At 58.1% G+C, this 115,343-nt stretch carries 102 protein-coding genes, 1 riboswitch and 1 other annotated feature (1 of these 104 running past the window's edge); of the genes, 60 read left to right on the plus strand and 42 right to left on the minus strand.

Annotation, left to right across the window (positions count from 1 at the left end; translation table 11 throughout):
- Positions 1 to 225: 225 nt before the first annotated feature.
- Positions 226 to 1,254: a 16S rRNA (guanine(1207)-N(2))-methyltransferase RsmC gene (rsmC, locus tag ABLV76_RS14415; RefSeq protein WP_032455519.1), complete on the minus strand. Its 1,029-nt coding sequence runs from the start codon at positions 1,252 to 1,254 to the stop codon at positions 226 to 228.
- A 102-nt stretch (positions 1,255 to 1,356) separates the two neighbouring features.
- Here rsmC and ABLV76_RS14420 point away from each other — a divergent pair, with 102 nt between their 5' ends.
- The 13 genes from ABLV76_RS14420 to deoD all read left to right on the plus strand — a co-directional run bounded on the left by ABLV76_RS14420 (position 1,357) and on the right by deoD (position 13,839).
- Complete coding sequence (locus ABLV76_RS14420) at positions 1,357 to 1,770, plus strand: DNA polymerase III subunit psi (RefSeq protein WP_004886506.1); 414 nt, start codon at positions 1,357 to 1,359, stop codon at positions 1,768 to 1,770.
- Positions 1,739 to 2,185: a ribosomal protein S18-alanine N-acetyltransferase gene (gene rimI / locus ABLV76_RS14425; protein WP_004886508.1), complete on the plus strand. Its 447-nt coding sequence runs from the start codon at positions 1,739 to 1,741 to the stop codon at positions 2,183 to 2,185. Before ABLV76_RS14420 ends, rimI begins: the two co-directional genes overlap by 32 nt.
- Positions 2,186 to 2,199: 14 nt before the next feature.
- Positions 2,200 to 2,877 carry a pyrimidine 5'-nucleotidase gene (gene yjjG, locus ABLV76_RS14430; protein ID WP_004886511.1) on the plus strand — a complete coding sequence of 226 codons (678 nt, stop codon included), beginning with the start codon at positions 2,200 to 2,202 and terminating at the stop codon, positions 2,875 to 2,877.
- Positions 2,878 to 2,967: 90 nt separating this feature from the next.
- Positions 2,968 to 4,557, plus strand: coding sequence for a peptide chain release factor 3 (prfC, locus tag ABLV76_RS14435; protein ID WP_004886513.1), 1,590 nt, complete (start codon positions 2,968 to 2,970; stop codon positions 4,555 to 4,557).
- A 219-nt stretch (positions 4,558 to 4,776) separates the two neighbouring features.
- Positions 4,777 to 5,397 (plus strand): molecular chaperone OsmY, encoded by a 621-nt coding sequence (osmY, locus tag ABLV76_RS14440; protein ID WP_043522300.1) that lies wholly within the window; start codon positions 4,777 to 4,779, stop codon positions 5,395 to 5,397.
- 129 nt (positions 5,398 to 5,526) lie between these two features.
- Positions 5,527 to 5,688, plus strand: a complete 162-nt coding sequence (locus ABLV76_RS14445) for a DUF1328 family protein (RefSeq protein WP_002887716.1) — start codon at positions 5,527 to 5,529, stop codon at positions 5,686 to 5,688.
- A gap of 153 nt (positions 5,689 to 5,841) precedes the next feature.
- Positions 5,842 to 6,915 carry a patatin family protein gene (locus tag ABLV76_RS14450; protein ID WP_004886521.1) on the plus strand — a complete coding sequence of 358 codons (1,074 nt, stop codon included), beginning with the start codon at positions 5,842 to 5,844 and terminating at the stop codon, positions 6,913 to 6,915.
- Entirely contained in the window at positions 6,912 to 7,706 is a 795-nt protein-coding gene (locus ABLV76_RS14455; protein ID WP_043522297.1) for a metal-dependent hydrolase, read from the plus strand. The genes ABLV76_RS14450 and ABLV76_RS14455 overlap by 4 nt, the downstream gene beginning before the upstream one ends.
- A 129-nt stretch (positions 7,707 to 7,835) precedes the next feature.
- Positions 7,836 to 9,113: a NupC/NupG family nucleoside CNT transporter gene (locus ABLV76_RS14460; protein ID WP_017901232.1), complete on the plus strand. Its 1,278-nt coding sequence runs from the start codon at positions 7,836 to 7,838 to the stop codon at positions 9,111 to 9,113.
- A gap of 415 nt (positions 9,114 to 9,528) precedes the next feature.
- Positions 9,529 to 10,308, plus strand: coding sequence for a deoxyribose-phosphate aldolase (deoC, locus tag ABLV76_RS14465; protein ID WP_004886530.1), 780 nt, complete (start codon positions 9,529 to 9,531; stop codon positions 10,306 to 10,308).
- Positions 10,309 to 10,417: 109 nt separating this feature from the next.
- Complete coding sequence (gene deoA / locus ABLV76_RS14470; protein ID WP_032431297.1) at positions 10,418 to 11,740, plus strand: thymidine phosphorylase; 1,323 nt, start codon at positions 10,418 to 10,420, stop codon at positions 11,738 to 11,740.
- Between the two features lie 52 nt (positions 11,741 to 11,792).
- A complete protein-coding gene (gene deoB / locus ABLV76_RS14475) occupies positions 11,793 to 13,016 on the plus strand; it encodes a phosphopentomutase (protein ID WP_053810786.1) in 1,224 nt (407 codons plus the stop codon).
- Between the two features lie 103 nt (positions 13,017 to 13,119).
- Entirely contained in the window at positions 13,120 to 13,839 is a 720-nt protein-coding gene (deoD, locus tag ABLV76_RS14480) for a purine-nucleoside phosphorylase (protein WP_004886539.1), read from the plus strand.
- Between the two features lie 89 nt (positions 13,840 to 13,928).
- Here the strand turns inward: deoD and lplA are convergent, their stop codons facing one another.
- Entirely contained in the window at positions 13,929 to 14,945 is a 1,017-nt protein-coding gene (lplA, locus tag ABLV76_RS14485; RefSeq protein WP_130946581.1) for a lipoate--protein ligase LplA, read from the minus strand.
- Positions 14,945 to 15,592 carry a YtjB family periplasmic protein gene (locus tag ABLV76_RS14490; RefSeq protein ID WP_009309166.1) on the minus strand — a complete coding sequence of 216 codons (648 nt, stop codon included), beginning with the start codon at positions 15,590 to 15,592 and terminating at the stop codon, positions 14,945 to 14,947. The genes lplA and ABLV76_RS14490 overlap by 1 nt, the downstream gene beginning before the upstream one ends.
- Before the next feature lie 104 nt (positions 15,593 to 15,696).
- On the opposite strand from ABLV76_RS14490, the gene serB reads away from it, so the two are divergent.
- Genes serB through nadR form a run of 3 tightly spaced genes read left to right on the plus strand, consistent with a single transcriptional unit; the run spans position 15,697 to position 19,314 of the window.
- Positions 15,697 to 16,668, plus strand: a complete 972-nt coding sequence (gene serB, locus ABLV76_RS14495; protein ID WP_004886545.1) for a phosphoserine phosphatase — start codon at positions 15,697 to 15,699, stop codon at positions 16,666 to 16,668.
- A 9-nt stretch (positions 16,669 to 16,677) separates the two neighbouring features.
- Positions 16,678 to 18,060 (plus strand): DNA repair protein RadA, encoded by a 1,383-nt coding sequence (gene radA / locus ABLV76_RS14500; RefSeq protein WP_002887800.1) that lies wholly within the window; start codon positions 16,678 to 16,680, stop codon positions 18,058 to 18,060.
- A 21-nt stretch (positions 18,061 to 18,081) separates the two neighbouring features.
- The gene (nadR, locus tag ABLV76_RS14505; protein WP_004886547.1) at positions 18,082 to 19,314 is read left to right on the plus strand and encodes a multifunctional transcriptional regulator/nicotinamide-nucleotide adenylyltransferase/ribosylnicotinamide kinase NadR; all 1,233 of its coding nucleotides are present in this window, start codon (positions 18,082 to 18,084) and stop codon (positions 19,312 to 19,314) included.
- Positions 19,315 to 19,489: 175 nt separating this feature from the next.
- On the opposite strand, the gene ettA is transcribed toward nadR, so the two are convergent.
- Positions 19,490 to 21,157, minus strand: a complete 1,668-nt coding sequence (gene ettA / locus ABLV76_RS14510) for an energy-dependent translational throttle protein EttA (RefSeq protein WP_004204211.1) — start codon at positions 21,155 to 21,157, stop codon at positions 19,490 to 19,492.
- Positions 21,158 to 21,385: 228 nt separating this feature from the next.
- On the opposite strand from ettA, the gene sltY reads away from it, so the two are divergent.
- Positions 21,386 to 23,323, plus strand: a complete 1,938-nt coding sequence (gene sltY / locus ABLV76_RS14515) for a murein transglycosylase (RefSeq protein ID WP_053810947.1) — start codon at positions 21,386 to 21,388, stop codon at positions 23,321 to 23,323.
- Between the two features lie 88 nt (positions 23,324 to 23,411).
- A complete protein-coding gene (gene trpR / locus ABLV76_RS14520) occupies positions 23,412 to 23,741 on the plus strand; it encodes a trp operon repressor (RefSeq protein ID WP_004204213.1) in 330 nt (109 codons plus the stop codon).
- On the opposite strand, the gene yjjX is transcribed toward trpR, so the two are convergent.
- Positions 23,728 to 24,243, minus strand: a complete 516-nt coding sequence (gene yjjX, locus ABLV76_RS14525; protein WP_004204215.1) for an inosine/xanthosine triphosphatase — start codon at positions 24,241 to 24,243, stop codon at positions 23,728 to 23,730. The genes trpR and yjjX overlap by 14 nt on opposite strands.
- 113 nt (positions 24,244 to 24,356) lie before the next feature.
- Here yjjX and gpmB point away from each other — a divergent pair, with 113 nt between their 5' ends.
- Positions 24,357 to 25,004 (plus strand): 2,3-diphosphoglycerate-dependent phosphoglycerate mutase GpmB, encoded by a 648-nt coding sequence (gpmB, locus tag ABLV76_RS14530; protein ID WP_004204216.1) that lies wholly within the window; start codon positions 24,357 to 24,359, stop codon positions 25,002 to 25,004.
- On the opposite strand, the gene robA is transcribed toward gpmB, so the two are convergent.
- On the minus strand, positions 25,001 to 25,870 hold the full coding sequence (gene robA, locus ABLV76_RS14535) for an MDR efflux pump AcrAB transcriptional activator RobA (protein ID WP_004204217.1): 870 nt from the start codon (positions 25,868 to 25,870) through the stop codon (positions 25,001 to 25,003). The genes gpmB and robA overlap by 4 nt on opposite strands.
- A 209-nt stretch (positions 25,871 to 26,079) precedes the next feature.
- Between robA and creA the strand changes: the two genes are divergently transcribed.
- The 4 genes from creA to creD are packed head-to-tail and all read left to right on the plus strand — an operon-like array spanning position 26,080 to position 30,097.
- Positions 26,080 to 26,553, plus strand: a complete 474-nt coding sequence (creA, locus tag ABLV76_RS14540) for a protein CreA (protein WP_032455527.1) — start codon at positions 26,080 to 26,082, stop codon at positions 26,551 to 26,553.
- Between the two features lie 12 nt (positions 26,554 to 26,565).
- On the plus strand, positions 26,566 to 27,255 hold the full coding sequence (gene creB / locus ABLV76_RS14545; RefSeq protein ID WP_064187927.1) for a two-component system response regulator CreB: 690 nt from the start codon (positions 26,566 to 26,568) through the stop codon (positions 27,253 to 27,255).
- Positions 27,255 to 28,679, plus strand: a complete 1,425-nt coding sequence (creC, locus tag ABLV76_RS14550) for a two-component system sensor histidine kinase CreC (RefSeq protein WP_017901225.1) — start codon at positions 27,255 to 27,257, stop codon at positions 28,677 to 28,679. The genes creB and creC overlap by 1 nt, the downstream gene beginning before the upstream one ends.
- Before the next feature lie 59 nt (positions 28,680 to 28,738).
- Entirely contained in the window at positions 28,739 to 30,097 is a 1,359-nt protein-coding gene (creD, locus tag ABLV76_RS14555; protein ID WP_069135399.1) for a cell envelope integrity protein CreD, read from the plus strand.
- A gap of 62 nt (positions 30,098 to 30,159) precedes the next feature.
- On the opposite strand, the gene arcA is transcribed toward creD, so the two are convergent.
- Positions 30,160 to 30,876, minus strand: a complete 717-nt coding sequence (gene arcA, locus ABLV76_RS14560) for a two-component system response regulator ArcA (RefSeq protein WP_002887843.1) — start codon at positions 30,874 to 30,876, stop codon at positions 30,160 to 30,162.
- Between the two features lie 95 nt (positions 30,877 to 30,971).
- Between arcA and yjjY the strand changes: the two genes are divergently transcribed.
- The 6 genes from yjjY to thrC all read left to right on the plus strand — a co-directional run bounded on the left by yjjY (position 30,972) and on the right by thrC (position 37,235).
- Positions 30,972 to 31,112, plus strand: a complete 141-nt coding sequence (gene yjjY, locus ABLV76_RS14565; protein ID WP_004146984.1) for a protein YjjY — start codon at positions 30,972 to 30,974, stop codon at positions 31,110 to 31,112.
- Positions 31,113 to 31,509: 397 nt separating this feature from the next.
- The gene (locus ABLV76_RS14570; protein ID WP_004204223.1) at positions 31,510 to 32,196 is read left to right on the plus strand and encodes a tRNA/rRNA methyltransferase; all 687 of its coding nucleotides are present in this window, start codon (positions 31,510 to 31,512) and stop codon (positions 32,194 to 32,196) included.
- Positions 32,197 to 32,407: 211 nt separating this feature from the next.
- A complete protein-coding gene (gene thrL / locus ABLV76_RS14575) occupies positions 32,408 to 32,476 on the plus strand; it encodes a thr operon leader peptide (RefSeq protein ID WP_004222578.1) in 69 nt (22 codons plus the stop codon).
- Positions 32,415 to 32,532, plus strand: a sequence feature (Thr leader region). It overlaps the preceding gene by 62 nt.
- Positions 32,533 to 32,557: 25 nt before the next feature.
- Positions 32,558 to 35,020: a bifunctional aspartate kinase/homoserine dehydrogenase I gene (thrA, locus tag ABLV76_RS14580; RefSeq protein WP_156234830.1), complete on the plus strand. Its 2,463-nt coding sequence runs from the start codon at positions 32,558 to 32,560 to the stop codon at positions 35,018 to 35,020.
- 1 nt (position 35,021) lies between these two features.
- On the plus strand, positions 35,022 to 35,951 hold the full coding sequence (gene thrB / locus ABLV76_RS14585) for a homoserine kinase (protein WP_002887853.1): 930 nt from the start codon (positions 35,022 to 35,024) through the stop codon (positions 35,949 to 35,951).
- A 3-nt stretch (positions 35,952 to 35,954) separates the two neighbouring features.
- Entirely contained in the window at positions 35,955 to 37,235 is a 1,281-nt protein-coding gene (gene thrC, locus ABLV76_RS14590) for a threonine synthase (RefSeq protein WP_002887863.1), read from the plus strand.
- A 48-nt stretch (positions 37,236 to 37,283) separates the two neighbouring features.
- Here thrC and yaaA read toward each other — a convergent pair whose 3' ends face one another.
- Entirely contained in the window at positions 37,284 to 38,057 is a 774-nt protein-coding gene (gene yaaA / locus ABLV76_RS14595) for a peroxide stress protein YaaA (protein ID WP_009309177.1), read from the minus strand.
- 77 nt (positions 38,058 to 38,134) lie between these two features.
- A complete protein-coding gene (locus tag ABLV76_RS14600) occupies positions 38,135 to 39,565 on the minus strand; it encodes a sodium:alanine symporter family protein (protein WP_004204227.1) in 1,431 nt (476 codons plus the stop codon).
- 202 nt (positions 39,566 to 39,767) lie between these two features.
- On the opposite strand from ABLV76_RS14600, the gene tal reads away from it, so the two are divergent.
- The 3 genes from tal to ABLV76_RS14615 all read left to right on the plus strand — a co-directional run bounded on the left by tal (position 39,768) and on the right by ABLV76_RS14615 (position 42,829).
- Entirely contained in the window at positions 39,768 to 40,721 is a 954-nt protein-coding gene (gene tal, locus ABLV76_RS14605) for a transaldolase (RefSeq protein ID WP_004204228.1), read from the plus strand.
- 99 nt (positions 40,722 to 40,820) lie between these two features.
- Positions 40,821 to 41,408 (plus strand): molybdopterin adenylyltransferase, encoded by a 588-nt coding sequence (gene mog, locus ABLV76_RS14610; RefSeq protein WP_004204229.1) that lies wholly within the window; start codon positions 40,821 to 40,823, stop codon positions 41,406 to 41,408.
- 119 nt (positions 41,409 to 41,527) lie between these two features.
- Positions 41,528 to 42,829: an MFS transporter gene (locus tag ABLV76_RS14615; RefSeq protein WP_004204230.1), complete on the plus strand. Its 1,302-nt coding sequence runs from the start codon at positions 41,528 to 41,530 to the stop codon at positions 42,827 to 42,829.
- 56 nt (positions 42,830 to 42,885) lie between these two features.
- Here ABLV76_RS14615 and satP read toward each other — a convergent pair whose 3' ends face one another.
- The 3 genes from satP to ABLV76_RS14630 form a co-directional block, all read right to left on the minus strand.
- The gene (gene satP / locus ABLV76_RS14620) at positions 42,886 to 43,452 is read right to left on the minus strand and encodes an acetate uptake transporter (protein ID WP_004204231.1); all 567 of its coding nucleotides are present in this window, start codon (positions 43,450 to 43,452) and stop codon (positions 42,886 to 42,888) included.
- An 88-nt stretch (positions 43,453 to 43,540) separates the two neighbouring features.
- A complete protein-coding gene (msyB, locus tag ABLV76_RS14625; RefSeq protein WP_135683783.1) occupies positions 43,541 to 44,290 on the minus strand; it encodes an acidic protein MsyB in 750 nt (249 codons plus the stop codon).
- 28 nt (positions 44,291 to 44,318) lie between these two features.
- Complete coding sequence (locus ABLV76_RS14630; protein WP_048294143.1) at positions 44,319 to 44,723, minus strand: DUF2541 family protein; 405 nt, start codon at positions 44,721 to 44,723, stop codon at positions 44,319 to 44,321.
- 396 nt (positions 44,724 to 45,119) lie between these two features.
- Here ABLV76_RS14630 and dnaK point away from each other — a divergent pair, with 396 nt between their 5' ends.
- The 4 genes from dnaK to nhaR all read left to right on the plus strand — a co-directional run bounded on the left by dnaK (position 45,120) and on the right by nhaR (position 50,559).
- Positions 45,120 to 47,036 (plus strand): molecular chaperone DnaK, encoded by a 1,917-nt coding sequence (gene dnaK / locus ABLV76_RS14635; RefSeq protein WP_004204234.1) that lies wholly within the window; start codon positions 45,120 to 45,122, stop codon positions 47,034 to 47,036.
- 87 nt (positions 47,037 to 47,123) lie between these two features.
- Complete coding sequence (dnaJ, locus tag ABLV76_RS14640; protein ID WP_002887955.1) at positions 47,124 to 48,257, plus strand: molecular chaperone DnaJ; 1,134 nt, start codon at positions 47,124 to 47,126, stop codon at positions 48,255 to 48,257.
- A gap of 176 nt (positions 48,258 to 48,433) precedes the next feature.
- Positions 48,434 to 49,609: a Na+/H+ antiporter NhaA gene (gene nhaA, locus ABLV76_RS14645; RefSeq protein WP_017901221.1), complete on the plus strand. Its 1,176-nt coding sequence runs from the start codon at positions 48,434 to 48,436 to the stop codon at positions 49,607 to 49,609.
- Between the two features lie 53 nt (positions 49,610 to 49,662).
- Positions 49,663 to 50,559, plus strand: a complete 897-nt coding sequence (gene nhaR / locus ABLV76_RS14650; RefSeq protein ID WP_002887961.1) for a transcriptional activator NhaR — start codon at positions 49,663 to 49,665, stop codon at positions 50,557 to 50,559.
- A gap of 108 nt (positions 50,560 to 50,667) precedes the next feature.
- Here the strand turns inward: nhaR and rpsT are convergent, their stop codons facing one another.
- Positions 50,668 to 50,931, minus strand: a complete 264-nt coding sequence (rpsT, locus tag ABLV76_RS14655; protein WP_002887965.1) for a 30S ribosomal protein S20 — start codon at positions 50,929 to 50,931, stop codon at positions 50,668 to 50,670.
- Between the two features lie 329 nt (positions 50,932 to 51,260).
- On the opposite strand from rpsT, the gene ribF reads away from it, so the two are divergent.
- The 7 genes from ribF (at position 51,261) to ABLV76_RS14690 (ending at position 58,454) form a co-directional block, all read left to right on the plus strand.
- Positions 51,261 to 52,199: a bifunctional riboflavin kinase/FAD synthetase gene (gene ribF, locus ABLV76_RS14660; protein WP_004204236.1), complete on the plus strand. Its 939-nt coding sequence runs from the start codon at positions 51,261 to 51,263 to the stop codon at positions 52,197 to 52,199.
- Positions 52,200 to 52,242: 43 nt separating this feature from the next.
- The gene (gene ileS, locus ABLV76_RS14665) at positions 52,243 to 55,059 is read left to right on the plus strand and encodes an isoleucine--tRNA ligase (RefSeq protein ID WP_004204238.1); all 2,817 of its coding nucleotides are present in this window, start codon (positions 52,243 to 52,245) and stop codon (positions 55,057 to 55,059) included.
- Complete coding sequence (lspA, locus tag ABLV76_RS14670; protein ID WP_004204239.1) at positions 55,059 to 55,559, plus strand: signal peptidase II; 501 nt, start codon at positions 55,059 to 55,061, stop codon at positions 55,557 to 55,559. The genes ileS and lspA overlap by 1 nt, the downstream gene beginning before the upstream one ends.
- 116 nt (positions 55,560 to 55,675) lie before the next feature.
- The gene (gene fkpB, locus ABLV76_RS14675) at positions 55,676 to 56,125 is read left to right on the plus strand and encodes an FKBP-type peptidyl-prolyl cis-trans isomerase (protein WP_004204241.1); all 450 of its coding nucleotides are present in this window, start codon (positions 55,676 to 55,678) and stop codon (positions 56,123 to 56,125) included.
- A 1-nt stretch (position 56,126) separates the two neighbouring features.
- A complete protein-coding gene (gene ispH / locus ABLV76_RS14680) occupies positions 56,127 to 57,077 on the plus strand; it encodes a 4-hydroxy-3-methylbut-2-enyl diphosphate reductase (RefSeq protein WP_002887979.1) in 951 nt (316 codons plus the stop codon).
- A 67-nt stretch (positions 57,078 to 57,144) separates the two neighbouring features.
- The gene (rihC, locus tag ABLV76_RS14685) at positions 57,145 to 58,059 is read left to right on the plus strand and encodes a ribonucleoside hydrolase RihC (protein WP_004204242.1); all 915 of its coding nucleotides are present in this window, start codon (positions 57,145 to 57,147) and stop codon (positions 58,057 to 58,059) included.
- Between the two features lie 29 nt (positions 58,060 to 58,088).
- Positions 58,089 to 58,454 carry a DUF805 domain-containing protein gene (locus tag ABLV76_RS14690; RefSeq protein WP_023319704.1) on the plus strand — a complete coding sequence of 122 codons (366 nt, stop codon included), beginning with the start codon at positions 58,089 to 58,091 and terminating at the stop codon, positions 58,452 to 58,454.
- Here ABLV76_RS14690 and ABLV76_RS14695 read toward each other — a convergent pair.
- Positions 58,402 to 59,331 carry a LysR family transcriptional regulator gene (locus ABLV76_RS14695; protein ID WP_004204245.1) on the minus strand — a complete coding sequence of 310 codons (930 nt, stop codon included), beginning with the start codon at positions 59,329 to 59,331 and terminating at the stop codon, positions 58,402 to 58,404. The two genes, ABLV76_RS14690 and ABLV76_RS14695, sit on opposite strands and share 53 nt — an antisense overlap.
- Before the next feature lie 92 nt (positions 59,332 to 59,423).
- Here ABLV76_RS14695 and ABLV76_RS14700 point away from each other — a divergent pair, with 92 nt between their 5' ends.
- From ABLV76_RS14700 to folA, 8 genes are all read left to right on the plus strand, one after another.
- Positions 59,424 to 60,053 (plus strand): serine-tRNA(Ala) deacylase AlaX, encoded by a 630-nt coding sequence (locus tag ABLV76_RS14700; protein ID WP_053810775.1) that lies wholly within the window; start codon positions 59,424 to 59,426, stop codon positions 60,051 to 60,053.
- A gap of 301 nt (positions 60,054 to 60,354) precedes the next feature.
- Positions 60,355 to 61,176, plus strand: a complete 822-nt coding sequence (gene dapB, locus ABLV76_RS14705; RefSeq protein ID WP_004204265.1) for a 4-hydroxy-tetrahydrodipicolinate reductase — start codon at positions 60,355 to 60,357, stop codon at positions 61,174 to 61,176.
- A gap of 457 nt (positions 61,177 to 61,633) precedes the next feature.
- A complete protein-coding gene (gene carA, locus ABLV76_RS14710; RefSeq protein ID WP_004204266.1) occupies positions 61,634 to 62,782 on the plus strand; it encodes a glutamine-hydrolyzing carbamoyl-phosphate synthase small subunit in 1,149 nt (382 codons plus the stop codon).
- A gap of 17 nt (positions 62,783 to 62,799) precedes the next feature.
- Positions 62,800 to 66,024 (plus strand): carbamoyl-phosphate synthase large subunit, encoded by a 3,225-nt coding sequence (gene carB, locus ABLV76_RS14715; protein ID WP_017901208.1) that lies wholly within the window; start codon positions 62,800 to 62,802, stop codon positions 66,022 to 66,024.
- 168 nt (positions 66,025 to 66,192) lie between these two features.
- Entirely contained in the window at positions 66,193 to 66,426 is a 234-nt protein-coding gene (locus ABLV76_RS14720) for a YgdI/YgdR family lipoprotein (protein WP_002888059.1), read from the plus strand.
- Between the two features lie 131 nt (positions 66,427 to 66,557).
- Positions 66,558 to 67,091, plus strand: a complete 534-nt coding sequence (gene kefF, locus ABLV76_RS14725) for a glutathione-regulated potassium-efflux system oxidoreductase KefF (protein ID WP_004204269.1) — start codon at positions 66,558 to 66,560, stop codon at positions 67,089 to 67,091.
- The gene (gene kefC / locus ABLV76_RS14730; protein ID WP_004204270.1) at positions 67,084 to 68,949 is read left to right on the plus strand and encodes a glutathione-regulated potassium-efflux system protein KefC; all 1,866 of its coding nucleotides are present in this window, start codon (positions 67,084 to 67,086) and stop codon (positions 68,947 to 68,949) included. The genes kefF and kefC overlap by 8 nt, the downstream gene beginning before the upstream one ends.
- Before the next feature lie 173 nt (positions 68,950 to 69,122).
- Positions 69,123 to 69,602, plus strand: a complete 480-nt coding sequence (gene folA, locus ABLV76_RS14735; protein WP_004204271.1) for a type 3 dihydrofolate reductase — start codon at positions 69,123 to 69,125, stop codon at positions 69,600 to 69,602.
- A 278-nt stretch (positions 69,603 to 69,880) separates the two neighbouring features.
- Here the strand turns inward: folA and apaH are convergent, their stop codons facing one another.
- Genes apaH through lptD form a run of 6 tightly spaced genes read right to left on the minus strand, consistent with a single transcriptional unit; the run spans position 69,881 to position 76,616 of the window.
- Positions 69,881 to 70,729, minus strand: a complete 849-nt coding sequence (gene apaH, locus ABLV76_RS14740) for a bis(5'-nucleosyl)-tetraphosphatase (symmetrical) ApaH (protein ID WP_004204272.1) — start codon at positions 70,727 to 70,729, stop codon at positions 69,881 to 69,883.
- A gap of 4 nt (positions 70,730 to 70,733) precedes the next feature.
- Positions 70,734 to 71,111, minus strand: coding sequence for a Co2+/Mg2+ efflux protein ApaG (gene apaG / locus ABLV76_RS14745; protein ID WP_004204274.1), 378 nt, complete (start codon positions 71,109 to 71,111; stop codon positions 70,734 to 70,736).
- Positions 71,112 to 71,113: 2 nt separating this feature from the next.
- Complete coding sequence (gene rsmA, locus ABLV76_RS14750; RefSeq protein WP_004204275.1) at positions 71,114 to 71,935, minus strand: 16S rRNA (adenine(1518)-N(6)/adenine(1519)-N(6))-dimethyltransferase RsmA; 822 nt, start codon at positions 71,933 to 71,935, stop codon at positions 71,114 to 71,116.
- The gene (gene pdxA / locus ABLV76_RS14755; RefSeq protein WP_049004275.1) at positions 71,932 to 72,921 is read right to left on the minus strand and encodes a 4-hydroxythreonine-4-phosphate dehydrogenase PdxA; all 990 of its coding nucleotides are present in this window, start codon (positions 72,919 to 72,921) and stop codon (positions 71,932 to 71,934) included. The genes rsmA and pdxA overlap by 4 nt, the downstream gene beginning before the upstream one ends.
- Positions 72,922 to 72,926: 5 nt before the next feature.
- Positions 72,927 to 74,213 (minus strand): peptidylprolyl isomerase SurA, encoded by a 1,287-nt coding sequence (gene surA / locus ABLV76_RS14760; RefSeq protein WP_004204278.1) that lies wholly within the window; start codon positions 74,211 to 74,213, stop codon positions 72,927 to 72,929.
- 54 nt (positions 74,214 to 74,267) lie between these two features.
- Positions 74,268 to 76,616 carry an LPS assembly protein LptD gene (gene lptD, locus ABLV76_RS14765; RefSeq protein ID WP_032455544.1) on the minus strand — a complete coding sequence of 783 codons (2,349 nt, stop codon included), beginning with the start codon at positions 76,614 to 76,616 and terminating at the stop codon, positions 74,268 to 74,270.
- A 243-nt stretch (positions 76,617 to 76,859) separates the two neighbouring features.
- On the opposite strand from lptD, the gene djlA reads away from it, so the two are divergent.
- A complete protein-coding gene (gene djlA, locus ABLV76_RS14770) occupies positions 76,860 to 77,687 on the plus strand; it encodes a co-chaperone DjlA (RefSeq protein WP_135683781.1) in 828 nt (275 codons plus the stop codon).
- A gap of 30 nt (positions 77,688 to 77,717) precedes the next feature.
- Here djlA and ABLV76_RS14775 read toward each other — a convergent pair whose 3' ends face one another.
- Complete coding sequence (locus tag ABLV76_RS14775; RefSeq protein ID WP_004204282.1) at positions 77,718 to 78,416, minus strand: response regulator; 699 nt, start codon at positions 78,414 to 78,416, stop codon at positions 77,718 to 77,720.
- Positions 78,406 to 80,031: a sensor histidine kinase gene (locus tag ABLV76_RS14780; RefSeq protein ID WP_080838581.1), complete on the minus strand. Its 1,626-nt coding sequence runs from the start codon at positions 80,029 to 80,031 to the stop codon at positions 78,406 to 78,408. Before ABLV76_RS14780 ends, ABLV76_RS14775 begins: the two co-directional genes overlap by 11 nt.
- Before the next feature lie 323 nt (positions 80,032 to 80,354).
- Here ABLV76_RS14780 and ABLV76_RS14785 point away from each other — a divergent pair, with 323 nt between their 5' ends.
- Together ABLV76_RS14785 and citX are read left to right on the plus strand one after the other, a co-directional pair.
- A complete protein-coding gene (locus tag ABLV76_RS14785; RefSeq protein ID WP_004204284.1) occupies positions 80,355 to 81,719 on the plus strand; it encodes a 2-hydroxycarboxylate transporter family protein in 1,365 nt (454 codons plus the stop codon).
- A gap of 179 nt (positions 81,720 to 81,898) precedes the next feature.
- Positions 81,899 to 82,438, plus strand: coding sequence for a citrate lyase holo-[acyl-carrier protein] synthase (citX, locus tag ABLV76_RS14790; protein WP_004204286.1), 540 nt, complete (start codon positions 81,899 to 81,901; stop codon positions 82,436 to 82,438).
- 42 nt (positions 82,439 to 82,480) lie between these two features.
- Here citX and rluA read toward each other — a convergent pair whose 3' ends face one another.
- From rluA to araB, 6 genes are all read right to left on the minus strand, one after another.
- Positions 82,481 to 83,140 carry a bifunctional tRNA pseudouridine(32) synthase/23S rRNA pseudouridine(746) synthase RluA gene (rluA, locus tag ABLV76_RS14795; protein WP_004204288.1) on the minus strand — a complete coding sequence of 220 codons (660 nt, stop codon included), beginning with the start codon at positions 83,138 to 83,140 and terminating at the stop codon, positions 82,481 to 82,483.
- An 11-nt stretch (positions 83,141 to 83,151) separates the two neighbouring features.
- Complete coding sequence (gene rapA / locus ABLV76_RS14800; RefSeq protein ID WP_062914365.1) at positions 83,152 to 86,058, minus strand: RNA polymerase-associated protein RapA; 2,907 nt, start codon at positions 86,056 to 86,058, stop codon at positions 83,152 to 83,154.
- 187 nt (positions 86,059 to 86,245) lie between these two features.
- Entirely contained in the window at positions 86,246 to 88,603 is a 2,358-nt protein-coding gene (gene polB, locus ABLV76_RS14805) for a DNA polymerase II (RefSeq protein WP_348878367.1), read from the minus strand.
- 177 nt (positions 88,604 to 88,780) lie between these two features.
- Positions 88,781 to 89,476 carry an L-ribulose-5-phosphate 4-epimerase gene (gene araD / locus ABLV76_RS14810; protein ID WP_017901201.1) on the minus strand — a complete coding sequence of 232 codons (696 nt, stop codon included), beginning with the start codon at positions 89,474 to 89,476 and terminating at the stop codon, positions 88,781 to 88,783.
- A 137-nt stretch (positions 89,477 to 89,613) separates the two neighbouring features.
- Positions 89,614 to 91,116: an L-arabinose isomerase gene (gene araA / locus ABLV76_RS14815; RefSeq protein WP_057213368.1), complete on the minus strand. Its 1,503-nt coding sequence runs from the start codon at positions 91,114 to 91,116 to the stop codon at positions 89,614 to 89,616.
- Positions 91,117 to 91,126: 10 nt separating this feature from the next.
- The gene (araB, locus tag ABLV76_RS14820) at positions 91,127 to 92,836 is read right to left on the minus strand and encodes a ribulokinase (protein ID WP_348878368.1); all 1,710 of its coding nucleotides are present in this window, start codon (positions 92,834 to 92,836) and stop codon (positions 91,127 to 91,129) included.
- 337 nt (positions 92,837 to 93,173) lie between these two features.
- Between araB and araC the strand changes: the two genes are divergently transcribed.
- Complete coding sequence (gene araC / locus ABLV76_RS14825) at positions 93,174 to 94,019, plus strand: arabinose operon transcriptional regulator AraC (protein ID WP_004204301.1); 846 nt, start codon at positions 93,174 to 93,176, stop codon at positions 94,017 to 94,019.
- 128 nt (positions 94,020 to 94,147) lie between these two features.
- Positions 94,148 to 94,915, plus strand: coding sequence for a DedA family protein (locus tag ABLV76_RS14830; protein WP_004204302.1), 768 nt, complete (start codon positions 94,148 to 94,150; stop codon positions 94,913 to 94,915).
- On the opposite strand, the gene thiQ is transcribed toward ABLV76_RS14830, so the two are convergent.
- From thiQ to sgrR, 4 genes are all read right to left on the minus strand, one after another.
- Entirely contained in the window at positions 94,902 to 95,603 is a 702-nt protein-coding gene (thiQ, locus tag ABLV76_RS14835) for a thiamine ABC transporter ATP-binding protein ThiQ (RefSeq protein ID WP_064189475.1), read from the minus strand. The genes ABLV76_RS14830 and thiQ overlap by 14 nt on opposite strands.
- Positions 95,587 to 97,197, minus strand: coding sequence for a thiamine/thiamine pyrophosphate ABC transporter permease ThiP (gene thiP, locus ABLV76_RS14840; RefSeq protein WP_004204304.1), 1,611 nt, complete (start codon positions 97,195 to 97,197; stop codon positions 95,587 to 95,589). Before thiP ends, thiQ begins: the two co-directional genes overlap by 17 nt.
- Entirely contained in the window at positions 97,173 to 98,156 is a 984-nt protein-coding gene (gene thiB, locus ABLV76_RS14845) for a thiamine ABC transporter substrate binding subunit (protein WP_064189476.1), read from the minus strand. Before thiB ends, thiP begins: the two co-directional genes overlap by 25 nt.
- Positions 98,157 to 98,188: 32 nt before the next feature.
- Positions 98,189 to 98,408: riboswitch (TPP riboswitch) on the minus strand.
- Between the two features lie 37 nt (positions 98,409 to 98,445).
- A complete protein-coding gene (gene sgrR, locus ABLV76_RS14850) occupies positions 98,446 to 100,101 on the minus strand; it encodes an HTH-type transcriptional regulator SgrR (RefSeq protein ID WP_065799900.1) in 1,656 nt (551 codons plus the stop codon).
- Positions 100,102 to 100,188: 87 nt separating this feature from the next.
- Here sgrR and sgrT point away from each other — a divergent pair, with 87 nt between their 5' ends.
- Both sgrT and ABLV76_RS14860 read left to right on the plus strand, forming a co-directional pair.
- On the plus strand, positions 100,189 to 100,341 hold the full coding sequence (sgrT, locus tag ABLV76_RS14855; protein ID WP_348878369.1) for a glucose uptake inhibitor SgrT: 153 nt from the start codon (positions 100,189 to 100,191) through the stop codon (positions 100,339 to 100,341).
- Positions 100,342 to 100,627: 286 nt separating this feature from the next.
- Positions 100,628 to 101,812, plus strand: coding sequence for a sugar efflux transporter (locus ABLV76_RS14860; protein ID WP_023319717.1), 1,185 nt, complete (start codon positions 100,628 to 100,630; stop codon positions 101,810 to 101,812).
- A gap of 44 nt (positions 101,813 to 101,856) precedes the next feature.
- Here the strand turns inward: ABLV76_RS14860 and ABLV76_RS14865 are convergent, their stop codons facing one another.
- On the minus strand, positions 101,857 to 103,167 hold the full coding sequence (locus ABLV76_RS14865; RefSeq protein WP_004204313.1) for an MFS transporter: 1,311 nt from the start codon (positions 103,165 to 103,167) through the stop codon (positions 101,857 to 101,859).
- A gap of 231 nt (positions 103,168 to 103,398) precedes the next feature.
- Between ABLV76_RS14865 and ABLV76_RS14870 the strand changes: the two genes are divergently transcribed.
- A complete protein-coding gene (locus tag ABLV76_RS14870) occupies positions 103,399 to 104,295 on the plus strand; it encodes a LysR family transcriptional regulator (protein WP_004204315.1) in 897 nt (298 codons plus the stop codon).
- A 37-nt stretch (positions 104,296 to 104,332) separates the two neighbouring features.
- Here ABLV76_RS14870 and aroD read toward each other — a convergent pair whose 3' ends face one another.
- From aroD to leuL, 9 genes are all read right to left on the minus strand, one after another.
- Positions 104,333 to 105,088 (minus strand): type I 3-dehydroquinate dehydratase, encoded by a 756-nt coding sequence (gene aroD, locus ABLV76_RS14875; RefSeq protein WP_101839076.1) that lies wholly within the window; start codon positions 105,086 to 105,088, stop codon positions 104,333 to 104,335.
- A 30-nt stretch (positions 105,089 to 105,118) separates the two neighbouring features.
- Positions 105,119 to 106,333, minus strand: a complete 1,215-nt coding sequence (locus ABLV76_RS14880; RefSeq protein WP_062914367.1) for an MFS transporter — start codon at positions 106,331 to 106,333, stop codon at positions 105,119 to 105,121.
- 10 nt (positions 106,334 to 106,343) lie between these two features.
- Positions 106,344 to 107,207: a shikimate dehydrogenase gene (locus ABLV76_RS14885; RefSeq protein ID WP_017901194.1), complete on the minus strand. Its 864-nt coding sequence runs from the start codon at positions 107,205 to 107,207 to the stop codon at positions 106,344 to 106,346.
- An 11-nt stretch (positions 107,208 to 107,218) separates the two neighbouring features.
- Complete coding sequence (locus tag ABLV76_RS14890) at positions 107,219 to 109,252, minus strand: FAD-dependent oxidoreductase (protein ID WP_049116629.1); 2,034 nt, start codon at positions 109,250 to 109,252, stop codon at positions 107,219 to 107,221.
- A gap of 397 nt (positions 109,253 to 109,649) precedes the next feature.
- Positions 109,650 to 110,255, minus strand: a complete 606-nt coding sequence (gene leuD, locus ABLV76_RS14895; protein WP_004204321.1) for a 3-isopropylmalate dehydratase small subunit — start codon at positions 110,253 to 110,255, stop codon at positions 109,650 to 109,652.
- Positions 110,256 to 110,265: 10 nt separating this feature from the next.
- Entirely contained in the window at positions 110,266 to 111,666 is a 1,401-nt protein-coding gene (gene leuC / locus ABLV76_RS14900) for a 3-isopropylmalate dehydratase large subunit (protein ID WP_004177417.1), read from the minus strand.
- Positions 111,667 to 111,668: 2 nt separating this feature from the next.
- Complete coding sequence (gene leuB, locus ABLV76_RS14905) at positions 111,669 to 112,760, minus strand: 3-isopropylmalate dehydrogenase (RefSeq protein ID WP_017901193.1); 1,092 nt, start codon at positions 112,758 to 112,760, stop codon at positions 111,669 to 111,671.
- Complete coding sequence (leuA, locus tag ABLV76_RS14910) at positions 112,760 to 114,331, minus strand: 2-isopropylmalate synthase (protein ID WP_004204323.1); 1,572 nt, start codon at positions 114,329 to 114,331, stop codon at positions 112,760 to 112,762. The genes leuB and leuA overlap by 1 nt, the downstream gene beginning before the upstream one ends.
- A 95-nt stretch (positions 114,332 to 114,426) precedes the next feature.
- Positions 114,427 to 114,513, minus strand: coding sequence for a leu operon leader peptide (leuL, locus tag ABLV76_RS14915; RefSeq protein WP_017901192.1), 87 nt, complete (start codon positions 114,511 to 114,513; stop codon positions 114,427 to 114,429).
- Positions 114,514 to 115,127: 614 nt separating this feature from the next.
- Here leuL and leuO point away from each other — a divergent pair.
- Positions 115,128 to 115,343, plus strand: partial view of a transcriptional regulator LeuO gene (gene leuO, locus ABLV76_RS14920; RefSeq protein ID WP_072140386.1) — the 5' portion only. Its footprint extends 753 nt past the window's final position; the window shows 216 of its 969 coding nt (coding positions 1–216); the start codon lies at positions 115,128 to 115,130; the stop codon falls past the right edge of the window.

Raw genomic sequence — 115,343 nt, forward strand, 5'->3', positions numbered from 1 at the left:
CGTAAGGACACTAACACCTGAAGCTAGCGCGTCTACCAATTCCGCCACCTTCGCATACCATCGACACTATGAAAGTATCGTTACCACGGAGGCGCATTCTAGTGGTTTTCGGCGACACGTCAATAGTTAATTATGCAGGTTGTATCGATTGCTGCAAAAATGGGCGGATTTGCCCGCGGGAAGCGCCAGCGGCACCAGGAGCGGGCCGCCGGCGTGAAAAGACGATTATTTTTTCGCCTGACGGGTCATGATGGTGCGATAGACCTTAAAACGTCCGGTCTGGGCGATCACCTCATGGAAGCCGAACGTCTCATCCAGCACCTGCGGATACGGCAGGAAGGCGTTGGCGACAATGCGCAGCTCGCCGCCGCTGTTGAGATGGCGAACCGCGCCGCGGATCAGCGCCTGGGCGGCTTCGAGGCTGGTCTGCAGGCCGTCATGGAATGGCGGGTTGGAGATGATCATGTCGAAGCGACCATTGACCTCGGAGAAGACGTTGCTGGCAAACACATCGCCAGCCAGGCCGTTAGCGGCAAGCGTCGCGCGGCTGGCTTCAACCGCCGGGGCGCTGACGTCGCACAGGGTGAGGCGCACTTTCGGCGAATGGCTGGCCAGCGCGGCGGCCAGCACACCCGCGCCGCAGCCGACGTCCAGCACTTTCCCTTTGGTATGCGGCTCGAGGGTGGAGAGCAGCAGCTGGCTGCCGACGTCCAGACCGTCGCGGCTGAAGACGCCCGGTAGGGTTTTAATCGTCAGATTATCCAGTGTGTATTCGCCCCAGAAAGCTTCGGCGTCGAAGGCGGGCTGCTTTTCCAGACGGCCATGATAGAGGCCACAGCGGCGAGCGCTATCCACTTTGTTTAATGGCGCGTATTCAGCCAGCATCTGCTCCGCGCTGCGGACGCCGCTGCGGTTTTCACCGACGACGAAAATGTCGCTTCCCACCGGCAGCAGAGAGAGCAGGTTCATCAGCTGGAACTGCGCCTCTGGTTTGTTCTTTGGCCAGTAGTAGATCAGGGTGTCGCACTCGGCGACGTCAGCCGCCTCAGCCACTAAGCTAAAACGGACGGTGTCACCCATCTGGCGGCTGAGGACCTGCCAGTGGTGGAACTGCTGGGTGTGGGCGCGGCTGGCCGCGGTATCCAGACGAGCAGGCAGGTCATCCTGCAGGTCACCGGCAAACAGAACGCGGGCGGACTCGAAATCATCACTGTGGCGCAGCAAGACTTCACTTGCCGGGGTAAAAGCGGACATGAAACACTCCTTCATTAAGACTGGCGCCGATTATAGTAGTTTGTTGGCGCAGATACGACGGATTTGCTATATTGCGCGCTTGTTTAACAGGAGTGTTTCGCTATGACATCCCGACGAGACTGGCAACTACAGCAGCTGGGCATTACCCAGTGGTCGCTGCGCCGACCGGGGGCGTTACAGGGCGAAATCGCTATCTCGCTTCCTGAACATATTCGTTTGGTGATGGTGGCGGAAACCCCGCCGTCGCTGACAGAGCCGCTGATTGGCGACGTATTGCGCGCGCTGGCCGTAACGCCAGATCAGGTCCTGCAGCTGACCCCGGAGCGGGTGGCGATGCTGCCGCAGGACAGCCGCTGTAACAGCTGGCGGTTGGGCACAGAGGCGTCGCTGCCGCTGGCGGGCGCCCAGGTGTCCACCCCCGCTTTTGATGAACTCCAGACCAGCGCGCCGGCTCGCAGGGCGCTCTGGCAACAAATCTGCGCACATGAACACGATTTCTACCCTCAGCACGGCTGATTTAACCCGAGCCTGGCAAATCGAAACCCGCGCCCACGCTTTCCCGTGGAGCGAACAGACCCTGGCCAGTAACCAGGGGGAACGCTATCGCAACTATCAGCTGTCGGTGGATGGCGAAATGGCGGCTTTCGCCATTACGCAAGTGGTGCTGGATGAGGCGACGCTGTTCAATATCGCTGTCGATCCCGCTTACCAGCGCCGTGGCCTGGGGCGAGCGCTGCTGGAACATGTCATTGATGAAGTCGAAAAGCTCGGCGTCGTCACGCTATGGCTGGAGGTGCGCGCCTCCAACGTTGCCGCCCTCGCGCTGTATGAAAGCTTAGGCTTCAATGAAGCGACGATTCGCCGCAACTACTACCCGACGGCCGACGGGCGCGAAGACGCCATTGTTATGGCTCTGCCAATCAGTATGTAAGACAAGGTGATACGATGAAATGGGACTGGATTTTCTTTGATGCCGATGAAACGCTGTTTACGTTTGATTCTTTCAGCGGCTTACAGCGGATGTTTCTCGACTACAGCGTGACCTTTACCGCCGAAGATTTTCAGGACTATCAGGCCGTGAATAAGCCGCTATGGGTGGATTACCAAAACGGCGCCATCACCTCGCTGCAGCTGCAGCACCAGCGTTTTGACAACTGGGCGCAACGTTTGAATGTGCCGCCGGGGGAGCTCAACGACGCGTTTATGAATGCGATGGCGGAAATCTGTGCGCCGCTGCCGGGTGCGGTCTCTCTGCTCAACGCGCTGCAGGGCAAGGTCAAAATGGGCATCATCACCAACGGCTTTACCTCGCTGCAGCAGACTCGTCTGGAGCGGACCGGTTTACGCGATCACTTTGATTTGCTAATTATTTCTGAAGAAGTGGGCGTCGCTAAACCGGACGCGCGCATTTTCGATTACGCGCTGGCGAAGGCGGGTAACCCACCGCGCTCGCGGGTGCTGATGGTCGGCGATACCGCCGAGTCGGATATTCGCGGCGGCGTGAACGCCGGACTGGCGACCTGCTGGCTCAATGCGCATCAGCGCGAGCTGCCGGCGGACCTCGAGCCGGACTGGACGGTGACCTCGTTAAGCGAACTGGAGCAGCTCCTGTGTAAACACTGATTGCCTCCCCCCCGTTGATGGGTAAAATAGCCGCAATTTTTCGTATTCCACATGCGTGGCCCATGGCCGCGTTTACTTAGAAGATTAATTATGACGTTGTCTCCTTATCTGCAAGAGGTGGCCAAACGCCGCACTTTTGCCATTATCTCTCACCCGGATGCCGGTAAGACCACCATCACCGAAAAGGTGCTGCTGTTCGGACAGGCGATTCAGACCGCCGGTACCGTAAAAGGCCGTGGCTCCAGCCAGCACGCGAAATCCGACTGGATGGAGATGGAAAAGCAGCGTGGTATCTCGATCACCACCTCGGTAATGCAGTTCCCGTATCATGACTGTCTGGTGAACCTGCTGGATACCCCGGGGCACGAAGACTTCTCCGAAGATACCTACCGTACCCTGACGGCGGTGGACTGCTGCCTGATGGTGATTGACGCGGCAAAAGGCGTCGAAGATCGGACCCGTAAGCTGATGGAAGTCACCCGTCTGCGCGATACGCCGATCCTCACTTTTATGAACAAACTCGACCGTGATATCCGCGATCCGATGGAGCTGCTGGATGAAGTCGAGAACGAGCTGAAAATTGGCTGCGCGCCGATTACCTGGCCTATCGGCTGCGGTAAGTTGTTCAAGGGCGTCTATCATCTCTACAAAGATGAAACCTACCTGTATCAGACCGGTAAAGGCCATACCATCCAGGAAGTGCGCATCGTGAAGGGGCTCAACAACCCGGATCTTGACGCGGCGGTGGGGGAAGATCTCGCGCAGCAGCTGCGTGACGAGCTGGAGCTGGTGCAGGGCGCGTCGAACGAGTTCGATAAAGATCTGTTCCTGGCCGGGGAAATCACCCCAGTGTTCTTCGGGACCGCATTAGGTAACTTCGGCGTTGACCATATGCTGGATGGCCTGGTGGAGTGGGCGCCGGCGCCGATGCCGCGTAACACCGACACCCGTGAAGTCAACGCCACGGAAGAGAAGTTCACTGGCTTCGTGTTTAAAATTCAGGCCAATATGGACCCGAAACACCGCGACCGCGTGGCTTTCATGCGCGTGGTGTCCGGTAAATATGAGAAAGGCATGAAGCTGCGTCAGGTGCGCATCGGTAAAGACGTGGTGATCTCCGACGCGCTGACCTTTATGGCCGGCGACCGTTCACACGTCGAGGAAGCCTATCCTGGGGATATTATCGGCCTGCATAACCACGGCACCATTCAGATTGGCGATACCTTCACCCAGGGCGAGATGATGAAGTTCACCGGTATTCCGAACTTCGCACCGGAACTGTTCCGTCGTATTCGCCTGAAGGATCCGCTGAAGCAGAAACAGCTGCTGAAAGGGCTGGTTCAGCTCTCTGAAGAGGGCGCGGTGCAGGTCTTCCGTCCGATCGCCAATAACGATCTGATCGTCGGCGCCGTGGGGGTGCTGCAGTTTGACGTCGTCGTGGCGCGCCTGAAAAGCGAATACAACGTGGAAGCGATTTACGAATCGGTCAACGTGGCCACCGCGCGCTGGGTTGAATCCACTGACGTGAAGAAATTCGAAGAGTTCAAGCGCAAAAACGAAGTTCAGCTGGCACTGGATGGCGGCGATAACCTGACTTACATCGCTCCGACGATGGTCAACCTGAACCTGACGCAGGAGCGTTATCCTGACGTGGTGTTCCGCAAAACGCGCGAGCACTAATCCCTGACGAAGCGCGGCGCAGGCCGCGCTTTTTTCTTCTTCTGCCCGCGCTTCCTTCCTTCTGGAAAGTTCTTAAAACGCCGCTAATTCGTCTGTTTTTTATCCATATCCTCCGCAACCCCTTCGCCTGTCTACTATATTTAATTCGTGTTTTTAAAAATGCTGGCGTAATTCACTGCGATAAGACGCCAGCGCTGGTGAAAAAACGAGGACATCACGATGACCAGACTAAAGAATGCCAATATGTTGCTGGCGCTCTTCTTAGGCTTAGCCGCGTTGAACGCCTCGGCAGAGACGGAAAAAACAACGGTAGACAGTGCGAAGTCAGCTGCCAGCAATGCGGGAGAGGCGGTAGACAATTCGATTAATAAAGTCGGCGATTTTATGGACGACAGCACCATTACCGCGCGGGTAAAGGCGGCGCTGATCGACCATAAGGATATTAACTCCGGCGATATTTCGGTGAAAACGGAAAACAAAGTGGTCACCCTCAGCGGCGACGTCACCAGTGCTGAACAGAAAAGTCAGGCGCTGAGCGTGGCAAAAGCGGTCGAAGGCGTCTCTCAGGTTAACGACAAACTGACGGTGCAGCACAAATCGTCGAGCGAGACGGCGACGCTGAAAGGCTATGCCGGGGATACCGCTATTACCAGCGAAGTGAAAGCCAAGCTGCTGGCGGATGACATTGTCCCTTCGCGCAATGTGAAAGTAGAAACTAACGCCGGCGCCGTGCATCTGACCGGTACGGTGACTTCCGCTGCGCAGGCTGAGCGCGCCGCAGAGATTGCGAAAGCGGTCTCCGGTGTGAAAAGCGTCCGCAACGATCTTAGCGTGAAGTAAATCGAGTTATTAACAAAAGTGTTGTCTGGCCAAGGTTGCCGAACGAATAGCAGCATCCACTGAGCGATGAGCTAGACAGAAAGGGTGCGCAAACCGCTGTTCACCGTCCATTATGGTAAGGAGAAAAGTATGTTTCGATGGGGAATTATTTTTCTGGTCATTGCATTAATTGCTGCGGCCCTGGGCTTCGGTGGTCTGGCGGGTACTGCCGCTGGCGCCGCGAAAATCGTCTTTGTCGTCGGGATTATCCTGTTCCTGGTGAGCCTGTTTACTGGACGCAGACGTCCTTAGGTGGCCCGCGATGCGGGCGATGCTGAAGCCTGAGCATTTTTACTGACACGTCGTCTTACACAAAGCCAGTCCTGCGGACTGGCTTTCGCGGTTTAAGCGGCGGGCAAATTGCGTTACCTTGTCAGGAGAAGACCAATCGAACAGGAAATCAGGGTGGGGCAACGCATTCCCGTCACGCTGGGCAATATCGCCCCGCTGGCGGTTAAACCCTTCCGACCAGGCAAGCTGGCGCTGGTGTGTGAAGGCGGGGGACAGCGAGGGATTTTCACCGCCGGGGTTCTGGACGAATTCATGCGCGCCGGATTTAACCCCTTTGACCTGATGCTGGGGACTTCCGCGGGGGCGCAAAACCTCTCCGCCTACATGTGTAATCAGCAAGGCTATGCCCGCAAAGTCATCACCCGCTACACCACCTCACGCCAGTTTTTCGATCCGATGCGCTTTGTGCGCGGCGGCAACCTTATCGATCTCGACTGGCTGGTCGAGGCCACCTCGCAGCAGATGCCGCTGGCCATGAACTATGCTGAAACGCAGTTCGCGCAGGGAAAAGAGCTGTGGATGTGCGCCTGTCGCGGCGACGATTACTCCGCCAGCTATTTTTCACCAACGCCGCAAACCTGGCTGGATCTGATCCGCGCCTCCAGCGCCATCCCTGGATTTTATCGCAGCGGCGTATTGCTTGACGGCGTCAGCTACCTTGACGGCGGCGTCAGCGATGCGATCCCGGTTCAGGAGGCGGCCCGCCGCGGCGCTCAGACCATCGTGGTGATCCGCACCGTCCCCTCGCAGATGTTTTATACCCCGGAGTGGTTTAAGCGGATGGAGCGCTGGCTGGGGGAGAGCAGCCTGCAGCCGCTGGTCAATCTGGTGCATCACCACGAAACCACCTATCGCGCCATCCAGCAGTTCATCGAGAAACCGCCCGGTAAGCTGCGGATCTTCGAAATCTATCCCCAGCGGCCGCTGCGCAGCATGGCGCTTGGCAGCCGACTGCCGGCGCTGCTGGAGGACTACAAAACCGGACGCCAGTGCGGCCGTTATTTCCTGGCCACCGTGGGTAAACTGCTGGCCGACCGGCCGCCGCTGTTGCGCCACGCGCCGCGTGTTGCCCGGCCCTCGCCGGTGGTGGTGCCGCCGGTGCCGGTGGCCAATGAAGCGCCGCAGGCGACCATCATCGCTGCGCCGCAGGCCAATGACGCAAGCTTTAATCATGAGGATCTGGCGTGACGCACCGTTTTATCGATACCCACTGCCACTTCGATTTTCCCCCCTTCGCGGAAGATGAGGTCGCCAGCCTGGCGCGTGCGGCGCAGGCCGGCGTCGGGCGAATTATCGTTCCGGCCATCTCCGCTGAGCGTTTTAGCCGCGTGCTGGCGCTGGCGGCGCAGCACGAGGCGCTGTATGCCTCGCTGGGCCTGCATCCGATTGTCATTGAGCAGCATACCGATGAGGGGCTGGCGCAACTGGAGGCGTCGCTGGCGCAGCGCCCGCCAAAACTGGTGGCGGTGGGGGAGATTGGTCTCGATCTCTATCGCGACGAGCCGCAGTTCGATCGTCAGCAGGCGCTGCTGGAAGCGCAGCTGCGTCTGGCGAAGCGTTACGATCTGCCGGTGATTCTCCACTCCCGACGCACCCACGATAAGCTGGCGATGCTGCTGAAAAAACATGCCCTGCCGCGTACCGGGGTGGTACATGGCTTCGCCGGCAGTCTGCAGCAGGCCGAGCGCTTTGTGCAGCTTGGCTATAAGATCGGCGTTGGCGGCACCATTACCTATCCCCGCGCCAGCAAAACCCGCGAGGTGATGGCGCGTCTGCCGCTTTCAGCCCTGCTGCTGGAGACCGATGCCCCGGATATGCCGCTCAATGGCTTTCAGGGACTGCCCAATCGCCCGGAGCAAGCTGCGCGGGTATTTGAGGCCCTGTGCGAACTGCGCCCTGAGCCTCCGGCAGCTATAGCCGAAGGGATAATGCGCAACACACTCGCCTTGTTTTCCTTACCCTCAGCCACTGTATGGTGATCGAATTCTCATAATTGTCCATCCATATCATTGATTTGCTTAAAATGTGTGAAGCCAGGCGGGCAGGATAGTTTCGGGCCGATATAATCACGCCGTTAGTGCTGGACTATCAAAACACAGGGAATCTGTATGCAAATCCTCATGGGACTTATCGGCATGGTGGCGCTGTTGGCCATTGCTGTGCTGCTCTCCAATAATCGAAAAGCCATTAACCTGCGTACCGTGCTCGGCGCCTGGATAATCCAGGTGGGTATCGGCGCGTTAATATTGTATGTACCGGCCGGGCGCTCGGCGCTGTTAGCGATGTCGAACGGCGTCGCCAGCGTTATTGCCTACGGCAATGAAGGGATTAGTTTCATCTTCGGCGGGCTGGTTTCCGATAAAATGTTCGAGGTATTTGGCGGCGGCGGCTTCGTCTTTGCCCTGCGCGTGCTGCCGGTGATCGTTTTCTTCTCGTCGCTGATTGCCGTGCTTTACTACCTGGGCATTATGCAGCTGGTCATTCGCATTCTCGGCGGCGCGCTGCGGGCGGTTCTGAAGACCTCGCGTACCGAGTCGCTGTCGGCCACGGCGAACATCTTCGTTGGTCAGACCGAAGCGCCGCTGGTGGTGCGTCCTTATATCGCCACCATGACCCGCTCGGAGCTGTTTGCGGTCATGTGCGGCGGCCTGGCCTCGGTGGCGGGTTCCGTGCTGGCGGGCTATGCGCAGATGGGCGTTCCGCTGGAGTACCTGATTGCCGCGTCGTTTATGGCGGCGCCGGGTGGACTGCTGTTTGCCAAAATTATCGTACCGGAAACGGAGAAACCGGACGATAACCCAGCTCATGACCGCCAGAGCGCGGATGCGGATAAACCGGCCAACGTGCTGGACGCCGCCGCCTCCGGCGCCGCGTCTGGTATGCAGCTGGCGCTCAACGTCGGCGCAATGCTGCTGGCGTTTATTGCGCTGATCGCTCTGCTGAACGGCATTCTGTCCGGCGTCGGCGGCTGGTTTAACCATCCGGAGCTGTCGCTGCAGATGATCCTCGGCTGGGTCTTCTCACCGCTGGCGTGGGTGATCGGCGTGCCGTGGCACGAAGCGACGGTAGCGGGGTCGTTTATCGGCCAGAAGCTGATCATTAACGAGTTCGTGGCCTATATGAACTTTGGCGAGTATCTGAAGGCGGACGCTGAGGTGGCGGCGGCCGGGCTGCAGGTCATTTCAGATCACACCAAAGCCATTATCTCTTTCGCGCTATGCGGATTCGCCAATCTGTCATCGATCGCCATCCTGATTGGCGGCCTCGGGGGGATGGCACCCAACCGGCGTCAGGATATCGCCCAGCTTGGGCTGCGTGCGGTGGCGGCGGGGACGCTGTCTAACCTGATGAGCGCCACCATCGCCGGGGTTTTCCTCGCCCTCTAAACCTGTTACCTGAACCAGCGGCCGTCGCGTCGCTGGTTTTATTGAGTTTGTGAAAATTCCATCATTTCTGGTTTTCAGAAAAACCATTTACATTTCAAATGATAATCATTTTATTACCGGCAGTGCGGACAAAATGTGCGCCACGTTGTCGAGTGACGCTGTTATTATGTGTTAGAATTGTCACATCCCCATTGGTTGCAGAGTTTTGATTATGCTTAAGAGGGACATGATGATAATTGTCGCGGTATGCACTGATGTTTCGTGATTAAAATCACATTACAGTAATGCAAATTAGTAAGTAGTTTTCATTAACTGTGATGAATGTCGAAGTGTAACGGCGAGTGAATGTTACAATAGTAACAGACTCGCAAGGTGAACAAACTATTGAACCGGCACTGCGCCGGCGGAGTATGAAATGACTGATTTAAAAGCAAGCAGCCTGCGCGCGTTAAAACTGATGGACCTGACCACCCTGAACGACGACGACACCAATGAGAAGGTGATTGCCCTGTGTCATCAGGCGAAAACCCCGGTGGGTAACACCGCGGCGGTCTGTATCTATCCGCGCTTCATCCCGATTGCCCGTAAAACGCTGAACGAGCAGGGAACGCCGGATATCCGCATCGCCACGGTCACCAACTTCCCGCACGGTAATGACGACATCGACATTGCGCTGGCGGAAACCCGCGCGGCGATCGCTTACGGTGCTGATGAAGTGGACGTGGTTTTCCCGTACCGCGCGCTGATTGCCGGTAACGAACAGGTCGGCTTCGAGCTGGTGAAAGCCTGTAAAGAGGCCTGCGCGGCGGCCAACGTGCTGCTGAAAGTGATCATCGAAACCGGTGAGCTGAAAGAAGAAGCGCTGATCCGTAAAGCGTCTGAAATCTCTATCAAAGCCGGGGCCGATTTCATCAAAACCTCGACCGGTAAAGTGCCGGTGAATGCCACGCCGGAAAGCGCGCGTATCATGATGGAAGTCATTCGTGATATGGGCGTTGAGAAAACCGTTGGCTTCAAACCGGCGGGCGGTGTGCGCAGCGCGGAAGATGCGCAGCAGTTCCTGGCGATCGCCGATGAGCTGTTTGGCGCCGACTGGGCCGATGCCCGTCACTACCGCTTTGGCGCCTCCAGCCTGCTGGCCAGCCTGTTGAAAGCCCTGGGTCACGGCGACGGCAAGAGCGCCAGCAGCTACTGATTGTCAGACATTGCCGGATGAGGCTTCACTTATCCGGCCTACAGGATCGTAGGGCGGGTAAGCGTAGCGCCACCCGCCACCATTCACCCGATTCCTCATGGGGGTTACCGTGTTTCTCGCACAAGAAATTATTCGTAAAAAACGTGATGGTCAGGCATTAAGCGATGAAGAGATCCGCTTTTTCATCAACGGCATCCGCGACAATACTATCTCAGAAGGGCAGATCGCCGCGCTGGCGATGACCATCTTCTTCCATGATATGTCTATGCCGGAGCGCGTTTCGCTGACCATGGCGATGCGGGATTCCGGTACCGTTCTGGACTGGAAAAGCCTCAACCTTAACGGCCCGATCGTCGATAAACACTCCACCGGCGGCGTCGGGGATGTCACTTCGCTGATGCTGGGGCCGATGGTGGCCGCCTGCGGCGGCTATGTGCCGATGATTTCCGGCCGCGGCCTCGGCCATACCGGCGGTACCCTGGATAAACTGGAAGCGATCCCGGGCTTCGATATCTTCCCGGACGACAACCGCTTCCGCGAGATTATTAAAGATGTCGGCGTGGCGATTATCGGGCAGACCAGCTCCCTCGCTCCGGCGGACAAACGTTTCTATGCCACCCGCGATATTACCGCGACGGTGGACTCCATCCCGCTGATCACCGCCTCGATCCTTGCCAAAAAGCTGGCGGAAGGGCTGGATGCGCTGGTGATGGACGTTAAAGTCGGCAGCGGCGCGTTTATGCCGACTTATGAGCTTTCCGCCGCGCTGGCGGAAGCGATCGTTGGGGTCGCCAACGGCGCCGGCGTGCGCACCACCGCGCTGCTGACCGATATGAACCAGGTGCTGGCCTCCAGCGCCGGGAACGCCGTTGAAGTTCGCGAAGCGGTTCAGTTCCTGACCGGCGAATACCGCAACCCGCGCCTGTTCGACGTGACGATGGCGCTGTGTGTGGAGATGCTAATTTCCGGCAAGCTGGCGGCGGACGATACCGATGCGCGCGCGAAGCTGCAGGCGGTGCTGGATAACGGTAAAGCGGCGGAAGTCTTTGGTCGCATGGTCGCGGCGCAGAAAGGACCGAGCGACTTTGTCGAGAATTATGATCATTATCTGCCGACGGCGATGCTGAGCAAAGCAGTCTATGCTGATACCGAAGGTTTTATCAGCGCGATGGACACTCGCGCGCTGGGCATGGCAGTGGTTTCTATGGGTGGCGGCCGCCGTCAGGCATCAGACACCATTGACTATAGCGTTGGCTTTACCGAGATGGCGCGTCTGGGTGACCGCGTGGACGGACAGCGTCCGCTGGCGGTGATCCATGCCAAAGACGAGAACAGCTGGCAGGAGGCCGCGAAAGCGGTCAAAGCGGCCATTAAACTGGACGATAAAGCTCCGGAAATTACACCGACAGTCTATCGCCGTATCACTGAATAGCGATATACTGATCTGATCGCTTTTTTGCAGCGCAAGATGTATGGAGAACAAGATGAAACGTGCATTTATCATGGTGCTGGACTCCTTTGGGATTGGCGCAACGGAAGACGCAGACCGCTTTGGCGACATCGGCGCCGATACGCTGGGTCACATTGCGGAAGCCTGCGCCAAAGGCGAAGCTGACCACGGCCGCAAAGGCCCGCTGAATTTACCGAACCTGACCCGTCTGGGGCTGGTGAAAGCGCATGAAGGCTCCACCGGTAAAATTGCCGCCGGAATGGATGGCAATGCCGAAGTGATTGGCGCCTATGCCTGGGCGCATGAACTCTCTTCTGGTAAAGATACGCCGTCCGGCCACTGGGAAATCGCTGGCGTGCCGGTACTGTTTGACTGGGGCTACTTCAGCGATCACGAAAACAGCTTCCCGCAGGAGCTGCTGGATAAGCTGGTGAAACGCGCCAACCTGCCGGGCTACCTCGGCAATTGCCACTCTTCGGGGACGGTGATCCTCGATCAGCTCGGCGAAGAGCATATGAAAACCGGGAAACCGATTTTCTATACCTCCGCTGACTCCGTATTCCAGATCGCCTGTCATGAAGAGACCTTTGGCCTCGACAAACTGTATGAGCTGTGCGAAATCGCTCGTGAAGAGCTGACCGAAGGCGGCTACAACATTGGCCGCGTCATCGCCCGTCCGTTTATCGGCGATAAAGCCGGTAACTTCCAGCGTACTGGCAACCGTCACGATCTGGCGGTCGAACCGCCGGCGCCGACCGTGCTGCAGAAGCTGGTTGACGAGAAGAACGGCCACGTGGTGTCTGTCGGTAAGATAGCGGATATCTACGCCAACTGCGGCATCACCAAAAAAGTGAAAGCCACCGGGCTGGACGCGCTGTTCGACGCAACCATTAAAGAGATGAAGGAAGCTGGCGACGAGACTATCGTCTTCACCAACTTCGTCGACTTTGACTCCTCCTGGGGCCACCGTCGCGATGTCGCCGGCTACGCGGCGGGTCTGGAACTGTTCGACCGTCGTCTGCCGGAGCTGATGGAGCTGGTAGGGGAAGACGACATTCTGATCCTCACCGCCGACCACGGCTGCGACCCGACCTGGACCGGTACCGACCACACCCGCGAGCATATTCCGGTGCTGGTGTACGGCCCGAAAGTGAAACCAGGTTCGCTCGGTCACCGTGAAACCTTCGCGGACATCGGCCAGACTATCGCGAAATACTTTGGTACGTCTGACATGGAATATGGCAAAGCCATGTTCTGAGGTCATTGCCCGGTGGCGCACAGCGATCCGGGCCTACTATTTTGTAGGCCGGGTAAGGCGTAGCCGCCACCCGGCAAAAACAACAATATAAAAGGAACTGAAGATGGCAACTCCTCACATTAACGCAGAAATGGGCGATTTCGCTGACGTAGTTTTGATGCCGGGCGACCCGCTGCGCGCCAAGCACATTGCCGAAACCTTCCTCGAAGACGTGCGTGAAGTGAATAACGTGCGCGGCATGCTGGGCTTCACCGGCACCTATAAAGGCCGCAAAATCTCCGTAATGGGCCACGGGATGGGTATCCCGTCCTGCTCTATCTACACCAAAGAGCTGATCACCGATTTCGGCGTTAAGAAAATCATCCGCGTTGGCTCCTGCGGCGCAGTGCGCGAAGACGTCAAACTGCGCGACGTGGTGATCGGCATGGGCGCTTGCACCGACTCCAAAGTGAACCGTCTGCGTTTTAAAGACCATGACTTCGCGGCGATTGCCGATTTCGGCATGGTGCGTAACGCGGTAGACGCGGCGAAAGCGTTGGGCGTTGACGCGCGCGTCGGCAACATCTTCTCCGCAGACCTGTTCTATACCCCGGACCCGTCCATGTTCGACGTGATGGAAAAATACGGCATCCTGGGCGTGGAAATGGAAGCGGCGGGTATCTACGGCGTGGCGGCGGAGTTCGGGGCGAAAGCGCTGACCATCTGCACCGTGTCTGACCATATTCGTACCCACGAGCAGACCACTGCCGCGGAGCGTCAGACCACGTTCAACGACATGATTAAAATCGCGCTGGAATCGGTACTGCTGGGCGACCAGGAGTAAGCGTGGTATAGCCCGGTAGCGCTTTGTTTACCGGGCTTGAGTCAAATCTGTAGGCCGGATAAGGCGTAACCGCCATCCGGCTTTTTTTATCAGCGCACCGCGCCGGCAATCCATGCCGACAGTTCTTTCAGTTCCGCTTCTTGCTCCGGGAAATCGCCGACCAGCGCCTCACACTGCTGCTGCAAAACCTCAGCCCGATACTGACAGCCGACTAAGCGTGCCGCCAGCGCCTCCAGCGGCGCCGGATTCAGGCTATCGGTAAAGGCCTGCGCGCGGGTGATATGGCCTTTCTCAACGTCAAAATGCAGCTCGACGCCGCCCCAGGGGAAGCGCTCGTCCAGCAGGTGGGAAAAGGCGGGCGCCTGGCCGAAGTTCCATTCCCAGCTGCTCTGGCGAGCGAAAGTGTCGGCAAAGTTCGGCAGGTCCGGCGTGTTGTCCGGGGAGATCACCTCGGCGTCTACCCGTTCGCCGTAATGGCTGAAGAACGCCTCCTGGATCGCCTCGCAAACTTGCTGATGGGTAATGCCCGGCAGTAGCTCAACCAGATTCGCCACTCGCCCGCGCACCGAGGTAATGCCTTTAGCCTGCAGCTTTTTCTGGTCCGGGTTGAGGTAGTTGGCGAGACGGCTTAAATCGGCGTTGAGCAGCAGGGTGCCGTGGTGAAAACCGCGGTCCATGGTTTCACGATAGGCGGAGCCGGAGACTTTGCGGTCGCCGCTGTCGGTTTTGACCACCAGATCGTTGCGCCCGGAGGCGTCGGCGGTTACGCCGAGTGAATTGAGCGCCGCCAGCACAATAGCGGTGGAGACGGTTTTGTCGTACTCCGGTTTGCCAGCCATAAAGGTAAAGCAGGTATTGCCGAGGTCGTGGAACACCGCGCCGCCGCCGCTGCTGCGACGGGCCAGCCGCACATGATCTTCTTCCATTCGGCGGGTATTACACTCCTTCCACGGGTTCTGCGCGCGGCCGATGACCACGGTATCGGCATTGCGCCACAGGAACAGCACCCGCTGGGTGGCGGGCATCTGGCGGAAAATGCACTCCTCGACCGCCAGGTTGAACCACGGGTCGTAAGAGTCAGAAAGCAGGAGGCGCAGTGTGGACATTATAGATTTCCTTTCTTTTCATCGTCTTCATCCTCAACCGGCTTGTTGGCGGTGAGCAGGAAGGGCGATTGCTGCCAGCGGGTGCGTTTGCCCTGCAGCAGCGTGCGGGTCAGTACCACGCCGATGGCCAGGGACAGCAACAGCATCAGGCGTAAGATATTGGTGGTATTATCCACCTGCTTCGCCTCGGTCGCCAGAGTATGGGTATCGAGGGTCAGACGCAGATAGCCCAGCGGGCCATTTTTTCCCGGCACCGGTTCGACAATCTGCTGGTTGAAGTAGCCGCCGGCTTTCTTACCATCCAGCGCCAGCCGGTCGCGAACCTCGACGCTTTCGCCAGAGCGCGCCACCAGGTCGCCCTGTTCGTCATATACCCCGGCGTCAAGTACGCGGCTGTTGTGGGTGAGCTGCGTCAACAGCTGATGGATGCGCTTCTCGTCCGGCGTCTCGCTGCGCATTAGCGGCGCGAGATTCAGCACCACCTGCTGCGCCAGCGTGCGGGCCAGCTCTTCCATCTGCGGATTGCGTTGTTTCTGACTGTTCTGACTGAACCACGAGGCGCCCTGCATCAGCGCGACGAGCAGGGCGAGACAGATAAGGACAATGACCGCACGATGCAGCCGGAATTTCAGTTTTGCGCGAACCATATTCCACCTTTGAAAATTTGCAGCTTAATGTTGCCAGAAGCGCTGGTTACAAGGTAGCCTCATGCGTTATTTTCCTCGCCTGAATGAAGAGATGTGGAGCCGTAATGCCTAACAGTTTGACCTGGTGCGACCTGCCTGAAGACGTTTCCCTGTGGCCTGGGTTGCCGCTTTCCCTGAGCGGTGACGAGGTCATGCCGCTGGATTATCACGCCGGGCGCAGCGGTTGGCTGCTGTACGGACGTGGGCTGGATAAACGCCGTCTGACGGCGTGGCAGCGCGAGCTGGGCGCCGCGTTAGTGATCGTCGCCTCCTGGGTGGTCGAGGATTACCAGGTGATCCGCCTGGCGGGCTCGCTTACCCCGCGAGCGACGCGACTGGCGCATGAGGCGGGGCTGGACGTCGCGCCATTGGGTAAAATCCCCCATCTGCGCACCCCAGGGCTGCTGGTGATGGATATGGACTCCACGGCGATCCAAATTGAATGCATCGATGAGATCGCGAAACTGGCCGGCACCGGCGAGCTGGTGTCGGAAGTGACCGAGCGGGCGATGCGTGGCGAGCTGGACTTCACCGCCAGCCTGCGCCAGCGCGTGGCGACGCTAAAAGACGCCGATGCCAACATTCTGCTGCAGGTTCGCGACGCGCTACCGCTGATGCCGGGCCTGGCGCAGCTGGTGCTCAAGCTGGAAACGCTGGGCTGGAAGGTGGCGATCGCCTCCGGCGGCTTTACCTTCTTTGCGGAGTATCTGCGCGACAAACTGCATCTCGACGCGGTGTTCGCCAACGAACTGGAGATCCGCGACGGTAAGCTTACCGGCAACGTACTCGGCGATATCGTCGATGCCAAATACAAAGCCAATACGCTGCGCAAGCTGGCGGAAAAGTATGAGATCCCAACGGCGCAGACCGTGGCCATCGGCGATGGCGCCAACGACCTGCCGATGATTAAAGCTGCCGGGCTTGGCATCGCGTATCATGCGAAGCCTAAAGTGAATGAACAGGCGGAAGTGACTATCCGCCACGCTGACCTGATGGGGGTATTCTGTATTCTCTCGGGCAGCATGAACCAAAAGTAAGAGGTAAACGTGGCGAAAGCTCCAAAACGCGCATTTGTCTGTAATGAATGTGGTGCGGATTATCCGCGGTGGCAGGGGCAATGCAGCGCCTGCCATGCCTGGAATACCATCACCGAGATGCGCATCGCCGCGTCGCCGCAGGTGGCGAGAAACGAGCGTTTGTCAGGCTACGCCGGTAACGCCGGCGTCTCGAAGGTGCAGAAGCTGTCAGACATCAGCCTGGAAGCGCTGCCGCGTTTCTCCACCGGGTTTAAAGAGTTCGATCGCGTACTCGGCGGCGGCGTGGTGCCGGGCAGCGCGATCCTGATTGGCGGCAACCCCGGCGCGGGGAAATCGACCCTGCTGCTGCAGACTTTGTGCAAGCTGGCGGAAGGGATGAAAACGCTGTACGTCACCGGGGAGGAGTCCCTACAGCAGGTGGCGATGCGCGCCCATCGCCTTGGGCTGCCGACGGCGAACCTGAACATGCTCTCGGAAACCAGCATTGAGCAGATCTGTCAGATTGCCGATGAAGAAAAACCGCAGCTGATGGTGATCGACTCAATCCAGGTGATGCATATGGCCGACGTTCAGTCGTCGCCGGGCAGCGTCGCCCAGGTACGTGAAACGGCGGCCTACCTGACGCGCTTTGCCAAAACTCGCGGCGTGGCGATCGTTATGGTCGGCCACGTCACCAAAGACGGTTCGCTGGCCGGCCCGAAGGTGCTGGAGCATTGTATTGACTGCTCGGTGCTGCTGGACGGCGATGCCGACTCCCGCTTCCGCACTCTGCGCAGCCACAAAAACCGCTTTGGCGCGGTGAATGAGCTGGGCGTTTTCGCCATGACCGAGCAGGGGCTGCGCGAAGTGAGCAACCCGTCCGCTATCTTCCTCAGCCGGGGAGATGAAATCACCTCCGGCAGCTCGGTGATGGTGGTCTGGGAAGGGACCCGCCCGCTGCTGGTGGAGATCCAGGCGCTGGTGGATCACTCGATGATGTCCAACCCGCGCCGCGTGGCGGTGGGGCTGGAACAGAACCGTCTGGCGATCCTGCTGGCGGTGCTGCATCGCCACGGCGGCCTGCAGATGGCCGATCAGGATGTCTTCGTCAACGTGGTCGGCGGGGTGAAGGTCACGGAAACCAGCGCCGATCTGGCGCTGCTGCTGGCGATGGTCTCCAGCCTGCGCGATCGCCCGCTGCCGCAGGATCTGGTGGTCTTTGGCGAAGTGGGGCTGGCCGGCGAAATTCGCCCGGTGCCGAGCGGTCAGGAGCGTATCTCCGAAGCGGCGAAGCATGGCTTCCGCCGCGCCATCGTCCCGGCGGCCAATGTGCCGAAAAAAGTGCCGGAAGGCATGCAAATCTTTGGTGTGAAAAAGCTTTCAGACGCGCTAAGCGTTTTTGACGACTTATAATAAGTTAAAAGGAGATTAGCGATGTCGTCATTTGACTATTTAAAAAGCGCCATAAAGCAGAAAGGCTGTACCCTGCAGCAGGTGGCGGAAGCCAGCGGGATGACCAAGGGGTATCTCAGCCAGCTGTTGAACGCCAAAATCAAAAGCCCGAGCGCGCAGAAGCTTGAAGCGCTGCATCGCTTCCTCGGGCTGGAGTTTCCCCGCCGACAGAAAAGCGTCGGCGTGGTGTTTGGTAAATTTTACCCGCTGCATACCGGGCACATCTATTTGATTCAACGCGCCTGTAGCCAGGTCGATGAGCTGCATATCATCATGGGCTACGACGATACTCGCGACCGCGAGCTGTTTGAAGAGAGCGCCATGTCGCAGCAGCCAACGGTGCCTGACCGCCTGCGCTGGCTGCTACAGACCTTTAAATATCAGAAGAATATTCGCATCCATGCGTTCAATGAAGAGGGGATGGAGCCCTATCCGCACGGCTGGGATGTGTGGAGTCATGGGATCCGCGCTTTTATGAGCGAAAAAGGGATCGAGCCGAACCGGATCTATACCTCGGAAGAGGCCGATGCGCCGCAGTACCTTGAGCATCTGGGGATCGAGACGGTGCTTATCGATCCTAAGCGGACCTTTATGAATATTAGCGGCGGCCAGATCCGCGAGAACCCGTTCCGCTACTGGGAATATATTCCGACGGAAGTGAAACCGTTCTTTGTGCGGACGGTGGCGATCCTCGGCGGCGAGTCGAGCGGTAAATCAACGCTGGTCAATAAGCTCGCCAATATCTTCAATACTACCAGCGCCTGGGAATATGGCCGGGATTATGTCTTTTCGCATCTCGGCGGCGATGAGATGGCGCTCCAGTATTCTGATTACGATAAAATTGCCCTCGGGCATGCCCAGTATATTGATTTCGCAGTGAAATATGCCAACAAGGTGGCATTTATCGATACCGACTTCGTCAGTACTCAGGCGTTCTGTCTGAAGTACGAGGGGCGTGAGCACCCGTTCGTGCAGGCGCTGATTGATGAATACCGCTTTGACCTGGTGATCCTGCTGGAGAACAACACCCCGTGGGTGGCTGATGGGTTACGCAGTCTTGGGAGTTCGGTGGATCGTAAAGAGTTTCAGTCGCTGCTGGTGTCGCTGCTGAAAGAGAATGAGATCGAGTTCGTCCATGTTAAGGAGTCGGACTATGATACGCGCTTCCTGCGCTGCGTCGAGCTGGTGAAGCAGCTGATGGGGGAGCAGGGGTAGGTCCTCTGCGGGCTGATGCCCTCACCCCGGCCCTCTCCCGGTGGGAGAGGGAGCAAACCCTAAAAAAGGCAACTTGCGTTGCCTTTTTACTTTTACCTTGCCCTCACCCCGGCCCTCTCCCAGTGGGAGAGGGAGCAAACATTAAAAAAGGCAACTTGCGTTGCCTTTTTGCATTTTATTTTGAGATACGTTTGTACTTGATTCGCTTGGGCTCCAGCGCGTCGGCGCCGAGAGTGCGTTTCTTGTACTCTTCGTACTCGGTAAAGTTACCTTCGAAGAACTCCACCTTACCTTCATCCTGGTAATCCAGAATGTGGGTGGCAATACGGTCAAGGAACCAGCGGTCGTGCGAGATAACCATCGCGCAGCCCGGGAACTCCAGCAGGGCGTTTTCCAGCGCGCGCAGGGTTTCGATATCCAGGTCGTTGGTCGGTTCATCGAGCAGCAGGACGTTACCGCCGACCTGCAGCAGCTTCGCCAGGTGCAGACGACCGCGTTCACCGCCGGACAGCTCGCCAACGCGTTTACCCTGGTCGACGCCTTTGAAGTTAAAGCGGCCCACGTAGGCGCGGCTCGGCATTTCGGTGTTGCCGATCTTCATGATATCCAGGCCGCCGGACACTTCTTCCCACACGGTTTTGCTGTTGTCCATCGCGTCGCGGAACTGATCGACGGAAGCCAGCTTAACGGTTTCACCCAGGGTGATGGTGCCGGAATCTGGCTGTTCCTGGCCAGACATCATGCGGAAGAGGGTGGATTTACCCGCGCCGTTCGGACCGATGATGCCGACGATAGCGCCTTTCGGTACCGAGAAGCTCAGATCGTCGATCAGCACGCGGTCGCCGTAGGATTTGCGCAGATGGCTGACTTCCAGAACTTTATCGCCCAGACGCGGGCCTGGCGGAATGAACAGTTCGTTGGTCTCGTTACGTTTCTGGTATTCAACGTTGTTAAGCTCTTCAAAGCGCGCCAGACGGGCTTTGCCCTTAGACTGACGGCCTTTCGCGCCCTGGCGTACCCACTCGAGCTCTTTCTCGATGGATTTGCGGCGTGCGGCTTCCTGAGAAGCTTCCTGCGCCAGACGCTGATCTTTCTGCTCCAGCCAGGAGGAGTAGTTGCCTTCCCACGGAATACCTTCGCCGCGGTCAAGTTCGAGGATCCAGCCGGCGACGTTATCGAGGAAGTAACGGTCGTGGGTAATCGCCACCACGGTGCCTTCGAAGTCGTGCAGGAAGCGTTCCAGCCAGGCGACGGACTCGGCGTCGAGGTGGTTAGTCGGTTCGTCGAGCAGCAGCATATCCGGTTTTTCCAGCAGCAGGCGGCACAGCGCGACGCGGCGGCGTTCACCACCGGAAAGATTAGCGATTTTCGCATCCCAGTCCGGCAGGCGCAGGGCGTCGGCCGCGCGCTCCAGCTGCACGTTCAGGTTGTGGCCGTCGTGCGCCTGGATAATCTCTTCGAACTTGCCTTGCTGTGCGGCAAGCTTATCGAAGTCCGCATCCGGCTCGGCGTATTTGGCATAGACTTCGTCCAGACCCTTCAGCGCGTTAACCACTTCGGCGACCGCTTCTTCCACGGACTCGCGCACGGTGTGCTCCGGGTTGAGCTGCGGCTCCTGCGGCAGGTAGCCAATTTTAATGCCGGGCTGCGGACGCGCTTCACCTTCGATCTCGGTGTCGATACCGGCCATGATGCGCAGCAGGGTAGATTTACCGGCGCCGTTCAGACCGAGCACACCGATTTTCGCGCCAGGGAAAAAGCTGAGGGAGATATTTTTCAAAATATGACGTTTCGGCGGAACCACTTTGCCGACACGATGCATGGTATAAACGAATTGAGCCACGTTGGACTTCGCCTCTTTCTATTTTGATAGATAGTTCAAAGCCGAAGTGTAGCCTTTTTCGCGCGCTAATCCCAGCGAGGCGACAGGATTCACAGAAGCGTAAAAAAATGTTCAGGACATGGCGCGTTTAGCGTTGTCTGATTAGCATAAGTAAAGCCGCCTGCCGAACCGGCAGGGGCTTTTAAGCGGCACGATGCTGCGAAAATGCACCTGAAAGAGGAAGAGCTTGTGGAAAAAGCCAAAAAAATGGCGTGGCATCTTTTGGCTGCCAGCGTTGGTCTGTTGGCGTTGAGTCAGCTGGCGCATGCGGATTCACTGGATGAACAGCGCAGCCGCTACGCACAAATTAAGCAGGCGTGGGATAACCGGCAGATGGATGTGGTTGACCAGCTGATGCCCACGTTAAGCACCTATCCCCTGTATCCCTATTTGCAGTACCGGCAGATTACCGACGATCTGATGAACCAGCCGGCGCTGGTGGTGAAAAACTTTATTGACGCCAACCCGACGCTGCCCCCGGCGCGTTCATTACGTTCGCGTTTCGTGAATGAACTGGCCCGGCGCAGCGACTGGCGCGGCTTGCTGGCGTTTAGCCCCGATAAGCCGACCAGCACCGAGGCGCAGTGCAACTACTACTACGCCAAACTGAGCGTGGGTCAGTCGCAGGAGGCCTGGAGCGGAGCGAAAGCGCTCTGGCTGACGGGCAAGAACCAGCCCGGCGCCTGTGAACCGCTGTTCAGCGCCTGGCGCGACTCCGGCCAACAGGATCCGCTGGCCTATCTCGAACGGATCCGCCTGGCGATGAAGGCCGGCAATATTGGGTTGGTGAAATCGCTGGCCCAGCAGATGCCTGCCAACTACCAGAGCATCGCCAGCGCCGTGGTCGCCCTGGCTAACGATCCTAACAGCGTTCTGACCTTTGCCCGCACCACCGGGGCGACGGACTTTACCCGCCAGATGGCCGCCGTCGCTTTCGCCAGCGTCGCCCGTCAGGATGTGGAAAATGCCCGTTTGATGATCCCTTCGCTGGTGCAGGCCCAGCAGCTCAATGAGGATCAGACCCAGGAGCTACGCGATATTGTCGCCTGGCGCCTGATGGGGAACGATGTGACCGAAGAGCAGGCCATCTGGCGCGACGATGCGATTATGCGCTCGCAGTCCACGCCGCTGGTGGAGCGGCGGGTACGGATGGCGCTGGGGACGGGCGATCGCCATGGTCTGAATACCTGGCTGGCGCGCCTGCCGATGGAGGCGAAAGAGAAAGACGAATGGCGCTACTGGCAGGCGGATCTGTTGCTGGAGCGCGGCAGGGACGAGGAGGCGCAGGCGATCCTCCGGTCGTTGATGCAGCAGCGGGGTTTCTACCCGATGGTCGCTGCGCAGCGTCTCGGCGAGGAGTATACCCTCCGCATTGATAAAGCGATTGGCACGCTCGATCCGGCGCTGGCCTCCGGTCCGGAGATGGCCCGGGTGCGCGAGCTGATGTACTGGAATATGGATAACACCGCGCGCACTGAATGGGCGAACCTGGTCACCAGCCGTAGTAAATCCCAGCAGGCGCAGCTGGCGCGTTACGCTTTTGATCAACACTGGTGGGATCTGAGCGTACAGGCGACGATCGCCGGCAAACTGTGGGATCAGCTGGAGGAGCGCTTCCCGCTGGCCTATAACGATCTGTTTGCCCGCTATATCAGCGGTAAAGATATTCCGCAGAGCTACGCGATGGCGATTGCCCGCCAGGAGAGCGCCTGGAACCCGAAAGTGCGCTCGCCGGTCGGCGCCAGCGGGCTGATGCAGATTATGCCGGGCACCGCGACGCATACCGTCAGCATGTTCAGCATTCCCGGCTACAGCGGCCCGTCGCAGCTGTTGGATCCGGAAACCAACATCAACATCGGCACCAGCTATCTGCAGTACGTTTACCAGCAGTTCGGTAATAACCGCATCTACGCCTCGGCGGCCTATAACGCCGGGCCGGGTCGGGTACGCACCTGGCAGGGGAACAGCGCCGGACGGATCGACGCCGTGGCGTTTGTCGAGAGTATTCCGTTCTCGGAAACACGCGGCTACGTGAAGAATGTCCTCTCCTATGACGCCTACTATCGCTACTTTATGGGTCAGCAGGATAAGCTCTTCAGCGATGCGGAGTGGCGGCAGCGTTACTGATCGCCGGGAAGTATGTTATGCTTTGTACTCGTTGAAGAGTACATTCGACGGGCAGCGTAAGCTGCCCGTCTCAATATGGTGGCGCGATATGACCCAACAATCTCCCTATTCCGCGGCCGTTGCCGAACAACGTCATCAGGAGTGGCTGCGCTTTGTGGCGCTGCTACAGCAGGCCTATGCGCAGGATCTGCATCTACCGTTGCTGCAGCTCATGCTGACCCCTGATGAGCGTGAAGCGCTGGGGACTCGGGTGCGCATTATCGAAGAGCTGCTGCGCGGTGAGATGAGCCAGCGCGAGCTGAAAAATGAGCTCGGTGCCGGCATTGCGACCATTACCCGCGGGTCCAACAGCCTGAAGTCGGCGCCGGTTGAGCTGCGCCAGTGGCTGGAGCAGACGCTATTGGCTAGCGATAAATAGCGTTGTGGAACGGGCTTAACGCCAGCACGACCGCCTGATGGTAAACGCTGCTGCGGGTTAATTTGCCGCCGGTGAAAACCCCAATCGCTCCCTCTTTACGACCAATCTGATCGATGCCGGTATACTGCGACATGACCGGCCCGAGGGCTTCGCCAGCGCGAACCTGCTCAAGAATAACGTCAGGCAACGGCAGCGTGGCTGAGCGCGCTTCTCCGCGCTGGCTGGCGCTTTCGATGACCACCCAGCTAAAGGTACTGTCATCGTCAATTCCGGCTTCGATGGCGACCCAGAAATCGGCATGGGGCTGGGCAAGGCGCGCATTGGCGACGCGATTTCGTGCGCCAGCGCGCGTTTCCTCGCTGCCGAAGGGCTGTTCCGGCACGCCGCTCTCGACGGAGACGGACTCAATGTGGCAGGATCCTTCGCCGAAAATCTCGTCAAAAGCCTGCAGAATTGCCTGAATTTTGGCGGGATTAGTGGTCGCTGAGACAACATGGTGCATAATCAAAACAACTCAGAATAAACTAACGTCATCGCAGTATACTCTAAATCACCCCCAGGGCAGTCGGTAATGCCCGCAAGCGGTCGATAACGAGTTCAGAACGGAAAAAAAGCATGTTACAGGTATACCTTGTTCGCCACGGTGAAACGCAGTGGAACGCCGAGCGACGTATTCAGGGTCAGTCCGACAGCCCGCTGACCGCACACGGTGAGCGCCAGGCCTGGCAGGTTGGCGAGCGCGCCAGAACGCTGGGGATCACCCATATCATTACCAGCGATCTGGGGCGAACCCGTCGCACAGCAGAGATTATCGCCGAAGCCTGCGGCTGCAGCGTGATCGCTGATGCGCGCCTGCGCGAGCTGGATATGGGAGTGCTGGAGAAGCGCCATATTGACTCGCTCAGCGAAGAAGAAGAGGGCTGGCGCCGCCAGTTGGTCAACGGCACGCCGGATGGTCGCATTCCGCAGGGCGAATCGATGCAGGAGCTTAGCGAACGTATGCATGCGGCGCTGGCCGCCTGTCTGGAATTACCGGCCGGTAGTCGACCGCTGCTGGTGAGTCATGGTATCGCGCTGGGCTGCCTGGTGAGTACGATTTTAGGGCTGCCGGCATACGCAGAGCGTCGTCTGCGCCTGCGCAACTGCTCGATCTCGCGCGTCGATTATCAGCAAAGCCCGTGGCTGGCTTCCGGCTGGGTGGTGGAAACGGCGGGCGACGTCTCGCATCTTGACGCCCCCGCGATGGACGAGCTGCAGCGTTAACGGCGGATCGGGATCAGATACTCGCAGCGCAACTGAATCGGCGTGGCCTGATCCCGGCTTTCATCTTCAGGATAGAAGCGTTCAATATCCAGCCCCTTGCGACGCGTCAGGTTCAGCATCGGCATGCAGGTGCCGTAGACCGTCAGGATGAATTCCTGCAGGCCGGTACCCAGCCCTTCATACGTAAACATGACATACTCGCCGCCCTCCAGCGTCACCGGATGGGCGTTCTGCAGGTGGCCGTTAGCCATCTCCGGCGTCAGCGCGGTGGTATAGAACACTTCCTGCTCATCGTCTTTCTCCAGGCTCGGACGCGGTTCATGCAGCCCGTAGAGCACCGGGGGGATCGACGGCGAGTTGCCGAGGAAATCTCGCCAGAACTGGACCCGCATCTGGTTGCGGAAGTCGGAGATTTCCTCCAGCTTACAGGTATAGCTCTGAGTCACACCGAGCAGTTGAGTCGTGGGTAGGGCGACAAATTCATGTTTCGGCAGGGTAAACTCGCCAAGACGTAGCGGCGGACGCATACCGAACGAGCTCCAGTCCGGCGAGCGGCGGTAGAGAGCCGGCGTCAGCGAGAATTGCTTCTTGAACGCCCGGGTGAAGGTCTGCTGGGAGTCGAAACGGTACTGCAGCGCAATATCAAGGATTGGACGGGCGGTAAGGCGTAATGCGACAGCTGATTTCGACAACCGGCGCGCGCGAATATAGGCACCGATAGCGTGGCCGGTGACATCCTTAAACATTCGCTGCAGATGCCACTTGGAATAACCTGCCTTCGCCGCCACATTGTCCAGAGAAAGCGGCTGATCCAGGTGACCTTCCAGCCAGCTAAGGAGATCGCGAATAATCCCTGCTTGATCCATAAAATGTCCCCATCCTTAAACACAGGTGCCTGATATTAAAGTAGCGGATAATAGCATTTTTTGATGTTTTAGCATTCAGTGTTTTTTTTGCTTTTAAATGCGGTAGGTCAGTGGATCTGAACGATAATTTTGTAAAGCTGTGATCTATAAACCTTTTCTGCTAAGTCCGTGATAATCACTTAGCTATATTTTTTAATAATGGTAACAATATGAAATACAAGAAGTTTGCGATGGGCCTGCTGTTGCTGGCCTGCTGTCAGATTGCTCAGGCGGAGCAGATTGGTTCCGTGGATACGGTCTTCAAATGGTTAGGACCGGATCACAAAATTGTCGTCGAAGCCTTTGACGATCCGGATGTCCAGAACGTGACCTGCTATATCAGCCGGGCGAAGACCGGCGGGATCAAAGGCGGGCTGGGTCTGGCGGAGGATACCTCCGACGCGGCCATCTCCTGCCAGCAGGTCGGGCCGATTGAGCTGACGGACAAAATCAAAAATGGCAAAAGCCAGGGTGACGTGGTGTTCCAGAAGCGCACCTCGCTGGTGTTTAAAAAGCTACAGGTCGTTCGCTTCTATGATGCGAAACGCAATGCGCTGGTCTACCTGACCTATTCGGATAAAGTAGTTGATGGTTCGCCGAAGAACGCCATCAGCGCCGTGCCGATTATGCCCTGGAATAAATAAACGGGAGCGCGCATGCAGCAGCCATGGATTTGGTTAGTTGAGGATGAACAGAGTATCGCCGATACCCTGGTTTATATGCTCCAGCAGGAGGGCTTCCAGGTCACCGTCTTCGACCGCGGGTTGCCCGCGCTGGAGGCGGCGGCGCATCAGGCGCCCGATGTCGCCATCCTCGACGTTGGCTTGCCGGATATCAGCGGCTTCGAGCTCTGTCGGCGCCTGCTGACACGTTATCCGGCGCTACCGGTGCTGTTTCTCACGGCGCGGAGCGATGAGGTCGATAAGCTGCTGGGGCTGGAAATCGGCGCTGACGATTACATCGCCAAGCCGTTTTCGCCGCGCGAAGTTTGCGCGCGGGTGCGCAGCGTGCTGCGACGGCTGCAAAAATTTGCCGCGCCTTCGTCGGTAGTTCGCGTCGGCGAGTTTGTGCTTGACGAGCAGGCGGCGTCGATAAGCTGGTTCGGCCAGCGCCTGAACCTGACGCGCTATGAATTTCTGCTGTTGAAAACTTTGCTTCACGCGCCCGGTCGCGTTTTCTCCCGTCAGCAGCTGATGGAGCGGGTATGGAGCGATGCCTGGGAAAGCCTCGACCGCACCGTCGACACCCACATCAAAACCCTGCGCGCTAAACTGCGGGCCGTGAATCCTGATTTGTCGCCAATCAATACCCATCGCGGGATGGGTTACAGCCTGGGGCGCTGCTGATGCGCATCGGCATGCGCCTGCTGCTGGGCTATTTTCTTATCGTCGCGATCGCCGCTTGGTTTGTACTGTCGATCTTTGTCCAGGAAGTGAAGCCGGGCGTGCGCCGGGCGACGGAGGGGACCCTCAACGATACCGCCACCCTGCTGGCGGCGCTGGCGCGTGAGGACCTGCTGGCGGCAAACCCGCAGCAGGGCAGGCTGGCGCAGGCCTTTCAACAGCTCAACCAGCAGCGGCTAAACGCCAACATTGGCGGAATTAAAAAGGTGCGTAATGAGTACCGCGTCTATCTGACCGATGCCCGGGGCAAGGTCGTGTTTGACTCCAGTGGAGAGGCGACAGGGCAGGACTATTCACGCTGGAACGACGTCTGGCTCACCCTGCGCGGGCAGTATGGCGCGCGCAGTTCGCGCAGCGATCCGCATGATGAAGCCAGCTCGGTGATGTATATCGCCGCGCCGGTGATGGATAAGGGGCGGATTATCGGCGTGCTGAGCGTCGGTAAACCCAACCTGGCGATGACGCCGGTCATTAAGCGCAGCGAGCGGCGGATCCTCTGGGCCGGCGGCGCCCTGCTGGGCATTGCGCTGTTGATCGGCTGCGGCGTCGTCTGGTGGATCAATTTCTCTATCGGTAAGCTGGTGCGCTATGCGGACTCCGTGACCGCTGACCGCCCGCTGCCGTTGCCGGAGGTCGGCAGCAGCGAACTGCGTAAGCTGGCCCAGGCGCTGGAGAGCATGCGGGTGAAGCTCGAAGGCAAAAACGCCATCGAAAACTATGTCTATGACCTGACGCACGAGCTGAAAAGTCCGCTGGCGGCTATTCGCGGTGCGGCGGAGATTCTGCGCGAAGGGCCGCCGCCTGCGGTGGCGGCGCGGTTTACTGAGAATATCCTTGCGCAGAACACCCGCATGCAGCTGCTGGTGGAGCGGTTACTCCAGCAGGCGCGACTGGAAAGCCGGCTGGAGATAAAGCTACAGCCGGTGTCGATAGATGCGCTATACCAACGCCTGGCGGAGGAGCGCGACATCGCCCTGGCGGCGAAAGCCATTACTCTGCGCTGGCAGGCGAGTGGGATGCTGGTCAATGGCGATGGCGAACTGCTGGCCCAGGCGCTGGGTAATCTGCTCGACAACGCGATTGATTTTACCCCCCAGGGCGGCGAGATCGCCCTGGGGGTAGAGAAACGAAATGCAGAGGTGCAACTGAGCGTAACGGATAACGGATGCGGTATTCCGGACTATGCCCTGACGCGGATCTTTGAGCGGTTCTACTCGCTACCGCGTGAAGACGGCCACAAGAGCAGCGGCCTTGGGCTGGCCTTCGTTCGTGAAGTGGCGCGCCTGCATCATGGCGATATCCGTCTGCGCAATCGGCCCGAAGGCGGCGTGGTCGCTACGCTGAGACTTCACCGTCCCTTCACATAGCTTCAAATTCTCCCCACACAGCCGCCCTATGGTGAGGCCATCACGATAGGGAGAAAGCTATGTTGAAATCACCGTTATTCTGGAAAATCACCACGCTAATAGGCTGTATTGTGCTGTTATCTCTACCTTTAATGATGGTCAGGGAGCTCATCAATGAGCGGGCTGATTATCGCAGCGAGGTAGTGGACGCCATTGAGCAGAGCACCAGCGGTTCGCAAAAACTCGCCGGGCCGCTGATCGCTATTCCGGTAACCGAGACGCTGACCCGCAGGGAGAACCAAAAAGAGGTCGCCTATCAGCGTAGCTGGGTGTACTACTGGCTGCCGGAGTCGCTGGCGGTCACCGGCAAACAGACCGTGGAGTCGAGAAGGGTGGGCATCTACAGCGGGCAGGTATGGCATAACGCCCTGCAGATTAAGGCCACCTTCGATCCGCTGCGTCTGGCGTCGCTGCGAAAAACGCATATCACCCTGGGCCTGCCGCGGCTGGTGGTGAGCGTTGGCGATGCCCGCGGCATTGGCGCCATCCATGCCCCGGAGGTCAATGGTAACGTATTAAGCGTGGAGCCGGGGCTGGGGATCAGCGGCGATGGGGCGGGCATCCATATGCCGATGCCTGCGCTAGCGGAGGACAACAAACCGCTTGAGATTGCTTTTTCGCTCGATCTGAACGGAACGGGCGCATTTTCACTAGCGCCGCTCGGGCGCAACAGCGAGCTGCAGCTGACCAGTAACTGGCCGCATCCCGGCTTTCTCGGCAGCTTCCTGCCAACGAAACGCGAAGTGAATGCTGCCGGCTATCGCGCCCACTGGCAAAGCAGCTGGTTCGCCAATGATATGGGCAGCTATTTCAAGGATGATATGGAGATCCCGTGGTCGCGCTTACCGGCGTTCAGTGCCGATGTCATGTCGCTTGCCGACCAGTACCAGCTAACCGATCGGGCGACAAAATATGCCATCCTGTTAATCGGGCTGACGTTTATGGCCTTTTTCGCTTTCGAGAGCCTGACCCATCGACCCCTGCATCCGATGCAATATTTGCTGGTGGGCTTATCGCTGGTGCTGTTTTACCTGGTGCTGCTGGCGCTTTCGGAGCACATTGGATTTACCGCCGCCTGGCTGGCCGCCAGTCTGTGCGGCGCGGTAATGAATGGGATCTACCTCCAGGCGGTGCTCAGGGGATGGCGTAACAGCCTGCTGTTTGTCGCCGCGCTGTTGCTGCTGGATGGGGTGATGTGGTTTCTGCTGCACTCCGAGGACAGCGCGCTGCTGTTGGGGACCGGTGTGCTGGCGCTGGCGCTGAGCATTCTGATGTTTTTGACCCGGCGAGTGGACTGGTATGCGTTATCGTTACCGAAAGGCAGTGCGCCTCCGCCGCCGTCTGCTGATGACGACAAACTGCGCCTGTGGAAAGAGTGACGGCATAAAAAAACGGCGCCCTCGGGCGCCGTTTTCACATCATAGCTGCGGAATAACTCGCATTATTCCTGCAGATCGCCACAGAAACGGTAACCTTCACCGTGAATGGTAGCGATGATTTCCGGAGTATCCGGAGTGGATTCGAAGTGTTTACGAATCCGACGAATGGTCACGTCAACGGTACGGTCATGCGGCTTCAGCTCGCGACCGGTCATTTTCTTCAGCAGCTCGGCACGAGACTGAATTTTGCCCGGGTTTTCGCAGAAGTGCAGCATCGCGCGGAATTCACTGCGCGGCAGCTTGTACTGTTCGCCGTTCGGGCTAACCAGGGAACGGCTGTTGATATCGAGTTCCCAGCCGTTGAACTTGTAGCTTTCCACGCTGCGACGCTCTTCGCTCACGGTACCGAGGTTCATGGTACGGGAGAGCAGGTTGCGCGCGCGGATAGTCAGTTCACGCGGGTTAAACGGTTTAGTGATATAGTCGTCAGCGCCGATTTCGAGGCCAAGGATCTTATCCACTTCGTTGTCGCGGCCGGTTAAGAACATCAGCGCGACGTCGGCCTGCTCGCGCAGCTCGCGCGCCAGCAGAAGACCATTTTTACCCGGCAGGTTGATATCCATGATCACCAGGTTGATATCATTTTCAGACAGGATCTGATGCATTTCCGCGCCATCGGTCGCTTCGAATACATCGTAACCTTCTGCTTCGAAAATACTTTTTAACGTGTTGCGTGTTACCAACTCGTCTTCAACGATAAGAATGTGCGGGGTCTGCATGTTTGCTACCTAAATTGCCAACTAAATCGAAACAGGAAGTACCAAAGTCCCTGACCTGCCTGGTGCATGTCGCAAATTAACATGCGCGGCGTAACATGACTAAAGTACGTAATTGCGTTCTTGATGCACTTTCCATCAACGTCAACAACATCATTAGCTTGGTCGTGGGTACTTTCCCTCTGGACCCGACGGTGTCAAAAACGGCTGACATCCTAACCATTTTAACAGCAACATAACAGGCTAAGAGAGGCCGAACACCCAATAAAACTACGCTTCGTTGACATATATCAAGTTCAATTGTAGCACGTTAACAGTCTTGTGAAATCATTGCATCGCCATGCTCTTTATAGTCACAATCTTTACCCGGCTCAACTAGTTGCGTGGATAAATTAATAAATACAGTGAATCCAATGTCTGGAACGATGCGTCAGATGAAATTTCATTGCCCATCATATGGATAAATGGGTTCTGTTAACATACTCCTTGTCATGGCCTCCTGAGAACAGTTTAGATTTTTTTATGGGTAAGAAAACGCAATTTTAGTGATTTTTGTTGCAAATTTGTAAATTTTCACCGCGTAAAATGGGGGGCTCCGCGCCTCAGACAACGCCTGAGAGAGAGAATGAAACCGCAATGCGTTTAACGATTATTTTGGTCGGTCCTGCCCGGGCCGAGAACGTCGGTGCCGCCGCCAGGGCGATGAAAACTATGGGATTTCGCGATCTGCGGATCGTGGACAGTGAAGCCCATCTGGCGCCGGCGGCACGCTGGGTGGCGCACGGCTCAGGCGACATCCTCGATGGCATCACCACCTATTCCACCCTTGCTGAGGCGCTGCACGACGTCGATTTTACCGTCGCCACCACCGCCCGCAGTCGCGCGCGGTTTCACTATTACGCCACGCCGCAGCAGTTGTTGCCGCTGCTGGAGGAGAAGGCGAACTGGATGACCCATACCGCGCTGGTATTTGGCCGTGAAGACGCCGGATTGACCAATGAGGAGCTGGCCCTGGCCGATGTGCTGACCGGCGTGCCGATGGTCGCGGATTATCCGTCGCTGAACCTCGGTCAGTCGGTGATGGTTTACTGCTATCAATTAGCATCGCTTATGCAACAATCGGCTCCCGCCGCTGCCGCGGCAGACCATCATCAGCTGCAGGCGTTGCGCCTCCGCACCATGGCCTTGCTTTCGCGTCTGGGCGTGGAGGACGATGCCAAACTGGCCGACTGGCTGTCGCAACGATTGGGGCTGCTGCAGCAGCGAGACACGGCAATGTTGCATCGTTTGCTGCATGATATTGAAAAAAACCTACCAGAATAAAGTTCTGTCATATTTTTTATTTATGGTTGCATGTACTGTTTTTACGGGAGGTGTTCCGCCAATCTGGGTGTTTTTTCTTGTCGGGGTGGCGCAATACGTAAGCCGGCTGAAATGGGGTTAATTGAGAAATTCATTGACTTAAGACGGCAGATACTTTAACCAATATAGGCAGGACACACAGACAGATAAAAATACAGAGTACACAACATCCATGAATCGCATCGGCATGATTACCACCATTATCACCACCACCATTACCACAGGTAACGGTGCGGGCTGACGCGTACAGGAAACACAGAAAAAAGCCCGCACCTGAACAGTGCGGGCTTTTTTTTTGACAAGAGATCAAGGGGTAAGAACCATGCGAGTGTTGAAGTTCGGCGGTACATCAGTGGCAAATGCGGAACGGTTTCTGCGGGTTGCCGATATTCTGGAGAGTAATGCCAGGCAGGGGCAGGTAGCGACCGTCCTGTCTGCCCCGGCGAAGATCACTAACCATCTGGTAGCGATGATTGAAAAGACCATTGGCGGCCAGGATGCCCTCCCCAATATTGCCGACGCTGAACGCATTTTTGCCGAACTTCTTCAGGGCCTTGCCGACGCCCAGCCCGCTTTCCCGCTCGCCCAGTTGAAAGCCTTTGTTGAGCAGGAGTTTGCTCAGATTAAGCATGTCCTGCACGGTATTAGCCTGCTGGGTCAGTGCCCGGATAGCGTCAATGCCGCGCTGATCTGCCGAGGCGAAAAGCTCTCCATCGCCATCATGGCGGGTCTGCTGGAAGCCCGTGGTCATAAAGTCAGTGTCATTAACCCGGTGGAAAAACTGCTTGCCGTTGGTCACTACATGGAGTCCACGGTCGATATCGCCGAATCCACCCGCCGCATCGCCGCCAGCCAGATCCCGGCAGACCATATGATCCTGATGGCCGGGTTTACCGCTGGCAATGAGAAGGGGGAGCTGGTGGTGCTGGGGCGCAACGGCTCCGACTATTCGGCTGCGGTGCTGGCCGCCTGCCTGCGCGCCGATTGCTGCGAAATCTGGACCGATGTCGACGGAGTGTACACTTGCGACCCGCGCCAGGTGCCGGATGCGCGTCTGCTGAAATCGATGTCTTATCAGGAGGCGATGGAGCTCTCCTATTTTGGCGCGAAAGTGCTGCACCCGCGCACCATCGCCCCTATCGCCCAATTCCAAATCCCATGTCTGATTAAAAATACTGGCAACCCGCAGGCGCCGGGAACGCTCATCGGCGCCAGCCGCGACGAGGACGATCTGCCGGTTAAAGGCATCTCTAACCTCAACAACATGGCGATGTTCAACGTTTCCGGGCCGGGGATGAAAGGCATGGTCGGCATGGCCGCCCGCGTCTTCGCCACCATGTCCCGCGCCGGCATCTCGGTAGTGCTGATCACCCAATCCTCCTCCGAGTACAGCATCAGTTTCTGCGTGCCGCAGAGCGACTGCGCGCGAGCCAAACGGGCGATGGAAGATGAGTTTTACCTCGAGCTGAAAGAGGGACTGCTGGAGCCGCTGGCCATTATGGAGCGTCTGGCTATTATCTCGGTGGTGGGCGACGGGATGCGCACCCTGCGCGGTATCTCGGCAAAGTTTTTTGCCGCGCTGGCCCGCGCCAATATCAATATCGTGGCGATTGCTCAGGGCTCCTCCGAGCGCTCCATTTCGGTGGTGGTTAGCAATGACGATGCTACCACCGGCGTGCGCGTGACCCATCAGATGCTGTTCAACACCGATCAGGTGATCGAAGTGTTCGTCATCGGCGTCGGCGGCGTCGGCGGCGCGCTGCTGGAGCAGATCAAACGCCAGCAGGGTTGGCTGAAGAGCAAACATATCGATCTGCGCGTTTGCGGCGTGGCCAACTCTCAGGCGCTGCTGACCAGCGTGCATGGTCTGAATCTGGAAAACTGGAGTGAAGCGCTGGCGGAGGCGAAAGAACCCTTTAATCTCGGTCGCCTGATCCGCCTGGTAAAAGAGTACCACCTGCTGAATCCGGTGATCGTCGACTGTACCTCCAGCCAGGCGGTCGCCGATCAGTACGCCGACTTCCTGCGCGAAGGTTTCCATGTGGTCACGCCGAATAAAAAGGCCAATACCTCTTCACTGGATTACTATCATCAGCTGCGCCACGCGGCGAGCAGCTCGCGCCGCAAGTTCCTCTATGACACGAACGTTGGCGCTGGCCTGCCGGTGATTGAGAACCTGCAGAACCTGCTCAACGCCGGCGATGAACTGCGCCATTTCTCCGGGATCCTTTCCGGCTCCCTGTCGTTTATCTTCGGCAAGCTGGATGAGGGGGGGAGTTTCTCGGCGGCGACGGCAATGGCCCGTGAGATGGGGTATACCGAGCCGGATCCGCGCGACGATTTATCCGGGGTGGACGTCGCGCGTAAGCTGCTGATTCTGGCCCGTGAGACCGGACGTGAACTGGAGCTGTCGGACATTATCGTCGAGTCGGCGCTGCCGGCGGACTTCGACGCCAGCGGTGATGTCGAGACCTTTATGGCTCGCCTGCCGTCGCTGGATGATGAGTTCGCCTCGCGGATTGCTAAGGCGCGCGATGAAGGTAAAGTCTTGCGCTATGTCGGTAATATCGAAGAGGATGGTACCTGCCGGGTGAAAATTGCCGCCGTTGACGGTAACGATCCGCTGTACAAAGTCAAAAATGGCGAGAACGCGCTGGCCTTTTACAGCCACTATTATCAGCCATTGCCGCTGGTGCTGCGCGGCTATGGTGCCGGGAACGACGTCACGGCGGCCGGCGTATTCGCCGACCTGCTGCGCACCCTTTCCTGGAAGTTAGGAGTTTAAGATGGTCAAAGTATATGCCCCGGCTTCCAGTGCCAATATGAGCGTCGGGTTTGATGTGTTGGGCGCGGCGGTCACGCCGGTCGATGGCACGCTGCTTGGCGACAACGTCACTGTCGAAGCGGCGGAGCAATTCAGCCTGCAGAATCTGGGACGCTTCGCCAGCAAACTGCCGACGGCGCCGCAGGAGAACATTGTTTACCAGTGCTGGGAAAGCTTTTGCCGGGAGATCGGTAAGACGGTGCCGGTGGCGATGACGCTGGAAAAAAACATGCCGATTGGTTCCGGGCTGGGTTCCAGCGCCTGCTCGGTGGTCGCCGCGCTGGTGGCGATGAACGAGTTTTGCGGTAAGCCGCTGAACGAGACGCGCATGCTGGCGCTGATGGGGGAGATGGAAGGGCGTATCTCCGGCAGCATTCACTACGACAACGTGGCGCCGTGCTATCTTGGCGGCATGCAGTTGATGATCGAAGAGAATGGGATTATCAGCCAGCAGGTGCCCGGGTTTGATGAGTGGCTGTGGGTGCTGGCCTATCCGGGGATTAAAGTCTCCACCGCCGAAGCGCGGGCGATTCTGCCGGCGCAGTACCGCCGTCAGGATTGTATCGCCCATGGTCGCCACCTCGCGGGCTTTATTCATGCCTGCTACACCCGCCAGCCGCAGCTGGCGGCAAAATTGATGAAAGATGTGATTGCCGAACCGTACCGAACCAAACTGCTGCCGGGCTTTAGCGAAGCGCGTCAGGCGGCCATGGAGATGGGCGCCCAGGCTTGCGGCATCTCCGGCTCTGGCCCAACGCTATTCGCGTTGTGCGATAAGCCGGACACCGCACAGCGCGTCGCCGACTGGCTTGGCGCGCACTATCTACAGAATCAGGAAGGCTTTGTTCATATTTGCCGGCTGGATACGGCGGGCGCACGCGTAGTGGGATAACCAATGAAACTGTATAACTTAAAAGATCACAATGAGCAGGTCAGCTTTGCGCAGGCCGTTACCCAGGGACTTGGCAAGCATCAGGGCCTGTTCTTTCCGCACGATCTGCCGGAATTCAGCCTGACTGAAATCGACGATATGCTGGCGCAGGACTTTGTCACCCGCAGCGCCAAAATTTTATCCGCCTTTATCGGCGATGAGATCCCGCAGGATGTCCTGCAGCAGCGGGTCCGCGCGGCGTTTGCGTTTCCGGCGCCGGTGAGCAAGGTTCAGGAGGATGTCGGCTGTCTGGAACTGTTCCATGGCCCCACGCTGGCGTTCAAGGATTTCGGCGGCCGCTTTATGGCGCAGATGCTGACCCACATTGCGGGCGACAAGCCGGTCACCATCCTCACGGCGACCTCTGGCGATACTGGTGCGGCGGTGGCGCATGCTTTCTATGGTCTGCCGAACGTTAAGGTGGTGATCCTCTATCCGCGCGGCAAGATCAGCCCGCTGCAGGAGAAGCTGTTCTGTACTCTCGGCGGCAACATCGAAACCGTGGCGATTGACGGCGACTTCGACGCCTGCCAGGCGCTGGTGAAGCAGGCGTTTGACGATGAAGAACTGAAGGCGACGCTGGGGCTGAACTCGGCTAACTCCATTAACATCAGCCGCCTGCTGGCGCAGATCTGCTACTACTTCGAAGCGGCGGCGCAGCTGCCGCAGGAAGCCCGCAATCAGCTGGTGATTTCTGTGCCGAGCGGCAACTTCGGCGATCTGACCGCCGGTCTGCTGGCGAAGTCGCTGGGTCTGCCGATCAAACGCTTTATCGCTGCCACCAACGCCAACGACACTGTTCCGCGCTATCTGCAGGGCGGCGAGTGGGCGCCAAAAGCCACCCAGGCGACGCTGTCCAACGCCATGGACGTCAGCCAGCCGAACAACTGGCCGCGTGTCGAAGAGCTGTTCCGCCGTAAAATCTGGCGTCTCAGCGAGCTGGGCTATGCCGCGGTCGATGATGAGACCACCAAAGCGGCAATGCGCGAGCTGAAGGCCATCGGCTACATCTCTGAGCCGCACGCGGCGATTGCCTGGCGCGCGCTGCGCGATCAGCTGCAGCCGGGAGAGTACGGTCTGTTCCTCGGCACCGCCCATCCGGCGAAGTTCAAAGAGAGCGTGGAGGAGATCCTGCAGGAGACCCTGCCGCTGCCGAAAGAGCTGGCCGACCGCGCCGACCTGCCGCTGCTGTCTCACAACCTGCCGGCGGATTTCGCCGCGCTGCGTAAGCTGATGATGGGCTAAATCCTTACCGTCCCCCTGTCGCGTCGAACGCCGCAGGGGGACGCTTACTTACTGCTCGTGGCGTTTAAACACCAGTTCGCCTTTCTCCGATGCCTCCGCATCAAAGAAATAGCCTTCGCTATTAAAGGATTTCAGCTGCTCCGGCTGGGTTAAGCGATTTTCAATAATGTAGCGGCTCATCAGGCCACGGGCTTTCTTGGCATAGAAGCTGATCACTTTGAATTTGCCGTTCTTCTCATCGAGGAAGACCGGCTTGATCAGCTGGCCCTGCAATTTTTGCGTTTTCACCGATTTAAAATACTCATCGGAAGCCAGGTTGATGACGATATCGTCGCCCTGAGCCTGCAGCGCCTGATTCAGCTTCTCGGTAATGGTATCGCCCCAGAACTGGTACAGATCTTTACCGCGCGGGTTTTCCAGACGGATCCCCATCTCCAGGCGGTAGGGCTGCATCAGGTCCAGCGGGCGCAGCACGCCATACAGGCCGGAGAGCATGCGCAGGTGTCGCTGGGCGAAGTCAAAGTCGTCCTCAGTGAGCGTCTCTGCCTGCAGGCCGGTGTAGACATCGCCCTTAAAGGCGAGGATCGCCTGGCGGGCATTTTGCGGCGTAAAGTCAGGGTGCCAGTCGTGGAAACGGGTGGCGTTCAGATCCGCCAGCTTGTCGCTGATGCTCATCAGCTTGCCGATTTGCGGCGCGGTCAGCTGACGGGCGATGCTGATAAGCTCTTGAGAATACTCGAGGAGTTCGGGCTGGGTATAGCGAGTCGTTGCCAGCGGGCTTTGATAATCGAGCGTTTTAGCAGGTGAAATCAGAATCAGCATATCCAGTCCTTGCAGGTAATTTCGACGAATTTTAACAAAAAAAGTGCATGGTGGGATCGATAGCTGCGATTGCCGCGTTATTCGCGCGGCAGTTCATTCCACGCGCCCGGGGCCAGCTGCTGGTGAATCTCGGGATAGCGCGATGCATCAAAAGTGGGCTGGATGCCCAGCTGGCGCTGACGCAGATAATCACTGGCGATAATTCGCACCGTCGGGGAGAGCAGCAGGATGGCCGTCAGGTTGGTCATCGCCATCAGCGCCATAATGATATCCGCGCTCTGCCAGACGACCGGCAGGCTAACCAGGGTCCCCAACAGCACCATCAGGACGGTGAGTATTCGCAGACCCCAGATATAACGCGGCTTATCCAGATGCAGAAAGATCAGATTATTTTCCGCATACACGTAGTTGGCCACGATAGAGCTAAAAGCGAACAGCAGCACGATGAGGGCGATAAAATCCGCTCCCCAGCCGCCGACCAGCACGCTCATCGCGTGTTGCAAGTCCTGAATACCATTGAGCGTATATTCATTGTCGGGCCGCGGCGCCAGCATGACGATAATCGCGCTGGCGGTACAGATCACGATGGTATCGATAAACACGCCTATCATCTGCACGATACCCTGCGCCGCCGGGTGCGGCGGCCATGAGGCGGCGGCTGCGGCGGCGTTAGGCGAAGAGCCCATCCCTGCTTCATTGGAGAACATGCCGCGCTGAAAGCCGCTGGTCAGCGCCTGGCTGATGGTGTAGCCCACCGCGCCGGCGGCGGCTTCCTGCCAGCCGAAGGCGCAGCGAAAGATGGTGGCGAAAATCGTCGGCAGGGCGGTGATATGCCACAGGCCGATAAGCAGGCTGGTGGCGATCCATAGCAGCGCCATGATGGGCACTATCCACTGCATCAGGCGCGCCACGCCGCGTAAACCGCGGAGGATGGCCAGCAGAACGACAACCGCCAGCACGCCGCCGCTGACCGCCGCCGGCAGATCGAACGCATAGCGCAGGGCATGGGCCACGGAGTTAGCCTGCACGGTATTGAAGATAAAACCATAGGCCAGCAGCAGGAGGATCGAAAACAGCACGCCCATCCAGCGCATGCCGAGCCCGCGCGCCATATACCAGGCCGGGCCGCCGCGAAACTGGCCGCGGCTATCGCGTTCTTTATACAACTGGGCAAGGGAACATTCGGCGAAGCTGCTGGCCATGCCGAGCAGGGCGGAGACCCACATCCAGAATACCGCTCCTGGTCCGCCGGCGGCGATGGCCAGCGTGACGCCGGCAAGATTACCGCTGCCAACCCGGGCGGCAAGACTGGTACATAACGCCTGAAATGAGGTTAAACCGCCCGGCTGCGGGTGCAGGCTTTTTTTCAGACTGCGGCTAAATTTGCGCACGTAACGGAACTGAATACCCCGGGTTTGCCAGCTAAACCAGATGCCGGCGCCCAGTAGCAGATAAATCATCACTGAGCCCCAGAGTATTTCATTGATAAATGAGAGAAAATCAGGCATTAAACATCCTCTTGTCCATGCCGGCACGCCAGTGTAAGCGTTACCAATTAAGTGACAATCCTTGCGCTTTCAGCAAATTAATCTGCATAGTTTATCACACTCTGCGCTCTTCTCTCGTCGGCGGTTGCGCTGACCCGGCAGCGTGTTATCATCTGGGCAGACCGGTTACATCCCCTTAACTGCTGTTTAAGAGAAATATATCATGACGGATAAATTAACTTCTCTGCGTCAGTACACCACTGTCGTCGCTGACACCGGAGATATTGCGGCAATGAAGCTGTATCAGCCTCAGGATGCCACCACCAACCCTTCCCTGATCCTCGGCGCGGCTCAGATCCCTGAGTACCGTAAGCTGATTGACGACGCTGTGGCCTGGGCTCGTAGCCAGAGCAGCGATCGCGCGCAGCAGATCCTTGATGCTTCCGATAAGCTGGCGGTGAACATCGGTCTCGAAATCCTGAAACTGATCCCGGGCCGTATCTCCACCGAAGTGGATGCACGTCTCTCCTACGACACCGAAGCGTCTATCGCCAAAGCTAAGCGCATCATCAAGCTGTATAACGACGCGGGCATCAGCAACGATCGTATTCTGATCAAGCTGGCTTCCACCTGGCAGGGCATTCGCGCCGCTGAGCAGCTGGAAAAAGAAGGCATCAACTGCAACCTGACCCTGCTGTTCTCCTTCGCTCAGGCTCGTGCTTGCGCCGAAGCGGGCGTCTTCCTGATTTCGCCGTTCGTTGGTCGTATCCTCGACTGGTACAAAGCCAACACCGACAAGAAAGAGTACGCGCCGGCAGAAGATCCGGGCGTGGTTTCCGTCAGCGAAATCTACGAGTACTACAAGCAGCACGGTTATGAAACCGTAGTGATGGGCGCTAGCTTCCGTAACGTTGGTGAAATTCTCGAACTGGCTGGCTGTGACCGCCTGACCATCGCGCCAGCGCTGCTGAAAGAGCTGTCCGAGAGCGAAGGGGCCGTTGAGCGTAAACTGGTGTACACCGGTGAAGTGAAAGCACGTCCGGAGCGTATTACCGAATCTGAATTCCTGTGGCAGCATAACCAGGATCCGATGGCGGTAGACAAACTGGCGGAAGGTATCCGTAAGTTTGCGATCGACCAGGAAAAACTGGAAAAAATGATCGGCGAACTGCTGTAATCCTGCAGGTGGCCGACGCCCGTCGGCCACATTACACTGTCTGTCCCGCCAGCAGCAGTGTATCATTTCGTTTAACGCTACAGTTTGAACGGAATAACCATGAATACCTTACGAATCGGCTTAGTTTCCATTTCCGATCGCGCCTCCAGCGGCGTCTATCAGGACAAAGGCATCCCGGCACTGGAAGAGTGGCTGGCGCGTGCCCTCACTACCCCTTTTGAACTGCAGACTCGCCTGATTCCGGATGAGCAGGTCATTATTGAGCAAACGCTGTGCGAACTGGTTGACGAGATGGGGTGCCACCTGGTGCTGACCACCGGCGGAACCGGCCCTGCGCGTCGCGATGTGACGCCCGACGCCACGCTGGCGATTGCCGATCGCGAGATGCCGGGCTTCGGCGAGCAAATGCGCCAGGTTAGCCTACACTTTGTGCCGACGGCGATCCTTTCCCGGCAGGTCGGGGTGATCCGCAAGCAGGCGCTGATCCTCAATCTACCCGGACAACCGAAAGCGATTCAGGAGACCCTGGAAGGGGTGAAAGATGCTGACGGCAACGTGCTGGTGCACGGTATTTTCGCAAGTGTACCTTATTGTGTACAGTTGCTGGAGGGGCCTTATGTGGAAACCGATGGCCGTGTGGTAGAAGCATTTCGTCCAAAAAGCGCCAGACGCGAAACTTTATCCTGAATTTGATGCATTTGTGACATAACCTGCATCGCTGATGGTGTGCCGTTTTATTTACGATATAGTGCTGTTTACTTTACACACTATAAAATACGCTGCACACCTCAGGATGAAATCGCGTTATGTCATATGCAAACCGACCGCTCAACCGCCAGGATTATAAAACGCTAACGCTGGCCGCCCTTGGCGGCGCGCTGGAGTTTTATGACTTTATCATCTTCGTTTTCTTCGCCGCCGTCGTCGGCGAGCTCTTCTTCCCCGCGGATATTCCGGAATGGCTGCGCCAGGTACAGACCTTTGGCATTTTCGCCGCCGGTTACCTGGCGCGTCCGCTGGGGGGGATCATCATGGCCCACTTTGGCGATCTGGTAGGGCGCAAGAAAATGTTTACCCTCAGCATTCTGCTGATGGCGGTGCCGACCCTGGCGATTGGTCTGCTGCCGACCTACAGCTCAGTGGGCATCGTCGCGCCGCTGCTGTTGCTGCTGATGCGTATCCTGCAGGGGGCGGCGATCGGCGGCGAGGTGCCTGGCGCCTGGGTGTTTGTCGCCGAGCATGTTCCGGAAAAACGCATTGGTATCGCCTGCGGCACGCTGACGGCCGGCCTGACCGTAGGCATCCTGCTGGGATCGGTGGTGGCGACGCTTATCAACACCAGCCTGACGCCGCAGGGGATCCACGACGGCGGCTGGCGGATCCCCTTCCTGCTGGGGGGCGTATTTGGCCTGGTGGCGATGTATCTGCGCCGCTGGCTGCAGGAGACGCCGATTTTTCTTGAGATGCAGCAGCGCAAAGCGCTGGCGCAGGAACTGCCGGTAAAGGCGGTCGTCCTCAAGCACCAGAAGGCGGTGGCGGTCTCTATGCTGCTGACCTGGCTGCTGTCGGCAGGCGTGGTGGTGGTGATCCTGATGTCGCCGGTCTGGCTGCAGAAACACTATGGCTTCGCCCCGGCGATGACCCTGCAGGCCAACAGCATTGCCACGATTATGTTGTGCATCGGCTGTCTGCTCGCCGGGCTGGCGGCGGACCGCTTCGGCGCCAGCCGCACCTTTATCGTCGGCAGCCTGCTGCTGGCGGTTGCCAGCTGGGCATTTTATCACCTGTCCGGCGCCAGCCCGCAGCGGCTGTTTCTGCTGTACGGTACGGTGGGACTCTGCGTGGGCGTGGTGGGGGCGGTGCCTTATGTCATGGTGCGGGCATTCCCGGCGGAAGTGCGCTTCACCGGCATCTCCTTTTCCTACAATCTGTCGTACGCGATTTTTGGCGGCCTGACGCCGATTGCCGTCACGATGCTGATGGGGGTGTCGCCGATGGCCCCGGCCTGGTATGTTCTGGCCTTGTCGCTGATGGGCTTGGGATTAGGTATCTGGCTGCGTCAGGGGCTGACGGCTGCGAGGTTGCCGGAAGGGGAGCTGCAGCGCTAAGCAGGGTTTACCGATGATGACCAGCCGCCGCCCTGTCACAGGGCGGCGGCGGAAGATTAACGCGGTTCGCCGATCGGCAACACGGTGCGGCCGAACTGCTCGTTCAGCACTTCGCCCATCGCCAGGTAAATGGCGCTGGCGCCGCAGATCAGGCCGATCCAGCCGGCTACTTTCACGATGCCTTCGTTATCTACCAGATGCCCAATCGCCAGCAGCGCGAACAGCACCGTCAGGCTCAGGAACACGAACTGCAGCATACGTGCGGCTTTCAGCGTGCCGAAGAACATGAACAACGTAAAAATACCCCACAGGCCGAGATACATACCGAGGAAGTGCGCGTTCGGCGCATCAGCCAGGCCCATTTTCGGCATCAGAAGGATAGCAACCAGCGTCAGCCAGAAGCTGCCGTAGGAGGTAAAAGCGGTCAAGCCAAAGGTGTTGCCTTTTTTGTATTCCAGCAGGCCGGCAAAAATTTGCGCAATGCCACCGTAAAAAATGCCCATCGCCAGGATAGCTACATCGAATGCGAAGAGGCCGCTATTCGCCAGATTAAGCAGAATAGTGGTCATGCCGAAGCCCATAAGGCCCAGCGGTGCCGGATTAGCCAACTTAGTGTTGCCCATAATTCCTCAAAATTATCATTAAAAGGGAAGCATTACCCCGCGACTTGGCGGCGGGGCGCGGCATAATAATGAGGCGCGTAAAGGCTGTCTATGATCTGGCGGGGTATTTTTCACCAATTTCAGTTGCGCCCGACGACGAGTGGAGCATTTGTCGTAAACAGGCAATTTGCAGGACCGCGGGGATGGTGACCCGATAAGCGCTGCCGCTCACCGCTTTCACGCTGTTCAGCGCGGCGCCAAGCGGCCCCCCCAGCCCGGCGCCGCGTACCAGGCCATGACCGATGACGCTCACGGCGGCGTGCGTGCGCAGGGTGGCGGTTAACCGCTCATCCAGTAGCAGGGCAACGCCTTCACTCAGCTTGCGGCGTCTCAACAGATGGGGCAGCAGGCTTTCCAGCTCATGACTCCGGCACTCCACCGCGGCGAGAAACTGCGTTTTTTGTGCCGCATCCAGCTTATTCCAGCTGTGCTGCAGAAAATGCGTCAACAACTGTTGCTCGATCTGCGGCGTCGTCATCTGTTTATTGACCTTTGCCTTCAGCCTCTTACACACATCCAGCAGGATGGCGCGATAAAATTTGCCATGGCGGCGCAGCGTATTGGCGATGCTGTCGCCGCCGAAATGCTGTAGCTCGCCGGCGATCAACTGCCAGTTGCGGCGATAGCGCTCCGGGTGGCCCTCCATAGACAGAAAGGTCTCGTTGCGCAGCAGCGTACTGGAGAGACGGGGTTTGCCATTTTCCCCGTGGGTCAGAATACGGGTAAACGCTTCCAGATGCGCCTCGCTGCACTCAGGCAGAAAGGCGAGATCGTCATCATCCAGATAGTTAATATGCATAACGTTTTCTCTCGGGCAGGGGACGACGTTAGTCGTCGCCGACAATTTTCAGTGAGGCCATATCTGAGGAGTTGACCGTGTGGCCGGAGAAGGCGATTTTTTTCACACAGCGCTTGTTGTCGTTATCGCTGTTGAGGGAGATCCAGCCGGTGGTGTGGCCCTCTTTGATCCCGGCGGGCACGTTCAGGGTGTGGCTGGCGCCGTGGCTGGCCTTAAAGTAGACCGTTGCTCCGGAGAGCTGAATATCGCCGCGTTCGGCGCTGAGCTGAATACGTTTGACCACCCGGCAGACGGGAAGCTTCAGCGTCAGATCGTTGGTCTCATTGCGCGGCATGGCTATCACGCCGAGGATCTTATGGTCGTTGGCGGCCGCCGAGGTGATAACTGACACGCTAAGGATAAGCCCCGCTGAAAGCCGGAATAGTGATTTCATTAATCTGTCCCCTGAATAAGTAAAGTGCGAGGGCGGGGATCTTATCACTGCGAAAACGGGGCTTTTAGCGCACAAGTATTGCGTTTTATGTCAATGATATTATGAATATATTTGGTTATTTTATTCGTTATTTATATGGATGTTTCGCCATCTTTTTTGCCGCCCGGCAATATCCTTTGCTGAGCCATCGGCGACAGGGGGCGAGGGCGTCGGCTGGTCCCCGGCAAAAAATTTTTCTACTTGCCCCTTGATGCCGGAGTGGGCGACCCCATCTTGTAGTCAACCGCAGTGAAGAACCTGAAAAAAAATGATGTCTGGGCAGTTGAAACCGCAGGTTTCGCCCTTATTACAGGTTCACAACCACATGTTGATCGAATTTTTAGTGGAGACGTTTAGATGGGTAAAATTATTGGTATCGACCTGGGTACTACCAACTCTTGTGTAGCGATTATGGATGGCACTACTGCACGCGTGCTGGAGAACGCCGAAGGCGATCGCACCACGCCTTCTATCATTGCCTATACCCAGGATGGTGAAACTCTGGTTGGTCAGCCGGCTAAACGTCAGGCAGTGACAAACCCGCAAAACACCCTGTTTGCGATTAAACGCCTGATTGGCCGCCGCTTCCAGGACGAAGAAGTTCAGCGTGACGTTTCTATCATGCCATACAAAATTGTTGCCGCAGACAATGGCGACGCATGGCTGGATGTGAAAGGCACCAAAACGGCACCGCCGCAGATCTCTGCTGAAGTGCTGAAAAAAATGAAGAAAACGGCTGAAGATTACCTGGGTGAACCGGTAACTGAAGCGGTTATCACCGTACCGGCTTACTTCAACGATGCGCAGCGTCAGGCCACCAAAGATGCTGGCCGTATCGCCGGTCTGGAAGTCAAACGTATCATCAACGAACCGACCGCGGCCGCGCTGGCGTACGGTCTGGATAAAGAAGTGGGCAACCGTACTATCGCGGTTTACGACCTCGGTGGTGGTACTTTCGATATCTCTATTATCGAAATCGACGAAGTGGATGGCGAAAAAACCTTCGAAGTACTGGCGACCAACGGTGATACCCACCTGGGCGGCGAAGACTTCGATACCCGTCTGATCAACTACCTCGTTGATGAATTTAAGAAAGATCAGGGCATTGACCTGCGTAACGACCCGCTGGCGATGCAGCGTCTGAAAGAAGCCGCTGAGAAAGCGAAGATTGAACTGTCTTCTGCTCAGCAGACCGACGTTAACCTGCCGTACATCACTGCAGATGCGACCGGTCCGAAACATATGAACATCAAAGTGACTCGCGCGAAACTGGAAAGCCTGGTAGAAGACCTGGTTAACCGTTCCATCGAGCCGCTGAAAGTAGCCCTGCAGGATGCCGGTCTGTCCGTTTCCGATATCAACGACGTGATCCTCGTTGGTGGTCAGACTCGTATGCCGATGGTGCAGAAGAAAGTGGCCGAGTTCTTTGGTAAAGAACCGCGTAAAGACGTTAACCCGGATGAAGCCGTGGCGATCGGTGCTGCCGTTCAGGGCGGTGTACTGACTGGTGATGTGAAAGACGTTCTGCTGCTCGACGTGACCCCGCTGTCGCTGGGTATCGAAACCATGGGCGGCGTGATGACTGCGCTGATCAGCAAAAACACCACCATCCCGACCAAGCACAGCCAGGTGTTCTCTACCGCTGAAGACAACCAGTCTGCGGTCACCATCCATGTGCTGCAGGGTGAGCGTAAACGCGCGTCTGATAACAAATCTCTGGGTCAGTTCAACCTGGATGGTATCAACCCGGCGCCGCGCGGCATGCCGCAGATCGAAGTGACCTTTGACATCGATGCTGACGGTATCCTGCACGTCTCCGCGAAAGACAAAAACAGCGGTAAAGAGCAGAAGATCACCATCAAAGCCTCTTCCGGTCTGAATGAAGAAGAAATTCAGAAAATGGTTCGCGAAGCGGAAGCTAACGCCGAATCTGACCGTAAGTTCGAAGAGCTGGTACAGACCCGCAACCAGGGCGACCATCTGCTGCACAGCACTCGCAAGCAGGTTGAAGAAGCAGGCGATAAACTGCCGGCTGACGACAAAACTGCCATTGAGTCTGCGCTGACCGCGCTGGAAACTTCGCTGAAAGGTGAAGACAAAGCGGACATCGAAGCGAAAATGCAGGCGCTGGCGCAGGCTTCCCAGAAGCTGATGGAAATCGCCCAGCAGCAGCATGCTCAGCAGCAGGCGGGTTCCGCTGACGCTCAGGCGAGCAACGCGAAAGACGACGATGTTGTCGACGCTGAGTTCGAAGAAGTGAAAGATAAAAAATAATCGCCCTTTGAACGGGTAAAACACTGGCACGGGCGAAGAGGTTTCCTCTCCGCCCGTGCACGCATGTTAAGGGGCTGAAAAACACCGATGGCAAAGCAAGATTACTACGAGATTTTAGGCGTCTCCAAAACAGCGGAAGAGCGTGAAATCAAAAAGGCTTATAAGCGCCTGGCCATGAAGTATCACCCGGACCGCAACCAGGGTGATAAAGAGGCCGAAGCCAAATTTAAAGAAATCAAAGAAGCGTATGAAATCCTGACTGATGCCCAGAAGCGTGCGGCCTACGATCAGTACGGCCACGCGGCCTTTGAGCAGGGCGGCATGGGCGGCGGCGGCGGTTTTGGCGGCGGTGCGGACTTCAGCGATATCTTTGGCGATGTTTTCGGCGATATCTTTGGCGGCGGACGTGGCCGGCAGCGCGCGGCGCGCGGCGCCGATCTCCGTTACAACATGGAGCTGACGCTGGAAGAAGCGGTACGTGGCGTCACCAAAGAGATCCGTATTCCGACGCTGGAAGAGTGCGACGTCTGCCACGGCAGCGGCGCCAAAGCTGGCAGCAAACCGCAAACCTGTCCGACCTGTCATGGCGCAGGCCAGGTCCAGATGCGTCAGGGCTTCTTTGCGGTACAGCAGACCTGTCCGCACTGTCAGGGACGCGGTACGCTGATTAAAGATCCGTGCAATAAATGTCATGGTCACGGCCGCGTTGAGAAGACCAAAACCCTGTCGGTTAAAATCCCGGCAGGCGTGGATACCGGCGACCGGATCCGTCTGGCGGGCGAAGGTGAAGCCGGCGAGCATGGCGCACCGGCAGGCGATCTGTACGTTCAGGTCCAGGTGAAGCAGCACGCTATCTTTGAGCGTGAAGGCAATAACCTGTACTGCGAAGTGCCGATCAACTTCACCATGGCAGCGCTGGGCGGCGAGATTGAGGTCCCGACGCTCGACGGCCGCGTCAATCTCAAGATTCCGGGCGAAACCCAGACCGGCAAACTGTTCCGCATGCGCGGCAAAGGCGTGAAATCCGTTCGCGGCGGCGCGCAGGGCGATCTGCTGTGCCGGGTGGTGGTGGAGACGCCGGTGGGGCTGAACGAGAAGCAGAAGCAGCTGCTGAAAGAGCTGCAGGAAAGCTTCGGCGGCCCGACCGGGGAAAACAACAGCCCGCGTTCGAAAAGCTTCTTCGACGGTGTGAAGAAGTTCTTCGACGATTTGACCCGCTAATTCCGCTTTCGCTGACTCCTGGCCCGGGCCTTTGCTGCCCGGGCTTTTTTTGTCTTATCGCTCCTCTTTGATTCGTAAAAATCGAATGTTTACTCAACTTAAATCTGATTTTTTCGAGTTATCAGTTTGTGTATTATGCTTTTATCGAGTTATTCACCAACAGGATGAAAGTAAAAGTGAAACATCTGCAACGATTCTTCAGTAGCGATGCTTCCGGCGGCATTGTCTTAATCATCGCCGCGGTGCTGGCGATGGTCATGGCCAATACCAGCGTGACCAGCGGTCTGTATCACTCCTTCCTTGATACGCCTGTACAGCTGCGGGTGGGGGCGCTGGAGATCAACAAGAATATGCTGCTTTGGATCAATGATGCTCTGATGGCGGTGTTCTTCTTGCTGATTGGCCTGGAGGTCAAACGCGAGCTGATTCAGGGCTCGCTGGCGAGTCGTCGTCAGGCGGTCTTTCCAGTGATTGCCGCGCTCGGCGGGATGATCGTCCCGGCGCTGGTCTATCTGGCCTTTAACGCTCAGGATCCTGTCGCCAGAGAGGGATGGGCGATCCCGGCAGCGACGGATATTGCCTTTGCCCTCGGCGTGCTGGCGCTGTTAGGCAGCCGCGTCCCGACGGCGCTAAAGATTTTCCTGATGGCGCTGGCGATCATTGATGACCTGGGGGCTATCGTGATTATCGCGCTGTTTTATACCCACGACCTGTCAATGCTCTCGCTGGGCGTGGCGGCGGCGGCGATTGCGGTGCTGGTGGCCCTGAATCTGAGCGGCGTGCGGCGCACTGGGATCTATATTCTGGTCGGCGCGGTGCTGTGGACGGCGGTGCTGAAGTCCGGCGTTCACGCGACGCTTGCCGGAGTCATCGTCGGCTTTATGATTCCGTTACAGGAAAAGCAGGGTAAATCCCCGGCCAAAGCGCTTGAGCATGTCCTGCACCCGTGGGTCGCGTTTATGATCCTACCGCTGTTTGCCTTTGCCAACGCGGGTGTCTCGTTGCAGGGGGTCACACTTGATGGACTGACGTCGCTGCTGCCTCTGGGCATCATGGCCGGCCTGTTTATCGGTAAGCCGCTGGGGATCAGCCTGTTCTGCTGGCTGGCCCTGAAGCTGAAGTGGGCCTCGCTGCCGGAGGGGACCACCTGCGGGCAGATTATGGCGGTGGGTATCCTGTGCGGGATTGGCTTTACGATGTCGATTTTTATCGCCAGTCTCGCCTTTGGCAACGTGGATCCCGCGTTGATCAACTGGGCCAAGCTTGGCATCTTGATCGGCTCAGTGTTATCGGCCGTCACCGGATACCTCATACTGCGTCAGCGCGCGACGGATACTCGCCTCGCGGTATAACCTTTCTGCGGAGGGCCTCTCCGGCCCTCCAGGACATTATCAGGGAGAGAAGCATGTCACATATCAACTACAACCATCTGTACTACTTCTGGCACGTCTATAAAGAAGGGTCTGTCGTGGGCGCGGCGGAGGCGCTGTTTCTGACGCCGCAGACCATTACCGGGCAGATCAAAGCGCTGGAGGAGCGTCTGCAGGGTAAATTATTCAAGCGCAAGGGAAGAGGGCTGGAGCCGAGCGAGCTCGGGGAGTTGGTCTTCCGCTATGCCGACCGGATGTTTACCCTGAGCCAGGAGATGCTCGACATCGTCAACTATCGCAAAGAGTCTAATCTGCTGTTTGACGTCGGCGTGGCCGATGCGCTCTCGAAGCGGCTGGTCAGCGGCGTGCTGGATGCCGCCGTTGTCGAAAGCGAGCAGATTCATCTGCGCTGTTTTGAATCCACCCATGAGCTGCTGCTGGAGCAGTTGAGCCAGCATAAGCTCGATATGATTATCTCTGACTGCCCGATCGACTCGACGCAGCAGGAAGGGCTGTTTTCGGTGAAGATTGGCGAGTGTAGCGTCAGCTTCTGGTGTATGAACCCGGCGCCGACGAAGCCGTTCCCGGCTTGTCTCGAAGAGCGACGGCTGCTAATCCCCGGCCGACGATCGATGCTGGGACGTAAGCTGCTGAACTGGATTAATGTGCAGGGGCTGAAGGTGGAGATTCTCGGCGAGTTTGACGACGCGGCGCTCATGAAAGCCTTTGGCGCTGCGCATAATGCGATATTTGTCGCGCCGACGCTCTACGCGCATGATTTCTATCATGATGAATCGATTGTCGAAATTGGCCGCATGGATAGCGTGATGGAGGAGTATCACGCTATTTTCGCCGAACGGATGATTCAGCATCCGGCGGTACAGCGCATCTGCAATCGCGATTATTCGTCGCTGTTTACTGAACCCAGATAGCCGGAAAGCGTGGCTGGCGTGGCTCAGGTCGCGCCAGGGCGGGGAAGATGACAGGCATAAAAAAACCCGCTTTCGCGGGTTTTTTCACAAAGCGACAACAAGCAGCGATTAAGCCAGTTTGTTGATCTGAGCGGTCAGGTTAGCCTTATGACGCGCAGCTTTGTTTTTGTGGATCAGACCTTTAGCAGCCTGACGGTCCACGATCGGTTGCATTTCGTTAAATGCTTTTTGTGCAGCAGCTTTGTCGCCAGCTTCGATAGCTGCGTATACTTTCTTGATGAAAGTACGCATCATAGAGCGACGGCTAGCGTTGTGCTTGCGAGCCTTTTCAGACTGAACGGCGCGCTTCTTAGCTGATTTGATATTAGCCAAGGTCCAACTCCCAAATGTGTTCTATATGGACAATTCAAAGGCCGAGGAATATGCCCGTTTAGCCTTCTTTTGTCAATGGATTTGTGCAAATAAGCGCCGTTTAACACCACAGCGCTTCATTACGTAGTGATGGCGCAAGATTCTACCAGCTTGTTGCAGGCGAATACAGCTTTTCCACCATAAAAATCGCCGGGGGCGGGCGGTTTTCCCGCTTACCCGCGCTGAGTGAATGAATTCCTGAGAACTTTCGTTGCCGAGGAGCAATCGCTGGTTAACGTTGACAGTTGTACAAGGTATACTCGGACGATTTTCACTGTTTTGAGCCAGACATGAAGCTGATACGCGGCATACATAATCTCAGTCAGGCCCCGCACGGGTGCGTGCTGACCATTGGCAATTTTGACGGCGTGCATCGTGGGCATCAGGCGCTGCTGCAGCGATTGCGCGAAGAGGGCCGCCAGCGCGGTTTACCGGTGGTGGTGATGATTTTCGAACCCCAGCCGCTCGAGCTTTTTGCCGCCGATAAAGCCCCGGCGCGGTTGACCCGCCTGCGTGAAAAGCTGAGCTATCTGGCTGAAAGCGGGGTCGACTATGTGCTGTGCGTTCGCTTCGACCGCCGGTTCGCCGCGCTGACGGCGCAGGATTTTATCAGTGAACTGCTGGTGCGCCGCCTGGGCGTGCAGTTCCTTGCCGTCGGTGACGATTTCCGCTTTGGCGCTGGTCGCCAGGGGGATTTCTTGTTATTACAAAAGGCGGGGGCGGAATACGGCTTCGACGTCACCAGCACCCAAACCTTCTGCGAAGGCGGGGTGCGGATCAGCAGCACGGCGGTGCGTCAGGCGCTGGCCGATGACGATCTTCTTCTTGCGGAGACGCTGCTCGGCCATCCGTTTAGCATTTCCGGACGCGTCGTGCATGGCGACGAACTGGGCCGTACCATAGGTTTTCCGACGGCGAACTTACCGCTGCGTCGTCAGGTTTCCCCGGTTAAAGGGGTCTATGCGGTAGAAGTGACAGGTCTGGGCGACAAACCGATCGCCGGTGTCGCCAATATTGGCACCCGTCCAACGGTAGCGGGCGTGCGTCAGCAGCTCGAAGTGCATCTGTTGGACGTTGTAATGGACCTCTACGGTCGCCATATCAATGTAGTACTGCGTAAAAAGATACGTAATGAGCAGCGGTTTGCGTCGCTGGACGAGCTGAAGGCGCAAATCGCACGTGATGAGTTAACGGCCCGCGAATTATTTGGGCTGACCAGCCAGGCCTGAGCCACTGGTGTTTATCAAACCGAAATACGGAACCGAGAATCTGATGAGTGACTATAAATCGACCCTGAATTTGCCGGAAACAGGGTTCCCTATGCGTGGCGACCTCGCCAAACGCGAACCGGGAATGCTGGCGCGTTGGACCGATGATGACCTGTACGGCATCATTCGTGCAGCCAAAAAAGGCAAAAAAACCTTCATTCTGCATGATGGCCCTCCTTATGCGAATGGCAGCATTCATATTGGTCACTCGGTAAACAAGATTCTGAAAGACATTATCGTTAAGTCCAAAGGACTGACGGGCTATGACTCGCCTTACGTTCCGGGCTGGGACTGCCACGGTCTGCCGATCGAGCTGAAAGTAGAGCAGGAATACGGCAAGCCGGGCGAGAAGTTCACCGCAGCAGAATTCCGCGCCAAGTGCCGCGAATATGCCGCCGAGCAGATCGACGGCCAGCGTAAAGACTTTATTCGCCTCGGCGTGCTGGGCGACTGGTCGCATCCGTACCTGACCATGGACTTCAAAACCGAAGCCAATATCATTCGCGCGCTGGGCAAAATCATCGGCAACGGCCATCTGCATAAAGGCGCCAAGCCGGTGCACTGGTGCGTAGACTGCCGTTCCGCGCTGGCGGAAGCGGAAGTGGAGTATTACGACAAGACTTCCCCATCCATCGACGTGGCGTTCCACGCGGTAGATAAAGCCGCGGTGCTGGCGAAATTCGGCGTCGCCGACGTCAACGGCCCGGTGTCGCTGGTTATCTGGACCACCACTCCGTGGACCCTGCCGGCTAACCGCGCTATCTCCCTGTCGCCGGAGTTCGACTATGCGCTGGTGCAGGTTGACGGTCAGGCGCTGATCCTGGCGAAAGACCTGGTCGAGAGCGTGATGAAGCGCGTTGGCGCGGCCGATTACACCATCCTGGCGGCGGTGAACGGCGCCGAGCTTGAACTGATGCGTTTCCAGCATCCGTTCCTGGATTTCGACGTGCCGGCGATCCTTGGCGACCACGTGACGCTGGATGCCGGTACCGGCGCGGTGCATACCGCCGGCGGCCACGGTCCGGACGACTACACGATCAGCCAGAAATACGGTCTGGAAATCGCTAACCCGGTTGGCCCGGACGGAGCTTATCTGCCAGGCACCTATCCGTCCCTGGACGGTATCAACGTCTTCAAAGCCAACGATATCATCGTTGAGATGCTGCGTGAGCGCGGCGCGCTGCTGCATGTGGAAAAAATGCAGCACAGCTATCCGTGCTGCTGGCGCCACAAGTCGCCGATCATCTTCCGCGCCACCCCGCAGTGGTTCGTGAGCATGGATCAGAAAGGCCTGCGCGCGCAGTCGCTGAAAGAGATCAAAGGCGTGCAGTGGATCCCGGACTGGGGCCAGGCGCGTATCGAATCGATGGTCGCCAACCGTCCTGATTGGTGTATCTCCCGTCAGCGTACCTGGGGCGTGCCGATGTCGCTGTTCGTGCATAAAGAAACCCACGAACTGCACCCGCGTACCCTTGAGCTGATGGAAGAAGTCGCGAAGCGTGTTGAAGTCGACGGCATCCAGGCGTGGTGGGATCTCGATTCCCGCGACATCCTTGGCGATGACGCTGACAGCTACGAGAAAGTGCCGGATACCCTCGACGTCTGGTTTGACTCCGGATCGACCCACTCTTCCGTGGTTGACGTGCGTCCGGAATTCGCCGGTCACGCCGCCGATATGTATCTGGAAGGCTCCGACCAGCATCGCGGCTGGTTCATGTCCTCGCTGATGATTTCCACGGCGATGAAAGGCAAAGCGCCCTATCGTCAGGTACTGACCCACGGCTTCACCGTCGATGGTCAGGGGCGCAAAATGTCCAAGTCTATCGGCAACACCGTTAGCCCTCAGGACGTGATGAACAAGCTGGGCGCCGATATCCTGCGCCTGTGGGTGGCTTCCACCGACTACACCGGCGAAATGGCGGTCTCTGACGAGATCCTCAAACGCGCCGCGGACAGCTATCGTCGTATCCGTAACACCGCGCGCTTCCTGCTGGCGAACCTGAACGGTTTCGATCCGGCAAAAGACATGGTCAAACCGGAAGAGATGGTGGTGCTGGATCGCTGGGCGGTCGGCTGCGCGCAGGCGGCACAGGAAGATATCCTGAAAGCCTACGAATCCTACGACTTCCACGAAGTGGTGCAGCGCCTGATGCGCTTCTGCTCCATTGAGATGGGCTCGTTCTACCTCGACATCATCAAAGACCGCCAGTACACCGCTAAGGCGGACAGCGTGGCGCGTCGCAGCTGCCAGACCGCGCTGTTCCACATCGTGGAAGCGCTGGTGCGCTGGATGGCGCCGATCATGTCCTTCACTGCGGACGAAATCTGGGGTTACCTGCCGGGCGAGCGTGAGAAATACGTCTTTACCGGCGAATGGTATCAGGGTCTCTTCGGCCTGGCCGACGACGAAGCGATGAATGACGGCTTCTGGGATGAGCTGCTGAAAGTCCGTGGCGAAGTCAACAAAGTGATCGAGCAGGCGCGTGCGGATAAGAAAGTCGGTGGTTCGCTGGAAGCTGCGGTGACGCTGTATGCTGATGCCGACCTGGCCGCTAAGCTCAACGCACTGGGGGATGAATTGCGATTTGTCCTGTTGACCTCCGGGGCGAACGTCGCAGACTATGCGAGCGCATCTGCTGATGCGCAGCAGAGCGAACTGCTCAAAGGGCTGAAAGTCGCATTGAGTAAAGCTGAAGGTGAGAAATGCCCGCGCTGCTGGCATTACACCACCGATATCGGCAAGGTGGCGGAACACGCGGAAATCTGCGGACGCTGTGTGAGCAACGTCGCCGGTGACGGCGAGCAACGTAAATTCGCCTGATGAGTAAATCGATCTGTTCAACGGGGCTACGCTGGCTGTGGGTGGTCGTAGCCGTGCTGATTATCGATCTGGGTAGCAAATTCCTGATCCTCCAGAACTTCGCTCTGGGGGAGACGGTTCCGCTGTTCCCGTCGCTTAATCTGCATTATGCCCGCAACTATGGCGCGGCCTTTAGCTTCCTCGCCGACAGCGGCGGCTGGCAGCGCTGGTTCTTTTCCGGGATCGCGATCGGCATTTGCGTGGTGCTGACGGTACTGATGTACCGTTCGAAGGCGTCGCAAAAGCTGAACAATATTGCCTACGCCCTGATTATCGGCGGCGCGCTGGGCAACTTGTTCGATCGCCTGTGGCACGGCTTTGTGGTCGATATGATCGACTTCTACGTCGGCGACTGGCACTTCGCCACTTTCAACCTCGCCGATAGCGCTATCTGCATCGGCGCGGCGATGATTGTGCTGGAAGGCTTCTTGCCGAAACCGACCGCAAAAGAGCAGGTGTAAAGGTTAATGCCGGGTGGCGCCACGCCTGCCCGGCCTACAGAATGTGTGGTCTCCCGTCGCCCGGTAAGCGTAGCGCCTCCGGGCAACAGGTGACCTAAAACAAGCGAGCAATTTGCATGTCTAAATCCGTACAGAGCAACAGCGCGGTTCTCGTTCACTTCACGCTGAAGCTGGACGATGGATCCACCGCCGAGTCCACCCGTAACAATGGCAAACCGGCGCTGTTTCGCCTCGGCGACACCTCCCTGTCTGAAGGGCTGGAGCAACAGCTTCTTGGTCTGAAAGAGGGCGAGAAAAAGGCCTTTTCGCTGGAGCCTGACGCCGCTTTTGGCGTCCCGAGCCCGGACCTGATTCAGTATTTCTCTCGCCGCGAGTTTATCGACGCCGGCGAGCCGGAGATCGGCGCGATTATGCTCTTTACCGCAATGGATGGCAGCGAAATGCCTGGCGTGATCCGTGAAGTGAACGGCGATTCCATCACCGTCGACTTCAACCATCCGCTGGCCGGGCGCACCGTTCATTTTGATATTGAAGTGCTGGAGATCGATCCGGCGCTGGAGGAGTAACATGCAGATCCTGTTGGCTAACCCGCGCGGCTTTTGCGCTGGCGTTGACCGCGCTATCAGCATTGTAGAAAACGCGCTGACGCTGTACGGCGCGCCGATCTATGTTCGTCATGAAGTGGTGCATAACCGCTATGTGGTGGATAGCCTGCGCAAGCGCGGCGCCATATTTATCGAACAGATCAGCGAAGTACCGGACGGCGCGATCCTGATTTTCTCCGCTCACGGCGTATCGCAGGCGGTACGGAATGAAGCGAAGAGCCGCGACCTGACGGTGTTCGACGCCACCTGTCCGCTGGTGACGAAAGTGCATATGGAAGTCGCCCGCGCCAGCCGCCGTGGCGAAGAGTCGATTCTGATCGGCCATGCCGGACACCCGGAAGTCGAAGGCACTATGGGGCAGTACAATAACCCGCAAGGGGGCATGTACCTGGTCGAGTCGCCGGAAGATGTTCTCAAGCTGGAAGTCAAAAACGACGCCCGGCTGTCGTTTATGACCCAGACCACCCTCTCGGTGGACGATACCTCTGATGTGATTGACGCGCTGCGCGCGCGTTTCCCGAAAATCGTCGGCCCGCGCAAAGACGACATTTGCTATGCCACCACTAACCGTCAGGAAGCGGTGCGCGCGCTGGCGGAGCAGGCTGACGTGGTGCTGGTGGTCGGTTCGAAAAACTCCTCCAACTCTAACCGCCTCGCCGAACTGGCGCAGCGGATGGGTAAGGCAGCCTACCTGATTGACGATGCCTCCGATATTCAGGAAGCCTGGGTCAAGGATGCGGCCTGCGTCGGCGTGACGGCGGGCGCATCGGCGCCGGATATTCTGGTGCAGAACGTTATCACCCGGCTGCAGGAGCTGGGCGGTGGCGAAGCGGTGCCGCTGGAAGGCCGAGAAGAGAATATCGTTTTTGAAGTGCCGAAAGAGCTGCGTGTGGATGTCCGTGAAGTAGAGTAAGTTCTTTCCGCCTGCAATATGAGAAGATGCCAGACTTAACGTCTGGCATTTTTTTTAGGGAGAAACCATGCGCTTACCGATCATTCTTGATACTGACCCGGGCATCGACGATGCTGCCGCCATTGCTGCGGCGCTGTTCGCTCCCGAGCTGGACCTGCAGCTAATGACCACCGTGGCGGGCAATGTCTCCGTGGAGAAGACGACCCGTAACGCGCTGCAGCTGCTGCACTTCTGGCATGCCGATGTGCCGCTGGCGCAGGGCGCTTCGATGCCGCTGGTGCGTCCCCTGCGCGATGCCGCTTCGGTGCATGGCGAATCCGGTATGGAAGGGTATGACTTTGTTGAGCATCAACGTCAGCCGCTGGCGAAGCCGGCCTTCCAGGCGATCCGTGATGCGCTTATGCACGCTGCCGAGCCGATCACTCTGGTGGCGATTGGCCCGCTGACCAATATTGCGCTGCTGCTGACCCAGTATCCGGAATGCGTATTCAACATTCGCCGGCTGGTGATCATGGGCGGCTCGGCGGGCCGCGGCAACTTTACGCCGAATGCCGAATTCAATATTGCCATCGACCCGGAAGCTGCCGCGAAAGTCTTCCACAGCGGGCTGGAGATTGTGATGTGCGGGCTGGACGTCACCAATCGGGCGCTGTTGACGGCGGATTATCTGGCAACCCTGCCGACGCTGAACCAGACCGGTAAAATGCTCCATGCGCTGTTTAGCCACTATCGCAGCGGCAGCATGAGCAGTGGTCTGCGAATGCACGATCTCTGCGCTATCGCATGGCTGGCCCGCCCGGAACTGTTCACTCTGCAGCCATGTTTTGTGGCGGTGGAGACGCAGGGCACCTGGACCGCCGGCACCACGGTGGTGGATATTGAAGGACGACTGGGTCAGCCGGCGAACGCCCAGGTGGCGCTGGATATCGACGTGGAAGGGTTTCAGCGCTGGGCGGCGGAGGTGATTGCTCTGGCGCCGTAATACCCACCCAATCTTCAAGGAGAGAAGCAATGACCTATGGACAGGCGTATTTGAGCGGCTGGAAAGAGACTTTTAATTTTAGCGGCCGGGCCAGCCGACAGCAGTTCTGGACGTTTTTTCTTATCAATCTACTGATCGCCAGCGCGCCGCTGGCCGTCTGGTGTCTGGCAACCCGCCTAGACCCTCGCTACGGCATCCTCAGCTTTGTGGTCATACCCTTTGCGGCGCTGTGGCTGCTATTGATGGCGATCCCCCTGCTGGCAGTTGGCTGCCGGCGGATGCATGACATCGGCCGCTCCGGGATCTGGTTCGTGCTGGGGGTTATCATTCCGTGGTTTGCGGTTATTTCGCTGGCTCTGTGCTGCCTGCGTTCAGCGCCGGCACCGTCTCGCTGAGATAATCAATCATCGCCCGCATTCTGGCGGGCATATGCTTATCTCCCGCCCACAGCAGCCACAGATCGCCGGAGTAGCTGCTGATAAATTCCCACTCGGGCAGCACCTGCACAATGTCGCCATTCGCCAGCGCCTCGCGGGCGGTGAACAGCGGCAGGCTGCCGATCCCCAGATGCTGCTTAACCGCGTCGAGGCGCACGGCGGTATGGTTGGCGGCGTACCGCCCGTATGTTTGCACCGTTTCGGTTTTCCCTTCCCGACGGAACTTCCAGCGCGCGTCGGCAGGCGTTTCGCCAAGACTGATGCAACTGTGCGCCCGCAGTTCCTGCGGCGTGTGCGGCATACCGTGGCGCTGTAAATAGGCTTCAGTGGCGCAGATAACGTGCGTGACCGGCATCAGCGGTTTGCCATGCAGGCCGGGCGAGGGGGTATCGGTGATGCGTAGCGCCAGATCGATACCGTCATCGATAAAATCCAGAGGGCGATCTTCCAGCCGCAGGCAGACGTCAACCTGCGGGTAACGGTGAAAAAACGCCATCATCAGCGGATGGATCACAAAGCGGCCGATAGCTTTCGGTACGCTGAGCGTCAGCTTTCCCTGGGCGACCGTTTGGCGACTGCCGGCGGAATCCATCGCCTGTCGCGCCGCTTCCAGCATCTGCTGGGCATGCTGGTAAACCGTTTCCCCGGCATCGCTCAGACGCAGCTTGCGAGTGGTACGCTGCAGCAGTTTGCAGCCCATCTCTCGCTCCAGCCGCGACACGCTACGGCTAACCGCGGAAGGGGTAATGCCGCTCTGGCGGGCGACGGCGGAGAAGCTGCCCTGGTCGACAATCTGTACGAAGAGGGCAAGGTCGGGCAGGAGGTTCAGATTCATTTGTGCCCCTGGAGCAAGAGTGCATTGGCGGATGATGGGATTATCGCTGTCGGTATTAATAATATACTGGGCGAACAGAGAGGAGAATCACTATGACTGAACGGGTTTATTACACCAGCGATGCTACCGACGGGCGCGCCCAGATCATCGCCTGCACTGCAGAAGCGGATGGCCGTTACGCCATCGAACTGGATCGGACGCTGTTTCACCCGCAAGGGGGCGGTCAACCGGCGGATTGCGGCTGGATTGCCGGACAGGCCGTTGAGACGGTGGTTGTGCGCGGCGACAGGGTGCTGCATATTCTGTCGCAACAGCTTCCCCTCGGTGAAGTGGAAATGAAAATTGATGCCTCCGCGAGACAGCTGCATGCTCGTCTGCATTCTGCCGGCCACCTGCTTGGCATGGCGGGCGAACAGCTTGGCTGGCAACCGGTGAAAGCGCACCACTGGCCCGGCGAAGGGCGGATAACCTTTGCCAGCAGGAATAGCGCCGTGCTGCCGGACGCCAGTGCGCTACTGGCGCTAGTAAAGGCATGGCAGGCGCAGGACTTACCGCGTCAGGTGACGTACGCTGACGGCATGCGCAAAGTGGGATTCGGCGAGCTGCCCGCCTATCCCTGCGGTGGCACCCACGTCGCCCGTCTGGCGGAGCTGGGCGACATTGTCATTAGTCAGATTAAGATGAAGAAGGGGCAGCTGGTGGTCAGCTACACCCTGGCGTAAGGCTTTCTGCTCTACCAGAAGTATAATGTTTCCATAGCATTTCAATGCTGGTCGGTCGAGTATGCCAGCTTTAGTGCATCTTATTTCTTAATACCGACAGATGACGAAAACGTCGATATATTGCCTCAGAGAGAGCGCCTGCACCCGCAAAGCACGCATTTCAGCACAATCGTATAGTTTTTACTGATATCGTCCGCCGTTTGTCATAAATTTCTAATTATCGGCGTTTTTGAGTAGCGGCCCGCTGACGGGCTGGTTACTCTGAAAACAATTTACGTAATGTTAACAAAAGAGAATAGCTATGCATGATGCACAAATCCGCGTGGCCATCGCCGGCGCGGGCGGCCGGATGGGACGCCAGTTAATTCAGGCTGCGCTGCAGATGGATGGAGTGGCGCTGGGCGCGGCGCTGGAGCGCGAAGGGTCCAGCCTGGTGGGCAGCGACGCCGGCGAGCTGGCGGGCGCCGGCAAAGCGGGCGTCACGGTGCAGAGCAGCCTGACGGCGGTAAAAGATGATTTCGACGTGTTGATCGATTTTACCCGCCCGGAAGGCACGCTGAACCATCTGGCGTTTTGCCGCGACCACGGCAAAGGGATGGTCATCGGCACCACCGGTTTTGACGACGCCGGCAAGCAGGCGATTCGCGATGCTGCGCAGGAGATTGCCATTGTCTTCGCTGCGAACTTTAGCGTCGGCGTCAATGTCCTGTTAAAGCTGCTGGAGAAGGCGGCGAAGGTGATGGGCGACTACACCGACATCGAAATTATCGAAGCGCACCATCGGCATAAAGTGGATGCGCCGTCAGGCACCGCGCTGGCGATGGGCGAAGCGATCGCCGGAGCGTTGAACAAAGATCTCAAGGACTGCGCGGTCTACAGCCGTGAAGGCCACACTGGCGAACGCGTCCCGGGCACCATTGGCTTCGCCACCGTCCGCGCGGGGGATATCGTCGGGGAGCATACGGCGATGTTTGCTGATATTGGCGAACGTATCGAGATCACCCATAAAGCCTCCAGTCGAATGACCTTTGCTAATGGCGCGGTTCGCTCTGCATTGTGGCTGAAAGGCAAGAAAAGCGGACTTTTTGATATGCGTGACGTGCTGGATCTGAATAGTTTATAACGATTATTACCCATCGTGATGTGGTTATTGCTATCAATAAGTTATTGATGCAAGGGGCAATATTTTGTTGCCCTTTTTTATTTTTGGCCGCTTTAGGTTGTTATTTTTCTGAATGGGCTATAAGTTAGGGTTTTGTTAGGTTTTTAAGTGAATGAAATGTAAATTTTGACCATCTGGTCCACTTTTTTGCCGTCCAGCGCCAGATTTTACACTCTTCGCCGTCCGCAAGCGTTTTCTCAGCCAGGTTTGTTGATCTTTTTGGCGTAAAAATCACGTGTTATGCGCCAGTGGCGTAAAATGACATTAAAAATCTCCGCTTTAAGTTGACTTTTATCCGACATCTCTCCAGAATGCCGCCGTTTGCCAAAAATCTGCGGGCAACAGATTTGCATTGATTCAGATCGTGTTTATGAATTAATATGCAAATAAAGTGAGTGGATATTCTCTGGAGGATGTTTTGATTAAGTCAGCGCTATTGGTTCTGGAAGACGGAACCCAGTTTCACGGTCGGGCCATCGGGGCAACCGGCACGGCGGTTGGGGAAGTCGTTTTCAATACTTCAATGACCGGTTATCAAGAAATCCTCACTGATCCTTCCTATTCCCGCCAAATCGTCACTCTTACTTATCCTCATATTGGTAATGTCGGCACCAACGCCGCCGATGAAGAATCTTCTCAGGTACATGCTCAGGGTCTGGTTATTCGCGACCTGCCGCTGATTGCCAGCAACTTCCGCAGTACCGAAGACCTCTCTTCCTATCTGAAGCGCCATAACATCGTGGCGATTGCCGATATCGATACCCGCAAGCTGACGCGTCTGCTGCGTGAGAAAGGGGCGCAGAATGGCTGCATCATCGCGGGCGACAGCCCGGATGCCCAGCTGGCGCTGGAAAAAGCGAAAGCGTTCCCGGGCCTGAACGGCATGGACCTGGCGAAGGAAGTGACCACCGCAGAAACCTACAGCTGGACGCAAGGCAGCTGGACCCTGGCGGGCGACCTGCCGGAAGCGAAAGCGGAAAGCGAGCTGCCGTTCCACGTCGTGGCGTATGACTTCGGCGCGAAACGCAACATCCTGCGCATGCTGGTTGACCGCGGCTGCCGCCTGACGGTGGTGCCGGCGAAGACGTCGGCGGCGGATGTGCTGGCGCTGAATCCGGACGGCATTTTCCTCTCCAACGGCCCTGGCGACCCGGCGCCGTGTGATTACGCTATCGAGGCGATTGAAAAATTCCTCGAGACCGATATTCCGGTGTTCGGCATCTGCCTCGGCCATCAGCTGCTGGCGCTGGCGAGCGGCGCCAGGACCATTAAGATGAAGTTCGGCCACCACGGCGGCAACCACCCGGTGAAAGATATTGATAACAACGTGGTGATGATCACCGCCCAGAACCACGGCTTCGCCGTGGATGAGGCGACGCTGCCGGCCAACCTGCGCGTGACCCACAAGTCGCTGTTCGACGGCACCCTGCAGGGGATCCATCGCACCGACAAGCCGGCGTTCAGCTTCCAGGGGCACCCTGAAGCGAGCCCGGGGCCGCACGATGCCGCGCCGCTGTTCGACCACTTTATCGAGTTAATTGAGCAATACCGTCAGTCCGCGAAATAATCAGGAGTAAAAGAGCCATGCCAAAACGTACAGACATACAAAGTATCCTGATTCTGGGCGCGGGCCCGATTGTTATCGGTCAGGCGTGCGAGTTTGACTACTCCGGCGCCCAGGCCTGTAAAGCCCTGCGCGAAGAGGGCTACCGCGTTATCCTGGTGAACTCTAACCCAGCGACCATCATGACCGACCCGGAAATGGCCGATGCCACCTACATCGAGCCGATTCACTGGGAAGTGGTGCGCAAAATCATCGAAAAAGAGCGCCCGGACGCGGTGCTGCCGACCATGGGCGGCCAGACGGCGCTGAACTGCGCGCTGGAGCTGGAGCGTCAGGGGGTGCTGGCTGAATTCGGTGTGACCATGATTGGCGCCACCGCCGATGCGATTGACAAGGCCGAAGACCGTCGCCGATTCGATATCGCGATGAAAAAAATCGGTCTCGACACCGCGCGTTCAGGTATCGCCCATACGATGGAAGAGGCGCTGGCGGTAGCGGCTGACGTCGGCTATCCGTGCATCATCCGTCCGTCGTTCACCATGGGTGGCACCGGCGGCGGCATCGCCTATAACCGCGAAGAGTTTGAAGAGATTTGTACCCGCGGCCTGGATCTCTCTCCTACCAACGAGCTGCTGATTGATGAATCGCTGATCGGCTGGAAAGAGTATGAGATGGAAGTGGTGCGCGATAAGAACGACAACTGCATCATCGTCTGCTCTATCGAAAACTTCGACGCCATGGGGATCCACACCGGTGACTCCATCACCGTTGCGCCGGCGCAGACCCTTACCGACAAAGAATACCAAATCATGCGTAACGCCTCGATGGCGGTGCTGCGTGAAATCGGCGTCGAAACCGGCGGCTCTAACGTTCAGTTCGCGGTCAACCCGAAAAACGGTCGCCTGATCGTTATTGAAATGAACCCGCGCGTTTCCCGCTCCTCGGCGCTGGCCTCCAAAGCCACCGGTTTCCCGATTGCCAAAGTGGCAGCCAAGCTGGCGGTAGGTTACACCCTCGACGAGCTGATGAACGACATCACCGGCGGCCGTACCCCGGCTTCCTTCGAGCCGTCCATCGACTACGTGGTCACTAAAATCCCACGCTTTAACTTCGAAAAATTCGCCGGCGCCAATGACCGTCTGACCACCCAGATGAAGTCCGTCGGCGAAGTGATGGCGATTGGCCGTACCCAGCAGGAATCCTTGCAGAAAGCGCTGCGCGGTCTGGAAGTGGGCGCCACCGGCTTCGACCCGAAAGTGAGCCTCGACGATCCGGAAGCGCTGACCAAAATCCGCCGCGAGCTGAAAGACGCCGGCGCTGAGCGTATCTGGTACATCGCCGACGCGTTCCGCGCGGGCCTCTCGGTTGACGGCGTCTTCAACCTGACCAACATCGACCGCTGGTTCCTGGTGCAGATTGAAGAGCTGGTCCGTCTGGAAGAGAAAGTGGCGGAAGTGGGCATCAACGGCCTCGACGCTGACTTCCTGCGCACCCTGAAACGTAAAGGCTTTGCCGATGCGCGTCTGGCGAAGCTGGCGGGCGTGCGGGAAGCGGAAATCCGTAAACTGCGCGACCAGTATGACCTGCACCCTGTCTACAAGCGCGTGGACACCTGCGCCGCGGAATTCGCCACCGATACCGCCTACATGTACTCCACCTATGAAGAAGAGTGCGAGTCCAACCCGTCCGTTGACCGCGATAAAATCATGGTCCTCGGCGGCGGCCCGAACCGTATCGGTCAGGGTATCGAATTTGACTACTGCTGCGTACACGCCTCGCTGGCGCTGCGCGAAGACGGTTACGAGACCATCATGGTCAACTGTAACCCGGAAACCGTCTCTACCGACTACGACACTTCCGACCGTCTGTACTTCGAGCCGGTTACCCTGGAAGACGTGCTGGAAATCGTGCGCATCGAGAAGCCAAAAGGCGTTATCGTGCAGTACGGCGGGCAGACTCCGCTGAAGCTGGCGCGCGCCCTGGAAGCCGCAGGCGTACCGGTTATCGGTACCAGCCCGGACGCTATCGACCGGGCGGAAGATCGTGAGCGCTTCCAGCACGCGGTTGACCGTCTGAAGCTGAAGCAGCCGGCGAACGCCACCGTCACCGCCATTGAGCAGGCGGTAGAGAAAGCGAAAGAGATTGGCTACCCGCTGGTGGTGCGTCCGTCTTACGTGCTCGGCGGTCGGGCGATGGAGATCGTCTATGACGAGCAGGATCTGCGCCGCTACTTCCAGACTGCGGTCAGCGTCTCCAACGACGCGCCAGTGCTGCTGGACCGCTTCCTCGACGACGCGATTGAAGTGGATGTCGATGCCATCTGCGATGGCGAAATGGTGCTGATTGGCGGCATCATGGAGCATATCGAACAGGCAGGCGTCCACTCCGGCGACTCCGCCTGTTCCCTGCCAGCCTATACCCTGAGCAAAGAGATTCAGGATGTGATGCGCGAGCAGGTGCAGAAGCTGGCCTTCGAGCTGCAGGTTCGCGGTCTGATGAACGTCCAGTTCGCGGTGAAAGATAACGAAGTCTATCTGATTGAAGTTAACCCGCGTGCGGCGCGCACCGTGCCGTTCGTCTCCAAAGCCACCGGCGTACCGCTGGCGAAAGTGGCGGCGCGCGTGATGGCCGGTAAGACGCTGGCGCAGCAGGGCGTGACCAAAGAGATCATCCCGCCGTACTACTCGGTGAAAGAGGTGGTCCTGCCGTTCAACAAATTCCCGGGCGTTGACCCGCTGTTAGGGCCAGAAATGCGTTCCACCGGGGAAGTGATGGGCGTTGGCCGTACCTTTGCCGAAGCGTTCGCCAAAGCGCAGCTGGGCAGCAACTCGACCATGAAGAAACAGGGTCGCGCGCTGCTCTCCGTCCGCGAAGGCGACAAAGAGCGTGTGGTCGACCTGGCAGCGAAGCTGCTGAAGTTTGGCTTCGAGCTGGATGCGACTCACGGCACGGCGATTGTGCTGGGCGAAGCGGGCATCAACCCGCGTCTGGTGAACAAGGTGCATGAAGGTCGTCCGCACATTCAGGACCGTATCAAGAATGGCGAATATACCTACATCATCAACACCACCGCAGGTCGTCAGGCGATTGAAGACTCCAAGCTGATTCGCCGCAGCGCGCTGCAGTACAAGGTGCACTATGACACCACCCTGAACGGCGGCTTTGCCACCGCGATGGCGCTGAACGCTGACGCCACCGACAAGGTGATTTCGGTTCAGGAAATGCACGCTCAAATCACCAAATAAGCGCTCCGGCCTGGCCGGATAGCAACACACCTGGGCTGACGACTTCGTCAGCCCATTTTTTTGGCTGCGGCCATCTTCAGAGAGTTCTGCTTTTAACCCCCTGTCGGGTCAGGCTAACTATAGTTAGCACCATAACGATACCTATTGATGAAAAGACAGGAGGATACAATGCGGAACAATATTCTGGTGGCATCCGCACTGGCAGCGACGGCAATCATGTTCGTGGCCGGCTGCTCATCGAATCAGTCGATCAAAACCACCGACGGCAAGACCATTGTCACCAGCGGTAAACCGCAGGTGGATGATGATACCGGTCTGGTCTCTTACAAAAATGCCGAAACCGGACGCGTGGAGCAGATTAACCGCGATCAGGTGAAATCTATGGATGAGCTGGATAATTAAGGCCTGACGTTTGCCATTCAGGCGCGCGTTGTGTCCACCACCGCGACATAAATCACAGTTATCATTGTAAGCGGTTCATTTAACTGTCTACACTCTTGCTGATTACGACAAGAGCTAACGCAGGCCAATCAATGATTCTGATAATTTATGCGCATCCTTATCCGCAGCATTCGCATGCGAATAAGCGAATGCTTGAACAAGCAGGGACGCTTGAAGGCGTAGAGATACGCTCCCTCTATCAACTCTATCCCGACTTTAATATCGATGTCGCCGCCGAGCAGGCGGCGCTCGCCCGTGCCGATCTGGTTATCTGGCAGCACCCGATGCAGTGGTATAGCGTGCCGCCGCTGCTGAAGCTGTGGATGGACAAAGTGCTGTCGCACGGCTGGGCCTATGGCCATAACGGTATTGCGCTGCGCGGTAAATCGCTGATGTGGGCGGTGACCACCGGCGGCGGTGAAAGCCACTTTGATATCGGTTCGTTTCCCGGTTTCCCGGTGCTGGCGCAGCCGCTGCAGGCCACGGCGCTCTACTGCGGGATGAAATGGCTGCCGCCGTTCGCCATGCACTGCACCTTTATCTGCGATGACGAAACGCTGCAGGCGCAGGCCCGCCATTATCGTCAACGCTTAATCGACTGGCAGGAGGCACATCAGAATGGATAGCCATACGCTGATACAGGCGCTGATTTACCTGGGCGCCGCGGCGCTGATTGTGCCCATCGCCGTCCGCCTTGGGCTTGGGTCGGTGCTGGGCTATCTCATCGCCGGCTGTATTATTGGGCCGTGGGGGCTGCGGCTGGTGACCGATGCCGAGGCGATTCTGCACTTTGCCGAGATTGGCGTGGTGCTGATGCTGTTCGTCATTGGTCTGGAACTGGATCCGCAGCGTCTGTGGAAGCTGCGCGCTTCGGTGTTTGGCGGCGGTGCGCTGCAGATGGTGGCCTGTGGGGTATTGATCGGCCTCTTCTGCATGCTGCTGGGGTTGCGTTGGCAGGTGGCTGAGCTGATCGGTATGACCCTGGCGCTCTCCTCAACCGCGATCGCCATGCAGGCGATGAATGAGCGCAATCTGACGGTATCGCAGATGGGGCGCAGCGCCTTCGCGGTGCTGCTGTTCCAGGATATCGCGGCGATCCCGCTGGTGGCCATGATCCCGCTGCTGGCGGCCAGCGGCGGCGCCACTTCGCTGATGGCTTTTGCCCTTTCCGCGCTGAAGGTGGCCGCGGCGCTGGCGCTGGTGGTGGTGCTGGGGCGCTATCTGACCCGTCCGTTGCTGCGTTTTGTCGCCCGTTCCGGTCTGCGCGAAGTATTCAGCGCCGTGGCCCTGTTCCTGGTCTTCGGCTTTGGGCTGTTGCTGGAGGAGGTGGGGCTGTCGATGGCGATGGGGGCGTTTCTCGCCGGGGTGTTGCTGGCCAGCTCCGAGTATCGCCATGCGCTGGAAAGCGATATTGAGCCGTTTAAAGGCCTGCTGCTGGGGCTGTTTTTTATCGGCGTCGGGATGTCGATTGATTTCGGCACCCTGGTCACCCATCCGCTGCGTATCGTGATTTTGCTGGTGGGTTTCCTGGCGATAAAAATGCTGATGCTGTGGCTTATCGCCAGGCCGCTTGGCGTGCCTCGCGCTCAGCGCCGCTGGTTTGCGGTGCTGCTGGGGCAGGGGAGTGAGTTCGCGTTTGTGGTCTTTGGCGCCGCGCGGATGGCGGAGGTGCTGGACGGCGAATGGGCAAAGGCGCTGACCCTGGCGGTGGCGCTGTCGATGGCGGCAACCCCCATTCTGCTGGTGCTGTTGACCCGTCTGGAGAAATCGTCCAGCGGCCAGGCGCGGGATGCGGACGAGATTGATGAAGAGCAGCCGCGGGTGATTGTCGCCGGCTTTGGCCGCTTCGGGCAGATCGCCGGGCGACTACTGCTCTCCAGCGGGGTGAAGATGGTGATCCTCGATCATGACCCGGACCATGTCGATACTCTGCGCAAATTTGATATGAAGGTCTTCTACGGCGACGCCACCCGGGTCGATCTGCTGGAGTCGGCCGGCGCCGAAAAGGCGGAGGTACTGATCAATGCCATTGACGATCCGCACGTCAGCCTGGAGCTGGTGGCGAGGGTAAAAGAGCATTTTCCGCATCTGCAGATTATCTCCCGCGCCCGCGATGTCGATCACTATATCCAGCTGCGTCAGGCTGGCGTTGATGCCCCGGAGCGTGAAACCTTCGAGGCGGCGCTGAAATCCGGCCGAATGACCCTGGAGGCGCTGGGGCTAGGCGCGTATGAAGCGCGCGAGCGGGCCGATCTGTTCCGTCGTTTCAACCTGCAGATGGTCGAAGAGATGGTGGCGATGGCGGAAAACGACGCGGCGTCGCGGGTGGCGGTCTTCAAGCGGACCAGCGATATGCTGACCGGCATCATCAACGAAGATCGTCATCATCTGTCGCTGGTGCAGCGGCACGGTTGGCAGGGGACGGAAGAGGGCAGGCACACCGGCGATATCGCCGATGAGCCGGAAAATAAGCCCTCCGCCTGACGCTAATCAGTAACATTCTGTTTTCGTTTGGATCCTGTTCTGGCGGCCCACGGTGTGAACGTGGGCTTGCCAGCAAATCAGAAAATTTTCTTATTCTTTACCCTCCGGCCAGTCGACGAAGTTGTACGCTTTCCGTATAGTGGCGACAATTTTTTGTACTCAGGAATGAATGAATGATCAGTCTGATTGCGGCGTTAGCGGTAGATCGCGTCATTGGTATGGAAAACGCCATGCCATGGAACCTGCCTGCCGATCTCGCCTGGTTCAAACGCAACACATTAAATAAGCCGGTAGTGATGGGGCGTCTGACCTGGGAATCCATTGGGCGCCCGTTGCCGGGGCGTAAAAATATCGTGATCAGCAGCAAGCCAGGCAGCGACGATCGCGTGCAGTGGGTCTCCTCCGTTGACGAAGCGATTGCCGCCTGCGGCGATGTGGAAGAGATCATGGTGATCGGCGGCGGTCGGGTGTATGAGCAGTTCCTGCCAAAGGCGCAGAAGCTCTATCTGACCCATATCGATGCGGAAGTGGAAGGCGATACCCATTTCCCGGATTACGATCCGGACCAGTGGGAATCGGTGTTCAGCGAGTTTCATGACGCCGACGCGCAGAACTCCCACAGCTACTGCTTTGAGATCCTCGAACGCCGTTAAGCGGGAAGGATAGCAATGAAAAAACCCCGGTCGCGTCTGGCGTGACCGGGGTTTTCTTTGGCGTGAATTCAGCGCGGATGACGCTGCCACTACTTTTCTGCGCCATGTCTCCTGTCGCGGGATGCGTCTTTCCAGAGTGCTGCCCGGCTGACAAATGGCACCTAAACGTAGGTCGGGTAAGGCGTTAGCCGCCACCCGACACAAAAGCGGCTCCGCGTCCGCAGTTCTTGCCCGGCGGCGCTGCGCTTGCGCGGGCCCGGGGGAGTGCGCCTGTTTCTTCAGGACGCGACGGCTTCGCCTTCGTCGAGGCTTTTCTGCCGGTTCGACGGCTGGGTAAAGTACTGCTTATCCTCCCAGCGCAGGCAGGTGAGTTCACCGCCCCAGCAGCAGCCGGTATCCAGCGCGTAAATGCCCTCCGGCGTACCGCGTCCCTCCAGCGACGCCCAGTGACCAAAGGCAATGCTGTAGGCACTGCTGACCGGACCAGGAATGGCAAACCACGGCTTCAGCGGCGCCGGGGCGTCCTCGGGCGCTTCTTTCGAGTACATATCCAGCTGGCCGTTCGGGAAGCAGTAGCGCATGCGGGTAAAAGCGTTAGAGATAAAGCGCAGGCGCGCCAGGCCGCTCAGCTCGTTGCTCCAGTGATTCGGCATGTCGCCGTACATGGCATCAAGGAAGAAAGGGTAGGAGTCGCTGGAGAGCACCGCTTCAACATCGCGCGCGCACTGCTGGGCGGTCTCCAGATCCCACTGCGGCGTGATGCCGGCATGGGCCATCACCAGCTTTTTCTCTTCGTCCACCTGGAGCAGCGGCTGACGACGCAGCCAGTTAAGCAGCTCATCGGCATCCGGCGCTTCCAGCAGTGATTTCAGACGATCCTTCGGCTTGTTGCGGCTGATGCCGGCGAAGACCGCCAGCAAGTGTAAATCGTGATTGCCCAGCACCAGTCGCACGCTGTCGCCCAGAGATTTGACATAGCGCAGAACCTCCAGCGACCCCGGGCCACGGGCTACCAGATCGCCGGTCAGCCACAGCGTATCGCTCCGCGGGTCGAATTCAACCTGCGCTAATAATGCGATCAGTTCATCGTAGCAACCGTGAACGTCGCCAATAAGGTATGTTGACATTGTTTTAATGAATGAGCGTTGGAACTGCGAGACGGAAAACAGGGATCTCGATACGGAACGGCGCGCCGTCGATATCGATCATCTCATAATGACCCTGCATGGTTCCCAGCGGCGTTTCAATGACCGCGCCGCTGGTATATTGATATTCACCGCCGGCGGGAATATGCGGTTGCTCGCCGACCACCCCTTCACCCTGAACTTCAGTCTCACGACCGTGGCCGTTAGTGATGAGCCAGTAGCGGCCAAGCAGCTGAACCTGACTCCGCCCCAGATTGCGAATGGTGACGGTATAAGCGAAGACGTAGCGCTCTTCTTCCGGAGAAGATTGCGATTCGATATAGACGCTTTGCACCTGGACGCAAACACGAGGCGAATTAATCATGGTTAGCTCTCCTTCGATGGCAGATTGTCAGACAGCCAGTTGGCCATCTGGCAGTACTGCGCCACGGAAATATTTTCTGCACGCATGGCCGGGTCGATGCCCAGCTCGGTCAGCACTTCCACACTGAACAGATTGCCGAGACTGTTGCGGATGGTCTTGCGGCGCTGGTTGAACGCTTCGGTGGTGATGCGGCTCAGCACCCGGATCTCTTTGACCGGATACGGCATCGTGCTGTGCGGCACCAGACGGACCACCGCGGAATCGACCTTAGGCGGCGGGGTGAACGCGCTCGGCGGCACTTCGAGTACCGGGATCACCTGGCAATAATATTGCGCCATCACGCTTAACCGACCATACGCCTTACTGTTCGGTCCGGCAACCAGACGATTCACCACTTCCTTCTGCAGCATAAAGTGCATATCGGCAATGGCATCAGTATAGCTGAACAGATGGAACATCAGCGGGGTCGAAATATTGTACGGCAGGTTGCCGAAGACGCGCAGCGGCTGACCCATTTTCTCCGCCAGTTCGCCGAAGTTCATGGTCATCGCATCCTGCTGATAGATGGTCAGCTTCGGCCCGAGGAACGGATGCGTCTGCAGGCGTGCCGCCAGATCGCGGTCCAGCTCAATGACGGTCAACTGGTCAAGGCGTTCGCCGACCGGCTCGGTCAGCGCGGCGAGACCGGGGCCGATTTCAACCATCGCCTGGCCTTTCTGCGGATTAATCGCCGAGACGATGCTGTCGATCACAAACTGATCGTTGAGGAAGTTCTGCCCGAAGCGTTTACGGGCTAAATGGCCCTGATGGACTCGATTATTCATTGGGTATTAACAATCATTTTGATGGCGAGATTAAGCGCCGTGATAAAACTGCCGACGTCCGCTGTTCCCTGGCCCGCTAATTCCAGTGCGGTGCCGTGGTCGACGGAGGTACGAATAAAAGGTAAACCGAGCGTAATGTTCACGCCGCGGCCAAAGCCCTGGTATTTTAGCACGGGCAGGCCCTGATCGTGGTACATCGCGAGTACTGCATCGGCATGGTCAAGGTATTTGGGCTGGAAAAGGGTGTCAGCTGGCAGCGGACCGCTGAGGTTCATCCCCTTCCCGCGCATCTCTTCCAGCACCGGAATGATGGTGTCTATCTCTTCCGTTCCCATATGACCGCCTTCGCCAGCATGCGGGTTAAGCCCGCAAACCAGCACGTGCGGCTGGGCAATACCAAATTTCGTGCGCAGGTCGTGATCGAGAATCGTGATGATCTCGCGCAGCAGGTCGGGCGTTATCGCCTCGCTGATGGCTTTCAACGGCAGATGGGTCGTCACCAGCGCCACCCGCAGCTCCTCGGTCGCCAGCATCATCACCACTTTGCTGGCCTGCGCGCGCTCTTCGAAGAACTCGGTATGACCGGTGAAGGCGATGCCGGCGTCGTTGATGTTGCCTTTGTGCACCGGGCCGGTCACTAACGCCGCGAATTCGCCGCTCAGGCAGCCGTCGCAGGCGCGCGCCAGCGTCTCGACCACGTAGGCGCCGTTCTGTACGTTCAGCACGCCGGGCTCCGCCGGGACGCTCAGCGGGACGTTAAGCAGCGTCAGCGTACCGGCACGCTGCGGAACGGGCGGTTGCGCAGGATCGTATGGCAGGAGAGATAAAGGAAGACCGAGCCTTTGGGCTCGGTCAGTTAACAGGGCGCCGTCGGCGCAGATCACCAGCTCAACTGGCCAGTCGCGCTGGGCAAGCTGCACGACCAGGTCAGGGCCAATCCCGGCGGGTTCGCCGGGAGTGATAACAACTTTACGGGTTTCAGGCATCGATATTAGTTGCTCAGAATTTTAACATACGCACTGGCGCGCTGTTCCTGCATCCAGGTTGCCGCTTCTTCAGAGAATTTGCGGTTCATCAGCATACGGTAAGCACGATCTTTCTGCGCGGCGTCGGTTCTGTCGACCTGACGGCTATCCAGCAGTTCGATCAGGTGCCAGCCGAAGGAGGAGTGCACCGGTCCGCTGGTCTGCCCTTTGTTCAGACGCATCAGCGCATCGCGGAACGCCGGGTCGAAGATATCCGGCGTGGCCCAGCCTAAATCACCGCCCTGGTTCGCCGAGCCCGGATCTTCAGAATACGCTTTCGCCGCTTTAGCGAAGGTGGTTTTCCCGCTCTTAATGTCGGCGGCAATTTGCTCCAGCTTCGCCTGAGCCTGCGCATCGTTCATGATTGGCGATGGCTTCAGCAGAATATGACGGGCATGTACTTCAGTGACGGAGATGTTCTGGGTCCCGCCGCGCAGATCGTTCACTTTCAGAATGTGGAAGCCGACGCCGGAACGGATCGGACCGACGATATCCCCTTTCTTCGCGGTGCTTAACGCCTGGGCGAAAATGCCCGGCAGCTCCTGGATACGACCCCAGCCCATCTGGCCGCCCTTCAGCGCCTGCTGGTCGGCGGAGTAGGTGATCGCCAGTTTACCGAAGTTGGCGCCGTTGCGCGCTTGCTCAACGATAGCATTCGCTTGCTCCTGGGCCGCGGCGACTTGATCGGAGGTCGGGTTCTCCGGCAGCGGGATCAGGATGTGGCTCAGGTTGAGCTCGGTGCTGGCGTCGTTCTGGTCGCCGATCTGTTTGGCCAGCGCTTCCACTTCCTGCGGCAGCACGGTGATGCGACGACGCACTTCATTGTTACGCACTTCCGAAATCAGCATCTCTTTACGGATCTGGTTACGGTAGGTGTTGTAGTTGATGCCTTCATAGGCCAGACGGCTGCGCATCTGATCCATGGTCATGTTGTTTTGTTTAGCGATGTTGGCGATGGCCTGATCGAGCTGGTCGTCAGAGACCTTCACGCCCATCTTCTGCCCCATCTGTAACACGATCTGGTCCATGATCAGTCTTTCGAGGATCTGATGGCGCAGGGTCGCGTCATCCGGCAGCTGTTGGCCAGCCTGACCAGCATTGAGCTTAACCGATTGCATCAAACCATCGACGTCGCTTTCCAGCACGACGCCATTATTGACGACGGCCGCTACTTTATCGACCACTTGGGGGGCAGCGAAACTGGTATTCGCGATCATGGCGATACCGAGAAGCAGCGTTTTCCAGTTCTTCATACTTTTTCCATTTCGATTAACCGCAAATGCGGATGATGTTGTAAACCAGCCGCATCACAGGGAGCTCTGGTACGGTAAAATGTTCGAACGCAGCATCTGCTGGGTGCCGAGGCCGTAGTTAGAGCTCAGACCGCGCAATTCGATATTGATTCCGAAGGTGTTGTCGTATTTGCTCTCGCCGCCGTTGTTGTTGCTATCCCAGCCGTTGACTTTGCGTTCGTAGCCAAGACGGATGGCGTAGCAGCAGGAGTTATACTGGACACCCAACATCTGGTTTGCTGCTTTCCGGGTATTGGTATCGTAGTAGTAGGCACCGACCACGGACCAGCGATCGACGATCGGCCAGCTGGCGGTCATCCCCACCTGCGAGATACCCTCTTTATATTGCGCCGCGGTGGAATATGACGGCAGTGTGGCCTGAATATATTCCGGGCTGGCGTAACGATAGTTAAGCTGGACTAAGCGGTTTTCATCGCGACGGTATTCAATGGTGCCGTTACCGGTTGCGACGTTATCCAGACGCGTATCGTACTGGATCCCGCCGCGCAGACCCCAGTTATCGGCAATGCGCCAGTAGGTGTCGCCGGCCCATACCAGTGAACCCGTGGTGTCGTTGTTCTCCCAGTTGATGTTGTCATCACCGGTGCGTGACTCGGTGAAATAGTAGATTTGACCAACGGAAATGTTAAAACGTTCCACCGCGGCGGCGTCATACACGCGCGAGGTGATACCGGTAGTGACCTGATTGGCCGACGCGATGCGGTCGAGACCGCTATAGGTACGGTCGCGGAACAGGCCGGTGTAGTCCGACTGCAACAGCGTGGAGTCGTAGCTGCCGATTTCACTCTGATCGCGGTACGGCACATACAGATACTGCATGCGCGGTTCCAGCGTTTGGGTGAATCCCTCCTGCAGGTCGCGCTCGAAGACCATTTTGCCGTCGACTTTAAACTGCGGCATCACGCGGCTAACGGACTCTTTGTAGTCCGTGCCGTTGGCGGCGTTGTACTTATCGAGGTTGCTCTGCTGGTAGTGGGTCGCCAGCAGCTTGGCTTCGGTATTCAGACTGCCCCAGCCGTTCGACAGCGGCAGGTTGATCGTCGGTTCGAAGTGAACGCGGGTCGCTTCCGGCATGTTGTTATTCGAGTTAACAAAATGGGCGACCTGGCCGTACAGATGGGTATCGAACGGACCGACATCGTTCTGGTAGTAGTTAATGTCGAGCTGCGGCTCAGCCGAGTAGGAGTTGCTCGACTCCCGATCGAAGACCTGGAACTGCTTGGTTGAGACCGTGGCGTCGAAGTTCTGATTGACATACCCGGCGCTGAATTTCTGCGTCGCATAGCCGTCGGTACTGGAACCATACTTCGAGCTGAAATCGTTGAAGTAGTCAGGATCGCTGACCTTGGTGTAGTCAGCGTTCAGACGCCACACTTGATCGATAACCCCGGAGTGGTTCCAGTAGAACAGCCAGCGGCGGCTGTTGCTGTCGCTGGAGTGGTCATCTTCGTAGACTTTATCCGACGGCAGGTAGTCGAACTCCGTTAAGCCGCTGCCGAGCTGGGTCAGGTAGCGGAATTCGTTTTCCCACATCACGCCGCCGCGCTTGTTCATATAGTGCGGGGTGATGGTGGCATCGAAGTTTGGCGCGATGTTCCAGTAGTACGGCAGGGAGAATTCCACGCCGTTTTTGGTGCTGTATTTCGCGTTCGGGATCAGGAAGCCTGAACGACGCTTATCGCCCACCGGCAGCTGCAGGTAGGGGCTGTAGAAAATCGGCACGGAGCCAAGCTTGAAGCGGGCGTTCCAGATCTCGGCGACCTGCTCTTCGCGATCGTGGATAACTTCGCTGCCCACGACGCTCCAGGTGTCGGAGCCCGGCAGACAGGAGGTAAAGCTGCCGTTTTCCAGAATGGTATAGCGGTTTTCACCGCGCTGTTTCATCAGGTCAGCAGTACCGCGTCCCTGGCGTCCGACCATTTGATAATCGCCCTGCCAGACGTTGGTATCTTTGGTATTCAGATTCGACCAGGCTTTTGGTCCTTTGAGGATCACCTGGTTATCGTCGTAATGCACGTTGCCCAGCGCGTCCACCGTGCGCACCGGCTGCGCCTGGCCCGCGGCCTGCTGCTGATGCAGCTGAACTTCGTCGGCGCGGAGGCGGCTATTCCCCTGGTTGATATCGACGTTGCCGGTAAAGACGGCGTTGTCCGGGTAATTGCCCTTCGCATGATCGGCGTTAATCGTCACCGGCAGATCGCCAGGCCGCCCTTCCACGAGCGGACGATCAAAGCTTGGCACGCCAAGCATACATTGCGTTGCGAGATCGGCAGCGAGGCCTTGTTGGCTATACAAGGCGCTGGCAATCATCGTAGCCAGGAGGCTGGGAATACGTTTTTTCATACGTTGTATTTATTGTTCCATCATCTTGTGGCAGCGGCTTGCAAACGGTCAGAGCCTAACTTACTCAACTTTATCACGCTAGTGTTAATCCTGCCCGTTTCAAGCCCGAGCGTTAGGCACCCTGTTGAATGACGAGTATGATAAAGCAAATTATAGGCTATGTCCCACAATTGACCGAGGCGCGAGTGCCGGGTAACGTGCGGTCATATTCGTGCTTAACGGCGACAAACAGTTGGGGAGTCTATGCAGTATTTGGGTAAAGTGATTGGCGTGGCAGTAGCTTTGCTGATGGGCGGTGGGTTCTGGGGCGTGGTGCTCGGCTTCCTGGTCGGCCATATGTTTGACCGGGCGCGCAGCCGCCGGTTGAATCTCTTCGCCAATCAGCAGGAGCGTCAGTCGCTCTTCTTTTCCACCACCTTTGAAGTGATGGGGCATCTGACCAAATCCAAGGGCCGCGTTACCGAGGCGGATATTCACGTCGCCAATGTGCTGATGGATCGCATGAATCTGCACGGGGCTTCGCGTAGCGCGGCGCAGCAGGCGTTTCGCGACGGCAAAGCCGACAATTATCCGCTGCGCGAGAAGATGCGCCAGCTGCGCAGCGTCTGCTTTGGCCGCTTCGATCTGATTCGGATGTTTCTGGAAATTCAGCTGCAGGCGGCGTTCGCTGACGGCGAACTGCACCCTAACGAACGTGAAGTGCTGTTCGTCATCGCCGATGAGCTTGGCATCTCCCGCGCCCAGTTCGATCAATTCCTGCGAATGATGCAGGGCGGCGCCCAGTTTGGCGGCGGTTCGCAGCAGCAATCTTATGGTCAGCACGGCGGCAACGCCGGCTGGCAGCAGGCGCAGCGCGGGCCAACGCTGGAGGACGCCTGCAACGTGCTGGGGGTGAAACCGACTGACGACGCGGCGACGGTGAAGCGCGCCTATCGTAAGCTGATGAACGAGCACCATCCGGACAAGCTGGTGGCGAAAGGGCTGCCGCCGGAGATGATGGAGATGGCCAAACAGAAAGCCCAGGAGATCCAGAAGGCCTGGGAGCTGATCAAAGAACAGCGCGGCTTCTGAGTTTTTCAGCCCCTCGCCCGGCGAGAGGGGTTAGCGTTTGGCCTGTGCGCGGCGATACAGCCGCCGCGGATGGCCGATTTTTCCATACAGCATCTCCACCTCCAGAAACCCGGTCTCAACGCCGTGTTCAAGATAGCGGCGGGCGGTGGTTTTGCTGAGTCCGGCGGCGCTGACCACCTCATCAACGGAAAAGCAGTGCGCTTCCCGGCCGCTAAACAGACCCTGTACCAGCGCCAGCGTCTTCTCTTCAATCCCCTTGCTGCCACTATCTACGCGATAATTCTTCGCCTGCAGTTGATAGAGGGAATCGACGTTCTGCTGATCGACGATTTTCCACTCCCGCTGCTGATCGTAGAACTGGATAAAACGCTCCAGCGACTGACTCAGCCGCTTCCATGATACCGGCTTAAGAATATAGTCGAAGGCGCCGTTGCGGATAGCCTGGCTGCAGGTTTCCATATCGCTGGCGGCGGTGATAAAGATCACCGAGCATTGGCTGGTCGCCAGCGCCGGATCGGTCATCAGCGTCACCCCTTTGCCGTCCGGCAAATAGTTATCCAGCAGTACCAGCTGCGGCGGGGTGGCGTGGAGTAACTGGCGGGCCTGGGCGAGGGAGGCCGCCATGCCCGCCAGCCGCAGGCGCGGGTGTTTCTGCACAAGCTCGGCGTGCAGGCGCGCCAGCTCGCTCTCATCTTCAATGATTAGCACATCGACCAGGTCATGATGCATCGTGGGCCTCCGGGTGCGGACGGGCAGGTGCGTCGGCCGGGATAAACAGGGTGAAGATCGTTCCCCGCGGCGCGTTATCGGCGACTTCGATGGTGCCGCCTGCCTGAGTGACATAATGTTCAATAAGATACAGACCAATGCCGTGATCGCCACGGGTTTTGGTGGTGACGCCGCGTTCAAAAATGCGCTCGCGGATATCGGGGCGGATGCCGACGCCGCGGTCGGCCACTTCGATAATCAGCTCCCGGGCGTTGAGCTGGATCAGGACTTCCACCGGCTCATGCGGAAGCTCGGCGCGCTGCGTGGCTTCGATGGCGTTATCCAGCAGGTTGCCGATGATGGAGATCAGCTCGGATTCCATCAGCGACGGCAGGGGACGGTCGATGCGGCAGGCCGGGTCGAAGCTCAGCGCCACGCCTTTTTCGCGGGCGCGGGTGGCTTTGCCGAGCAGCAGACCGCATAGCGTCGGCGAGTGGAAGTGTGAGGAGATAAAGTCCAATAGCTCCTGAGCATGTTCCGACTGGGCCTGAATATAGCGGATCGCTTCGTCATAATGGCCCATATGCAGCAGGCCGGAGAGGGTAGTCATCCGGTTGAGCTGCTCGTGGCGCATGATGCGCAGATTGTCGACATAGCGCTTCACCTGGCTCAGCTGGGCGGTGAGGGCATTGATTTCATTGCGGTCACGGAATGTGATCACCCAGCCCTGCAGGGTATTCTCCAGCATAATGCGCACCCGACTGGCGAGCACGGTCAACTGGTTGAAGCGGCACAGCTCATCGTGGGTGTCGCGCTCAAGCATGTCGCCGCTGGCGAAAAAGGGCTGCGGGGAAATCACGCTGTCAATCGACTGACCGCGCAGCTGACTGGCGGGCTGGCTGAGTCCCAGCAGGCTGCGGGCGGCATGGTTTATCACCTCAATGCGCCGCAGGCGATCGATGACGATCACCCCCTCAAAGATCGACTCCATCATCGCCTTTTGCTGTCGCACCAGCAGGCCTATCTCCCGCGGCTCGAGCGAAAAAATCTGCTTTTTGATGCTGCGGGTAAAGTACCAGGAGAAGATAAACAGGGCGATGAGCAGCAGAACGGCGGCGATAAAAATATTGATCACTTTGGTCAGGGTAATGCTGTCGAGATAGCTGGTGAGGTAGCCGACGGAGACAATGCCGATCACCCGCCCCTCCTCATCGACGATCGGCGTTTTGCTGCGCAGCGAGACCCCAAGTCCGCCTTTGCGAATGGTGGTAATGGATTTTCCCTCCAGTACCGCCTGGTTGTCGCCGCCAACCAGCCGCGTGCCGACCCACTCCGGATGGACCGAATGAAACAGATGCACCCCCTGGCGGTCGCCGATGACGATAAAGCTGGCGTCACTATGGGCGGCGATTTGCTGCATAAACGCCTGAATCGCCTGTGGGTCATGCCGGCTGACCTGCTGACGTAAATTTGGCATCAGGGCTATCTCTTCGGCCTGAATTTTGGCCCGGGCGCTCATTTCCTGATAAAGCTGGCGGCTGGCATCAAAGTAATAATAAATACCCAGCGCGATAAAGAGGACTGAGAAAAAAGCGACCAGCGAAATAAACAGCTTATATTGAAAAGATAATTTCATAGGTCCCGGACGACGTATTCACCATACCGGCACTCTATCATTTTTCTGTCACGTGACGTAAATGTTAAAGGAAAGTTGTGATCAGTGGCGCAGGCGCGGGCTGCCGCCAGCAGTTGCGGTGGATATAAGGCGTGATGGGAAATAAAAACCATAAAAACCACGATAATAAATCAGAGATATATCACCCCTGCGCGGATCCGCGAATAGAAACCATAAAAACCATAGTGACCATTAAAACTTCTTTTTTAATTCGGGGAGCTTCACATTAACGACGCCGCTGTCCCTTTACGCTGAAAATGAATAATAACGACAGGGCTGAATTTATGAGCACGACAGACAATGCATTCTCTGCAACCCTTGAACCGATCAATACGCCGAAAGCCACGCTCAGGCAGCGCTGGTGGCACATCATGGATAACTGGAAGGTAGGGATCGTCCCGCTGCCGCTGTTTTTGCTGGCCGGGGGGCTGATTGCCCTCGATTGCCTTGGCGGTAAACTGCCGAGCGATATCGTGGTGATGGTGGCTACTCTGGCTTTCTTTGGCTTCGCCTGCGGCGAGTTTGGTAAACGCCTGCCGGTGCTGGGGAAACTCGGCGCGGCGGCGATCTGCGCCACTTTTATTCCTTCCGCGCTGGTCCATTACGGCCTGCTGCCAGACGTGGTCGTGGAATCCACCACCAAATTCTATAAATCCACCAACATCCTCTATCTCTATATCTGCTGCATTATCGTCGGCAGCATCATGAGTATGAACCGCACCACCTTGATTCAGGGCTTCCTGAAGATCTTCTTCCCAATGCTGTGCGGCGAGGTGGTCGGCATGCTGGTGGGCATCGGCGTTGGCACGCTGCTGGGCATGGAGCCGTTTCAGGTGTTCTTCTTTATCGTGCTGCCGATCATGGCCGGCGGCGTGGGGGAAGGGGCGATCCCGCTGTCGATGGGCTATGCCGCGCTGATGCATATGGAGCAGGGGGTGGCCCTGGGCCGGGTGTTGCCGATGGTGATGCTCGGCAGCCTGACGGCGATCGTCATCTCCGGCTGCCTCAACCAGCTCGGCAAGCGCTTCCCGCATCTGACCGGCGAAGGGCAACTGATGCCGAACCGCAGCCATGAAACCCGCAGCCTCGGCGAGAGTGAAGGCATGAGCGGTAAAACCGACGTCGGGACGCTGGCCTCCGGCGCGCTGCTGGCGGTACTGCTGTATATGATGGGGATGCTCGGCCACAAACTGATTGGTCTGCCGGCGCCGGTGGGCATGCTGTTTCTCGCGGTGCTGTTAAAGCTGGCTAATGTGGTGTCTCCGCGCCTGCAGGAGGGATCGCAGATGGTGTATAAATTCTTCCGCACCGCGGTCACCTACCCGATCCTCTTTGCCGTCGGTGTGGCGATCACCCCGTGGCAGGAGCTGGTGAACGCCTTCACTTTCACTAACCTGCTGGTGATCGTCAGCACCGTCTCCGCGCTGGTGGCGACCGGTTTCCTGGTCGGTAAAAAGATAGGGATGCACCCGATCGATGTGGCGATTGTCTCCTGTTGCCAGAGCGGGCAGGGCGGCACCGGCGATGTGGCGATCCTGACCGCTGGTAACCGCATGAGCCTGATGCCGTTCGCGCAGATCGCTACCCGGATTGGCGGGGCGATAAATGTCTCTCTGGGGTTGCTGTTCCTCAGCCACTATCTGGCGTGATATAACGCTACGCTCAGCGATAAAACTGCTATTTTCCGCTACAGAACGCCGAAAATATCTGCGTTCTGTATCCTAAATGCTCCGCATTTAGCGTTACAATCAGCGCGCGATCGGCTATCGCAACCATCATTATGACAGTCCAGGCGCTGTCGCATTTATCATATGTAGGAGAGGAATTAATGTCAGTGGATACTCCCGCCCAGGCGGGCGTCAGCATCGACGCATTGCTGGCGGCGAAAGAGCAGCGTGCAGCCCGCCAGGCCGACTGGTTGGCCCATTATCAGCAGCCTGTTATTTCCCTGACCCTGGTAACCCCCGGGGCGGTGAAGGACAGCATTCGCTATCGCAACATGATGGGCGTAGCCCTCCAGGCCTGCGATCAGCTGCTTTGGAAGCACCGCTGGCAAACGCTGGATCGTCAGGTGCTGTGGCTGCCGACCGGGCCTGAAGCGCTGTGGTGCGTGGCGCATCCGGCCAGCGAAATCAAAGCGATGTGCAGTACGCTGGAGCAGAGCCATCCGCTGGGACGCTTGTGGGATATCGATGTGATCTGTCCGCAGAGCGGGCAGGTGGGACGCCAGTCGCTGGGCGAGTCGCAGCGCCGCTGCCTGCTGTGCGATGAGCCGGCGCACGCCTGCGCGCGTAGCCGTCGTCACGACACCGATCTCGTCGTTGCCCGCGTTGAGCAGATGATTGACGCGTGGTTTGCCCGCGATTAACGGGTTAGCATTCCCCGGCGGCAGAGCGCTGCCGGGGAGGTCCTAAAAGTCGAGCGGCGCGCGGAAGGTCATCGCGTTGCCGTAGGCGGGGTGGGTGATGGTGAGCGTCTCGGCGTGAAGCAGCAGGCGCGGGGCCATCGCCAGCGCCTCCGGCGTGGCGTAAAAGCGGTCGCCAAGGATCGGATGTCCCAGCGCCAGCATATGCACGCGCAGCTGGTGTGACCGTCCGGTAATTGGCTTCAGGCGCACGCGAGCGGTATTATCTTCCGCGTACTCCAGCACCTCATACTCGGTCTGCGCCGCTTTGCCGGTTTCATAACACACCTTCTGCTTTGGCCGGTTCGGCCAGTCGCAAATCAGCGGTAAATCCACCAGGCCCTCCGCCGGCTGCGGATGGCCCCAGACGCGGGCGATGTACTGCTTCTTCGGCTCGCGCTCGCGGAACTGGCGCTTCAGTTCGCGCTCGGCCGCCTTATTCAGCGCCACCACAATCACGCCGCTGGTGGCCATATCAAGGCGATGCACCGATTCGGCCTGCGGGAAGTCGCGCTGAATGCGCGTCATCACGCTGTCTTTATGCTCATCAAGACGACCCGGCACGGACAACAAGCCGCTCGGCTTGTTGACCACCATGATGTGCTCATCCTGATACAGGATCACCAGCCAGGGATCCTGCGGCGGATTGTAGTTTTCCATCGCCATTTCGCGTTCCGTTACTGGTGAGTGACGACGATCAGACGCAGCGCGTCCAGACGCCATCCGGCCTGTCCCAGCGCCTCCAGCACCTGCTGGCGGTTGCTTTCAATCGCCGCCAGTTCGTCGTCACGGATGTTCGGGTTGACCGCCTTCAGCGCTTCCAGACGGGAGAGTTCCGCCGTCAGCTTATCGTCGGCTTCACTACGCGCCGCGTCGATCAGCCCCTGCGCCGCCTTGGCGATCTGCGCTTCGCCCTGCTGCAGAATGGCATGAACGTCCTGCTGCACCGCGTTGACCAGCTTGCTGCCGGTGTGGCGATTGACCGCGCTCAGCTGGCGGTTGAAGCTTTCAAACTCCACCTGGCCGGCGAGGTTGTTGCCGTTTTTATCCAGCAGCATGCGAACCGGGGTCGCCGGCAGGAAGCGGTTGAGCTGCAGCTGCTTCGGCGCCTGCGCTTCGACCACGTAGATCAGCTCCAGCAGCAGAGTGCCGACCGGCAGCGCCTTGTTCTTCAGCAGGGAAATAGTGCTGCTGCCGGTATCGCCGGAGAGGATCAGGTCGAGGCCGTTGCGGATCAGCGGGTGTTCCCAGGTGATGAACTGCGCGTCTTCACGGGACAGCGCCACGTCACGCTCGAAGGTGATGGTGCAACCGTCCTCCGGCAGGCCCGGGAAATCCGGCACCAGCATATGGTCGGAAGGGGTGAGGACGATCAGGTTTTCCCCGCGGTCGTCCTGGTTGATGCCGACGATATCGAACAGGTTCATCGAGAAGGCGATCAGGCTGGTGTCGTCATCCTGCTCTTCGATGCTCTCCGCCAGGGCCTGGGCTTTCTCGCCGCCGTTGGAGTGGATCTCCAGCAGACGGTCGCGGCCCTGCTCCAGCTGCGCTTTCAGAGCGTCATGCTGCTGGCGGCAGGATTTGATCAGATCGTCAAAGCCGTCGGTGGATTCCGGCGCCGCAAGGTAGTTGATCAGCTCGTTATGGACGCTGTCGTAGACGGTCCGTCCGGTCGGGCAGGTATGTTCAAAGGCGTCGAGGCCTTCGTGATACCAGCGCACCAGCACCGACTGCGCGGTCTTTTCCAGGTACGGGACGTGGATCTGGATATCGTGCGCCTGGCCGATACGGTCGAGACGGCCGATACGCTGCTCCAGCAGATCCGGGTTAAACGGCAGATCGAACATCACCAGGTTGCTGGCGAACTGGAAGTTGCGTCCTTCGGAGCCGATCTCGGAGCACAGCAGCACCTGGGCGCCGGTGTCTTCTTCAGCAAACCACGCCGCGGCGCGGTCGCGTTCGATAATCGACATCCCTTCATGGAACACGGCGGCGCGGATACCTTCGCGCTCGCGCAGCACCTGCTCCAGCTGGAGCGCGGTGGCGGCTTTGGCGCAAATCACCAGTACCTTCTGCGAGCGATGGCTGGTCAGGTAGCCCATCAGCCACTCGACGCGCGGGTCAAAGTTCCACCAGGTGCCGGTATCGCCTTCAAATTCCTGATAGATCTGCTCCGGGTAGAGCATGTCGCGCGCGCGCTCTTCCGCGGTTTTGCGGGCGCCCATGATGCCGGATACTTTGATGGCGGTCTGGTACTGGGTCGGCAGCGGCAGGCGAATGGTGTGCAGCTCGCGTTTCGGGAAACCTTTGACGCCGTTACGGGTGTTACGGAACAGCACGCGGCTGGTGCCGTGGCGGTCCATCAGCATCGAGACCAGCTCCTGGCGCGCGGCCTGAGCGTCTTCGCGATCGCTGTTGGCGGCCTGCAGCAGCGGCTCGATATCCTGCTCGCCGATTAGATCGCCGAGGGTATTGAGTTCGCTATCGCTCAGCTTGTTGCCCGCCAGCAGCAGAGCGACAGCGTCGGCCACCGGACGGTAGTTCTGCTGTTCTTCGACAAACTGCGCGAAATCGTGGAAGCGGTTCGGATCCAGCAGGCGCAGGCGCGCAAAGTGGCTCTCCATCCCCAGCTGTTCCGGCGTCGCGGTCAGCAGCAGAATGCCCGGCACGCGCTCGGCCAGCTGTTCAATGGCTTGATATTCGCGGCTCGGGGCGTCTTCGCTCCACACCAGATGGTGCGCTTCATCGACCACCATCAGGTCCCACTCGGCGTCGCACAGGTGCTCCAGACGCTGCTTGCTGCGGCGCACGAAGTCTAAAGAGCAGATCACCAGCTGTTCGGTTTCGAACGGGTTGTAGGCGTCATGCTGCGCTTCGGCGTAGCGCTCGTCGTCAAACAGCGAGAAGCGCAGGTTGAAGCGGCGCAGCATCTCCACCAGCCACTGGTGCTGGAGAGTTTCTGGAACCACAATCAGTACGCGCTCGGCGGCGCCGGAGAGCAGCTGCTGGTGCAGGATCATCCCGGCTTCGATGGTTTTACCTAAGCCCACTTCATCGGCCAGCAGGACGCGTGGCGCGTGACGACGGCCCACGTCGTGGGCGATGTTCAGCTGATGCGGGATCAGGCTGGTGCGTTGGCCGCGCAGGCCGCTCCACGGCATGCGGTACTGCTCGCTCTGGAACTTGCGCGCGCGGTAGCGCAGGGCAAAGCGGTCCATGCGGTCGATTTGTCCGGCGAACAGGCGGTCCTGCGGCTTGCTGAACACCAGTTTGCTGTCGAGCAGCACTTCACGCAGGGTGACGTTCGCTTCCTGGGTATCGAGGCGGGTGCCAGTGTAGGACAGCAGCCCGTTCTCTTCATGCACTTTGTCAACGTGGAGCTGCCAGCCTTCGTGGCTGGTAATGGTGTCGCCCGGGTTAAACATCACGCGAGTGATCGGGGAATCGTTGCGTGAGTACAGACGGTTTTCGCCGATGGCGGGGAAAAGGAGAGTGACCATGCGCGCATCCAGCGCTACCACCGTCCCTAATCCTAGTTCGCTCTCTGTGTCGCTAATCCAGCGTTGACCAAGTGTAAAAGGCATATATGTTCGGCTCTTTAGTTCTTTAATTGCAGGCAATAGTTGATCATCTCCATGTACAACCGGAGATGCGTCAAAATTGGGGCCAGGAATGGAAAGGGCGCTATATTACTGGATGGCAGAACGTTCGTCACGTCCTCCTCACGGTTCATTTTCAGGCTTCTGCGCCCGCGGAATGGGTGAGAAAAAATCAAAATAGCCCCAGCTGTCCTGTCACTATTGTAGCAAAGTCGTCGTTGACGAAGGGCAGGATCCCTTCCGCTACCGGCTGCAGCTGCTTTGACAAATAGTGGTCGTAATCGAGTGGCGACTGCTGATAATCCACCGGTTCCGGACCGCCGGTGGTCCAGACGTATTTGATGGTGCCGCGTTGCTGATACTGCTGCGCCCGACCCCGCTTCAGGTTGTGCTCATCGGCAAGCCTCGCGGCGCGCACGTGCGGCGGCACGTTGCGCTGATACTCCGCCAGCGGCCGACGCAGGCGTTTGCGATAAACCAGCTGCTCATCGAGCTCGCCGTTCATCAGCCTGGCGATAGTCTCCCGCACATAATCCTGATAGGGCTGGTTGCGGAAAATGCGCAGGTACAGCTCCTGCTGAAACTGCTGGGCCAGCGGCGTCCAGTCGGTGCGCACCGTTTCCAGACCCTTGAAAACCATGCGCTGGCCGTCGCCCTCCTGAATCATTCCGGCGTAACGCTTCTTGCTGCCGGTATCGGCTCCGCGGATCGTCGGCATCAAAAAGCGGCAGAAGTGGGTTTCGTATTCCAGCTCCAGGGCGCTGGTTAGCTGGAGTTTGCCAAGCTCCTGCGCCCACCAGGCGTTGACGTCGTTCACCAGCGTCCGGCCGATCTCCGCCGCCTGCGCTTCGCTGTGCGGGCGCTTAAGCCAGACGAAGGTGGAGTCGGTATCGCCGTAGATGACGTCATAACCATTGGCTTCAATTAACGCTTTAGTCTGACGCATGATCGCGTGGCCGCGCATGGTGATCGACGAGGCGAGACGTGGGTCGAAGAAGCGGCAGGCGCTGGTGCCCAGCACGCCGTAAAAAGCGTTCATGATGATCTTCAGCGCCTGGGAGAGCGGCTTATTGTGCTGGCGCTTGGCTTCATCGCGGCCGTGCCAGATCTGGCTGACAATCCCCGGCAGGCAGTGCTTGTCTCGCGAGAAGCGGGCGCCGAGGAAGCCCTCAATGCTGTGCTGGTCATCGGGTTGCGCCAGGCCCTCCACCAGGCCGACCGGATCGATTAAAAAGGTGCGAATGATCGACGGATACAGGCTCTTGTAGTCCAGCACCAGCACCGAGTCATACAGGCCGGGGCGGGAGTCCATCACATAGCCGCCGGGGCTCGCCTGGGGCGGCACGTCGCCGAGGTTCGGCGCCACGTAGCCCAGGCGGTGCATGCGCGGAAAATAGAGGTGGCTGAAGGCGGCGACCGAGCCGCCGTGGCGATCGGCGGGCAGGCCGTTGACCGTCGCCCGCTCGAGTAGAAATGGCATGATCTCTGTTTTGTGGAAGATCCGCGTCACCAGCTCGCAGTCCTGTAGGTTATAGATGGCCAGCGCCGGTTTATCTTCATGGAAGCGGCGATCGATCTCGTCCATCCGATCCCATGGGTTGTCGATGGCTTTGCCTTCGCCCAGCAGCTCGCGGGCCACCGCCTCCAGCGAAAAGGAGGAGAAATTCCAGAACGCCGATTTCAGCGCGTCGATGCCGTCAATAATCAGCCGGCCGTGGGCCTGGGCGAAGAAGACACCGTTCTTAAAACCGTGCTCGCGCCACTCCAGCTCGCTGTTGCCGCGGCCGAGCCTTAGCGGGATGCGGTAGCGTTCGGCATGCTTTTGCAGGACGCGCAGATCGAACTGCACCACGTTCCAGCCGATCAGCACGTCGGGGTCGTGATCGGCAAACCAGGCGTTGAGCTTTTCCAGCAGCAGGGAGCGACTGGCGACGTAGACCAGATCGAAATCGACGTCTGGCGGCGTTTCCGGTTCGGGGCCCAGCATGTAGACCACCCGCTGACCGCAGCCTTGCAGGCCGATGCAGTACAGCTCGCCGTGGCGGCTGGTTTCGATATCCAGCGACACCCATTTCAGCGGCGGGCGATAGTCAGGATTAGGTTTCATGCGCGCGTTAACCAGCTGTGGGCCGCGCGTTTCGCCTTCCACCCACACCGGGGCGGTAATAAAGCGCTCCATCAGGTAGCGCTCCGGCGGACGGATATCGCCCTCATAGAGGGTGACGCCGCTGTCGCGGAGCATCTTCTCCAGACGCATCAGTTGACGATGGGCGCGGCAGTAGAGGCCGACAACCGGCTGGCGATGGAAATCTTTCAGGGCCAGCGAGGCGAAGCGGAAGCCTTTCTCACCCTGCAGCAGTCGCTCAGCCTGCGCCCGCTGCGCTTCGGGGATAAAGGCGACGGACTCCTGCGGCGGCAGCGTGACCTGCAGCGGGCCGTCGTCGGTGGCCAGCCAGAAGGACAGTTCGGTGCGTTGCGGAGTGTCCCGCCAGTGACGGGTGAGTAGAAAACCTGCTCGTGGCTGGGTCACGGGTGCTCTCGATGATAAAAAAACCAGGCCTGATTATAGCCTGGTTTCTCAATGAGTGCTGGGATTTTATACAGGTATTCGGCGCTGAGGTGGCCCCCGGATTTCGGCTTGCGCCTTATCCGGTCTGCCAGACGGTGCAGAGCCGTAGCCCTGCTAAACGCAGCGCGAGCAGGGTGATTATTGGCCGTAGTAGGCTTTGGCCCCATGCTTACGCAGATAGTGTTTATCCAGCAGCGTCTGCTGCATATCCGGCAGCTGCGGCGCCAGCTGGCGGCAGAAGATGCCCATATAGGCGATCTCTTCCAGCACGATGGCGTTATGCACCGCGTCTTCGGCGTTTTTACCCCACGCGAACGGGCCGTGGGAATGCACCAGCACGCCGGGCATCTGCGCCGGGTCGATCTCGCGCTGGCGGAAGGTTTCGACAATCACCTTGCCGGTTTCCCATTCGTATTCGCCGTTGATCTCCGCATCGGTCATCAGCCGGGTGCAGGGCACCGGACCATAGAAATAGTCGGCGTGGGTGGTGCCGGTCGCCGGAATAGCTTGCCCGGCCTGCGCCCAGATGGTGGCGTGGCGCGAATGGGTATGCACAATGCCGCCCAGCGTCGGGAAGGCCTGATACAGCAGGCGATGGGTCGGGGTATCCGACGAGGGTTTCTTCTTACCCTCCACCACTTCGCCGCTCTCCAGACTGACCACCACCATATCGTCGGCGGTCATCACGCGGTAATCCACGCCGGAGGGTTTGATAACCAGAACGCCCTGGTCGCGGTCGACGGCGCTGACGTTGCCCCAGGTTAAGGTCACCAGATTATGCTGCGGCAGCGCTAAGTTGGCTTCCAGCACCTGGCGTTTAAGATCTTCTAACATAGTGTGCTCCGAATAGCAGGCGAGTCGGGTATCCCTCACCCCGAACCTCTCCCGTCGGGAGAGGGAGAAAGGCGGTATCGCGCCAGGCCGGTACCCTCTCCCCGGCGGGGAGAGGGGTAGGGTGAGGGGGCGACCTCTTAGCGTTTTGAACCGTAATAGACTTCATTCCAGCGCAGCGCGTCTTTGAAGGCCGGCAGACGGGTGTCGTTGTCGATGACCGTCAGCTCGATATCATTCAGTTCGGCGAACTGGCGCATATCGTCGAGGTTCAGCGCATGGCTGAAGACGGTATGGTGCGCGCCGCCGGCGATGATCCAGGCTTCCGAAGCGGTACGCAGATCCGGCTGCGCTTTCCACAGGGCGTTAGCCACCGGCAGCTTCGGCAGGTCGTGCGGGGTCGGGACGGTTTCGATGGTATTGACCAGCAGACGGAAGCGGTCTCCCAGGTCGATCAGGCTGGCGACAATCGCCGGGCCGGTCTGAGTATTGAAGATCAGGCGCGCCGGATCCGCTTTGCCGCCGATGCCCAGCGGCTGGACGTCGAGGATCGGTTTCTCGGCGGTGGCGATCGTCGGGCACACTTCCAGCATGTGCGAGCCGAGCACCAGATCGTTGCCGTTGTCGAAGTGGTAGGTGTAATCCTCCATAAAGGAGGTGCCGCCCTGCAGACCAGTTGACATCACCTTCATGATGCGAAGCAGAGCGGCGGTTTTCCAGTCGCCCTCGCCGGCAAAGCCGTAGCCCTGCTGCATCAGGCGCTGTACGGCGAGCCCCGGGAGCTGTTTCAGGCCGTGGAGATCTTCAAAGGTGGTGGTAAAGGCGTGGAAACCACCCTGTTCGAGGAAGCGTTTCATCCCCAGCTCAATGCGCGCGGCGTCCAGCACGTTCTGACGCTTGTCGCCGTGAACCTGCGCCGCCGGGGTCAGACGATAGCTGCTCTCGTATTCATCGACCAGGGCGCTGATATCGCCGTCGCTGACGCTGTTGACCACTTGCACCAGATCGCCGACCGCCCAGGTGTTCACTGAGAAGCCAAACTTGATCTGCGCCGCGACTTTATCGCCGTCGGTCACCGCCACTTCGCGCATGTTATCGCCGAAACGGCACACTTTCAGATGGCGAGTATCCTGTTTGGAGACCGCCTGGCGCATCCAGCCACCGATGCGCTGGTGGGCCTCTTTATCCTGCCAGTGGCCGGTCACCACGCTGTGCTGCTGGCGCATACGGGCGCCGATGAAGCCGAACTCGCGGCCGCCATGCGCGGTCTGGTTCAGGTTCATAAAGTCCATATCGATGCTGTCCCAGGGCAGCGCGGCATTGTACTGCGTATGGAACTGTAGCAGCGGCTTGTTGAGAATGGTCAGGCCGTTGATCCACATTTTTGCCGGCGAGAAGGTGTGCAGCCAGACCACTAACCCGGCGCATTTGTCATCGTAGTTAGCGTCGCGGCAGATGTGAGTGATTTCGTCCGGGGTGGTGCCCAGCGGCTTAAGGACCAGTTTGCACGGCAGTTTGGCTTCCGCATTCAGGCTGTTCACCACATGTTCGGCATGCTTCGTCACCTGGCGCAGGGCTTCCGGGCCGTACAGATGTTGGCTGCCAATAACGAACCATATTTCATAGTTATCAAAAATCGTCATTTTCGTATCCTTAATGGGTGAGCGCTGCCTGAGATTGCGGGGCTTTTTCCGCCTTTGCAGCCGAAGGGAGATAGTGTTGTTCGGCGCTGACCGACCACTGTTGGTAGCGCTGATAGAGTTGTTCGAAACGCTGTGCCTGCGCCGGGCGCGGCTGCAGGGTGGTTTCCACCTGGCTTGCCATCCGCTGCTGGGCGGCTGGAATATCCTCATAGACACCGGCGGCGACGGCGGCGAAGATAGCCGCCCCCAGCGCGCAGCACTGATCGGAGGCGACAATTTGCAGCGGACGGTTCAGCACGTCGCAGCAGGCCTGCATGATGACCTGGTTTTTCCGCGCGATACCGCCAAGCGCCATGACGTTGTTAACCGGGATCCCCTGCTCGGTGAAGCACTCCATAATGGCGCGGGCGCCGAAGGCGGTGGCGGCGATCAGACCGCCGAACAGCGCCGGCGCGTCGGTGGCCAGGTTAAGGTCGGTGATCACCCCTTTCAGGCGCTGGTTGGCATTCGGCGTGCGGCGGCCGTTGAACCAGTCAAGCACCACCGGCAGATGCTCCAGCGATGGATTGTTGGCCCAGGCTTCGGTGAGCGCCGGCAGTAACTGTTTTTGGCTGGCTTTGATTTGCTCCCGCAACGCTGGCTGCTGCTGGGCTAGCTGCTCCAGCGGCCAGCCGAGAATGCGACCGAACCAGGCGTAAATATCGCCGAAGGCGGACTGGCCTGCCTCCATACCGATAAAGTGCGGGACTACGCTGCCGTCGACCTGGCCGCAGATGCCTTTGACCGTGCGGTCGCCGACGCTCTCTTTATCGGCAATCAGAATGTCGCAGGTGGAGGTGCCGATGACTTTCACCAGCGCGTTAGGCTGCGCGCCGGCGCCCACGGCGCCCATATGGCAGTCGAAGGCGCCGCCGGAGATGGCCACGGTCTGCGACAGGCCCAGGCGCTGGGCCCACTCTGCGCTCAGCGTGCTGACCGGCACATCGGCCGTCCAGGTATCGGTGAACAGCGGCCAGGCCAGATGCTGGTTAATGATGGGATCAAGCTCATCGAAGAAGCTGGCCGGCGGCAGACCGCCCCAGCTTTCATGCCACAGGGATTTATGCCCGGCGCTGCAGCGGCCGCGGCGCAGATCCTGCGGACGGGTGGTGCCGGAGAGCAGGGCGGGTACCCAGTCGCAAAGCTCCACCCACGAGGCGGCTGCCTGGGCGACGGCGCTATCTTCCCGGGTGACGTGGAGGATTTTGGCCCAGAACCATTCGCTGGAGTAGATCCCGCCAATATAGCGCGAGTAATCCTCTTTGCCCGGCTGGTGGCACAGGCGGGTGATCGCCTCGGCTTCCTCGACCGCGGTGTGATCCTTCCACAGGACAAACATGGCGTTAGGGTTGTCAGCGAATTCTTCGCGCAGCGCCAGCACGTTGCCCTCGGCATCAACGGGAGCCGGGGTTGAGCCGGTGCTGTCGACGCCAATGCCCACGACGTCGGCGCGCTGTTCGGCGCTCAGGGAGGCAAGTACGCTTTTCAGCGCCGCTTCCATGGACTCGATGTAATCTCGCGGGTGGTGGCGGAACCGGTTGTTAGCGCCATCGCAATACTGTCCTTCCCGCCAGCGTGGATACCACTCCACGCTTGCCGCCAGTTCTGCGCCGGAGGCGCATTCCACCGCCAGGGCGCGGACTGAGTCACTACCAAAGTCGAGGCCAATCGCAATTGCCATCTTGTTACTCCATGCAGAAATCATTCATGCAGCAACAGTAGATATCCCCGGCAAAATCCGTCAGGCCGGATTCGCTAATCTTATGGATTATTTTGCTGTCACCTCGCAAAGTGTGACGCCGTGCAAATATTCGATGTGGACTTTCCTGCCGTATTTATAGACACTTTTGTTACCCGGCATATCACGGTGGAATGCACGCCGCTGGCGCTTTTTTCGCTTGCTGTGCGGCTTTTTAGCGAAATTCCCACTGCCGTCGCAGTCGTGACAGGGCCGAGAGCGATAAAATGATGAATATGGACAATTGGTGTCACTAATACCTTCGGGGAGAACCACGCGTATGGCCGAAACGCAAAACGATCCGCTGCTGCCGGGCTACTCTTTTAACGCTCATCTGGTCACCGGTCTGACGCCGATTGAGGCGCAGGGATACCTGGATTTTTTTATCGACCGCCCGCTGGGTATGAAAGGCTATATCCTCAACCTGACGATCCGCGGCGAGGGGGTGATCAACAACCACGGCGAGCAGTTTGTCTGCCGGCCGGGCGATATGCTGCTGTTCCCGCCGGGGGAGATCCATCACTACGGCCGCCATCCCGACGCCAGCGAGTGGTATCACCAGTGGGTCTACTTCCGCCCGCGCGCCTACTGGCACGAGTGGCTCAACTGGCCGACCATCTTCGCCCAGACCGGCTTTTTCCGTCCGGACGAACAGTGGCAGGCGCGCTTTGGCGAGCTGTTCGGCCAGATAGTCGATGCCGGACAGGGGGCGGGGCGCTATTCCGAACTGCTGGCGATTAATCTGCTGGAACAGCTCCTGCTGCGGCGGATGGAGGCGATCAACGAATCGCTGCATCCGCCGCTGGATAACCGGGTGCGCGACGCCTGCCAGTACATCAGCGACCATCTGGCGGACAGCCATTTTGATATCGCCAGCGTCGCCCAGCACGTCTGCCTGTCGCCCTCGCGTCTGTCGCACCTGTTCCGCCAGCAGTTGGGGATCAGCGTGCTCGGCTGGCGTGAAGACCAGCGCATCAGCCAGGCCAAACTGTTGCTGAGCACCACGCGGATGCCGATCGCCACCGTCGGGCGCAACGTCGGCTTTGAAGATCAGCTCTATTTTTCCCGCGTGTTCAAAAAATGCACCGGCGCCAGCCCGAGCGAATTCCGCGCGGGATGTGAATAAAAAGTAAAGAAAGTGAAATGATGACCCGCTTAAATGTCACAGCCAGTAAACTCTTAAGACAATTGTTGGCTTGACGACGGCGCGATGGCTTCGGAGAATCCGGGCTTCGTTTTTTAACCGGGTACATTATGCAAGCATTGCTCGAACACTTTATTACCCAATCCACGGTCTACTCGTTGTTAGCCGTGATGCTGGTGGCCTTTCTCGAGTCGCTGGCGCTGGTGGGGCTTATTTTACCCGGAACGGTGATGATGGCCGGCCTTGGGGCGCTGATTGGCGGCGGTGAGGTTAATTTCTGGCAGGCGTGGCTGGCGGGGATCGTGGGCTGTCTGCTGGGAGACTGGATCTCATTCTGGCTCGGCTGGCGCTTTAAAAAGCCGCTGCACCGCTGGTCGTTCATGAAGAAAAACCGCGCCCTGCTGGAAAAAACCGAGCATGCGCTGCACCAGCACAGCATGATCACCATCCTGATTGGCCGCTTTGTCGGGCCGACGCGTCCGCTGGTGCCGATGGTCGCCGGGATGCTCGACCTGCCGGTGGCCAAATTCGTGCTCCCGAATATTATCGGCTGCCTGCTCTGGCCGCCGCTCTATTTCCTGCCGGGGATTCTCGCCGGCGCGGCGATTGATATTCCGGCCGATGAAAACAGCGCCAGCTTTCAATGGCTGCTGCTGGGGGCGGCGCTGCTGGCCTGGCTGGCGGGGTGGCTGTGCTGGCGGCTGTGGCGGAGCGCGAAAACGTCTGGCGATCGGCTGTCCCGCTGGCTGCCGCGCGGGCGTCTGCTGTGGCTGGCGCCGTGTATGGTCGCGCTGGCGGCAACGGCGTTAACATTTGTCTTCCGCCATCCGCTGATGCCGGTCTATCTGGCGATCCTGCACAAGGTTATCGCGCGCTGATCCCCATCAGATGCGAGGCGCTGCTGCGGCCGCTTAACAGCTCGGCGGTAGCGCCATCCCAGACAATGCGCCCTTCGGCGACCACAATCGAGCGCTGCGCGATGCGCGCGGCATCTTCCACGCTGTGCGAAACCATCAGCAGGGTGAGCTGCTGCTGTTCACAGACATCCGCCACCAGCGCCAGCATCTCCTGACGCAGCGCCGGGTCGAGCGCCGAGAAGGGTTCATCCAGCAGCAGCACCGGCTGCTGGCGCACCAGACAGCGGGCCAGCGCCGCGCGCTGCCGTTGACCGCCGGAGAGCGCTCCCGGCAGGCGGTCAAGCAGGGCATCAATTCCCATCTGGACGGCAATCGCCGTGACTTTCTGCTGCTGTTCGCGGCTCAGTTTCAGGCCAGGGTGGATCCCGAGGCTGATATTCTGCCGAATGGTCAGATGGTTAAACAGGTTATTCTCCTGGAACAGCATCGAGACCGGACGCTGCGCCGGCGGCGTCGCGTGATGCGTCTCGCCGTTAATCTGCAGGCTGCCGCTGGCGGGCGGCAGAAAACCGGCGATCAGATTCAGCAGGGTGCTCTTTCCGGCGCCGCTGGGGCCGAGCACCGCGATGCGCTCGCCGCGCGCGACGTCGAGAGTAAAGCGCATCGGCAGATGCTGGTACAGCCATGTCACATCATTGAGTTTTAGCATCACGCCCCGGAAGTTTTTCAATCAGCGTAAATAATAAGAAACAGAGCAGCAGCAGAAGCAGAGCGGTGACGGCGCCGTCCTGGCTGCGGTAGGCGCCTATCTGCTGGTAGAGATAGAAAGGCAGGGTGCGGAACGCCTCGTTGCCGAACAGCGCCACCACGCCGAAGTCGCCAATCGACAGCACGCAGGCGAAGGCTAACGCCTGGGCTAGGGGGCGCCGGAGCGCGCGAAGTTCGATGACCCGCAGTCGCGTCAGGCCTTCGATCCCCAGCGACTGGCACAGCATATTGTAGCGGACGGCAATGTCGCGCATCGGGTTTTCCAGCACTTTAAGCGCGTAGGGGATCGCCATCAGAGCGTTGGTAAAGATGACGATGCCGTCGGCGGACTCCGGCAGGCCGATGCTGTTATTGAGCAGCAGAAAGAAGCCGGTAGCCAGCACGATGCCCGGCATGGCAAGGATCAGCATGCCGCTCAGCTCCATCGCCTGCCCGGCCAGCGGCCGCTGGCGGGCGCGCAGCTCGCGACTGCTCCATAGCAGCATCATTGTCAGGGTCACGCTCAACAGCCCGGCGGCGATGGCGATGCGCAGGGAAGTCGTTAATGCCTGCCAGAGGGCGGGCTGCGCCAGCACGTCCAGCATATTGCGGTTGACCCCGTCGACGATGACCGCCAGCAGCGGCGGCAGCAGCAGCAGCAGGGCGGCGCCGATCAGCAACCCATCGCTCAGCCGGCTATGCAGGCGATCGTCAGGGTCACGCCAGCCGCGGACATGGCTGACGCCGATAGCCACCGCTTTACTGAGGCGCTGGCTGAGCAGCACCAGCCCGAGGCAGCAGAGCATCTGAATCAACGCCAGCATTGCCGCTCGCGCCGGATCGTAGTCAAAGCTCAGCGCCTGGTAGATAGCCAGCTCAATCGTGGTGGCCTTCGGGCCGCCGCCCAGCGACAGCACGGTGGCGAAGCTGGCAAAGCAGAGCATAAAAATCAGCGCGGCGACGGCGGGAATGTGCCGGCGCATCCATGGCCATTCGACGAGGCGGAAGAAGGCATAGCCGCGCATGCCAAGCTGGGCGGCAATTTGCCGCTGCTCGCCGGGAATGTTCTCCAGCGCCTGCAGCAGCAGGCGGGTGGCCATCGGCATATTGAAAAAGACGTGCGCCAACAGGATGCCCTGCAGGCCGTAAGGTGAGAAATCCCACTGCCAGCCGAAAGTGTGAAACAGCGAGGCCAGCCAGCCCTGGCGGCCATAGACGCTGAGGATGCCGAACACCGCCACCAGCACCGGCAGGATCAGGGTCATCGCGCACAGACGCAGCAGCAACGTGCGGCCGGGGAAGCGACGCCGATAAAGCGCGCGGGCGAGAAAGATAGCCGGCCCCACCGAGAGCAGCGCTGACAGCGACGCCTGCCAGAAGGAGAAGCGCACCACATGCCAGAGGTAGCTATCGCTGAAGACCGTCCGCCAGCCCGCGCCGGGGGCGCTGAACCACAGCGCCAGAAACGCCGCCAGCGCGACGGCGCAGAGCAGCGTAGCGGCGAACAGGCCCGGCAGCAGCCCGCTCAGGTTTAGCGGCTGACGGCGCGTTGCCATGCGCTAATCCAGGTCTGACGCTCGCTGGCGACCTGCTGCGGGGTAAACGTCAGCGTGGTCTGCGGTTTTACCAGGCTTGCAAAACCGGCCGGCAGCGCGACCTGGGTCACCGGATACATCCAGTTGCCGGTGGGGATGGCGTTCTGGAAGCCAGGCGAGACCATGAATTTGAGGAATTTTTCCGCCAGTTCCGGCTGCTTGCTGGCGGCGGTGCGGGCGGCAACTTCGACCTGCAGATAGTGGCCTTCGGCGAAGTTCGCCGCCGCATAGTGGTCTTTCTTCTCTTCAATCATGTGGTAGGCCGGCGAGGTGGTGTAGCTCAAGACCAGGTCGCTTTCCCCTTTCAGGAACAGACCGTAGGCTTCGCTCCAGCCCTTGGTGACGGTAACGGTTTTCGCCGCCAGCTTCTGCCAGGCCTCGGGCGCTTTATCGCCATAGACCTTTTGCATCCACAGCAGCAGCCCCAGCCCCGGGGTGCTGGTGCGCGGATCTTCATAGATGACCCGCCATTTTTGCGGGCTCTCGACCAGCTCTTTCAGGCTCTTCGGCGGGTTGGCCAGTTTGTTTTTGTCATAGACGAAGGCGAAATAGCCGTAGTCGTAGGGGACAAAGATGTCGTTATCCCAGCCGCCCGGCACGCTGACCGCGCTGGCGGGTACGTTGCTTTTGGCAAACAGTTTACTCTGCGCCGCGGCTTCCAGCAGGTTGTTATCAAGGCCAAGCACGACGTCAGCCTTGCTGTTCTTGCCTTCCATGCGCAGACGATTGAGCAGCGAAACGCCATCTTCCAGCGCGACGTACTTCAGCTCGCAGCCGCAGTCCGCTTCAAACGCTTTTTTGACCGCCGGGCCGGGGCCCCAGTCGGCAGAGAAGGAGTCATAGGTATAGACGGTGAGGACAGGCTTAGCCAGAGCGGGCATGGCGACCAGCGCCAGCAGCGGGAGTAATTTTTTCAACACTTTGCACCTCAGAAAAAAGGGGTGGCAAAGGATTTTGAGTGAGCCTCAAATCCCTTCGCCGGCGTTATCCGGATCAGGTTCGACGGGTATTTTCTCAGCCCATACGCTTCATCCTTCAAGCCGCATCTGCGTTAGCTTCGCGCGTTCACCCCAGTCACATAGTTATCTATGCTCCAGGGGATTCACCCGCTTGCTGCCTTGATGCAACTTGAATGATATTGCGTATGTTTATTAGCACCCCGTTGAGAACGGCCTTAGTGTAATGATTTTGTCAGATGACGGAAAGCGCTTACGGCTCCGGCGGCGCAAACCATGCGGATTTAAAATCGAACCAGCCGAGGGTGTTCATCCGCACGCCGCGCATACTGCGCTGGCCCTGAATCATCAGCCAGTGATGGATCAGCGGCACGATATGCTGGCTGGCCAGCAGGCGCTGACTCCAGGTGGCCGGATTAAACTCTCCCGCGCGCCAGCGGCTGGCGTCTTCCTGCCAGTCGATGGGGATGCAGCGCTGAATCAGCGGGACTTCGTACAGATAGGCGAATAGCGAGAATTCGATTGGCAAGGTGAAGTTAACGCTGTTGAGCCAGATATCGCTGACTACCTCGCCGCGATGCCAGGCATCGTACTCCAGCTCCTGGATCTCCAGCTTCACCTGATGCGTGGCCAGCAGGTCGCGCATGATCCCGCCGATCACCCGGTGTTCGACGTGATCGCGGTAATAGGTGAGGGTGACCGTCTCCAGCCCCGCCGGCTTGTCGCTGGCGTGGTTGCTGGCGTGATGCCAGCGCGGCAGCAGGCCGTAGGCGGGAAACCAGTTGCCCTGGTAGTGTTCGCCCGCATGGTAGAGCAGGTTCGCGGGCTGGAACAGATAGCTTAACCAGCGACGCACCGCGTCGTTGGCGCCCAGCGGGCTTCGCGAGTCGAACAGCAGATAGTAGCACCCCTCTTCCAGACGACTCTCCACCGCCTTTTCGCTTTCGGTATTCCCCTGCAGCGTCAGGCCGCCGTTGGGCTCTTCGCTAATTTCCGGTAGCACCCAGACGTTCACCTCATCGATCAGCGCCCGGTAGCCAAAATAGTCCTCAAAGGCGTGGATCTTGAGCTGGTTCTGATTGTTACGCACCACGGCATACGGGCCGGTGCCGACCGGCATCGAAGAAAAGTGGTTCATGGTCTGCCACTCCTGCGGCAGCACCATCGCTGGCACCTGGCCCAGCAGCCAGGGCAGCCAGCGGTCGGGCTGGCGCAGATGAATATCCAGGGTCCAGGCGGTGGGCGACTCGATGCGTTCGATATGCGAATAGAGCGGCAGGGCATTGCTGCGCTGCAGAGAAGCGATCACATCGCTCATCTCCAGCTCACGGCCGTGGTGAAAATGGATGCCTGGCCGGAGGAAAAAGCGCCAGTGGGTGGGCGTCAACTGCTGCCAGTGGTGGGCAATATCAGCTTCCAGTTCCCCATTTTCCTCATTTACCCGCGTCAGCGCGCTGAATATTTGCCGGGCGATATGGGTTTCCGAACGTCGCAGCGCGCTGCCGGGCAGTAAATTCTTCATCGGCCGGTAGTAGAGCACGCGCAGGATGTGCCGCCCCTGGCGGAAGCTGCGCCCGAGATGCGAGACCAGCATCTGACGGACGGCGGCTTTATCGCCGACCAGCTGCACCAGCTGATCGATGCGATCCTGTTCAAGCAGATCTTCGGCACGCTGCTGCTGCAGGGCGAGGCCGGTATAGAGAAAGGTCAGCCGCGAGCGTTTTCCGCGGCCAGCCTCCGCCTCCCAGGTCAGCCAGCCGCGGGACTCCATCATATTGAGCAAGGTGCGCATGTGGCGGCGCGAGCAGCTCAGCATTTCCGCCAGTTCGTTGAGGGTGGTCTCCTGCGACTTGCCGTCGCAGCACTGCCATAGACGGATGAACTGTTGTTGCAGACGGCCGGAAGACATAAAAGGGGAACTCCTGCGCAAAACTCAGCAATTTATTACTCCCCATATTAAGCCAATAATGAATCCCGATGAAGCGAGGAGGTGAATATGATGAGGTCTACCGCAAAATCGTTCTACCAGCGCTACTTTTCTGCGACGCAGAAAGCGTCCTGGCTGGCCCGCCTGATGGCAGGACGACAGCAGGAAATCCTGGGCGAACTGATGCAGTGGGGAGTGACGTCAAAGACCTCTGATCATTGACTTGCAGACATCATGTGTGACTGAGTATTGGTGTTATACTCGTCGTTTTTCAAGCTGCAGGTGCGCGCGCTTGCCCGGGTCTATCGCTGTCGATGCTCCCAGAGCCTATGTTCTGGCCGCGTGAATCGCCCCTACGGGACTCACCCTTTCGGAGCCAGCGTAAGCGCTGCGCAAAACGGTTAACCGTTTGTCCTGCAACGTGAAATCCACAGAGTATAGAATCACCCGCCAGCAGAAAGCCTCTGCTGGCTTTTTTCGTTTACTTCGCGTGTGTTAAGGACATTTCATGCTGTGGTTGATGACGATGGGACGACGGCTAAACGGCGTCTATGCCGCCTTTATGCTGGTTGCTTTTATGATGGGCGTGGCGGGCGCATTGCAGGCGCCGACGTTGAGTTTGTTTCTCAGCCGCGAAGTGGGGGCGCAGCCGTTCTGGGTGGGCCTGTTCTACACCGTGAATGCGATAGCCGGGATCCTGGTGAGTCTGGCACTGGCCAAGCGCTCCGATAGCCGCGGCGACCGGCGGCGGTTAATTATGTTCTGCTGTCTGATGGCGGTAGGCAATGCGCTGCTGTTTGCCTTCAACCGCCACTATCTGACGCTGATCACCTGTGGGGTGATGCTGGCATCCATCGCTAACGCCGCCATGCCGCAGCTCTTTGCCCTGGCGCGGGAATATGCCGACAGCTCGGCGCGGGAAGTGGTGATGTTCAGCTCGGTCATGCGTGCCCAGCTGTCTCTGGCGTGGGTGATTGGCCCGCCGCTGGCCTTTATGCTGGCGCTCAACTATGGCTTTACCACCATGTTCTCTATTGCGGCGGGCATCTTTGCGATCAGCCTGGCGCTGATTGCGGTCAAACTGCCCTCGGTTCCGCGCGTGGAACAGCCCTCGGAAGAGGCGGAGGCGCTGGCGCAGGCCGGCGGCTGGCAGGACAAGAATGTGCGGATGCTGTTTATCGCCTCCACCCTGATGTGGACCTGCAACACCATGTATATCATTGATATGCCGCTGTGGATCAGCAGCGATCTCGGGCTTCCCGACAGTCTGGCCGGGATCCTGATGGGCACCGCCGCCGGCCTGGAAATTCCGGCGATGATCCTCGCCGGCTACTACGTGAAGCGCTTTGGTAAACGTAAAATGATGGTAGCGGCGGTGGCGGCCGGTGTGCTGTTTTATCTGGGGCTGATCCTGTTTCATGGCCGAACGGCGCTGCTGGCCCTGCAGCTGTTCAACGCCATTTTTATCGGCATAATCGCCGGGATCGGCATGCTGTGGTTCCAGGATTTAATGCCGGGACGCGCGGGGGCGGCGACCACCCTGTTTACCAACAGTATTTCCACTGGCGTGATCCTCGCCGGCGTGATGCAGGGGGCGCTGTCGCAGAGCTATGGCCACGCCAGCGTCTACTGGACGATCGCCGCGATTTCGCTGGTGACGCTGTTTTTAACCAGCAAGGTGAAAGATATCTGACCGTCCTCTTCGCCCCGGCGTGCAATTCGCCGGGGCCGCCGTCTTTACTTCAGTTCGATTCGCTTGATGTCGCCGATGATAAAAATGTAGGCAATCACGCCGATCAGCGCCGTCAGGCCGACGTAGATCAGTGCGTAAAAGAAGTTACCCGTTGCGGAGATAATCACGCCAATTATCAGTGGGGCTATAATCGACGCCATATTAGCGCAGAAATTAAATATCCCGCCGGTCAGGCCTGCCATATTTTCCGGGGCAATATCAGAAATTAACGTCCAGCCCAGACCAACCATTCCCTGACCAAAAAATGCCACTGACATAATAATAATAACGGTGCTGTTGGCGCTCACCCAGTTCGCCGCAATAATACAGCTGGAGAGTAATAATCCGGAAATTATTGGTAACTTCCGACTGATATTGACGGAGCCGGTTCGCTTCAGCAGTCGGTCCGAGATCCAGCCGCCGAAGAGGATGCCGATGGCGGCGGCGAGAAACGGCCAGGTGGCGAAGAAGCCAACGTGCAGCCAGGGAAGATGGCGCTCGTTGGCCAGATAGCTGGGAAACCACGTCAGGAAAAACACCAACGTGGTGTTGCCCGCAAACTGACCCAGACTGGCGCCGAGGATCTGGCGACAGCCCAGCAGGCGCCTGGCGTCACGCCAGTTAAATGGAACGTTCTGGATTTTATTGTTAATACCGTTTGCGCCGATATAATCCAGCTCCGCTTGATTAGCCGTGCGCGATTCATGGGGTTCGTGATAAAAACGCCACCACACCAAAGTAAATAAAATACCTAATCCTCCGGTGAGGAAAAAAAGCGTTCTCCAGCCGTGATGTTCGAGGATTAAAAATAACAGCGGTGAGAAGGCCGCCAGTCCTATATATTCACCAACCGTATATGTTGCCGTCGCCCGTGCGCGCTCATGCTGCGGGAACCAGGTGCTGACGATGCGGCTGTTGGCCGGGAAGCAGGGCGCTTCACTGACGCCAAGTCCCAGGCGCAGAAGCAGCAGAGATTTAAGCCCGAGGGTGAAACTTTGCAGCAGGGTAAACAGCGACCAGAAGAAAATTGACAGGGCATAGGTCAGTTTGTTGCCGAAGCGGTCTAAAAACATGCCGCCGGGGATCTGCGCCAGGGCATAGGTCCAGGCAAAGGCGGAGAAAATGATGCCCATCATCGCCGGATCGATATGAATTTCCTGGGTTAACTGTGGGGCAACGATACCGAGGATGGTGCGGTCGAGATAATTGATCATCGTTCCGACGGACAACAGCAGTAAAATAACTATCCGAACGCGGCTTCTTTTTTTCGTCCCTGATGAGGAAGTGAGGACTTCCTGAGAGTTTGACATACTCATAGCGAGATCCTTTAAAGTTTAAAATATTTTTGCATATATTTGTATATGCAAAAATATCTCCGGGAACTATAGGTAGTATCTATGAATGGCAACGCTTTGTGGCACATTCATACGCTTCAGAAAATAATATTTGATATACCGCCGATATTTACCCGCTCATGCGCATTATTGGTGGCTTGCATGGTATATTAGCATCAGTGGATTTATTCTTATATTATACGGGCAAAAATAATGAACCTAAAGCAACTTTATTATTTTAAACGTCTGTCTGAAACTGAACATTATACCGAAGCGGCCTCCAGTCTGTGCATCACTCAGCCTTCGCTAAGCCATGCGATATCAGAGCTGGAGAAGGAGTTAGGGGTCGCGCTGTTCGCCAGACAGGGACGGAACGTTAAAATTACGCAAAACGGCAAGCGTTTTCTGCCGTATGTCGAAGATGCCCTGGCCTCACTGGAAAATGGCCGCACAGTTTTGCAAAAAAACGGCGCTGAAAATAAAGAAAACATTCGTATCGCCTTTATTTACACGATGGGCGAATATGTTGTTCCGCAGTTAATTAATAAATATTCTCTTTCACCTGAGTTTCACAATGTGACTTTTTCTTTTACTCAAGGGACCTCGCTGACGCTGTTGCAGGAGCTGAAAGCGGGAAAAGTCGATCTGGCGATCTGCTCTTATATTGCCGATGAGCCCGATATCGATTTTATTCCGGTTATTCAGCAGGAGCTGGTGGTGGTGACCGCCAGGGATCATCCGCTGGCCCGTCTGTATGAACATGAAGTCGACCTCGTGGAGACGATTCATTATCCCTATATCTATTTTTCAGAAAATAGCGGCTTACGTCCGTTTATCGATAATGTATTTATGCAGCAAAAGCTGGTGCCGGAGATTGCCTGCTACGTGGAAGAGGATACCGCGATGGCCGGGCTGGTCAGCATTGACTACGGGATCGCGATCATGCCGCGGATCTCGGCGCTCTCCCATTACAACGTCCATATCCTGAAGATTAAAAACACCCTCCCTCCGCGCTATATCTATCTGGCGACCATGAAAGACCGGGGACTTTCCCCGGCGCTGCAGTCGTTTAAAAATGTGGTCATCCACGACAGCCAGAAGATCTGTTAGCGAATAGCCCGGAGTGGTCCTCCGGGCTAAGGGGTTATCAGGAGAGAATATCCATCACTTCACGCAGCTTATTGATGGCGATCTGTCCCGGCGCGGAAGCTTGACCCACGGTACCGAAGGTCATGGCTGAGCCAAAAAGACGCCCGGTCACCCGGCTGACGCCGCCTGATTTTCCCATCGACATGGTGATCAGCGGGCGGGTGGCATACTTCTCTTTCATGGTCAGCGTGGCGGCGAGCAGGGTCAGAACGTCCTGCGGCGATTGCGGCATCACCGCGATCTTCGGCAGATCGGCACCCAGATCCTGCATGCGGCGCAGGCGATAGATGATATCTTCCTGGGCGGGGGTTTTATGAAAATCATGGTTACTCATGATCACTTTGACGCCCGCGGCATGCGCATCGTCAACCAGCGCGCGGATCTTCGCTTCATCATTGAACAGCTCGACATCGATGACATCAACCAGTCCACTGCTCGCCGCTTCGCGGTTGAGCGCGAAGTAGGCATCGTCGCTGAGCTCGGTCTCGCCGCCTTCTTTCTTGCTGCGGAAGGTGAACAGCAACGGCAGGGCTTTCAGCGCACCACGGATTTCCGCCAGCGCGGCCATCACCTGGGCCATCTCTCTGACCTGCGTAAAGTGATCAACGCGCCATTCGATGATATCGGCGCCGGCGTCGACCAGGCCGTGGGCGTTACCCAGTATTTCATCCAGCGTTTTGCCGATCAGCGGTACACAAATTAAGGTTTCCCCTTCCTGGAAGGTGATGTTCTTTACGGTAACTGCATTTGTCATGTAGGCATCCATTATTATTCGCGTTGAACCTCAGGCGGTGACTGCGGTGGGTGATACTTTTTGCGCCGCCCGAGCCTGCAGTTGACGATAGCCGATGTACAGGGCGATCACAAAGCCGATCACGGCGATCGCAAAATCAAACCACATAATGCTGGCAATACTGATCTGCGAAAGTTTGGCGGTGATCAGCGGGATCGTGAAGCTGGCGATACTGCCGGCGGTGTAGAAGATCCCGGTTGCCTTGCCTTTCCCGTTCGGGAAGCTCATCGCCATGATCGTCGCTCCCAGCTGTAGCACTCCGCCCGCGGCGGCAAAGCCGATGACAAAGGCGAAGCCGGTAACCATCATCGGCGTCGGGAACAGGCACACCAGCAGCAGCGAGACCATCGACAGGCCAGTATAGATGATCATGGCGACGGCAGAGCTGAACACCTCTTTGACGAAGGCAGCAGTCACGAAGACGCAGACCAACGACCCAACGGTATAGATGCTGAGCAGCTTAATCGCCGAGGCATAGGGCAGCCCGACCACGAACTGGCCGTACTGCGCCAGCCACTGGCTGACCAGATAGAACGTCGCCATGCCGATATAGCCGTACAGCGTGAAGATCATCATATCCAGTTTGTTGGCCTGCGGACGGGCGAACGTTTCCGCCTGTGGCTCAGGAGATTCCTCTTTTTTCGCTGCCTGGCTGTCAGGGAATGGCATTTTAAGCAGGTAAATCCCGCTCAGTACAAAGAGCGCCGCCGCAATCACGAACGACCAGCCGAACCATAGATTCGCCCAGATCAGGAAGCTGATAATGAACGGCAGCAGGAACTGCCCGGCGGAAACGAAGGCTTTGATCAGCACGTTGGCCCGGCTGGCGGAGTGCGGGAAAGATTCCATCAGCGCCGGATAGGTGCCGGAGTCGAGGAAGCTGTTCGCCAGGCCCGCCATAATGCCGAAGACATAGGCCAGATAGATATTTTTGGTCAGCAGAATGCCGACGAAAAAGATCAGGTAGCTCAGGATCCCCAGATAGATAAAGGGCTTGCGACCGAAGCGATCCGAGAGAAATCCGGTCACGATGGTCGCTAACTTACCAATACCTAACGAGGAGATAACGATCGATACGCCGGCTTTATCTGTTCCCCACTGTTCCTGAAGATGGGCCATGTTGAGGGTGATTAACAGCACCCCCATGCCGTGGATCAGGTAGTTGAGGTACAGCCCTGCCGCGGTAGGGACGTATTTATTTTTCATCGCTTGCCCCTTAGAACAGGATGCTTTTGATGTAATCAACCGGCATCTGTTTACCCGTCCAGATTTCGAACGCGCGCGCGCCTTGCCACAGCATCATCCCGAGGCCGTTTAGCGTGCGGCAGCCTTTTTTCTCAGCCACTTCCAGCAGGTGGGTTTTGCGCGGGTTGTATACGACGTCGGAGACGATCAGATCCGGACGCAGGAAGCTGTCGTCCGGCAGCAGCATCTGGCCTTCGAACGGCTTCATGCCGACCCCGGTGGCATTGGTCAGGATCACGCTGCTATCGATTTCGGCACGCAGTTTGTCATGATCGTCAAGATCGAACAGATGGATCTCACAGCGCGTGTTGTTGCGGATCTTGGCGACCGTTTCTTCGGCGTTGGCGAAGAATTTATCGCGACGGTTGAAGATGGAGATCGCCTTCACGCCATCCAGTGCCGCCTGGACGCAGAGTGCGGTCGCCGCGCCGCCGGCACCGAGCACGGTCATCTTCTTGCCAATGATATCGATACCCGCTTCGCTAAGGGCGCGCATATAGCCGGTGCCGTCGGTGATATGCCCGGTCAGGACGCCGTCGTCATTGACCACGGTATTCACCGCCCCGACCAGCTGCGCCGCCGGCGACAGCTTATCGAGATACTGGCAAATCTCGGTTTTGTTCGGCATAGAGACATTAAAGCCGCGCAGCTTCAAAGCCCGGAAGCCCTGGACAACGTCTTTCAGCTCCTGATTACCGACTTCAAAAGCCAGGTAGACGTAGTCCAGCCCGAGATGGGCGAAAGCCTCGTTGTGCATGGTGGGCGACATGCTGTGGCGAATCGGGGTGGCGATCAGACCAATCAGCTCAGTGTGTCCAGTAATACGTTCTGCCATGACAAAAATCCTCAATAAGTTAGAAAGGGAATTCGTTGTGCTTCGCGGCTGCCCAGCGCACCCATGTCTTCGAGGGTGTCCAGCACGTTGCGGCCTTCGCGGATGCCGTCGATAATGCGTCGCGCTATCACGCTGTCGCCGATATTCATGATTTTGACGTTATTGGCATTGGCCCAGCGTTCGATCTCGTCGAGACCCGTCCGGTTGGCGCGCATCCCCAGACAGACAAAGCCGTAGTCGAAGGGGATATCGAAGGTGTGCTGTGTATTTTTCACCTGGAAATGGTCGGCAGCCACCGCCATCAGTTGCGTATTCATGTGCTGTTCGACCTGGTGCTCGTCGAGCATGGTCAACATGGCATTCTTGGTAATGATGTCGAGATCGCGACCGGCGGCGTCCTGCATTTCGATTAAGACCGCCTGCGCGCCGCGAGCGGTAAAGTATTCGATGACGTCGAGGCCAACGGCGCCCGCGCCGACAACGGCGATGCGTTTGCCCTCGACATGGGTAAATTTCGCCAGATTGTCGATCATGCCGGTAATGGAGAAGACTTTGCCTTCCGCGGCGTCAATATTCTCCCGCAGTCCAGCAATGGGCGGCAGCAGGGGGGTTGAGCCGGTGGCATTGACGATCAGATGTGGACGCAGGGCGGAAACCGAGGCCACGTCTGCCCGTTTGCCGACCTGCAGCATCAGGTTGTCCAGCGCGGCGATGCGGTTTTTCATAAACTGCGGGAAATCCGCGATGCGTTTTTTCTCCGGCAGACGGGCGATATCGCTGGCGAGACCGCCGACGTGATTTTTCGCCTCCAGCAGCCAGGTGTGGCAACCGACTTCCGCCGCCGTGCAGGCGGCCTCCATCCCGGCAGTGCCGGCGCCGATGACGACCACGTTCGTTTCGCGATTAACGCGCCGCGTTTTGTAGGCATCGCCGTGAATGATGTCCGGGTTAATTGAACAGCGCAGCGGGCGCGAGCGGGCGATGCGATGGTCGGCGCAGCCGATGTTGCAGGAGATGCATTTGCGCATCAGGCGCTCTTTACCGCTTTGCACCTTCTGCACCCACTCCGGCTCGGCAATCAGACCGCGACCAATGGCAATGAGATCGGCATCGCCGCTGGCGAGGATATCCTCGGCCACCTGCGGGGTACGGATATTGCCGGCGATGACCGTGGGCTTATGGAATTTATCGCGCACCGCGCGGGAGAGGTAACGCTTCCAGCCATCCTCCAGCGACATCTGGTCGATTTGCAGATTCAGGTTGTCGTTCTGCGCCGCCGAGACGTTGATGATATCGACCTTCTCCTGACAGAGCTCAAGGATGCGCAAGGAATCTTCGAGGGTATTGCCGCCTTTGAGGAAGTCGTCGGCGCTGATGCGCAGGCTGACCGGAAAACGTGGCCCGACGCAGGCGCGAACTTTATCGACAATCAGACCTAATATTCGAGTGCGGTTTTCGACGCTGCCGCCAAATTCATCGGTGCGTTTGTTAAATAACGGCGATAAAAACTGGCTAATTAAATAGGAGTGGCCGGCATGAATTTCGACGCAGTCAAAACCCGCGCGACGAACGCGCTCTGCGGCGTCCCCGAATTTTTCCACCGCGTGATAAATTTCCTCATGGGTCATTGGCCGCGGAATATTACCGTGCTTTTTCGAGGGCGTCGTCGAGGAGGAGAGCGGTGTCTGACCCTCGAGGCGGTAGGCATAAGCGGAAGCGCCAGCGTGATTTAACTGAATGGATACGCAGGCGCCGTGTTTATGCAGGGTCTCGGTTAATTTAAACAGCCGCGGGATATATTGATCGTTATCGATCCGCAGCTGGGTGGTGCCGTTGGAAGCGAAAGGGAAATCAATACAGATGTTTTCGATGGTGATAAGACCGGTTCCGCCTTTGGCCCGCAGTTCGTAGTATTCCAGCTGTTCCTGCGAGACCTCGCCATTGAGCGTAGCCATATTGGTGCCCATCGGGGGCATAATAATGCGGTTTTTTAGCGTCATGCCGTTGATGGTCAACGGACTGAAAAGGTGCGGATAGTGGCTCATCTCTTCTCTCCACAGGAGGCCGGGAGGCCGCTATGCGGGGGCCCGGGCGTGTCCTTAGTTAATATTTCTCTGTGGGAAAAGATAGCGAGGGGAAAAATTGAAAAATAATGCTTTTTTTTGCTGTGAGCTATAGGGGGTCTCTATGAGATTAACGCTTCTTTCACATTGTTATATTTTTATATTAAACACTCATACCTTATTTTTACTTGCAGTGAAGGGTTAATACATAAACCGCGCAGGTCAGGGGGAAGAAAGCGAAATCATTCGTCTTTATCGCGTGGGGCAGGCCAACGTCATGGGCTGACGTTCGAAGAATTAATATTGTTTTTTGTGCGTGAGATCTCAATTTTCTGCCGCAATAAATTAAAAAGCCCGGTCAAATGACCGGGCGCGAAGCTTAATTCATAAACGCCGGCAGCTTGTGCTCATAGTCGGAAATCGCCGCTTCATGTTGCAGCGTCAGGCCGATGCTATCCAGGCCATTAAGCATGCAGTGGCGACGGAAATCGTCGATCTTAAAGCTGTAGGTTTTATCCCCCGCTTTCACCACCTGCGCTTCCAGGTCCACTTCAAACGTAATGCCCGGGTTGGCCTGCACCAGTCTGAACAGCTCGTCGACCTGCTCATCGCTCAGCGTCACCGGCAGCAGCTGGTTGTTGAAGCTGTTGCCGTAGAAAATATCGGCAAAGCTTGGGGCGATAACGACTTTAAAACCGTAATCGGTCAGCGCCCACGGCGCATGCTCGCGGGAGGAGCCGCAGCCGAAGTTTTCCCGCGCCAGCAGGATAGAGGCGCCTTTGTACTCAGGAAAGTTCAGCACGAACTCCGGGTTCGGCTGTTGACCTTTATCATCGAGGAAGCGCCAGTCGTTGAACAGGTGCGCGCCAAAGCCGGTGCGGGTCACTTTCTGCAGAAACTGCTTGGGAATAATCGCGTCGGTATCGACGTTTGCAGCATCCAGCGGAACCACCAGGCCGGTATGTTGGGTAAATTTCTCTGCCATGATGGTCTCCTTACTTCAGATTACGGATATCGGCGAAATGGCCGGTCACAGCCGCCGCCGCGGCCATTGCCGGGCTCACCAGGTGCGTGCGTCCGCCGCGGCCCTGACGGCCTTCAAAATTACGGTTGCTGGTGGAGGCGCAGCGCTCGCCCGGGTTCAGGCGGTCGTTGTTCATCGCCAGACACATCGAGCAGCCCGGTAAGCGCCACTCAAAGCCGGCTTCGATAAAGATCTTATCCAGGCCTTCCGCTTCCGCTTGCGCTTTCACCGGACCGGAACCTGGTACCACCAACGCCTGGACGCCCGGCGCCACTTTACGCCCTTTGGCGATTTCCGCCGCGGCGCGCAAATCTTCGATACGCGAGTTGGTACAGGAGCCGATGAACACTTTATCGATAGCCACTTCCGTCAGCGGGATGCCGGATTTCAGTCCCATATAGGCCAGCGCTTTCTCAGCGCTGGCGCGTTCCACCGGGTCGCTGAATGACGCAGGATCGGGGATATTATCGGTGACCGAAATCACCTGGCCTGGGTTGGTGCCCCAGGTCACCTGCGGAGCAATCTCAGCCGCCTGCAGCGTCACCACGGTGTCAAATGTGGCGCCGTCGTCGGTTTTCAGGGTTTTCCAGTACGCCACCGCATCGTCAAAATCTTTGCCTTTCGGCGCGTGCAGACGGCCGCGTACGTAATTGAAGGTGGTTTCATCCGGCGCGACCAGGCCCGCTTTGGCGCCCATCTCGATCGCCATGTTGCACAGGGTCATGCGACCTTCCATGCTCAGATCGCGGATCGCTTCGCCGCAGAATTCCACCACGTGGCCGGTGCCGCCGGCGCTGCCGGTTTTACCAATGATCGCCAACACGATATCTTTGGCGGTGATGCCCGGCGCCGCTTTGCCTTGCACTTCGATTTTCATGGTTTTCGCACGACCCTGTTTCAGGGTCTGGGTCGCCAGCACATGTTCCACTTCGGAAGTGCCGATGCCGAAGGCCAGCGCGCCGAACGCGCCGTGGGTGGCGGTATGGGAGTCGCCGCATACAATGGTCATCCCCGGCAAGGTCACCCCTTGTTCCGGGCCCATTACGTGAACGATGCCCTGGTACGGGTGATTCAGGTCGTACAGCTCAACGCCGAACTCTTTACAGTTCTTAATCAGCTCCTGCATCTGAATGCGGGCCATCTCGCCGGACGCGTTAATGTCTTTGGTCTGCGTCGAGACGTTGTGATCCATGGTGGCGAAGGTTTTACCCGGCTGGCGCACCTGGCGGCCGTGGGCGCGCAGGCCGTCAAAGGCCTGCGGGGAGGTAACTTCATGCACCAGATGGCGGTCGATATACAACAGCGGGGTTTCGTTTTGCGCCTCATACACCACGTGCGCATCAAACAATTTTTCGTATAACGTCTTCGCCATGATTACACCCCTTCTGCGACATAGCGGGCAATGATATCGCCCATTTCATCAGTGCTGACCGCCGCCGTGCCGCGCGCTAAGTCGCCGGTACGAACCCCTTCCTCCAGAGCGCGGTTAATCGCGCTTTCAATTGCGCTCGCCGCCTCGTTAGCGTCAAGGCTATAGCGCAGCAGCAGCGCCAGGGAGAGGATCTGCGCGATCGGGTTAGCGATATTTTTGCCAGCGATATCCGGCGCCGAGCCGCCTGCAGGCTCGTACAGGCCGAAACCTTGTTCGTTAAGGCTGGCGGACGGCAGCATACCCATCGAGCCGGTGATCATTGCGCACTCGTCGGAGAGGATGTCGCCGAACAGGTTGGAGCACAGCAGCACGTCGAACTGAGACGGATCTTTAATCAGCTGCATGGTGGCGTTATCGATATACATATGCGCCAGCTCAACGTCCGGATACTCTTTGCCGATCTCACTGACGATTTCGCGCCACAGAATAGAGGACTGCAGAACGTTGGCTTTATCGATGGAGGTCACTTTGTGACGACGTTTACGGGCAGATTCAAAAGCGATGCGCGCGATACGTTCGATTTCAAAGCGGTGATACACCTCGGTATCAAAAGCTTTCTCATGCTGACCGCTGCCTTCGCGGCCTTTCGGCTGGCCGAAGTAGATGCCGCCGGTCAGTTCGCGAACGCAGAGAATGTCGAAGCCGTTGGCGGCGATGTCGGCGCGCAGCGGGCAGAACTCTTCCAGCCCCTGATACAGTTTGGCCGGGCGCAGGTTGCTGAACAGTTTGAAGTGTTTACGCAGCGGCAGCAGGGCGCCGCGCTCTGGCTGTTCTGCGGGCGGCAGGTGTTCCCACTTCGGGCCGCCAACGGAGCCGAACAGGATCGCGTCCGCCTGCTCGCATCCGGCGACCGTCGCCTGCGGCAGGGGAGTTCCCTGGCGGTCGATGGCCGCGCCGCCGACGTCGTACTGGCTGGTGGTAATGTGCATGGCAAAACGTTGGCGCACGGCTTCCAGTACTTTCATCGCCTGGTTCATCACTTCCGGGCCAATGCCATCACCCGGCAAAACGGCAATATGGTAATTCTTCGACATTACACGGTTTCCTTATTGTTCTCTTTATTCTGAGCTTTGCGTTGCAATTCTTTTTCGACTTCGGCGGCGCGCCAGATGTTGTTCAGCACATGAACCATCGCTTTGGCTGACGACTCTACGATATCCGTTGCCAGACCAACGCCGTGGAAACGGCGGCCGTTGTAGTCAACGACGATATCCACCTGGCCCAGGGCGTCTTTGCCGTGGCCTTTCGCGCTTAAGCCATATTTCACTAATTCAATGTTGTAATTGGTGACGCGGTTAATCGCCTGGTAGATAGCATCGACCGGACCGTTGCCGTTGGCGGCTTCAGTTTTGATCTCATCCCCGCAGACCAGTTTGATCGAGGCGGTGGCGATATCGCTGGAGCCGGACTGAACGTTGAAGTAATCCAGGCGGAAATGCTCTGGCTCTTCCTGCTGCTTGTTGATAAAGGCCAGCGCTTCCAGATCGTAATCGAAGACCTGTCCTTTTTTGTCCGCCAGCTTCAGGAACGCGTCATACAGATGATCCAGGTTGTAATCGCTCTCCTGGTAGCCCATCTCTTCCATCCGGTGTTTCACCGCCGCGCGGCCGGAACGGGAGGTCAGGTTCAACTGCACCTGGTTCAGACCGATGGATTCCGGGGTCATGATCTCGTAGTTTTCGCGGTTCTTCAGCACGCCGTCCTGGTGGATACCGGAGGAGTGGGCGAAGGCGCCGGTGCCGACGATGGCTTTGTTCGCCGGGATCGGCATGTTGCAGATCTGGCTGACGGTCTGGCTGGTGCGCCAGATTTCATGGTGGTTGATATTGGTGTGCACGTTCATGATGTCTTTGCGCACTTTAATCGCCATGATGACCTCTTCCAGCGCGCAGTTGCCGGCGCGCTCGCCGATACCGTTCATCGCGCCTTCTACCTGGCGAGCTCCGGCGTGGACCGCGGCGAGGGCGTTGCCGACGGCAATGCCCAGGTCATCATGGGTGTGAACGGAGATAATGGCTTTGTCGATATTCGGTACGCGCTCATACAGGCCGCTGATAATGTTGGCGTACTCGAACGGCATGGTGTAGCCGACGGTATCCGGAATATTTATGGTGGTGGCGCCAGCGTTAATCGCTGCTTCCACGACGCGAGCCAGGTCAGCTATTGGCGTACGGCCGGCGTCTTCACAGGAGAATTCGACATCGTTAGTGTAATTGCGCGCCCGCTTCACCATATAAACCGCTCGCTCAATGACTTCATCCAGGGTGCTGCGCAGTTTGGTGGCGATATGCATCGGCGAGGTGGCGATGAAGGTGTGGATACGGAACGCTTCGGCCACCTTTAAGGATTCCGCCGCCACGTCGATATCTTTCTCAACGCAACGCGCCAGAGCGCATACGCGGCTGTTTTTGATGGTGCGCGCGATGGTCTGCACGGATTCAAAATCGCCCGGAGAAGAAACCGGGAAACCGACTTCCATCACGTCAACACCCATGCGCTCGAGGGCCAGAGCGATCTGCAGCTTCTCTTTGACACTCAGGCTTGCCTGTAACGCTTGTTCGCCATCACGTAAGGTCGTATCGAAAATAATGACTTGCTGGCTCATGGTTTGGATCCTTAGTCTGTGTCCTGGCGCCTTGTTGACGAGCATAAAAAAACCCGCGCCAAGGCGCGGGTTTTATAGTCTTGCTGGAAGATGACTTAACGCTGAACGTCGCCCAACAGCCTACCGCGCAAATGGCATGCGTTTAGTAGTAGTAGGCTGGTGATGCGAGTGGTGCGAATCATTGCGTCAAACTCCAGATGAAATCGTTATGCTTTTAGAGTTACTGGATAGCCGTTTCAAAGTCAACCCCTGGCATGGAAAAAGCGTTTTTGGTCCACGGCGTGAATTAGCTAATTGTGCTGATGTTTGCCCTTTTTTGCCGAAGATCCTTTTTTGGCCCTGCGGGAGCGCACTGGGATATGTTTCATTTGACAATGTACTTTGCATTAAAGGCTTCGCTCACGATGCGCCGCGAGCGAGGCGGCAAAAAATCGCTATCTAAATGAAAAGATTATATTTATTTTTCGTGTGAATATCTCCACCCCTTAACGGCTCTTTTTTCAATGATAAATGGTTGTTAATTTTATGGGGTAGAAAATAAAATGCTTTATTATTGCTTAAGTTACAGTTAATCATTGGTGTTGTTTTTATTTTTCTGAATTATGGTTAAACTCATCATCATTAAGTAACTAGTATGGTTTGAGCAGTTCACCTATTCCGGCGGTACCGGATTTACACTGCCACTCATAGCCTTGATATATTCCTAAAATACACCTTTGCTATTTTGCAAATGTGATTAGCATGATAAATGATATTTTCGCCGCTAATCATAGCGGTTTAGCAAAGGGAATTCATCGTGACGGCGGAACTAGATATGTTAATTGAAAGTCCAGAATATAAATCAGCCCCCGGACAGGAAGTCGTAAAACCTCAACTACGGATGGTTGATCTCAATCTGCTTACCGTTTTTGATGCGGTTATGCAGGAACAGAATATTACCCGTGCCGCCCATACGCTCGGCATGTCTCAACCGGCGGTGAGCAACGCGGTTTCACGTCTGAAAGTGATGTTT

It is taken from the genome of Klebsiella sp. GB_Kp047 (genome assembly GCF_040065235.1).
GTDB classification, from domain to species: domain Bacteria; phylum Pseudomonadota; class Gammaproteobacteria; order Enterobacterales; family Enterobacteriaceae; genus Klebsiella; species Klebsiella quasipneumoniae.

What these genes read in the sequence shown, in the direction of transcription:
- ABLV76_RS14830 (WP_004204302.1), top strand. Translation starts at nt 94,148, where the DNA reads ATGCAAGCATTGCTCGAACACTTTATTACCCAATCCACGGTCTACTCG.
- pdxA (WP_049004275.1), bottom strand. Translation starts at nt 72,921, where the DNA reads ATGCCTGAAACCCGTAAAGTTGTTATCACTCCCGGCGAACCCGCCGGG.
- ABLV76_RS14890 (WP_049116629.1), bottom strand. Translation starts at nt 109,252, where the DNA reads ATGAGCCACTATCCGCACCTTTTCAGTCCGTTGACCATCAACGGCATG.
- dnaJ (WP_002887955.1), top strand. Translation starts at nt 47,124, where the DNA reads ATGGCAAAGCAAGATTACTACGAGATTTTAGGCGTCTCCAAAACAGCG.
- deoD (WP_004886539.1), top strand. Translation starts at nt 13,120, where the DNA reads ATGGCAACTCCTCACATTAACGCAGAAATGGGCGATTTCGCTGACGTA.
- thiQ (WP_064189475.1), bottom strand. Translation starts at nt 95,603, where the DNA reads ATGCTAAAACTCAATGATGTGACATGGCTGTACCAGCATCTGCCGATG.
- leuC (WP_004177417.1), bottom strand. Translation starts at nt 111,666, where the DNA reads ATGGCGAAGACGTTATACGAAAAATTGTTTGATGCGCACGTGGTGTAT.
- creC (WP_017901225.1), top strand. Translation starts at nt 27,255, where the DNA reads ATGCGCATCGGCATGCGCCTGCTGCTGGGCTATTTTCTTATCGTCGCG.
- trpR (WP_004204213.1), top strand. Translation starts at nt 23,412, where the DNA reads ATGACCCAACAATCTCCCTATTCCGCGGCCGTTGCCGAACAACGTCAT.
- ABLV76_RS14600 (WP_004204227.1), bottom strand. Translation starts at nt 39,565, where the DNA reads ATGCCTGATTTTCTCTCATTTATCAATGAAATACTCTGGGGCTCAGTG.
- lptD (WP_032455544.1), bottom strand. Translation starts at nt 76,616, where the DNA reads ATGAAAAAACGTATTCCCAGCCTCCTGGCTACGATGATTGCCAGCGCC.
- ABLV76_RS14860 (WP_023319717.1), top strand. Translation starts at nt 100,628, where the DNA reads ATGCTGTGGTTGATGACGATGGGACGACGGCTAAACGGCGTCTATGCC.
- ABLV76_RS14570 (WP_004204223.1), top strand. Translation starts at nt 31,510, where the DNA reads ATGCGTTTAACGATTATTTTGGTCGGTCCTGCCCGGGCCGAGAACGTC.
- ABLV76_RS14460 (WP_017901232.1), top strand. Translation starts at nt 7,836, where the DNA reads ATGCAAATCCTCATGGGACTTATCGGCATGGTGGCGCTGTTGGCCATT.
- thiP (WP_004204304.1), bottom strand. Translation starts at nt 97,197, where the DNA reads ATGGCAACGCGCCGTCAGCCGCTAAACCTGAGCGGGCTGCTGCCGGGC.
- ABLV76_RS14445 (WP_002887716.1), top strand. Translation starts at nt 5,527, where the DNA reads ATGTTTCGATGGGGAATTATTTTTCTGGTCATTGCATTAATTGCTGCG.
- creA (WP_032455527.1), top strand. Translation starts at nt 26,080, where the DNA reads ATGAAATACAAGAAGTTTGCGATGGGCCTGCTGTTGCTGGCCTGCTGT.
- osmY (WP_043522300.1), top strand. Translation starts at nt 4,777, where the DNA reads ATGACCAGACTAAAGAATGCCAATATGTTGCTGGCGCTCTTCTTAGGC.
- sgrR (WP_065799900.1), bottom strand. Translation starts at nt 100,101, where the DNA reads ATGTCTTCCGGCCGTCTGCAACAACAGTTCATCCGTCTATGGCAGTGC.
- leuL (WP_017901192.1), bottom strand. Translation starts at nt 114,513, where the DNA reads ATGATTCGCACCACTCGCATCACCAGCCTACTACTACTAAACGCATGC.
- ABLV76_RS14720 (WP_002888059.1), top strand. Translation starts at nt 66,193, where the DNA reads ATGCGGAACAATATTCTGGTGGCATCCGCACTGGCAGCGACGGCAATC.
- thrC (WP_002887863.1), top strand. Translation starts at nt 35,955, where the DNA reads ATGAAACTGTATAACTTAAAAGATCACAATGAGCAGGTCAGCTTTGCG.
- msyB (WP_135683783.1), bottom strand. Translation starts at nt 44,290, where the DNA reads ATGCATATTAACTATCTGGATGATGACGATCTCGCCTTTCTGCCTGAG.
- leuB (WP_017901193.1), bottom strand. Translation starts at nt 112,760, where the DNA reads ATGTCGAAGAATTACCATATTGCCGTTTTGCCGGGTGATGGCATTGGC.
- yaaA (WP_009309177.1), bottom strand. Translation starts at nt 38,057, where the DNA reads ATGCTGATTCTGATTTCACCTGCTAAAACGCTCGATTATCAAAGCCCG.
- arcA (WP_002887843.1), bottom strand. Translation starts at nt 30,876, where the DNA reads ATGCAGACCCCGCACATTCTTATCGTTGAAGACGAGTTGGTAACACGC.
- nhaR (WP_002887961.1), top strand. Translation starts at nt 49,663, where the DNA reads ATGTCACATATCAACTACAACCATCTGTACTACTTCTGGCACGTCTAT.
- araB (WP_348878368.1), bottom strand. Translation starts at nt 92,836, where the DNA reads ATGGCAATTGCGATTGGCCTCGACTTTGGTAGTGACTCAGTCCGCGCC.
- ABLV76_RS14870 (WP_004204315.1), top strand. Translation starts at nt 103,399, where the DNA reads ATGAACCTAAAGCAACTTTATTATTTTAAACGTCTGTCTGAAACTGAA.
- rsmA (WP_004204275.1), bottom strand. Translation starts at nt 71,935, where the DNA reads ATGAATAATCGAGTCCATCAGGGCCATTTAGCCCGTAAACGCTTCGGG.
- ABLV76_RS14420 (WP_004886506.1), top strand. Translation starts at nt 1,357, where the DNA reads ATGACATCCCGACGAGACTGGCAACTACAGCAGCTGGGCATTACCCAG.
- aroD (WP_101839076.1), bottom strand. Translation starts at nt 105,088, where the DNA reads ATGACAAATGCAGTTACCGTAAAGAACATCACCTTCCAGGAAGGGGAA.
- nadR (WP_004886547.1), top strand. Translation starts at nt 18,082, where the DNA reads ATGTCGTCATTTGACTATTTAAAAAGCGCCATAAAGCAGAAAGGCTGT.
- gpmB (WP_004204216.1), top strand. Translation starts at nt 24,357, where the DNA reads ATGTTACAGGTATACCTTGTTCGCCACGGTGAAACGCAGTGGAACGCC.
- araC (WP_004204301.1), top strand. Translation starts at nt 93,174, where the DNA reads ATGGCCGAAACGCAAAACGATCCGCTGCTGCCGGGCTACTCTTTTAAC.
- rapA (WP_062914365.1), bottom strand. Translation starts at nt 86,058, where the DNA reads ATGCCTTTTACACTTGGTCAACGCTGGATTAGCGACACAGAGAGCGAA.
- ABLV76_RS14695 (WP_004204245.1), bottom strand. Translation starts at nt 59,331, where the DNA reads ATGAATCTGAACCTCCTGCCCGACCTTGCCCTCTTCGTACAGATTGTC.
- rluA (WP_004204288.1), bottom strand. Translation starts at nt 83,140, where the DNA reads ATGGCGATGGAAAACTACAATCCGCCGCAGGATCCCTGGCTGGTGATC.
- ribF (WP_004204236.1), top strand. Translation starts at nt 51,261, where the DNA reads ATGAAGCTGATACGCGGCATACATAATCTCAGTCAGGCCCCGCACGGG.
- ABLV76_RS14490 (WP_009309166.1), bottom strand. Translation starts at nt 15,592, where the DNA reads ATGGTTCGCGCAAAACTGAAATTCCGGCTGCATCGTGCGGTCATTGTC.
- rihC (WP_004204242.1), top strand. Translation starts at nt 57,145, where the DNA reads ATGCGCTTACCGATCATTCTTGATACTGACCCGGGCATCGACGATGCT.
- kefF (WP_004204269.1), top strand. Translation starts at nt 66,558, where the DNA reads ATGATTCTGATAATTTATGCGCATCCTTATCCGCAGCATTCGCATGCG.
- leuA (WP_004204323.1), bottom strand. Translation starts at nt 114,331, where the DNA reads ATGAGCCAGCAAGTCATTATTTTCGATACGACCTTACGTGATGGCGAA.
- citX (WP_004204286.1), top strand. Translation starts at nt 81,899, where the DNA reads ATGTCAGTGGATACTCCCGCCCAGGCGGGCGTCAGCATCGACGCATTG.
- deoC (WP_004886530.1), top strand. Translation starts at nt 9,529, where the DNA reads ATGACTGATTTAAAAGCAAGCAGCCTGCGCGCGTTAAAACTGATGGAC.
- lspA (WP_004204239.1), top strand. Translation starts at nt 55,059, where the DNA reads ATGAGTAAATCGATCTGTTCAACGGGGCTACGCTGGCTGTGGGTGGTC.
- ABLV76_RS14775 (WP_004204282.1), bottom strand. Translation starts at nt 78,416, where the DNA reads ATGCATCATGACCTGGTCGATGTGCTAATCATTGAAGATGAGAGCGAG.
- yjjG (WP_004886511.1), top strand. Translation starts at nt 2,200, where the DNA reads ATGAAATGGGACTGGATTTTCTTTGATGCCGATGAAACGCTGTTTACG.
- fkpB (WP_004204241.1), top strand. Translation starts at nt 55,676, where the DNA reads ATGTCTAAATCCGTACAGAGCAACAGCGCGGTTCTCGTTCACTTCACG.
- ABLV76_RS14880 (WP_062914367.1), bottom strand. Translation starts at nt 106,333, where the DNA reads ATGAAAAATAAATACGTCCCTACCGCGGCAGGGCTGTACCTCAACTAC.
- dapB (WP_004204265.1), top strand. Translation starts at nt 60,355, where the DNA reads ATGCATGATGCACAAATCCGCGTGGCCATCGCCGGCGCGGGCGGCCGG.
- creB (WP_064187927.1), top strand. Translation starts at nt 26,566, where the DNA reads ATGCAGCAGCCATGGATTTGGTTAGTTGAGGATGAACAGAGTATCGCC.
- yjjY (WP_004146984.1), top strand. Translation starts at nt 30,972, where the DNA reads ATGACTAAAGTACGTAATTGCGTTCTTGATGCACTTTCCATCAACGTC.
- ABLV76_RS14690 (WP_023319704.1), top strand. Translation starts at nt 58,089, where the DNA reads ATGACCTATGGACAGGCGTATTTGAGCGGCTGGAAAGAGACTTTTAAT.
- ABLV76_RS14780 (WP_080838581.1), bottom strand. Translation starts at nt 80,031, where the DNA reads ATGAAATTATCTTTTCAATATAAGCTGTTTATTTCGCTGGTCGCTTTT.
- carB (WP_017901208.1), top strand. Translation starts at nt 62,800, where the DNA reads ATGCCAAAACGTACAGACATACAAAGTATCCTGATTCTGGGCGCGGGC.
- ABLV76_RS14865 (WP_004204313.1), bottom strand. Translation starts at nt 103,167, where the DNA reads ATGAGTATGTCAAACTCTCAGGAAGTCCTCACTTCCTCATCAGGGACG.
- ABLV76_RS14700 (WP_053810775.1), top strand. Translation starts at nt 59,424, where the DNA reads ATGACTGAACGGGTTTATTACACCAGCGATGCTACCGACGGGCGCGCC.
- ABLV76_RS14615 (WP_004204230.1), top strand. Translation starts at nt 41,528, where the DNA reads ATGTCATATGCAAACCGACCGCTCAACCGCCAGGATTATAAAACGCTA.
- folA (WP_004204271.1), top strand. Translation starts at nt 69,123, where the DNA reads ATGATCAGTCTGATTGCGGCGTTAGCGGTAGATCGCGTCATTGGTATG.
- rimI (WP_004886508.1), top strand. Translation starts at nt 1,739, where the DNA reads ATGAACACGATTTCTACCCTCAGCACGGCTGATTTAACCCGAGCCTGG.
- lplA (WP_130946581.1), bottom strand. Translation starts at nt 14,945, where the DNA reads ATGTCCACACTGCGCCTCCTGCTTTCTGACTCTTACGACCCGTGGTTC.
- yjjX (WP_004204215.1), bottom strand. Translation starts at nt 24,243, where the DNA reads ATGCACCATGTTGTCTCAGCGACCACTAATCCCGCCAAAATTCAGGCA.
- ileS (WP_004204238.1), top strand. Translation starts at nt 52,243, where the DNA reads ATGAGTGACTATAAATCGACCCTGAATTTGCCGGAAACAGGGTTCCCT.
- rsmC (WP_032455519.1), bottom strand. Translation starts at nt 1,254, where the DNA reads ATGTCCGCTTTTACCCCGGCAAGTGAAGTCTTGCTGCGCCACAGTGAT.
- prfC (WP_004886513.1), top strand. Translation starts at nt 2,968, where the DNA reads ATGACGTTGTCTCCTTATCTGCAAGAGGTGGCCAAACGCCGCACTTTT.
- satP (WP_004204231.1), bottom strand. Translation starts at nt 43,452, where the DNA reads ATGGGCAACACTAAGTTGGCTAATCCGGCACCGCTGGGCCTTATGGGC.
- deoB (WP_053810786.1), top strand. Translation starts at nt 11,793, where the DNA reads ATGAAACGTGCATTTATCATGGTGCTGGACTCCTTTGGGATTGGCGCA.
- apaG (WP_004204274.1), bottom strand. Translation starts at nt 71,111, where the DNA reads ATGATTAATTCGCCTCGTGTTTGCGTCCAGGTGCAAAGCGTCTATATC.
- thrA (WP_156234830.1), top strand. Translation starts at nt 32,558, where the DNA reads ATGCGAGTGTTGAAGTTCGGCGGTACATCAGTGGCAAATGCGGAACGG.
- djlA (WP_135683781.1), top strand. Translation starts at nt 76,860, where the DNA reads ATGCAGTATTTGGGTAAAGTGATTGGCGTGGCAGTAGCTTTGCTGATG.
- dnaK (WP_004204234.1), top strand. Translation starts at nt 45,120, where the DNA reads ATGGGTAAAATTATTGGTATCGACCTGGGTACTACCAACTCTTGTGTA.
- surA (WP_004204278.1), bottom strand. Translation starts at nt 74,213, where the DNA reads ATGAAGAACTGGAAAACGCTGCTTCTCGGTATCGCCATGATCGCGAAT.
- ABLV76_RS14630 (WP_048294143.1), bottom strand. Translation starts at nt 44,723, where the DNA reads ATGAAATCACTATTCCGGCTTTCAGCGGGGCTTATCCTTAGCGTGTCA.
- leuD (WP_004204321.1), bottom strand. Translation starts at nt 110,255, where the DNA reads ATGGCAGAGAAATTTACCCAACATACCGGCCTGGTGGTTCCGCTGGAT.
- serB (WP_004886545.1), top strand. Translation starts at nt 15,697, where the DNA reads ATGCCTAACAGTTTGACCTGGTGCGACCTGCCTGAAGACGTTTCCCTG.
- kefC (WP_004204270.1), top strand. Translation starts at nt 67,084, where the DNA reads ATGGATAGCCATACGCTGATACAGGCGCTGATTTACCTGGGCGCCGCG.
- ABLV76_RS14885 (WP_017901194.1), bottom strand. Translation starts at nt 107,207, where the DNA reads ATGGCAGAACGTATTACTGGACACACTGAGCTGATTGGTCTGATCGCC.
- sgrT (WP_348878369.1), top strand. Translation starts at nt 100,189, where the DNA reads ATGATGAGGTCTACCGCAAAATCGTTCTACCAGCGCTACTTTTCTGCG.
- ispH (WP_002887979.1), top strand. Translation starts at nt 56,127, where the DNA reads ATGCAGATCCTGTTGGCTAACCCGCGCGGCTTTTGCGCTGGCGTTGAC.
- ABLV76_RS14785 (WP_004204284.1), top strand. Translation starts at nt 80,355, where the DNA reads ATGAGCACGACAGACAATGCATTCTCTGCAACCCTTGAACCGATCAAT.
- tal (WP_004204228.1), top strand. Translation starts at nt 39,768, where the DNA reads ATGACGGATAAATTAACTTCTCTGCGTCAGTACACCACTGTCGTCGCT.
- apaH (WP_004204272.1), bottom strand. Translation starts at nt 70,729, where the DNA reads ATGTCAACATACCTTATTGGCGACGTTCACGGTTGCTACGATGAACTG.
- araA (WP_057213368.1), bottom strand. Translation starts at nt 91,116, where the DNA reads ATGACGATTTTTGATAACTATGAAATATGGTTCGTTATTGGCAGCCAA.
- mog (WP_004204229.1), top strand. Translation starts at nt 40,821, where the DNA reads ATGAATACCTTACGAATCGGCTTAGTTTCCATTTCCGATCGCGCCTCC.
- thrB (WP_002887853.1), top strand. Translation starts at nt 35,022, where the DNA reads ATGGTCAAAGTATATGCCCCGGCTTCCAGTGCCAATATGAGCGTCGGG.
- robA (WP_004204217.1), bottom strand. Translation starts at nt 25,870, where the DNA reads ATGGATCAAGCAGGGATTATTCGCGATCTCCTTAGCTGGCTGGAAGGT.
- creD (WP_069135399.1), top strand. Translation starts at nt 28,739, where the DNA reads ATGTTGAAATCACCGTTATTCTGGAAAATCACCACGCTAATAGGCTGT.
- araD (WP_017901201.1), bottom strand. Translation starts at nt 89,476, where the DNA reads ATGTTAGAAGATCTTAAACGCCAGGTGCTGGAAGCCAACTTAGCGCTG.